The sequence below is a fragment of the Geodermatophilus sp. SYSU D01176 genome, assembly GCF_054050015.1.
The window spans coordinates 1-115,343 of record NZ_JBJGYN010000008.1; the positions used below are offsets into that span (position 1 = coordinate 1).

Annotated in this window: 98 protein-coding genes and 2 riboswitches (1 of these 100 running past the window's edge); of the genes, 58 read left to right on the forward strand and 40 right to left on the reverse strand. The window is 74.4% G+C overall.

The window, feature by feature from the left end:
* Positions 1 to 468 (forward strand): transposase (locus ACI78Z_RS06585; RefSeq protein ID WP_457035728.1); only part of this gene is annotated, 468 nt, incomplete at its 5' end.
* A 635-nt stretch (positions 469 to 1,103) separates the two neighbouring features.
* On the opposite strand, the gene ACI78Z_RS06590 is transcribed toward ACI78Z_RS06585, so the two are convergent.
* From ACI78Z_RS06590 to ACI78Z_RS06610, 5 genes are all read right to left on the reverse strand, one after another.
* Positions 1,104 to 2,405, reverse strand: coding sequence for a toll/interleukin-1 receptor domain-containing protein (locus tag ACI78Z_RS06590; protein ID WP_457035729.1), 1,302 nt, complete (start codon positions 2,403 to 2,405; stop codon positions 1,104 to 1,106).
* Positions 2,398 to 2,673: a toll/interleukin-1 receptor domain-containing protein gene (locus ACI78Z_RS06595; RefSeq protein WP_457035730.1), complete on the reverse strand. Its 276-nt coding sequence runs from the start codon at positions 2,671 to 2,673 to the stop codon at positions 2,398 to 2,400. Before ACI78Z_RS06595 ends, ACI78Z_RS06590 begins: the two co-directional genes overlap by 8 nt.
* 474 nt (positions 2,674 to 3,147) lie before the next feature.
* On the reverse strand, positions 3,148 to 4,215 hold the full coding sequence (locus ACI78Z_RS06600) for a DNA polymerase domain-containing protein (protein ID WP_457035731.1): 1,068 nt from the start codon (positions 4,213 to 4,215) through the stop codon (positions 3,148 to 3,150).
* Between the two features lie 48 nt (positions 4,216 to 4,263).
* Entirely contained in the window at positions 4,264 to 5,823 is a 1,560-nt protein-coding gene (locus ACI78Z_RS06605; RefSeq protein ID WP_457035732.1) for an alpha/beta hydrolase, read from the reverse strand.
* Between the two features lie 122 nt (positions 5,824 to 5,945).
* Positions 5,946 to 7,025 (reverse strand): ATP-dependent DNA ligase, encoded by a 1,080-nt coding sequence (locus ACI78Z_RS06610; protein ID WP_457035733.1) that lies wholly within the window; start codon positions 7,023 to 7,025, stop codon positions 5,946 to 5,948.
* Positions 7,026 to 7,201: 176 nt separating this feature from the next.
* Here ACI78Z_RS06610 and ACI78Z_RS06615 point away from each other — a divergent pair, with 176 nt between their 5' ends.
* The 3 genes from ACI78Z_RS06615 to ACI78Z_RS06625 are packed head-to-tail and all read left to right on the forward strand — an operon-like array spanning position 7,202 to position 8,222.
* Positions 7,202 to 7,435, forward strand: coding sequence for a type II toxin-antitoxin system Phd/YefM family antitoxin (locus ACI78Z_RS06615; protein ID WP_457035734.1), 234 nt, complete (start codon positions 7,202 to 7,204; stop codon positions 7,433 to 7,435).
* Complete coding sequence (locus ACI78Z_RS06620) at positions 7,432 to 7,818, forward strand: type II toxin-antitoxin system VapC family toxin (RefSeq protein WP_457035735.1); 387 nt, start codon at positions 7,432 to 7,434, stop codon at positions 7,816 to 7,818. Before ACI78Z_RS06615 ends, ACI78Z_RS06620 begins: the two co-directional genes overlap by 4 nt.
* A gap of 2 nt (positions 7,819 to 7,820) precedes the next feature.
* Positions 7,821 to 8,222 carry a DoxX family protein gene (locus ACI78Z_RS06625; RefSeq protein WP_457035736.1) on the forward strand — a complete coding sequence of 134 codons (402 nt, stop codon included), beginning with the start codon at positions 7,821 to 7,823 and terminating at the stop codon, positions 8,220 to 8,222.
* On the opposite strand, the gene ACI78Z_RS06630 is transcribed toward ACI78Z_RS06625, so the two are convergent.
* The 6 genes from ACI78Z_RS06630 to glgX form a co-directional block, all read right to left on the reverse strand.
* A complete protein-coding gene (locus ACI78Z_RS06630; protein ID WP_457035737.1) occupies positions 8,197 to 8,931 on the reverse strand; it encodes a dihydrofolate reductase family protein in 735 nt (244 codons plus the stop codon). The genes ACI78Z_RS06625 and ACI78Z_RS06630 overlap by 26 nt on opposite strands.
* Position 8,932: 1 nt before the next feature.
* Positions 8,933 to 10,771: a malto-oligosyltrehalose trehalohydrolase gene (gene treZ / locus ACI78Z_RS06635; protein WP_457035738.1), complete on the reverse strand. Its 1,839-nt coding sequence runs from the start codon at positions 10,769 to 10,771 to the stop codon at positions 8,933 to 8,935.
* 399 nt (positions 10,772 to 11,170) lie between these two features.
* On the reverse strand, positions 11,171 to 12,763 hold the full coding sequence (locus ACI78Z_RS06640; RefSeq protein WP_457035739.1) for a multicopper oxidase family protein: 1,593 nt from the start codon (positions 12,761 to 12,763) through the stop codon (positions 11,171 to 11,173).
* 517 nt (positions 12,764 to 13,280) lie between these two features.
* On the reverse strand, positions 13,281 to 13,844 hold the full coding sequence (locus tag ACI78Z_RS06645) for a transglycosylase family protein (protein WP_457035740.1): 564 nt from the start codon (positions 13,842 to 13,844) through the stop codon (positions 13,281 to 13,283).
* A 28-nt stretch (positions 13,845 to 13,872) separates the two neighbouring features.
* Positions 13,873 to 14,040, reverse strand: a riboswitch (cyclic di-AMP (ydaO/yuaA leader).
* Positions 14,041 to 14,343: 303 nt separating this feature from the next.
* Positions 14,344 to 16,713 (reverse strand): malto-oligosyltrehalose synthase, encoded by a 2,370-nt coding sequence (gene treY, locus ACI78Z_RS06650; RefSeq protein ID WP_457035741.1) that lies wholly within the window; start codon positions 16,711 to 16,713, stop codon positions 14,344 to 14,346.
* Entirely contained in the window at positions 16,710 to 18,824 is a 2,115-nt protein-coding gene (gene glgX / locus ACI78Z_RS06655; RefSeq protein ID WP_457035742.1) for a glycogen debranching protein GlgX, read from the reverse strand. Before glgX ends, treY begins: the two co-directional genes overlap by 4 nt.
* 449 nt (positions 18,825 to 19,273) lie before the next feature.
* Between glgX and uvrB the strand changes: the two genes are divergently transcribed.
* The 9 genes from uvrB (at position 19,274) to ACI78Z_RS06700 (ending at position 30,766) form a co-directional block, all read left to right on the forward strand.
* A complete protein-coding gene (uvrB, locus tag ACI78Z_RS06660) occupies positions 19,274 to 21,388 on the forward strand; it encodes an excinuclease ABC subunit UvrB (protein WP_457035743.1) in 2,115 nt (704 codons plus the stop codon).
* 732 nt (positions 21,389 to 22,120) lie between these two features.
* Positions 22,121 to 23,284, forward strand: a complete 1,164-nt coding sequence (locus ACI78Z_RS06665) for a TerC family protein (protein ID WP_457035744.1) — start codon at positions 22,121 to 22,123, stop codon at positions 23,282 to 23,284.
* A gap of 342 nt (positions 23,285 to 23,626) precedes the next feature.
* Positions 23,627 to 24,736 carry a TerC family protein gene (locus tag ACI78Z_RS06670; protein ID WP_457035745.1) on the forward strand — a complete coding sequence of 370 codons (1,110 nt, stop codon included), beginning with the start codon at positions 23,627 to 23,629 and terminating at the stop codon, positions 24,734 to 24,736.
* A gap of 27 nt (positions 24,737 to 24,763) precedes the next feature.
* Positions 24,764 to 26,755 (forward strand): S9 family peptidase, encoded by a 1,992-nt coding sequence (locus ACI78Z_RS06675; RefSeq protein ID WP_457035746.1) that lies wholly within the window; start codon positions 24,764 to 24,766, stop codon positions 26,753 to 26,755.
* Between the two features lie 239 nt (positions 26,756 to 26,994).
* Positions 26,995 to 27,381, forward strand: coding sequence for a hypothetical protein (locus tag ACI78Z_RS06680; protein WP_457035747.1), 387 nt, complete (start codon positions 26,995 to 26,997; stop codon positions 27,379 to 27,381).
* A 47-nt stretch (positions 27,382 to 27,428) separates the two neighbouring features.
* On the forward strand, positions 27,429 to 28,679 hold the full coding sequence (locus tag ACI78Z_RS06685) for an alpha-hydroxy acid oxidase (RefSeq protein WP_457035748.1): 1,251 nt from the start codon (positions 27,429 to 27,431) through the stop codon (positions 28,677 to 28,679).
* An 8-nt stretch (positions 28,680 to 28,687) separates the two neighbouring features.
* Positions 28,688 to 29,689, forward strand: coding sequence for an acetamidase/formamidase family protein (locus tag ACI78Z_RS06690; protein ID WP_457035749.1), 1,002 nt, complete (start codon positions 28,688 to 28,690; stop codon positions 29,687 to 29,689).
* A 25-nt stretch (positions 29,690 to 29,714) separates the two neighbouring features.
* Positions 29,715 to 30,476 (forward strand): SDR family NAD(P)-dependent oxidoreductase, encoded by a 762-nt coding sequence (locus tag ACI78Z_RS06695; protein WP_457035750.1) that lies wholly within the window; start codon positions 29,715 to 29,717, stop codon positions 30,474 to 30,476.
* 11 nt (positions 30,477 to 30,487) lie between these two features.
* Positions 30,488 to 30,766, forward strand: a complete 279-nt coding sequence (locus tag ACI78Z_RS06700) for a hypothetical protein (RefSeq protein WP_457035751.1) — start codon at positions 30,488 to 30,490, stop codon at positions 30,764 to 30,766.
* Position 30,767: 1 nt separating this feature from the next.
* On the opposite strand, the gene ACI78Z_RS06705 is transcribed toward ACI78Z_RS06700, so the two are convergent.
* Together ACI78Z_RS06705 and ACI78Z_RS06710 are read right to left on the reverse strand one after the other, a co-directional pair.
* Positions 30,768 to 31,817 carry a beta-propeller fold lactonase family protein gene (locus ACI78Z_RS06705; protein ID WP_457035752.1) on the reverse strand — a complete coding sequence of 350 codons (1,050 nt, stop codon included), beginning with the start codon at positions 31,815 to 31,817 and terminating at the stop codon, positions 30,768 to 30,770.
* A 282-nt stretch (positions 31,818 to 32,099) separates the two neighbouring features.
* The gene (locus ACI78Z_RS06710; RefSeq protein WP_457035753.1) at positions 32,100 to 32,756 is read right to left on the reverse strand and encodes an MBL fold metallo-hydrolase; all 657 of its coding nucleotides are present in this window, start codon (positions 32,754 to 32,756) and stop codon (positions 32,100 to 32,102) included.
* Between the two features lie 50 nt (positions 32,757 to 32,806).
* On the opposite strand from ACI78Z_RS06710, the gene ACI78Z_RS06715 reads away from it, so the two are divergent.
* The 4 genes from ACI78Z_RS06715 (at position 32,807) to ACI78Z_RS06730 (ending at position 38,995) form a co-directional block, all read left to right on the forward strand.
* Positions 32,807 to 34,285: an amidase gene (locus ACI78Z_RS06715; RefSeq protein ID WP_457035754.1), complete on the forward strand. Its 1,479-nt coding sequence runs from the start codon at positions 32,807 to 32,809 to the stop codon at positions 34,283 to 34,285.
* Between the two features lie 137 nt (positions 34,286 to 34,422).
* Positions 34,423 to 37,314, forward strand: coding sequence for an excinuclease ABC subunit UvrA (gene uvrA / locus ACI78Z_RS06720; RefSeq protein ID WP_457035755.1), 2,892 nt, complete (start codon positions 34,423 to 34,425; stop codon positions 37,312 to 37,314).
* A 33-nt stretch (positions 37,315 to 37,347) separates the two neighbouring features.
* Entirely contained in the window at positions 37,348 to 38,577 is a 1,230-nt protein-coding gene (locus ACI78Z_RS06725) for a saccharopine dehydrogenase family protein (RefSeq protein WP_457035756.1), read from the forward strand.
* Between the two features lie 118 nt (positions 38,578 to 38,695).
* Entirely contained in the window at positions 38,696 to 38,995 is a 300-nt protein-coding gene (locus tag ACI78Z_RS06730) for a hypothetical protein (protein WP_457035757.1), read from the forward strand.
* Between the two features lie 176 nt (positions 38,996 to 39,171).
* Here ACI78Z_RS06730 and ACI78Z_RS06735 read toward each other — a convergent pair whose 3' ends face one another.
* Both ACI78Z_RS06735 and ACI78Z_RS06740 read right to left on the reverse strand, forming a co-directional pair.
* A complete protein-coding gene (locus ACI78Z_RS06735) occupies positions 39,172 to 40,056 on the reverse strand; it encodes an alpha/beta fold hydrolase (RefSeq protein WP_457035758.1) in 885 nt (294 codons plus the stop codon).
* 2 nt (positions 40,057 to 40,058) lie between these two features.
* Complete coding sequence (locus tag ACI78Z_RS06740) at positions 40,059 to 41,417, reverse strand: hypothetical protein (protein ID WP_457035759.1); 1,359 nt, start codon at positions 41,415 to 41,417, stop codon at positions 40,059 to 40,061.
* Between the two features lie 163 nt (positions 41,418 to 41,580).
* On the opposite strand from ACI78Z_RS06740, the gene uvrC reads away from it, so the two are divergent.
* From uvrC to ACI78Z_RS06790, 10 genes are all read left to right on the forward strand, one after another.
* A complete protein-coding gene (gene uvrC, locus ACI78Z_RS06745) occupies positions 41,581 to 43,638 on the forward strand; it encodes an excinuclease ABC subunit UvrC (RefSeq protein WP_457035760.1) in 2,058 nt (685 codons plus the stop codon).
* On the forward strand, positions 43,635 to 44,612 hold the full coding sequence (gene rapZ / locus ACI78Z_RS06750; RefSeq protein WP_457035761.1) for an RNase adapter RapZ: 978 nt from the start codon (positions 43,635 to 43,637) through the stop codon (positions 44,610 to 44,612). Before uvrC ends, rapZ begins: the two co-directional genes overlap by 4 nt.
* Before the next feature lie 8 nt (positions 44,613 to 44,620).
* On the forward strand, positions 44,621 to 45,703 hold the full coding sequence (locus tag ACI78Z_RS06755; protein WP_457035762.1) for a gluconeogenesis factor YvcK family protein: 1,083 nt from the start codon (positions 44,621 to 44,623) through the stop codon (positions 45,701 to 45,703).
* Between the two features lie 27 nt (positions 45,704 to 45,730).
* Complete coding sequence (gene whiA / locus ACI78Z_RS06760; protein WP_457035763.1) at positions 45,731 to 46,711, forward strand: DNA-binding protein WhiA; 981 nt, start codon at positions 45,731 to 45,733, stop codon at positions 46,709 to 46,711.
* A gap of 206 nt (positions 46,712 to 46,917) precedes the next feature.
* Complete coding sequence (gap, locus tag ACI78Z_RS06765) at positions 46,918 to 47,922, forward strand: type I glyceraldehyde-3-phosphate dehydrogenase (RefSeq protein WP_457035764.1); 1,005 nt, start codon at positions 46,918 to 46,920, stop codon at positions 47,920 to 47,922.
* 26 nt (positions 47,923 to 47,948) lie between these two features.
* Positions 47,949 to 49,142 (forward strand): phosphoglycerate kinase, encoded by a 1,194-nt coding sequence (locus ACI78Z_RS06770; protein ID WP_457035765.1) that lies wholly within the window; start codon positions 47,949 to 47,951, stop codon positions 49,140 to 49,142.
* A gap of 15 nt (positions 49,143 to 49,157) precedes the next feature.
* Complete coding sequence (gene tpiA, locus ACI78Z_RS06775; protein WP_457035766.1) at positions 49,158 to 49,985, forward strand: triose-phosphate isomerase; 828 nt, start codon at positions 49,158 to 49,160, stop codon at positions 49,983 to 49,985.
* 34 nt (positions 49,986 to 50,019) lie between these two features.
* A complete protein-coding gene (locus ACI78Z_RS06780; RefSeq protein WP_457035767.1) occupies positions 50,020 to 51,807 on the forward strand; it encodes an ABC transporter substrate-binding protein in 1,788 nt (595 codons plus the stop codon).
* Between the two features lie 46 nt (positions 51,808 to 51,853).
* Positions 51,854 to 52,087, forward strand: a complete 234-nt coding sequence (gene secG, locus ACI78Z_RS06785; RefSeq protein WP_091376136.1) for a preprotein translocase subunit SecG — start codon at positions 51,854 to 51,856, stop codon at positions 52,085 to 52,087.
* Positions 52,088 to 52,304: 217 nt separating this feature from the next.
* Positions 52,305 to 52,646, forward strand: a complete 342-nt coding sequence (locus ACI78Z_RS06790) for an RNA polymerase-binding protein RbpA (protein WP_457035768.1) — start codon at positions 52,305 to 52,307, stop codon at positions 52,644 to 52,646.
* Positions 52,647 to 52,724: 78 nt separating this feature from the next.
* Here ACI78Z_RS06790 and ACI78Z_RS06795 read toward each other — a convergent pair whose 3' ends face one another.
* The 6 genes from ACI78Z_RS06795 to tkt form a co-directional block, all read right to left on the reverse strand.
* A complete protein-coding gene (locus ACI78Z_RS06795; RefSeq protein ID WP_457035769.1) occupies positions 52,725 to 52,883 on the reverse strand; it encodes a hypothetical protein in 159 nt (52 codons plus the stop codon).
* A 117-nt stretch (positions 52,884 to 53,000) separates the two neighbouring features.
* Positions 53,001 to 53,816, reverse strand: coding sequence for a 6-phosphogluconolactonase (gene pgl, locus ACI78Z_RS06800; RefSeq protein ID WP_457035770.1), 816 nt, complete (start codon positions 53,814 to 53,816; stop codon positions 53,001 to 53,003).
* Positions 53,813 to 54,934 carry a glucose-6-phosphate dehydrogenase assembly protein OpcA gene (locus ACI78Z_RS06805; RefSeq protein ID WP_457035771.1) on the reverse strand — a complete coding sequence of 374 codons (1,122 nt, stop codon included), beginning with the start codon at positions 54,932 to 54,934 and terminating at the stop codon, positions 53,813 to 53,815. Before ACI78Z_RS06805 ends, pgl begins: the two co-directional genes overlap by 4 nt.
* Before the next feature lie 179 nt (positions 54,935 to 55,113).
* The gene (zwf, locus tag ACI78Z_RS06810; RefSeq protein WP_457035772.1) at positions 55,114 to 56,631 is read right to left on the reverse strand and encodes a glucose-6-phosphate dehydrogenase; all 1,518 of its coding nucleotides are present in this window, start codon (positions 56,629 to 56,631) and stop codon (positions 55,114 to 55,116) included.
* Between the two features lie 222 nt (positions 56,632 to 56,853).
* Complete coding sequence (tal, locus tag ACI78Z_RS06815) at positions 56,854 to 57,954, reverse strand: transaldolase (RefSeq protein WP_457035773.1); 1,101 nt, start codon at positions 57,952 to 57,954, stop codon at positions 56,854 to 56,856.
* 34 nt (positions 57,955 to 57,988) lie between these two features.
* Positions 57,989 to 60,202 (reverse strand): transketolase, encoded by a 2,214-nt coding sequence (gene tkt, locus ACI78Z_RS06820; RefSeq protein ID WP_457035774.1) that lies wholly within the window; start codon positions 60,200 to 60,202, stop codon positions 57,989 to 57,991.
* Positions 60,203 to 60,549: 347 nt separating this feature from the next.
* On the opposite strand from tkt, the gene ACI78Z_RS06825 reads away from it, so the two are divergent.
* A complete protein-coding gene (locus tag ACI78Z_RS06825; RefSeq protein ID WP_457035775.1) occupies positions 60,550 to 61,503 on the forward strand; it encodes a heme o synthase in 954 nt (317 codons plus the stop codon).
* Between the two features lie 90 nt (positions 61,504 to 61,593).
* Positions 61,594 to 62,598: a ScyD/ScyE family protein gene (locus ACI78Z_RS06830; protein ID WP_457035776.1), complete on the forward strand. Its 1,005-nt coding sequence runs from the start codon at positions 61,594 to 61,596 to the stop codon at positions 62,596 to 62,598.
* Between the two features lie 438 nt (positions 62,599 to 63,036).
* Here the strand turns inward: ACI78Z_RS06830 and ACI78Z_RS06835 are convergent, their stop codons facing one another.
* The gene (locus ACI78Z_RS06835; RefSeq protein WP_457035777.1) at positions 63,037 to 63,966 is read right to left on the reverse strand and encodes a COX15/CtaA family protein; all 930 of its coding nucleotides are present in this window, start codon (positions 63,964 to 63,966) and stop codon (positions 63,037 to 63,039) included.
* 296 nt (positions 63,967 to 64,262) lie between these two features.
* On the opposite strand from ACI78Z_RS06835, the gene ACI78Z_RS06840 reads away from it, so the two are divergent.
* The 8 genes from ACI78Z_RS06840 (at position 64,263) to ACI78Z_RS06875 (ending at position 71,321) form a co-directional block, all read left to right on the forward strand.
* Positions 64,263 to 65,120, forward strand: a complete 858-nt coding sequence (locus tag ACI78Z_RS06840) for a helix-turn-helix transcriptional regulator (protein ID WP_457035778.1) — start codon at positions 64,263 to 64,265, stop codon at positions 65,118 to 65,120.
* Entirely contained in the window at positions 65,117 to 66,565 is a 1,449-nt protein-coding gene (sufB, locus tag ACI78Z_RS06845) for a Fe-S cluster assembly protein SufB (RefSeq protein WP_457035779.1), read from the forward strand. The genes ACI78Z_RS06840 and sufB overlap by 4 nt, the downstream gene beginning before the upstream one ends.
* Positions 66,565 to 67,908 carry a Fe-S cluster assembly protein SufD gene (sufD, locus tag ACI78Z_RS06850; RefSeq protein ID WP_457035780.1) on the forward strand — a complete coding sequence of 448 codons (1,344 nt, stop codon included), beginning with the start codon at positions 66,565 to 66,567 and terminating at the stop codon, positions 67,906 to 67,908. Before sufB ends, sufD begins: the two co-directional genes overlap by 1 nt.
* Positions 67,909 to 67,911: 3 nt before the next feature.
* The gene (locus tag ACI78Z_RS06855; protein WP_457035781.1) at positions 67,912 to 68,277 is read left to right on the forward strand and encodes a non-heme iron oxygenase ferredoxin subunit; all 366 of its coding nucleotides are present in this window, start codon (positions 67,912 to 67,914) and stop codon (positions 68,275 to 68,277) included.
* A 15-nt stretch (positions 68,278 to 68,292) separates the two neighbouring features.
* Positions 68,293 to 69,066 (forward strand): Fe-S cluster assembly ATPase SufC, encoded by a 774-nt coding sequence (sufC, locus tag ACI78Z_RS06860; RefSeq protein ID WP_457035782.1) that lies wholly within the window; start codon positions 68,293 to 68,295, stop codon positions 69,064 to 69,066.
* 73 nt (positions 69,067 to 69,139) lie between these two features.
* Entirely contained in the window at positions 69,140 to 70,468 is a 1,329-nt protein-coding gene (locus tag ACI78Z_RS06865) for a cysteine desulfurase (protein ID WP_457035783.1), read from the forward strand.
* Positions 70,468 to 70,935, forward strand: a complete 468-nt coding sequence (gene sufU / locus ACI78Z_RS06870; RefSeq protein WP_457035784.1) for a Fe-S cluster assembly sulfur transfer protein SufU — start codon at positions 70,468 to 70,470, stop codon at positions 70,933 to 70,935. Before ACI78Z_RS06865 ends, sufU begins: the two co-directional genes overlap by 1 nt.
* Entirely contained in the window at positions 70,932 to 71,321 is a 390-nt protein-coding gene (locus tag ACI78Z_RS06875) for a metal-sulfur cluster assembly factor (RefSeq protein ID WP_457035785.1), read from the forward strand. The genes sufU and ACI78Z_RS06875 overlap by 4 nt, the downstream gene beginning before the upstream one ends.
* A gap of 88 nt (positions 71,322 to 71,409) precedes the next feature.
* On the opposite strand, the gene ACI78Z_RS06880 is transcribed toward ACI78Z_RS06875, so the two are convergent.
* A complete protein-coding gene (locus ACI78Z_RS06880; protein WP_457035786.1) occupies positions 71,410 to 73,191 on the reverse strand; it encodes an SCO7613 C-terminal domain-containing membrane protein in 1,782 nt (593 codons plus the stop codon).
* Between the two features lie 86 nt (positions 73,192 to 73,277).
* Entirely contained in the window at positions 73,278 to 75,407 is a 2,130-nt protein-coding gene (locus ACI78Z_RS06885) for an SCO7613 C-terminal domain-containing membrane protein (protein ID WP_457035787.1), read from the reverse strand.
* 127 nt (positions 75,408 to 75,534) lie between these two features.
* Between ACI78Z_RS06885 and ACI78Z_RS06890 the strand changes: the two genes are divergently transcribed.
* From ACI78Z_RS06890 to ACI78Z_RS06910, 5 genes are all read left to right on the forward strand, one after another.
* Positions 75,535 to 77,136 (forward strand): ABC-F family ATP-binding cassette domain-containing protein, encoded by a 1,602-nt coding sequence (locus tag ACI78Z_RS06890; RefSeq protein ID WP_457035788.1) that lies wholly within the window; start codon positions 75,535 to 75,537, stop codon positions 77,134 to 77,136.
* Between the two features lie 451 nt (positions 77,137 to 77,587).
* Positions 77,588 to 77,815 carry a helix-turn-helix domain-containing protein gene (locus ACI78Z_RS06895; RefSeq protein WP_012948197.1) on the forward strand — a complete coding sequence of 76 codons (228 nt, stop codon included), beginning with the start codon at positions 77,588 to 77,590 and terminating at the stop codon, positions 77,813 to 77,815.
* 23 nt (positions 77,816 to 77,838) lie between these two features.
* On the forward strand, positions 77,839 to 78,588 hold the full coding sequence (locus ACI78Z_RS06900; protein ID WP_457035789.1) for an enoyl-CoA hydratase/isomerase family protein: 750 nt from the start codon (positions 77,839 to 77,841) through the stop codon (positions 78,586 to 78,588).
* Positions 78,589 to 78,667: 79 nt separating this feature from the next.
* Positions 78,668 to 80,566 carry an ABC transporter ATP-binding protein gene (locus ACI78Z_RS06905; RefSeq protein ID WP_457035790.1) on the forward strand — a complete coding sequence of 633 codons (1,899 nt, stop codon included), beginning with the start codon at positions 78,668 to 78,670 and terminating at the stop codon, positions 80,564 to 80,566.
* A gap of 43 nt (positions 80,567 to 80,609) precedes the next feature.
* Entirely contained in the window at positions 80,610 to 81,074 is a 465-nt protein-coding gene (locus tag ACI78Z_RS06910; RefSeq protein ID WP_457035791.1) for an SgcJ/EcaC family oxidoreductase, read from the forward strand.
* A gap of 161 nt (positions 81,075 to 81,235) precedes the next feature.
* Here ACI78Z_RS06910 and ACI78Z_RS06915 read toward each other — a convergent pair whose 3' ends face one another.
* From ACI78Z_RS06915 to ACI78Z_RS06930, 4 genes are all read right to left on the reverse strand, one after another.
* Positions 81,236 to 81,550 carry a DMT family transporter gene (locus tag ACI78Z_RS06915; protein ID WP_457035792.1) on the reverse strand — a complete coding sequence of 105 codons (315 nt, stop codon included), beginning with the start codon at positions 81,548 to 81,550 and terminating at the stop codon, positions 81,236 to 81,238.
* A gap of 11 nt (positions 81,551 to 81,561) precedes the next feature.
* Positions 81,562 to 81,627, reverse strand: a riboswitch (guanidine-III (ykkC-III) riboswitch).
* Between the two features lie 27 nt (positions 81,628 to 81,654).
* Positions 81,655 to 82,371, reverse strand: a complete 717-nt coding sequence (locus tag ACI78Z_RS06920; RefSeq protein ID WP_457035793.1) for a sirohydrochlorin chelatase — start codon at positions 82,369 to 82,371, stop codon at positions 81,655 to 81,657.
* A 153-nt stretch (positions 82,372 to 82,524) separates the two neighbouring features.
* On the reverse strand, positions 82,525 to 83,286 hold the full coding sequence (locus ACI78Z_RS06925; RefSeq protein WP_457035794.1) for an SDR family oxidoreductase: 762 nt from the start codon (positions 83,284 to 83,286) through the stop codon (positions 82,525 to 82,527).
* 10 nt (positions 83,287 to 83,296) lie between these two features.
* Positions 83,297 to 86,146 (reverse strand): aconitate hydratase, encoded by a 2,850-nt coding sequence (locus ACI78Z_RS06930; protein ID WP_457035795.1) that lies wholly within the window; start codon positions 86,144 to 86,146, stop codon positions 83,297 to 83,299.
* A gap of 245 nt (positions 86,147 to 86,391) precedes the next feature.
* Here ACI78Z_RS06930 and ACI78Z_RS06935 point away from each other — a divergent pair, with 245 nt between their 5' ends.
* The 7 genes from ACI78Z_RS06935 to ACI78Z_RS06965 all read left to right on the forward strand — a co-directional run bounded on the left by ACI78Z_RS06935 (position 86,392) and on the right by ACI78Z_RS06965 (position 94,673).
* Positions 86,392 to 87,126 (forward strand): SIR2 family NAD-dependent protein deacylase, encoded by a 735-nt coding sequence (locus ACI78Z_RS06935; RefSeq protein ID WP_457035796.1) that lies wholly within the window; start codon positions 86,392 to 86,394, stop codon positions 87,124 to 87,126.
* Positions 87,123 to 87,896: a hypothetical protein gene (locus ACI78Z_RS06940; protein ID WP_457035797.1), complete on the forward strand. Its 774-nt coding sequence runs from the start codon at positions 87,123 to 87,125 to the stop codon at positions 87,894 to 87,896. Before ACI78Z_RS06935 ends, ACI78Z_RS06940 begins: the two co-directional genes overlap by 4 nt.
* A 97-nt stretch (positions 87,897 to 87,993) precedes the next feature.
* Positions 87,994 to 89,529, forward strand: a complete 1,536-nt coding sequence (locus ACI78Z_RS06945; RefSeq protein ID WP_457035798.1) for an AMP-binding protein — start codon at positions 87,994 to 87,996, stop codon at positions 89,527 to 89,529.
* Between the two features lie 287 nt (positions 89,530 to 89,816).
* Positions 89,817 to 91,106: a C40 family peptidase gene (locus ACI78Z_RS06950; protein ID WP_457035799.1), complete on the forward strand. Its 1,290-nt coding sequence runs from the start codon at positions 89,817 to 89,819 to the stop codon at positions 91,104 to 91,106.
* A 332-nt stretch (positions 91,107 to 91,438) separates the two neighbouring features.
* Positions 91,439 to 92,695 carry an AAA family ATPase gene (locus tag ACI78Z_RS06955; RefSeq protein WP_457035800.1) on the forward strand — a complete coding sequence of 419 codons (1,257 nt, stop codon included), beginning with the start codon at positions 91,439 to 91,441 and terminating at the stop codon, positions 92,693 to 92,695.
* The gene (locus ACI78Z_RS06960; RefSeq protein WP_457035801.1) at positions 92,692 to 93,720 is read left to right on the forward strand and encodes a DUF58 domain-containing protein; all 1,029 of its coding nucleotides are present in this window, start codon (positions 92,692 to 92,694) and stop codon (positions 93,718 to 93,720) included. Before ACI78Z_RS06955 ends, ACI78Z_RS06960 begins: the two co-directional genes overlap by 4 nt.
* Positions 93,717 to 94,673, forward strand: coding sequence for a VWA domain-containing protein (locus tag ACI78Z_RS06965; RefSeq protein WP_457035802.1), 957 nt, complete (start codon positions 93,717 to 93,719; stop codon positions 94,671 to 94,673). The genes ACI78Z_RS06960 and ACI78Z_RS06965 overlap by 4 nt, the downstream gene beginning before the upstream one ends.
* Positions 94,674 to 94,719: 46 nt before the next feature.
* Here the strand turns inward: ACI78Z_RS06965 and ACI78Z_RS06970 are convergent, their stop codons facing one another.
* Entirely contained in the window at positions 94,720 to 95,691 is a 972-nt protein-coding gene (locus tag ACI78Z_RS06970) for a quinone oxidoreductase family protein (RefSeq protein WP_457035803.1), read from the reverse strand.
* A gap of 132 nt (positions 95,692 to 95,823) precedes the next feature.
* On the opposite strand from ACI78Z_RS06970, the gene ACI78Z_RS06975 reads away from it, so the two are divergent.
* Positions 95,824 to 96,648, forward strand: a complete 825-nt coding sequence (locus tag ACI78Z_RS06975) for a class I SAM-dependent methyltransferase (protein WP_457035804.1) — start codon at positions 95,824 to 95,826, stop codon at positions 96,646 to 96,648.
* 52 nt (positions 96,649 to 96,700) lie between these two features.
* Here ACI78Z_RS06975 and ACI78Z_RS06980 read toward each other — a convergent pair whose 3' ends face one another.
* The 5 genes from ACI78Z_RS06980 to ACI78Z_RS07000 form a co-directional block, all read right to left on the reverse strand.
* Positions 96,701 to 97,033, reverse strand: coding sequence for a hypothetical protein (locus ACI78Z_RS06980; protein ID WP_457035805.1), 333 nt, complete (start codon positions 97,031 to 97,033; stop codon positions 96,701 to 96,703).
* Positions 97,034 to 97,247: 214 nt separating this feature from the next.
* Positions 97,248 to 97,898, reverse strand: coding sequence for a maleylpyruvate isomerase family mycothiol-dependent enzyme (locus tag ACI78Z_RS06985; RefSeq protein WP_457035806.1), 651 nt, complete (start codon positions 97,896 to 97,898; stop codon positions 97,248 to 97,250).
* Positions 97,899 to 97,935: 37 nt separating this feature from the next.
* Entirely contained in the window at positions 97,936 to 98,925 is a 990-nt protein-coding gene (locus tag ACI78Z_RS06990) for an NAD-dependent epimerase/dehydratase family protein (RefSeq protein ID WP_457035807.1), read from the reverse strand.
* Complete coding sequence (locus ACI78Z_RS06995) at positions 98,922 to 101,486, reverse strand: alpha/beta fold hydrolase (RefSeq protein ID WP_457035808.1); 2,565 nt, start codon at positions 101,484 to 101,486, stop codon at positions 98,922 to 98,924. Before ACI78Z_RS06995 ends, ACI78Z_RS06990 begins: the two co-directional genes overlap by 4 nt.
* Positions 101,483 to 102,508, reverse strand: coding sequence for a 3-oxoacyl-ACP synthase III (locus ACI78Z_RS07000; RefSeq protein ID WP_457035809.1), 1,026 nt, complete (start codon positions 102,506 to 102,508; stop codon positions 101,483 to 101,485). The genes ACI78Z_RS06995 and ACI78Z_RS07000 overlap by 4 nt, the downstream gene beginning before the upstream one ends.
* Before the next feature lie 202 nt (positions 102,509 to 102,710).
* On the opposite strand from ACI78Z_RS07000, the gene fabG reads away from it, so the two are divergent.
* The 3 genes from fabG to ACI78Z_RS07015 are packed head-to-tail and all read left to right on the forward strand — an operon-like array spanning position 102,711 to position 105,388.
* Positions 102,711 to 103,415, forward strand: a complete 705-nt coding sequence (fabG, locus tag ACI78Z_RS07005; protein ID WP_457035810.1) for a 3-oxoacyl-[acyl-carrier-protein] reductase — start codon at positions 102,711 to 102,713, stop codon at positions 103,413 to 103,415.
* Positions 103,415 to 104,188: an enoyl-ACP reductase FabI gene (fabI, locus tag ACI78Z_RS07010; RefSeq protein WP_457035811.1), complete on the forward strand. Its 774-nt coding sequence runs from the start codon at positions 103,415 to 103,417 to the stop codon at positions 104,186 to 104,188. The genes fabG and fabI overlap by 1 nt, the downstream gene beginning before the upstream one ends.
* Before the next feature lie 57 nt (positions 104,189 to 104,245).
* A complete protein-coding gene (locus tag ACI78Z_RS07015) occupies positions 104,246 to 105,388 on the forward strand; it encodes a ferrochelatase (protein ID WP_457035812.1) in 1,143 nt (380 codons plus the stop codon).
* Between the two features lie 31 nt (positions 105,389 to 105,419).
* Here the strand turns inward: ACI78Z_RS07015 and ACI78Z_RS07020 are convergent, their stop codons facing one another.
* Positions 105,420 to 105,905, reverse strand: coding sequence for a hypothetical protein (locus ACI78Z_RS07020; protein ID WP_457035813.1), 486 nt, complete (start codon positions 105,903 to 105,905; stop codon positions 105,420 to 105,422).
* A gap of 81 nt (positions 105,906 to 105,986) precedes the next feature.
* On the reverse strand, positions 105,987 to 106,736 hold the full coding sequence (locus tag ACI78Z_RS07025; protein WP_457035814.1) for a hypothetical protein: 750 nt from the start codon (positions 106,734 to 106,736) through the stop codon (positions 105,987 to 105,989).
* 87 nt (positions 106,737 to 106,823) lie between these two features.
* Between ACI78Z_RS07025 and ACI78Z_RS07030 the strand changes: the two genes are divergently transcribed.
* Both ACI78Z_RS07030 and ACI78Z_RS07035 read left to right on the forward strand, forming a co-directional pair.
* Positions 106,824 to 107,267: an NfeD family protein gene (locus tag ACI78Z_RS07030; RefSeq protein WP_457035815.1), complete on the forward strand. Its 444-nt coding sequence runs from the start codon at positions 106,824 to 106,826 to the stop codon at positions 107,265 to 107,267.
* A gap of 95 nt (positions 107,268 to 107,362) precedes the next feature.
* Entirely contained in the window at positions 107,363 to 108,556 is a 1,194-nt protein-coding gene (locus ACI78Z_RS07035; protein ID WP_457035816.1) for an SPFH domain-containing protein, read from the forward strand.
* Positions 108,557 to 108,636: 80 nt separating this feature from the next.
* Here the strand turns inward: ACI78Z_RS07035 and ACI78Z_RS07040 are convergent, their stop codons facing one another.
* Positions 108,637 to 109,707: an RNA polymerase sigma factor SigF gene (locus ACI78Z_RS07040; protein WP_457035817.1), complete on the reverse strand. Its 1,071-nt coding sequence runs from the start codon at positions 109,705 to 109,707 to the stop codon at positions 108,637 to 108,639.
* On the reverse strand, positions 109,704 to 110,174 hold the full coding sequence (locus ACI78Z_RS07045) for an ATP-binding protein (protein WP_457035818.1): 471 nt from the start codon (positions 110,172 to 110,174) through the stop codon (positions 109,704 to 109,706). Before ACI78Z_RS07045 ends, ACI78Z_RS07040 begins: the two co-directional genes overlap by 4 nt.
* 233 nt (positions 110,175 to 110,407) lie before the next feature.
* On the opposite strand from ACI78Z_RS07045, the gene ACI78Z_RS07050 reads away from it, so the two are divergent.
* Both ACI78Z_RS07050 and ACI78Z_RS07055 read left to right on the forward strand, forming a co-directional pair.
* Complete coding sequence (locus tag ACI78Z_RS07050; protein ID WP_457035819.1) at positions 110,408 to 112,246, forward strand: SpoIIE family protein phosphatase; 1,839 nt, start codon at positions 110,408 to 110,410, stop codon at positions 112,244 to 112,246.
* Positions 112,247 to 112,304: 58 nt separating this feature from the next.
* Positions 112,305 to 113,324: a DNA topoisomerase IB gene (locus ACI78Z_RS07055; protein WP_457035820.1), complete on the forward strand. Its 1,020-nt coding sequence runs from the start codon at positions 112,305 to 112,307 to the stop codon at positions 113,322 to 113,324.
* Between the two features lie 98 nt (positions 113,325 to 113,422).
* On the opposite strand, the gene ACI78Z_RS07060 is transcribed toward ACI78Z_RS07055, so the two are convergent.
* Together ACI78Z_RS07060 and ACI78Z_RS07065 are read right to left on the reverse strand one after the other, a co-directional pair.
* A complete protein-coding gene (locus ACI78Z_RS07060) occupies positions 113,423 to 113,821 on the reverse strand; it encodes an STAS domain-containing protein (protein WP_457035821.1) in 399 nt (132 codons plus the stop codon).
* A 445-nt stretch (positions 113,822 to 114,266) separates the two neighbouring features.
* Positions 114,267 to 114,800: a hypothetical protein gene (locus ACI78Z_RS07065; protein ID WP_457035822.1), complete on the reverse strand. Its 534-nt coding sequence runs from the start codon at positions 114,798 to 114,800 to the stop codon at positions 114,267 to 114,269.
* Between the two features lie 190 nt (positions 114,801 to 114,990).
* On the opposite strand from ACI78Z_RS07065, the gene ACI78Z_RS07070 reads away from it, so the two are divergent.
* Positions 114,991 to 115,343, forward strand: partial view of a DUF1360 domain-containing protein gene (locus tag ACI78Z_RS07070; RefSeq protein ID WP_457035823.1) — the 5' portion only. 223 nt of this gene lie beyond the right edge of the window; only the first 353 of its 576 coding nucleotides appear in the window; its start codon is at positions 114,991 to 114,993; the stop codon falls past the right edge of the window.

Sequence of the window (115,343 nt, forward strand, 5' to 3'; positions counted from 1 at the left end):
AACCTGATGGCGGTGACCCCGAAGGCGTCCTGGCCGTGGGTGCGGGCGCTGCTGCACTCGGTCTACGACCAGCCCGACGCCGCCTCGGTGCACGCTCAGTTCGATCGCGTTCTGGACGCGCTGGCCGACAAGTTGCCCAAGGTGGCCGAGCACCTCGAGCAGGCGCGGCCTGACGTGCTGGCCTTCACCGCCTTTCCGAAGGAGGTCTGGCGGCAGATCTGGTCCAACAACCCATCCGAACGGCTCAACCGCGAGATCCGGCGCCGCACCGACGTGGTCGGCATCTTCCCCGACCGCGACGCGCTGGTCCGCCTGGTCGGCGCCGTGCTCGCCGAGCAGCACGACGAATGGACCGAAGGCCGCCGCTACCTCGGCCTCGACGTCCTCGCCCGCTGCCGCATCCGACCAGTTGCCGACACCGATTCCGCGACCACCGAGGAGGTGACCATCCCGGCGCTCAGCGCCTGACCAGAACAGAGATCACGCGGTAGTCGTCACACACCACGCCGGCGGACTTGACCCGCGCCTGAAGCTGCTGCCGGTGTCGCTCGGTTCCCGTTCACGGAAGCAGTCTGGCTCTGGCCCGACGGTCGACGGGGCCATCGGCGGTGAAGGGGGACATGGGCCCCCGAGCGTCGAGGGAGACTTGCGACCCGCCGCGCCGGCGCTCGGCACGGCTTGGAGGGGCCTGCTCGCTGGACTCGCTGGAGGCGAGCCCGTCTACTGCGGCCTCGTCCGGCGGGCTGGGGCGACCGTCGTTGTCTCCGACGGGGGGCGTCTCGCGTCACGCCTGCGCCGATCGCGGCGCGCGGCGGGCTTGTCCCGTTCGCCTCCTCGCAGCGCGACAGCGCAGATGACGCGGCGGTCGTGCCACTGTCGACCGACGGGGCGTCGGTCGGTCGCGACTGATCGCGGTGGCGCGGATTTCCTCGTCGCTGGAGGGGATGCGGTCGCTGCGCCGGGTCTCCGGTCGGTTTCCACAGGCCAGCGTGAGAGGCCACTGCCCATATTCCCGGCGCCGATCAGTCCAATGGTCTTGACTCCCTCAACGGTCAAGCCGGCGGAAGCTCATGCGAGCCTGCGGCTGTGCCGATCCCACCTCGCTAGCCCGGTGACATCTGTACCGCGCAGGCGTCGTTCACCAGAAAGACCAGCGGCCGACCCTGCGGCTGCAACGTCACGCTGCCCGTCTGCTCGTTCAGTTCGCCGATGTCCAAGACGGTTCCCGTAGCGACGTCCCGCAGCTCGAGATCACATCGTGCGTTGCCGTGAAGATCCTCCAATCTCACAGTGATCATCTCGGGGGGGTTGAAGGCGTCGGAGGTGCCCACCCCATCGACCACCGCCGGTAAGGTCAGATTTCCCGGACCGGGTCGGCTGAGGACGGTACAAGCAGACTCGGCTGACCATCGGAACGTTCCGGCCTGGGGGATGAGGAACGATGCGGTGTCGTGCACCGCATATTCGTTGGACCACGTCTCATTCGTGTCGCGGTTGACCAGCGTGACAGTACAGCCGGTGCTGGAGCCGTCGTTACGAACCACAAGCCGCCACGGCGCCTCCTCCTTGAATTCGTTACTCGTCGATGACTGTGCGCCGTCCTCTTGGGTCGGGGGCTTGTCCAGGACGAGCTGGATGACCACGTAGATAGCCAAGAGAGCCGCCAATGAGCCGCCGATCACCACCAGGCGACGGAGGCGTCGCCGTCTGCTTTCATCGGGGGCACGGGCTTCGCTGTGAGTCGATACGGATCCGTGGGAGGAGTGGGTGGCGGGCTGCGTAGTAGGCGTCGCCTGCTGCTCGGCATTCTGGCCCCGGGCGGCGCCAGTCAGGGGGACATCAACTCCTGCAGTGTTCTGCAGGGCTTCCGGCCCGGCGGACCTGGATATCGCTGGCGCATCCTCATGAGCCGAGTGCACCTCGGCGAGGGTCGTGTCAAGTATCCTCAGTAGTCGGTTGATGTCGTACTCGAATCGGCTCGGGCTGAGTTCGAGAGCCTGACGGCGCACCAGCCCGGCCAGACCGGCCGGCAACTCGTCGGCGTGCGGCATGCGTGCCCCATCAACCAAGATCGGGATGATGCGAACGTTGCGCGTCAGGGCGGCCTCGATCTCCAGGCGTACAAAATCAGCCGGATCATCAATGCGCCTGCGCGCGTTCACGTCGGTGGTTTCGAGCCACCGGTCACCGATCAGTGCCAGCAGCACATCGCAGGAGCCGACCGCTCTGGTGATCACCTCGACGAAGTCATCGCCGAGCTCGATCGAGTCGACGTCCTTGAAGATCTGAGCGGCGCCGAAGTGCTGTGCGAGACGGTCGAACAGCCAGCCAGCAGGATATGCGCTCTCCTCTCGCCGGTAGCTGATGAAGATCCGACCTGTTGATCCTGCAGCGGATTCAGCCATCGCACTCACCTTGGCCGACTGAGGCTGCGCGCAGCTCCACACCGCCGAACACGGAGCGGAAATGGGCCTCGGTGCACACCGCCAGCATCCGGTCGGCCCGCTCCGGGGCCGCGGAGATGCAGGCCACGAAGTCCTCACCCGGCGCCCCGTCCCACACGTCCAGCTCGACGCTGTAGCCGGCCTGCTGCAGCTGCCAGGCCAGCCATTCGGCCCAGGCGGTGTCCCGACCGGCGTGGCTGATCAAAAAGTCGGTCCCCCGACCACTCACGCGACAGTGCTACACCCATCACCGACCGTACGCGATACCCGTCGCTCCGACACAGCCGGCGGCTCCTCTGGGGAGCAGATAGTCGCTTCGAGCGCCGCGCAGCCACAGGTCCAGAGACGGCATCCGGGGGGCCGCCATGCGCGTCGGGCTGCCTTCTGACGTGACCCCCGTGAGCCGGACGCCTTGGTGTGCCCCGGGTCCCGACGGTGGAGGGCTCGCACGTCTCGGCCAGCTCGGCCAGCCACGCGGCGACGGCATGCCGGGTGAGTTCGTCGAGCACCGGCTCGCGGCCGAGGGTCGGTCAGCCAGCGGGGGGAGCAGCGGACGCTCCCGCTGTTGAGCTCGCTGGTCCACGGTGTGTCGGGAGTGGTCCCAGGTGCCCGGAGAGGCGACCGGAGGAGTGCGCCAGATCGACTGCAGGACGTGGGTTGCCCGTCGAGTGATCGCTGTGCTTCCCTGGCGTCGAGTGCCGGATCATCCATCCGCGCTGGTAGGACGCCTGGCGCGGCTCGGTTGGACCCGCATCGGTTCTCCCGGCATCTTCGGGTAGTCCGGGGGATAGGGCAGGTCGCCGAGGCCCTGGTCGGTCGCCTGGCGCTCGGCCAGCTCGAGCAGCGGCTCGATGCCGAACGCGTGGTCGGAGATCCCGGCGTGCTTGTCGCCGACCTCGCGGAACCGCGCCGGCATCGTCAGGACGTCGAAGTCCTCGGGCCGGACGTCGGGGAGCTCCTCCCAGTCGACCGGGGCCGAGACCGGCGCGTGCGGCCTCGGCCGGATGGAGTACGCCGAGGCGATCGTGCGGTCCCGGGCCATCTGGTTGTAGTCGATGAAGATCTTCTCGCCGCGCTCCTCCTTCCACCACGACATCGTCACGCGGTCGGGGAGGCGCCGCTCCAGCTCGCGGCCGAAGGCGATCACCGCGCGGCGCACCTCGGGGAAGGTCCAGCGCGGCTGGATCGGCACGTAGATGTGCACCCCGCGGCCGCCGGAGGTCTTCGGCCACCCCTGCATGCCGAACTCCGCGAGCAGCTCCCGCACGTGCGGCGCCACCCCGACGGCGTCGGAGAAGTCGGTGCCCGGCTGGGGGTCCAGGTCGATGCGGATCTGGTCCGGCGACTCGACGTCGGACTTGGACACCGGCCACGGGTGGAAGGTGAGCGTGCCCAGGTTCGCGCACCAGGCGACGACGGCCACCGAGTCCGGCGCGATCTCGTCCGCCGTCCGCCCGCTGGGGAAGGTGATGTGCGCCGTAGGCACCCAGTCGGGGGCGTTCTTGGGCACCCGCTTCTGGTAGAAGGCGTCGCCGGTGTTGTCCACCCGGGTGGACAACCGCGCGCCCTCGAACACCCCGCCCGGCCAGCGCTCCAGCGTCGTCGGCCGGTCCCGCAGCGCGTGCAGGATGCCGTCGCCGACGGCGATGAAGTACTCGACGACGTCGATCTTGCGGATGCCGCGCTCGGCGAAGTACGGCTTCTCCGGGCTGGAGACCCGCACCTCGCGCCCGTCGACCTGCAGCAGGACGGCGTCCTTGGACGACGCCATCACCGACCGGACCCCGTGGAAGTGATCACCCGGCGCACCCTAGGGCGCTCAGGCCGGGCACGTCAGCCCGTCCTGCGGCACCACCAGGTCGATCAGGTAGGCGTTCACCGCGCCGGTGACGCAGTCGGTCTTCGGGTAGGCGGTGTGCCCCTGCCCCTGCCAGGTCAGCAGGACGCCGGAGGCCAGGTCCTCGGCCATGTCCACCGCCCCGGGCAACGGGGTCACCGGGTCGCCCGCGGTGCCGACGACCAGGATCGGCGCCGCGCCCTCGGCGTCGCGCTCGGGGATCGGGGTGCGCTCGGCCTCCCACACGGCGCAGTTGTGCAGCCCCACGGCCGAGCTCGCGCCGAACAGCGGGAAGCGCTGGCCCCACTCGGCGGCCAGGGTGCGGACCTCCTCCTCGGGGACCGCCGTCTCCGGGTCGGTGTCGGCGCAGTTGATCGTCACGTTCGCGTCGAGGAGGTTGGTGTAGGTGCCGTCCTCCAGCCGGCCGGTGTAGGCGTCGGCGAGGGAGAACAACCCCTGCGCGTCACCGTTCCGCGCGGCGGCCAGGCCCTGCGCCAGCTGCGGCCACGAGGCCGTGTTGTACAGGGCGGCCAGGATCGCGGTGCTGATGACGCCCGGCGTCGCCTGACGGGTCTCGCCCGCCCGCGCGCTGGGGATCGGCGTCGTCGCCGCCTGGGCCATCAGCTCGTCGACGAAGCGGCGCGGCTCCGGGCCGAGCGGGCACCCCGAGACCAGGGCCACGCAGTTGGCCGCGAAGGCGTCGAAGCTGGCCTCGAGCGAGGTGGCCTGCTGCTCGGCCTCGGCGCGCGGGTCGTCGTCCGGGTCGACCGCGGCGTCGAGCACCAGCGCCCGCACGCGGTCGGGGAACAGCTCGGCGTAGGTGGACCCGAGCGTGGTGCCGTACGAGTAGCCGAGGTAGGTCAGCTGTTCGTCACCCAGCGACTGGCGCAGCAGGTCCATGTCACGGGCGGTGTCGACGGTGTTGAAGGTGCCCAGCGAGTCGGGGTACTCCTCGGCGCAGAGGTCGGCCGCCTCCTGTTGCAGCGCGAACACCGCGTCCACCTGCTCGGGCGTGGTGGGCCGCGGCTCGGCGGCGGTCGCCCGGTCCTTGAACTCGGTCGGGAGGCACTCGACCGGCGTCGACAGCCCGACCCCGCGCGGGTCGAAGCCGACGACGTCGAAGCGGCGCAGCACGTCCTCGGGCAGCCTGAGCGCCTGGCCGATCGCGGCGTCGGCGCCGGAGGCCCCGGGCCCGCCGGGGTTGATGACCAGCGACCCGATGCGGTCGGTCTGCTGGGCCCAGCGGGCGCGGACGAGGAAGAGCGGCAGCGTCTCGCCCTGCGGCTCGTCGTAGCTGATCGGCACCTCGGTGCGGCCGCACTCGAAGGCGAGGTCGCGCTCGCTGCCCGGGGTGCCGGCCACCAGCTCGGTGATCTGCGCGTCGCAGTCGGTCCAGGCGATCTCCGCGGCCACCGGCTCGGCCGGCGCCCCGGACGCCGGGGCCGACGCCTCCGCTGCGCCGCCGTCGGCGGAGGAGGTGCAGCCGGAGACCGCCAGGAGCAGGCCGGAGGCAGCGGCGACCAGGCCGCGGGACAGGCGCATGGGTCACGAGGGTATGAGCCCCGCCCGGTCGGTGCAGGCACCGGCCCCGACCGGGTCGCGGCGGCCCCCTCCAGGGTCCCGCAGCGAGCCTGCCAGTGGCGGGACCCTGCAGGGGGCCTCCTTCAGCCGGCGAAGACCTCCGCCAGGTCGTAGCGCACCGGCACCTCCAGCTGGTCGTAGGTGCAGCTGCGCGCCTCCCGGTCGGGGCGCCAGCGCAGGAACTGCCCGGTGTGCCGCAGCCGGCGTCCCTCCAGCTGGTCGTACTTGACCTCCACCACGAGCTCCGGGCGCAGCGGCACCCAGGAGAGGTCCTTGCCGGCGTTCCAGCGGCTCTGTGCGCCGGGCATCCGGTGCTCCTCGCCGTTCGCGCCGTTGACCACCTCCGCGTTGGCCCAGTCCTGCCACGGGTGCCCGTCGAGCGCCTCGGCCCGGTAGGGCGCCAGCTCCTCGACCAGCTCGGCCCGCCGGGCCATCGGGAAGGAGGCCGCGACGCCGATGTGCTGCAGGTCGCCGGAGTCGTCGTAGAGACCCAGCAGCAGCGACCCCACGATCGGTCCGCTCTTGTGCCAGCGGAAACCGGCGACCACGCAGTCCGCCGTCCGCACGTGCTTGACCTTGGTCATCAGCCGCTGGTCGGGGCCGTAGGGCAGGTCGGCGGGCTTGGCGACGACGCCGTCCAGCCCGGCGCCCTCGAACTCCTGGAACCAGCGCTGCGCGGTGTCCGGGTCCTGGGTGATCGCCGTGACGTGCACCGAGTCGGTGCCGGTCACGACCTCCTGCAGCCGGGCCCGCCGCTGCGCGAACGGGGTCTCCAGCAGCGACTCGTCGCCGATCGCCAGCAGGTCGAAGGCGACGAACGACGCGGGTGTCTGCTCGGCCAGCAGGTCGATCCGCGACTTGGCGGGGTGGATGCGCTGCAGCAGCGCCTCGAAGTGCAGCCGGTCGCCCTGGGGGACGACGATCTCGCCGTCGACCACGCAGCGCTCGGGCAGCGCCGCCTTGACCGCCTCGACCACCTCGGGGAAGTAGCGGGTCAGCGGGCGCTCGTTGCGGCTGCCCAGCTCCACCTCGTCGCCGTCCCGGAACACGATGCAGCGGAAGCCGTCCCACTTCGGCTCGTAGTACATGTCCTCGGCGGTGGGCACCTTGGTCACGGCCTTGGCCAGCATCGGCTTCACCGGCGGCAGCAGGGGCAGGTCCATGCCGGCCAGTCAAGCAGCCGGCGGCGGCGCCCGGACGCCCGCCGATCATGATCGCGATCCGCGCGCCGCGGTCGCCGTCCCCGCGCTGTGCATCGGGGACGGCGACCACCCCGCGAGGACGAGCGCGCTCCGGTACGCGTGGGCGCGGGGAGCGCGGCGCGACTAGACTAAGTCACATGACTACGTCGGTCGGGGTCCACGAGGCCAAGACCCACCTGTCGCGGCTGCTGGAGAAGGTCGCGGCCGGCGAGGAGGTCGAGATCACCAACCGCGGCAAGGTGGTGGCCAGGCTGGTGGGTCCCGTACGGCGGACGCCGAACTTCGGCTTCGACCGCGGCAACGTGTGGATCGCCGACGACTTCGACGACCTGCCGGAGGACGTGCAGCGGGCGTTCGAGGGCGAGGAGTGAGGGTCCTCCTCGACACGCACGTCCTCGTGTGGGCGGCGACCACACCCGAGCGGCTGGGCTCCGACCTGGCAGTGCTCGAGGCCGCCGATCGCCGGATCGTGTCCGCCGTCTGCGTGTGGGAGCTGGCGATCAAGCAGCGCCTCGGCAAGCTCTCCGTCGGGTCCGACGTCCGGACGTGGACGCGTCGCGTCACGACCGAGCTGGTCCTCGAGCACCTCCCGGTCACCGCCGAGCACGCCGCCGCGGTCGAGCACCTGCCCGACGTCCACCGCGACCCGTTCGACCGGCTCCTCGTCGCCCAGGCCGTCGCCGAAGGGGCCGTGCTGCTCACCGCGGACGACCGGCTCGCGGCGTACGGCGACGCCGTCCGGCTGGTCGGTTGACCGTGTCCCGATCGCGGAGGGACGACGCGGCGGCGTGGCCGCTGGCCGCGCTCATGGTGGGCAGCGGGGTCACCCACTTCACGCGGCCCGACCACTTCCGGGGGCTGGTCCCGCCGTGGCTGCCGGCCCGCTCGGCGGTGGTCGTGGCCAGCGGGCTGGCCGACATCGCGGTCGGCGTCCTCGTGGCGGTGCCGGCGACCCGTTGGGCCGGCGCGCGGGCGACCGCCGCGCTCATCACCGCCTATCTGCCGGCCCACCTCGAGCCGCTCCGCCACCGGCGCGCGGCGCAGCGGGCCTTCGACCGGCCGGCCGGCGTCGCGGCTCGGGTCCTCGTCAACCTGGGCTACGTCGCCTGGGCGGCAACGGTGGCCCGGGGCGCTACCGGTCGACGGCGTACCGGGTGAACAGCACGCCGTCCTCCTCCAGCACCTGGAGCAGCCTGGGGCGGATCACGCCCGCCAGCCGGCCGGACAGCAGCCGGTCCGGACCGCCGACCAGCGCCGGTGCGACCGACAGGTCCAGCTCGTCGACCGCCCCCGCCTCCAGCGCCGCGGACAGCAGGACCGGCCCGCCCTCGCAGACCAGCTGTTCCAGCCCCCGCTCGGCCAGCGCGTCCAGCGCCGCGGGCAGGTCCACGTCGTCGTCCCCGCACACCAGCACCGTGACGCCGGCGTCGGCCAGCGCCGCCCGCCGGTCCGGATCGGCCGCCGCGCACGTCACCAGCACCGTCGGCGGGACCGCCAGCCGGTCCCCGGGCGCGAGCGAGGCCCGCCGCGAGACGACGACGACCGGCGCGGACACCGGCCTGCCCAGCTCCGACCGCAGCCGCCCCACCGCGGAGTCGGCGGCCACCGGGCGGTAGCCCTCCGCGGCGGCCGTCCCGTGCCCGACCAGCACCGCGTCGGCCAGCGCCCGCAGGGTGCGGAACACCCGTTTGTCGCCGGGCGAGCCGAGGCCGCCGCTGCGACCCTCGACGGTCACCGAGCCGTCGAGGGAGACGACGAAGTCGACCCGCAGCGAGCGGCCGGCCGGCAGCCGGTAGGCCTCGACCAATGCGGCGTCGTCGAGGACCTCCGTCTCCGCTCCACCCGCCCCGGGCAGCAGTCGCCGCACGTCAGGCGGTGCCCTCTGGCCGGTCTCCGCGCCCCGGTCCGCTCCTCGCTCGCTGGCGCTCGCTGCGGTGCTCCCGGGGCTGTCGCCCGGCGGTGGTCAGCACGGCCGCGCTCTCGCCCGGCAGCGTCACCGTCGTCCCGTCCAGGCGCGGCTCCTCGCCGGTCGCGAAGAGCACGCCGGTGGCCGGCCGGTCGAGGTCGACCTCCCGCGGTTCGCCGGCCAGGTTGGCGACCACCCGCAGTGCGCCGCGGTGCACGACCAGCCAGCGGTCCTCGTCGTCCCAGCTCACCTCGACCCGCGACAGGTCGGGGTCGACGAGGTCCGGCTCGGTGTGCCGCAGGGCCAGCAGCGAGCGGTGGGCGGCGAGCAGCGTGCGGTGCGGCTCGCGCTCGGGCTCGCTCCAGTCCAGCTTCGAGCGGGTGAAGGTCTCCGGGTCCTGCGGGTCGGGCACCTCATCGGCGTCCCACCCGTGCTCGGCGAACTCGCCCTTGCGGCCCTCGGCCGTCGCCCGGCCGATCTCCGGGTCGGTGTGGCTGGTGAAGAACTGCCACGGCGTCGCGGCGCCCCACTCCTCGCCCATGAAGAGCATCGGGGTGAACGGGCTGGTGAGCACCAGGGTCGCCCCGACGGCGAGCAGGCCGGGGGACAGGGACGCCGAGATCCGGTCGCCGACCGCCCGGTTGCCGATCTGGTCGTGGTCCTGCAGGTAGCCGAGGAACGTCCACCCGGGCAGCAGGGCGGTGTCGACCGGCCGGCCGTGGTGCCGACGGCGGAAGCTGGAGTACGCGCCGTCGTGGAAGAACGCGCCGGTCAGCGTCTTCGCCAGCCCGGAGAGGCCCGCCGCCGCGAAGTCGCCGTAGTAGCCCTGGCCCTCACCGGTGAGCACCGCGTGCAGCGCGTGGTGGAAGTCGTCGCTCCACTGGGCGTGGATGCCCGTGCCGCCCGCCACCCGCGGGGTGACCATCCGCGGGTCGTTGAGGTCGCTCTCGGCGATCAGCGTCAGCGGCCGGCCGAGCGCCACCGAGAGCCGGTCGACCTCCTGCGCCATCTCCTCGAGGACGTGGGTGGCCCGCTCGTCGACCAGCGCGTGGACCGCGTCGAGCCGCAGCCCGTCGACGTGCATGTCGCGCAGCCACATCAGCGCGTTGTCGAGGATGTAGCGGCGCACGTCGTCGGAGTCCGGGCCGGAGAGGTTCACCGAGCTGCCCCAGGTGTTGGCGCCGCCCTCGCTGAAGACCGGCATGAACAGCGGCAGGTAGTTCCCCGACGGGCCCAGGTGGTTGTAGACGACGTCCTGGATCACGCCCAGGCCGCGCTGGTGACAGGCGTCGACGAAGCGCTGGTAGGCCGCGGGGCCGCCGTAGCTCTCCTGCACCGTGTACCAGAGGACGCCGTCGTAGCCCCAGTTGTGCGTGCCGTCGAAGCCGTTGACCGGCAGCAGCTCGACGAAGTCGACGCCGAGGCCGACCAGGTGGTCGAGCTTGCCGACGGCGGCGTCCAGCGTGCCCTCGGCGGTGAACGTGCCGACGTGCATCTCGTAGACCACGCCGCCGGCCAGGGGCCGTCCGGTCCAGGCGCGGTCGCCCCATGCGTGGGACGCCGGGTCGTATCGGCGGGAGAGGCCGTGCACCCCCTCGGGCTGGCGGCGCGAGCGCGGGTCCGGCCGGGGTGTGTCGTCGTCCCCGAGCAGGAAGCCGTAGTCGGCCTCGGGGCCGGCCTCGACCTCGGCGCGCCACCAGCCGCCGTCGTCCCGGCGCATCTCGTGCACCGACCCGTCGACCTGCAGCCGGACCCGCTCCGGGACCGGCGCCCAGACGGCGAACTCGACGGCAGCGGACATGCAGGGGCCTCCAGGGGAGATCGGGGTCGTTCGGCGACGTTCCGGGGGGTTGTGCCCGCCCGGAGCGCCGCCAACCACGTGAGCCCGGCCTCCGGTCGTGACGGTGGCCATCGACGACGTCCTGCGGCTGGCCGGTCCGGCTGCTCGACGGCGGCGGCCGTCGGGAGCGCCGCCCCGGGTGGTGTGCGGCCACGGCGCGTTCTCGGACGCGGGTTCAACCCGCCACGACCGCACATCGCCGCGCCCCCGAGACGGGGTCGAGAGGCCGGAGCCCGGCGGCCGGGGAGCTGGATCCCCGTTCGTGACCCGCGCTCGAGCACATCGCTCCGTGTGCAGTCCCCGATGGCGAGCGTCACAACGAAGCGGTGGTCGACCACACGCACGCGCCGGTTCGGCCCGTCAGGTCGGCCGAGGGGCGAAGCGGGGGTCGAGGGGGTCCAGGCCCTCGTCGGCGCCGTCCTTGACCCAGAACTGGTGCATCATCATGTGGTCCTCGTGGCTGCTGTTGTGGCAGTGGATCGTGTAGCGGCCGGTGTGCGGCCCGAACCGCACGGCGATGCGGATCAGCTCGCCCTCGCCGAGGTAGACCACGTCCTTGGGTCCGTCCTCGTACCCGCTCGGGGGCCGGCCGTTGCGGTCGAGCACCCGGAAGTCGACCAGGTGCAGGTGGATCGGGTGGAACCAGCGCCGGGACGAGTTCTCCAGTTCCCACACCTCGACGGTGTTGCGCTGGGGCTCGGCGATCGCCTGCCGGAAGCCCGAGTTCTCCACGTCCGCCCAGGTCGAACCGTTGATCGTCCACACCCCGCCCCGGCGGTCGAACCGCAGGCGGCGGGTGGTGACCGCGTCGGCCGGGTCGAGCGCGAGCACCCCGGCCGGGTCGACGTCGGGCCACTCGTCCTCGAGCAGGGCGGTGTCCGGGCCAGCCGGGTCGGTGCCGACCCGGAAGGCGATCACCTGGCCGGTGTGTTCGTGGTCGGTCGTGTTCGGCACACCGAGGTTGCGCAGCTCGACCTGCCGGCCGGCGGCGGGTGCGAAGTCGACCAGGACGTCGTAGCGCTCGGACATGCCCAGCTTGAGCCGATCGACGTCGACCGGGCGACGAGTCAGACCGCCGTCGGTGGCGACCACCTTCATCGGCAGGCCGCCGGTCAGCTGGAGGAGGTAGCCGCGGGCGACCGAGGCGTTGAGCAGACGGAACCGGTAGGTACGCGGCCGGACGGGCACCTCCGGCCAGGGCACCCCGTTGACCAGGATGACGTCGCCCATGGCCCCCGAGGTGCTGTGCTGGTCCATGAGCAGCTGGCCGTCGGCGCGAGAGGCCGCGTCGCTGATCACCAGGGGCACGTCGAACTCGTCGTCCACAGGGAGACCCAAGGTCGGTTCCCCTGCCAGGGGCAGCACGTGGTACTGGGCGGCCAGCCCGGTGTAGATGTTCGGGGCGGTGTGGTGTGCAGCGTGGTCGTGGTACCAGAGGGTCCGCGCGTCCTCCTGGTTGTCGTACTCGTAGTCCTTGAAGAAGCCCGGCCGGCTCGTGTCGTTGGCATAGCCGTCGAACGGGGGCAGCGATGGCGACCCGTGCAGGTGCGTGGAGGTGGCGAACTCGTACCCGAAGAGCGGGTGGTGGGCGGGCAGCCGGTTGACCTGACGGACGGTGACCGGCTGGTTGCGCTTGACCTTGATCGTCGGTCCGGGATACGAGCCGTTGTAGACCCACATCGTCGTCTCCGGTGCCGGCGGCGGCAGCAGCCTCACCGACGCAGGGCCCTGCACGACCTGCACCACCGGGCGGCTGCCGGGAGCGTCGGGCAGCCGCAGCACCGGCGGCTGCACGAACCTGTCGTAGGGCGTGTAGGGCCGCGGCAGGTGGTCCGCGGTCAGTTCCGATGCCCGAGCAGGGCTCGCCGAGCCGGCGGCGGGAAGGGCCAGGGTCGCCGCACCCCACACCGTCCCCTTGAGCACGTCACGGCGCGTGAGAGGGCGGTGCTCCATGAGCGGGTCCCTGGTCTGTGTCGTGCCGGCCCCCGGCCCCGGCCCGGCGCCGGCAACCCCCCCCCAACCCCAAAACAAGCCACCCCCCCCCCCGCCCCCCGCGGCGCCCGCCCCCCCCCCCCCCCCCCCCCCCCCCCCCCCCCCCCCCCCCCCCCCCCCCCCCCCCCCCCCCCACTACTCCCAGTGATCGCCAATCGATGACCCGGCCCGGGGCGGCTGGCGTCGGAGCCGCCTCGGTGGGGCCGACGCCAGCCTCCTCGACCTGGGGTCCCTGCTCGACACCGGGACCGGCGGGGAGTGTCTGCTCGACGGGGAGCCGACCGACGGGCTGCGTGCCGTCACGGGACCCGGCGGCGCGGCGAGGTGTCCGGCTCCGCCTTCGAGCAAGGAGTCCGTCCAGTGGCCAGCCGGTGGACGCCGGAGGCTCAGAACCCGTCGCCGGGTCCTGGGCCTCTGGCGTTCGACGTGCCTGGCTCCCGGCGGCCGGGGGAGCGCGTCCCCCGGCCGCCGGCAGAACTCACGGCAGCTGCAGCACCTCGCCGACCGCGATCCGGTTCGGGTCGCTCAGCTGGTCGTCGTTGGCGGCGTACAGCGCCTGCCAGCCACCCGCCACGCCCTGCTCCGAGGCGATGCGGCCCAGCGTGTCACCGGCCTGCACCGTGTAGGTCGCCCCGCCGGCAGCCGCCGGTGCGGGGGCGGCCGCCAGGGCCGGCGCGGCCGGAGCCGCGCCCGCCTCGGGGGCTGAGGGGTCGAGGGCCTTGCCGCAGGTCGGCCAGGCGCCCGGGCCCTGCCCGTCGAGCGTGCGCTCGGCGACGGCGATCTGCTGGTCCTTGGTGGCCAGGTCGGCACGCGGGGCGTACTCCGTGCCGCCGTACGCGGCCCAGGTGCTCTGGCTGAACTGCAGGCCGCCGTAGTAGCCGTTGCCGGTGTTGATGGCCCAGTTGCCACTGGACTCGCACTGCGCGACGGCGTCCCAGTCGTTCGGGGCGGCCGCCGAGGCCGGTGCGGCGAGGACGCCGAGGGACACGGCGGCGGCGCCGCCGAGCACCACGGCGCCACGGCGCAGGGCGCGTGCGGGCATGCGGGAAGACGAGGACGAACGCATGGGGGAGCTCCCGATCCGCCGCCTGCGAGGTGAGCTGTCGGGTTCGGAGCGATCGGTGCCCCGGCCGTGCGCACACGGCTTCACCCCGAGGTGCCCGGCCGGACCGGCCGCGCACCGAGATGGGTCCCCCACCCCCGTCCTGGCTGTGCAGGAGGTACGGCAGCCGACGGACGGGGTTCGGCGGATCGGCTCCGGCACCCGGTCCCTGATGGGGGATGCCGGGACAACGTAACGGTCAGGTCACGGACCTTCACCCGGTGCCCCAGGAGCATCGCGGGTGACCCGGCCGGTCGTCGGGACCGCTGTCGGACGGATCGCCTGGTCACGTCCCCGCCAGCACGCGCGCACCCGCGGGGACGTGAACTGCATCTCAGTCGGCCCCGTCCCAGTCCCACCGTGAGCCTGCGAAGGGTGGGGCGAGGCCCCGTCCAGGGCACCCCCTGAGCTTGCGAAGGGTGGCTAGGACGGGGTCCTTCTACCTCTTTCGGTCGCGGACCAGCAGGGCGACCGGCAGCCGCTCGAGCAGTGCGGCCACCGGGAGGCCGCCGGCGTCGGAGACGAAGCGTCCGCCGGTGAGCAGGTCCCGCCAGGCGCCGGTCGGCAGCTGCAGCGCGGTGTCGCCCCAGCCGGCGATCGACAGCCCCACCGGCAGCCGGGTCGCCACGGACACCACGCCACCCCGGTCGAAGGCGACCAGATGGTCCGCGGCGAGCCCGGTCGCCGTCACCGGTGCGTACCCGCCGAACCACTCCGGGTGCTCCCGCCGGGCGCGCAGCACGCGGGAGACGACGAGCAGCTTGGCCGCGCCCGCGTCGTCCACCGGCGGCACCCAGCCCTCGTCCAGCCGCGCCAGCAGTCGGCGGCGCTGCTCGTAGTCGACCGGACGGCGGTTGTCGGGGTCGACCAGGGAGAGGTCCCACAGCTCGGTGCCCTGGTACACGTCAGGGACCCCGGGCATCGTCAGCTGCAGCAGCTTCTGCGCCAGCGAGTTGGACCGGCCGAACGGCGCGATGCGGGCGACGAACCGCTCGATCTCGGCGTTCGTCCGCTCGTCGTCGTAGGCGGCGTCGACCATCTCGTGCAGCGCCGACTCGAACTCCTCGTCGACGTCGGTCCACGTCGTCGAGGTCCCCGCCTCGCGCGCCGCCTTCTCCGCGTAGGCGTGCGCCCGCTCCCGCGACAGCGGCCACGCGCCGACCAGGTTCTGCCACACCAGGTGCGCGAGCGGACGGTCGGGCATCGGGTGGCGCGTCACCAGCCCGCGGACCAGGTCGGCCCACTCCGCGCCGAGCTCGGCCAGCACGGCCAGCCGGGCGCGGGTGTCCTCGCTGCGCTTGGTGTCGTGGGTCGACAGCGTGGTCATCGACGCGGGCCTGCGTTCGGCGCGCCGCTGCTGCGCCTCGTGGAACTCCTGCACCGTGCTGCCGAACCGGGCCGGGTCGCCGCCCACCTCGTTGAGCACCACGAAGCGCGCCCACCGGTAGTAGGCGCTGTCCTCCACGCCCTTGGCCATGACCGGGCCGCTGGTCTGCTCGAACCGGGTCGCCGCCTCGGTCCCGGCCTGGGACAGCACCGGGTGCAGGGCGTCCAGTGCCGCGCTGAGGTCGGGACGGCGTTCCCGCACGTCGGCCACGGTGGCGTCCAGGTGCTCGCGGCCGTCGGGCAGGTAGGTGCGGTAGACCGGGAAGCTCGCCAGCAGCTCGGCCAGCGCCTCAGTCTGCTGCGCGCGGTCGATGCCGGACAGCTCGCCGATCACCCGCACCAGCCGGGCCACCTCCGAGCCGAGGATCCCGTCGGTCACCTCGCGCTTGCAGCCGTGCACCAGCTGCGCGTAGTCGACCGGGGCTCCGGAGAGCTCGGTGTCCAGCGCGCTCAGCACCGCCTCGCCCGCCGGGTCGACCAGCACGTCGTCGACCTCGGCGAGCGCGTCGTAGCCCGTCGTCCCGGCGGCCGCCCAGCTCTCCGGCAGGTCCTCGCCCGGCTCGAGGATCTTCTCCACCACGGTCCACCGGCCGCCGGTGGCCTCGGCCAGCCGGTCGAGGTAGCCCTTGGGGTCGGCCAGGCCGTCGGGGTGGTCGATGCGCAGCCCGTCGACCGCGCCGGCCCCGACCAGTCGCAGCACCAGCTCGTGGGTCGCGCGGAAGACCTCGGGGTCCTCCGCGCGCAGCCCGGCGAGGGTGTTGATCGCGAAGAACCGGCGGTAGTTGAGGTCGCGGTCGGCCCGCCGCCAGTCGACCAGCTCGTAGTGCTGCCGGTCGTGCACCTCCTGCGGGGTGCCCTCGCCGGTGCCCGGGGCGAGGGGGAAGCGGTTGTCGTAGTACCGCAGCTCGCCGTCAACCACCTCCAGCTTGTCGACGTCGTCCGCCGACCCCAGCACCGGGATGCGCACCCGGCCGCCGCCGAAGTCCCAGTCGATGTCGAACGCGGCCGCGTGGGCGCTCCCCCGGCCGTGCTGCAGCACGTCCCACCACCACGGGGCCTCCGCCGCGTCGGCGACGCCCATGTGGTTGGGCACCAGGTCGAGCACCAGGCCCAGCCCGTGCTCGTGCAGCGCCGCGACCAGCCGGTCGAAGCCGGCCTGCCCGCCGCGCGACTCGTCGATGTGCGCGTGGTCGACGGTGTCGTAGCCGTGCGTGCTGCCCGACGCCGACCGCAGCAGCGGCGAGGCGTAGGCGTGGCTCACCCCGAGGTCGGCCAGGTAGCCGGCCAGGGACGCGGCGTCGTCCAGGGTGAAGTCGGCGGTGACCTGCAGCCGGTAGGTCCCGGTGGGGACGTCCCGACGGCGGGCTCCGTCGTCGAGCGGCTCGCCCTGCGACCCGGCCGCCGGCCCCGTGGCGGCGCTCACGAGCGGCGGGGCGCGCTCAGCACGACCATGGACCGGTCGGCCAGCGTCAGCGTCTCGCCGGGCTTGAGCTCGCGCGGCTCCACCTCGTCCATCTGCGCGGTGTCGAGGACGACGGTCCACGCGCCGGCGTACTCCTCCGACGGCAGGCAGAAGTCCATCGGCTCGTGCGAGGCGTTGAACGCCAGGTAGAAGTGGTCGTCGACGACGTCCTCACCGCGCTCGTCGGTGGACCGGATGCCGTGCCCGTTGAGGTACATGGCCAGCGACTTGGCGAAGCCGGCGTCCCAGTCGTCCTCGGTCATGAGGTCACCGGAGGGGGTCAGCCAGGCGACGTCCTGCACCGGGTCGTCCTGGCCCCGGCGCACCGGGCGGCCGTGGAAGAAGCGGCGACGGCGGAACGTCGGGTGGTCGTGGCGCAGCCGGGTCACCAGCTTGGTGAACTCCAGCAGCCCCTCGTCCACCTCGTCCCAGTGGATCCAGGTCAGGGGCGAGTCCTGGCAGTAGCCGTTGTTGTTGCCCTGCTGGGTGCGGCCCAGCTCGTCGCCGTGCAGCAGCATCGGCACGCCCTGGCTGAGCATCAGCGTGGCCAGGAAGTTGCGCCGCTGCCGGGCGCGCAGGGTGAGGACCTTCTTGTCGACGGTCGGCCCCTCCACCCCGCAGTTCCAGCTGCGGTTGTGGCTCTCACCGTCGTTGTTGCCCTCGCCGTTGGCCTCGTTGTGCTTCTCGTTGTAGGAGACCAGGTCGCTCAGGGTGAAGCCGTCGTGCGCGGTGACGAAGTTGATGCTGGCCACCGGGCGCCGGCCGGAGTGCTGGTAGAGGTCGGCCGAGCCGGTGAGCCGGCTGGCGAACTCGCCGATGGTGGAGGGCTCGCCGCGCCAGAAGTCGCGCACGGTGTCGCGGTACTTGCCGTTCCACTCGGTCCACAGGGCGGGAAAGTTGCCGACCTGGTAGCCGCCCTCGCCGACGTCCCACGGCTCGGCGATCAGCTTGACCTGGCTGACGACCGGGTCCTGGTGCACCAGGTCGAAGAAGGCCGACAGCCGGTCCACGGCGTGCAGCTCGCGGGCCAGCGTCGAGGCCAGGTCGAAGCGGAAGCCGTCGACGTGCATCTCGGTGACCCAGTACCGCAGCGAGTCCATGATCAGCTGCAGCGCCTGCGGGGTGCGGGCGTTGAGCGAGTTCCCGGTGCCCGTGTAGTCCATGTAGTACTGCGGGTCGTCCTCGACCAGCCGGTAGTACGCCCGGTTGTCGATGCCCTTGAACGACAGCGTGGGGCCGAGGTGGTTGCCCTCGGCGGTGTGGTTGTAGACCACGTCGAGGATGACCTCGATGCCCGCCTCGTGCAGGGTGCGGACCATCCCCTTGAACTCCTGCACGTGCATGCCGTTGTCGGTGTTGCTCGCGTACTCGCTGTGCGGCGCGAAGAACCCGATGGTGTTGTAGCCCCAGTAGTTGCGCAGGCCCTTCTGCTGCAGGGTGTCGTCCTGCACGAACTGGTGCACCGGCATGAGCTCGATGGCGGTGACGCCGAGGTCCTGCAGGTAGCTGATCACCGCCGGGTGGGCGATGCCGGCGTAGGTGCCGCGCAGCTCCTCCGGGACGTCGGGGTGGGTCATCGTCAGGCCCTTGACGTGGGCCTCGTAGATGACGGTCTTGTGGTAGGGCGTCTTCGGCGGGCGGTCGACGCCCCAGTCGAAGTACGGGTTGACGACGACGGACTTCGGCATGTGCGCGGCCGAGTCCTCGTCGTTGCGCTCGCCGCTGGTGAAGTCGTAGCCGAAGACCGACGGGTGCCAGTCGATCTGGCCGTCGATCGCCTTCGCGTACGGGTCGAGCAGCAGCTTGTTCGGGTTGCAGCGCTGGCCCTGCGACGGGTCGTAGGGGCCGTGCACCCGGTAGCCGTAGCGCTGGCCGGGCTGGATCCCGGGGATGAAGGCGTGCCAGACGTAGCCGTCCATCTCGGGGAGCCGGATGCGGGTCTCGGTGCCGTCGTCGTCGAACAGGCACAGCTCGACCCTCTCGGCGACCTCACTGAAGATCGCGAAGTTCGTGCCGGTGCCGTCGAAGGTCGCGCCGAGGGGGTAGGCGGTACCAGGCCACACCTGGTTCATGAACGGGGTCCTCCTGTGCTGGCGCCCCCGGGACGCCGGGGGCCGGTGGCCTCTCCGCCGCGGGGCGTCGGGGGAGGGGTCGGTGCGCGTGGTCTTCCGGACCCTCGTGCCCGACGGGGCCGCCGTCCAACCCTCTTCCAGGTCACGGCTGGGAGACGTCGCTCACGGCACGGGGCCGCGGACGACGACGCCCCCCGCGGAGGTCTCCGTGGGGGGCGTCGTGCGCAGGTCCGGCCGGGGCAGCGACGCCGGGTCCGACCTCGTCCGGGGTGCACGACCCCGGGTGGCACTGGTCCTCGGCGGTGACCGCTCCTGCGACCGGGGACGCTAGGCGGCGACCCCACCACGTGCAAGCACCGGCCGCCAGCCCCGCTGTCCCGCCCGTCCCTCCCGTGCGCGGGCGGCTCAGGGACGCCGTCCTGTCACTGGCGGGTCGTACCGTCGGACCCGTGCGCACGCCCACCGACCTCCGGCCCACCCGCGGTCGTTTCCGCGTCGTCAGCGAGTTCGAGCCCTCGGGCGACCAGCCGGCCGCGATCGCAGCGCTGGCCGAGCGGGTCACCTCGGGCGCGACCGACACCGTGCTGCTCGGCGCGACCGGCACCGGCAAGTCGGCGACGACGGCCTGGCTGATCGAGCAGGTCCAGCGGCCGACGTTGGTGATGGCCCCCAACAAGACGCTGGCCGCGCAGCTGGCCAACGAGTTCCGGGAGCTGCTGCCCGACGCCGCGGTCGAGTACTTCGTGTCGTACTACGACTACTACCAGCCCGAGGCCTACGTCCCGCAGACCGACACCTACATCGAGAAGGACTCCTCGATCAACGAGGAGGTCGAGCGGCTGCGGCACTCCGCCACCAACAGCCTGCTCACCCGGCGCGACGTCGTCGTCGTCTCCACCGTCTCCTGCATCTACGGCCTGGGGACGCCGGAGGAGTACGTCGACCGGGCCCTGAAGATCAAGGTGGGGGAGGAGCGCGACCGCGACGAGCTGCTGCGCACCCTGGTCACCGAGCAGTACACCCGCAACGACCTGTCGTTCACCCGCGGCACCTTCCGGGTCCGCGGCGACACGATCGAGGTCTTCCCGGTGTACGAGGAGCTCGCCTGCCGGATCGAGATGTTCGGCGACGAGGTCGAGCGGCTGTACTACCTGCACCCGCTCACCGGCGAGGTCGTCCGCGAGGTCGATGAGCTGTTCGTCTTCCCGGCCACCCACTACGTCGCCGGCCCGGACCGGATGGAGCGGGCGATCGCCTCCATCGAGGCCGAGCTCGAGCAGCGGCTGGCCGAGCTGGAGCGGCAGGGCAAGCTGCTGGAGGCCCAGCGGCTGCGCATGCGCACCACGTACGACATCGAGATGATGCGGCAGGTCGGCTTCTGCTCCGGCATCGAGAACTACTCGCGGCACATCGACGGCCGCGCCCCCGGGAGCGCCGGCGCCTGCCTCATCGACTACTTCCCCGACGACTTCCTGCTGGTCATCGACGAGTCGCACGTGACCGTGCCGCAGATCGGCGGCATGTACGAGGGCGACATGAGCCGCAAGCGCACGCTCGTCGAGCACGGCTTCCGGTTGCCGTCGGCCATGGACAACCGCCCGCTGAAGTGGGAGGAGTTCACCGACCGGATCGGGCAGACCGTGTACCTGTCGGCGACCCCGGGCCCCTACGAGCTGGGCCGCGTCCAGGGGGACGTCGTCGAGCAGGTCATCCGCCCGACCGGCCTGGTCGACCCCGAGGTCGTGGTCAAGCCGACCAAGGGGCAGATCGACGACCTGGTGCACGAGATCCGGCTGCGCACCGAGCAGGACGAGCGGGTCCTGGTCACCACGCTGACCAAGAAGATGGCGGAGGACCTCACCGACTACCTGCTCGAGCTGGGCATCAAGGTCCGGTACCTGCACTCCGAGGTCGACACGCTGCGCCGGGTCGAGCTGCTGCGGGAGCTGCGGCAGGGCGAGTACGACGTCCTGGTCGGCATCAACCTGCTGCGCGAGGGCCTCGACCTGCCCGAGGTGTCCCTGGTGGCCATCCTCGACGCCGACAAGGAGGGGTTCCTGCGCTCGGGCACCTCGCTGATCCAGACGATCGGCCGCGCGGCGCGCAACGTCTCCGGCCAGGTCCACATGTACGCCGACACCATCACGCCGTCGATGGCGCTGGCGATCGAGGAGACCAACCGGCGTCGCGAGAAGCAGATCGCCTACAACCGCGAGCACGGCATCGACCCGCAGCCGCTGCGCAAGAAGATCGTCGACATCCTCGACGGCATCTACCGCGCGGCGGAGGACGCCGAGAGCGTCGAGCTGGTCGGCGGCTCGGGCCGGCAGCAGTCCCGCGGCAAGGCGCCGGTGCCGGGGCTGTCGTCGAAGAAGGCGGGCAAGGCCGGCGGGATCGACGTCCAGGGGCTGCCGCGCGCCGAGCTGGCCGACCTCATCACCCAGATGAACGAGCAGATGCTGGCCGCCGCCCGCGAGCTGCAGTTCGAGGTGGCCGCCCGGCTGCGCGACGAGCTCACCGAGCTGAAGAAGGAACTGCGGCAGCTCGACGCCGCGCACGCCTGAAAGAGGGCCCGCCCCCGTGCAGGGTCCCAGCGCGAGCCTGCGAGCGGTGGGGGGCAAGGGGGTCCTTGCGCCACCCCTGGCAGGCTCGGGATGAGCCTCCGGACGGGGCCGGCGGGAGCCTGCAGGATGACCAGCCGGTGTCACCTGTGGCCGCGACGCCGAGGACACCGCGGGGCGTGAGCTCCACCCAGGCGCGATGGCGCAGTGTTCCATCGGCGGTCACGGATGGGATGCCGTCGACCGGGCCGGGCCGGTGCCCGACGACGAGGCCCGCGAGCTCATCGAGGCCCCGCGCTCGGCAGCGGTGTGCGGCTGTGGCGGGTCCTGAGCGGCCCGGCAGCCGCCACAGCCGCACAGTGCGCGCCCACCGCCGGACGCCCTGCCGCGGATCCCGCCCGGCATCACACCACCAGGTCGGGCCGAGCGACGCGCGAGCCGCCGCCGGGACCGTGTGGCACGTGTCACGCCCAGGTGAATTTGTCCGCATCCGGGGAACAGGACGCATCCCGGTGGGGTCTACTAGAGGAGTAACCGCTCGACGGCGACCCCGGCTGGGGGTCGGCGTCCGCGGTCACGCGTGGAGGGGAGTATCCCCGCGCGGCGGTGTCGTCAGTACGGGGTCCCCGATGTGCCCCCGGCGCCGCCGGTTCCCTCGGTGCGAGGGGGCGGGAGAGACCTCAGGTCCGACGCCGCGGCGCCGTGCGCGCCGCCGAGTCACCGGAGGTCTCTGCTGTGGACGTGCCCCTCTGGGTGTGGGCGCTGACGATCGGGGCGATCGTCGGCATGTTGGTGTTCGACTTCGTCGGCCACGTGCGCACGCCGCACGCGCCCACGCTGCGCGAGTCGGCCATCTGGTCGGCGGTCTACGTCGGCATCGCCGTGCTGTTCGGCCTGCTGGTGCTGTGGTTCTCCGGCGGCCAGTACGCCGGTGAGTACTTCGCCGGGTACATCACCGAGAAGAGCCTCTCGGTGGACAACCTCTTCGTCTTCGTGCTCATCATGGCCAGTTTCGCGGTGCCGCGTGAGCTGCAGCAGAAGGTGCTGCTGTTCGGCATCGCGTTCGCGCTGGTGCTGAGGACGGCGTTCATCTTCGTCGGCGCCGCGGCCATCGAGCAGTTCAGCTGGATCTTCTACGTCTTCGGCGGCTTCCTCATCTGGACCGCATGGGCGCAGGCGAAGAGCGGCGGCCACTCGCACGACGAGGAGTTCAGGGAGAACGTCGCGCTGCGGCTGGCCCGCAAGGTCTTCCCGACCACCGACGAGTACCACTCCGACAAGATGGTCACCACGATCCGGGGCAAGCGGCACATCACCCCGCTGGCCATCGCCCTGGTCGCCATCGCCAGTGCCGACATCCTCTTCGCGGTCGACTCGATCCCCGCGATCTTCGGGCTGACCCAGGAGACCTACCTGGTCTTCACCGCGAACGCCTTCGCGCTGCTGGGGCTGCGGCAGCTGTTCTTCCTCATCGACGGCCTGCTCGACCGGCTGGTCTACCTGGCCTACGGCCTGGCCGTGATCCTCGGCTTCATCGGCGTGAAGCTGCTCATCCACGCGCTGCACGAGAACGAGCTGCCGTTCATCAACGGCGGTGAGCACGTCACCGTGATCCCCGAGGTGCCCACGTGGCTGTCCCTGACGGTCATCCTGGTGACCCTGCTGGTCACGACGGTGGCGAGCCTGGCGAAGAACCGTCGCGACCGGGCCCGCGGCACCCAGTCGCCGACCGGCGCGGGCGACCAGGGCGCCGGCCGCGAGGGGCTCGTCGCCCTCGGCCCCGGCGACCACGACCCGCACGCCACGGCTCCGGACGAGGCGCCGCCCTCGCCGCACGACGCCCCGGTGACCGGCGCCGCCGAGCACGCGGCCAGCGGTTCGACCCGTTTCCGCGACTGATCCCTCCGCACCACCACCCCGGGCCCGTCCTCCTCGAGGGCGGGCCCGGTGCCGTCCGCGGCCGGACGGCGGCGGTGTCGCCGCGAACACTAAGAACACTTGGGACGTCACGTCGAAGGCCGACCGGAGGGCAGGTACGGTGGGCGCCGCGGTTCCAGAAGGCCGCAGCCACTGAGGGCTGCGCCACTCCGGGGCCGTTCGATGGAGGGGAGTATCCCCCCGCGGCAGTGTCGTCATCACGAGGTCCCATGGCCTCCGGTGCTGCCGATCGCCGGTCCTGGGATCGGTGGTGGGAGAGACCTCCGGTGCTGACACCTGACTGTCCCCGGAGGAAATGGCCGTATGGAACTCCCCTTCTGGTTCGAGATCGCGACGTTCGTGGGGCTGACGGTCCTGCTGCTCGCGGACCTCGCCATCGTCGCCCGCCGCCCGCACGAGCCCTCCGTGAAGGAGGCGAGCATCTGGGTGAGCTTCTACGTGGCGCTGGCCCTGCTGTTCGGGCTGCTCCTGCTGAGCTTCACCAACGGCACGTACGCGACGGAGTTCTACGCCGGCTGGCTCACCGAGTACTCGCTCTCGGTGGACAACCTGTTCGTCTTCGTGATCATCATGGCCCGCTTCCGGGTGCCCCGGCACCTGCAGCAGGAGGCCCTGATGGTCGGCATCATCATCGCGCTGGTCCTGCGTGGCGTCTTCATCCTGCTGGGCGCCGCGGTGATCGAGCGGTTCATCTGGGTCTTCTACATCTTCGGCGCCTTCCTCGTGTACACGGCGATCAACCTGGTCCGGCACCGCGGCGAGGACGAGGACTACGAGGAGAACGCCTTCATCCGGCGGATGCGTCGGGTCCTGCCCATGACGCAGGACTTCCAGGGCGCCAAGGTCCGCGTCACGGAGAACGGCAAGAAGCTCTGGACCCCGATGGTCATCGTCTTCCTCGCCCTGGGGACGACGGACCTGCTCTTCGCGCTGGACAGCATCCCGGCGATCTTCGGTCTCACCCGGGAGCCGTTCATCGTCTTCACCGCGAACGTCTTCGCCCTCATGGGGCTCCGCCAGCTGTACTTCCTGCTCGGCGGCCTGCTCAAGCGGCTGGTCTACCTGTCGCTGGGACTGGCGGTCATCCTCGCCTTCATCGGCGTCAAGCTCATCCTCGAGGCGCTGCACGAGAACAACCTGCCGTTCATCAACGGCGGCGAGCACGTGGAGGCCGTCCCGACCATCCCGATCTGGCTGTCGCTGTCGATCATCCTCGGCGTCCTGCTGGTCGCCACGGTCGCCAGCCTGGTGAAGACCCGGGGTCAGCTGCCGGAGGAGGAGTCGGGCCTGGGCGCCCCCTCCGTCGCGCCGGAGACCGCCGAGTCCGTCGCCACCGGCGGCCCGGCGGCCGCCGCCAAGGCCGAGGCCCGGCTCGCGGCGGAGGCCGAGGAGGAGGACACCCGCCGCCACTGAGCGGCGGGTCCGCCGACCGCGACGACCGTGCGTCCTGACGACCTCGCGCTGCTGCGCACCCCCGGCGTCCCCACGGTCTCCCCGGACGGTCGCATGGCCGTCGTCGCGGTCGGCCGGGCCGACCTCGCCGAGGGAACCGCACGCAGCACGCTGTGGGCGGTGCCCACCGACGGCTCGGCGCCGGCCCGCCCGCTGACCGCCGGGTGGTGCGACACCGACCCGGTGTTCTCCCCGGACGGCCGCTGGCTGGCCTACCGGGGTGCCGAGCCGGGCGGGGTGCCGCAGCTGCACCTGCTGCCCACGGCGGGCGGCGCGCCGCGGCGGCTGACCGACGCCCCGCTGGGCGCGGGCCGGCCGGTCTGGTCACCGGACTCGCGGCGGCTCGCGTACACCGCCCGCGTGCCCGAGGTCGACCGCTCCGGCGCCGACCGCGGGGCGCAGCCGCCCTGGCTGGTCACCACCCTGCGCTGGCAGGCCGACGGGGTGGGGGTCCTGGCCGACCGGCACAGCCACGTGTTCGTCCTCGACCTCCCGCCCGACGGGGAGGACGACGCAGCGGCCCGGCCGGAGCCCCGGCAGGTCACCGACGGCGCCGCCGAGGACACCGACGTCACCTGGAGCCCGGACGGGACCGAGCTGGCGTTCGTGTCCGCCCGGCACGCGCGCGCCCACCGCGACCTGGTCCGCGACGTGTACGCCGTCCCGGTGGCGGGCGGGACGCTGCGCCGGGTCACCGACGGCCGCGCCGACTGCTCGCTGCCCGCCTACGACCCCGCCGGCGGGTGGATCTGGTTGACCGCCCGCCCGGACCTGGGCCGCCACGGGCTCGACGTCGTCGGCCGCGGCGCCACGCTGTGCCGGGTGCCGGTCGCCGGGGGCGCGCCGCAGCCGGTGCTGGACCCCGCCACCACCGACCGGGGCGACGCGACGCCGGCGACCGTGCTGGCCGGGGGCGCCGCCCACCTCGGCGTGCAGCGGCGCGGCGCCGTGGAGCTGCTCCGCGTGCCGCTGGACGGCGGGCCGCCGGAGGCGCTGGTCGAGGGCCCGTTCACGGTGCACGGGCTGGCCGCGGCCGGCGGGGTCGTCGTCGCCACGGTCGGGCACGACCGCTCGGCCGGCGAGCTGATCGCCGTCACGCCGGGCCGCCGGCGGCTGCTCACCGGCTTCGGCCGCGGGCTGGCCGCCACCGGCCGGCTGCACCGGTCCGCCGAGCGCACCGCCCCGGCGCCGGACGGCGCCGAGGTGCACGGGTGGGTCACCCTGCCGGACGGGCCCGGGCCGCACCCCGTGCTGCTGTCGCTGCACGACGGGCCGCAGCGCCAGGACGGCTGCGCCCTGTCGGTGGACGTCCAGGCGCTGGTGTCCGCGGGCTACGCCGTCGTCCGGTGCGCGCCCCGGGGGTCCTCGGGGTACGGGCAGGCGCACGCCCGGGGGGTGCGCGGTGCGGGCGGCACGGTCGACGCCGACGATGTCACCGCCTTCCTCGACGCCGTCCTGGAGGACCCGGCCCTCGACCCCGAGCGGGTCGGGGTGATGGGCACCGGGTACGGCGGCTGGCTCGCGACCGTGCTGACCGGGCGGACGACGCGGTTCGCCGCCGCCGTGGTCGACGGGGCGCTCACCGACCCGGCCGGCCTGGTCGGCTCCTCGGACGTCGGGTGGTGGTTCGTCGACCAGTACCTCGGCGTCGACCCGCCGGTCCGGTCGGCGGAGCCGACCACGCCCACCCTCGTGGTGCACGGCGAGGACGACCGCCGCTTCCCGCCCGAGCAGGGCATGCGGCTCTACGTGGAGCTCAAGCGCCGCGGCGTGCCGGCGGAGCTGCTGCTGTTCCCCGGCGAGGGCTCCGGCCTGGGCCGCACCGGCCGCCCCCGGCACCGGCAGGCCCGGTTGGAGCACCTGCTGCGCTGGTGGGCGCGCTGGCTGCCGGTCGTGCCCGACGACGATCCGGACGAGCTGACCGGCCCGGCCGACGACGGCGGCGATCCGCTCGTCGTGCGGGCCACCCGGCTGGACTGAGTCGCGCCCGCGGGTCGGCCGGCCGATGATCACCGGCGGGGGGAAGGAGACCCCGTGCCCACACCACCGGATCGGCCCGGCACGGTGCGCCGCCGGCTGGACGGGGGTGCCCCTCCGATGGCGGCGGGCCGTCCTCCTCGGGGTGCTCATCGCACTCCTCGCCGCCGCCTACCTGGTGCTCGTGGGATTGCACCGCACGGTCTTCGGCGGCCCAGTGGACCGGACGGCGCCGCTGCCCGGTGGTCGGCAGCGTCATCGGCACCGCCGCGGTCGTGTGCCTGCAGCGGCGCCCGCTCGGGGCCACGCTGACGCGCGGGGAGCTGGACCGTGCCCTCGGTGACGGGCGGCTGCCCGAGGACGCGGACCCGGAGCTGCGGGCCCTCGTGCTGGGCGACGAGCTCGCGGACCTCCGCGCGAGGCTGCCCGCCGGGCTGGTGACGGTGGTCGTGCTCGCCGGGGCCGCGGTCGGACTGGCGCTCGTCGTCGACCCGCCCCGGGTCGGGGTGGCGCCGACCGCCGGACTCCTGGTGCTGGGCGGCCTGCTGCGCGCGGCAACGCGCCGACGTGAGCGGCGGATCCGGCGGCTCCTCGACCGGATGACCGGCGAGGTGCCGCCTGCGGGATGAGGCCCCGCCTGCGAGGGTGGGCCGACACCGACAGGAGGAGGTCCGCCGTGGTCGAGCGCCGGGTGCCCCGCTGGTCCGAGCTGCGCGAGCTGGTCCGCCCCCGGCGCCTGCCGGGGAACGCGACCGACCGCCGGCTGGCCGCGGCGGCCACGGTGGCGGATCTCCGTGAGCTCGCCCGCCGCCGGGTGCCACGGGCGGTGTTCGACTACACCGACGGCGCCGCCGGCGCGGAGGTCAGCCTGCGGCGCGCCCGCGAGGCGTTCGGCCGCGTCGAGTTCCGCCCCAGCGTGCTGCGCGACGTCTCCGCGGTCGACCCGTCCACGACGGTCCTGGGCCGGCCGTCGTCCCTGCCGCTGGTCTTCGCGCCGACCGGCTTCACCCGGCTCATGCACACCGAGGGGGAGACCGCGGTCGGCCGGGTCGCCGAGCGGGTCGGCATCCCCTACGCCCTGTCCACCATGGGGACGACGACCGTCGAGGCGCTCGCCGCGGCCGCCCCGGGCGCGCGCCGGTGGTTCCAGCTCTACCTGTGGCGGGACCGGGCGGCCAGCGCGGCGCTGGTCGCGCGGGCCGCGGCGGCCGGCTACGAGGCGCTGGTCCTCACCGTCGACACCCCGGTCGCCGGCCCGCGGCTGCGCGACCTCCGCAACGGCCTCACCATCCCGCCGGCGCTGACCCTGCGCACGATGGCCAACGCCGCCGTCCACCCGCGCTGGTGGATCGACCTGCTGACCACCGAGCCGCTGGAGTTCGCCTCGCTGCGCTCCTGGGGCGGGACGGTCGCCGAGCTCGCCGACCGGGTCTTCGAGCCGGCCGCCACGCTCGCCGACCTCCGGGACCTGCGGGCGACGTGGCGCGGCGCGCTCGTCGTCAAGGGCGTGCAGACGGCGGACGACGCCCGCGCGGTCGTGGACGCCGGCGCCGACGCCGTCGTCCTCTCCAACCACGGCGGCCGCCAGCTCGACCGCGCGCCCACGCCGCTGGAGGAGCTGCCCGCCGTGGTCGCGGCGGTGGGGGAGCGGGCCGAGGTGTACCTGGACGGGGGCATCCTCGACGGGGCCGACGTCGTCGCCGCGGTGGCCTGCGGCGCCCGGGCCGTCCTGGTGGGGCGGGCCTACCTCTACGGGCTGATGGCCGGCGGCGAGCGCGGGGTGCAGCGGGTCGCCGACATCCTCACCGGGGAGGTCGCCCGCACGCTGCAGCTGCTCGGCGTCCCGTCGGTCGCGGAGCTGACACCGGACCGCGTCCGGCTGCGGGAGACCGTCCCGCCGTTGCTGGCGGTCCCCGCGCGTCCCTAGGGTGCGGCATGGACGTCGTCGAGGTCACGCCCACGTTCGAGCAGTACGCCTTCACCTTCGGCGGCGTCGCACCGCTCCGGCGGATCCCCCCGGGGACGGCGCTGCGGGTGTGGTCGGACGACGCGTTCTGCGGCGCGCTGCAGAAGACCACCGACCTCTCCAGCGAGAAGGTCGACCTGCGCTTCGTGAACCCGCAGACCGGTCCGTTCTACGTCGAGGGCGCCGAGCCCGGTGACACGCTGGCCCTCCACTTCGTCGCGATGGAGCCGGCGCGGGACTGGGGCGCCTCGGCCGCCATCCCGTTCTTCGGCGGGCTGACCAGCACCGACCGCGTCGCCACCCTGCAGGACCCACTGCCGGACACCACCTGGATCTACGAGCTCGACCGGGCCGCCAACACGGTGACCTTCGCCGCGCAGCACACCGAGCTGGAGATCGCCCTCCCCGTCGAGCCGATGCTCGGCACCGTCGGCGTCGCCCCGCCCGGCGGCGAGGTGCGCAGCTCGCTGGTCCCCGAGCGGTTCGGCGGCAACATGGACACCCCGCAGATGCGGCCGGGCACGACCTGCTTCCTCGGGGTCAACGTCGCGGGCGCGCTGTTCTCGGTCGGCGACGGCCACTACCGCCAGGGCGAGGGGGAGGCCTGCGGCACCGCCGTCGAGGGCGCGATGACCACCACGCTGATCGTCGAGCTCCTCAAGGGGGGTGCGCCGGCCTGGCCCCGCCTCGAGGACGACACGCACTGGATGACCGTCGGCTCCAGCCGCCCGCTCGAGGACGCCTGGCGGATCGGGCAGGTCGAGCTGGTGCGCTGGTTCGGCGAGCTGTACGGCCTGCACCCGATGGACGCCTACCAGCTGCTCTCGCAGATCAGCGAGGTCCCGATCGCCAACGTCGTGGACGCGAACTACAGCACCGTGGTGAAGGCCCGCAAGTCGCTGCTGCCGCGGGCCGCCGCCTACGGCGGGCTGCACGACGACCTCCGCCGCCGCGCGACCACGCTCCGCTGACCCGCCACCCGTCGAGAGGAACCCCATGGACCTGCAGCTCACCGGCTCCCGCGTGCTCGTCACCGGCGGCACCCGCGGCATCGGCCGGGCCATCGTCGAGACCTTCGTCGACGAGGGCGCCGTCGTGGAGTTCTGCGCCCGGGACGCGGCCGAGATCGAGGCCACGGAGAAGGCGATCGCCGAGCGCGGCGGCCGGGCGACCGGCGCGCAGCTCGACGTCCGCGACGGACCCGCGCTGACCGGCTGGGTCGAGGCCGCCGCCGGCCGGCTCGGCGGCCTGGACGCCGTCGTCGCCAACGTCAGCGCGATCGCCGTCCCGGACACCGAGGAGAACTGGTACACGGGCTTCGAGGTCGACCTGATGCACACGGTGCGGCTGTCCAAGGCCGCGCTGCCGCACCTGGAGGCCAGCGGGCGCGGCTCCATCGTGGCGATCTCCAGCGTCTCCGGGCGGGAGGCCGACTTCGCGTCGGGCCCCTACGGGACGATGAAGACCGCGATCGTCGGCTACATCTCCGGGCTGGCGCTGCAGCTGGCCGGCCGGGGCGTGCGGGCCAACGTGGTCTCGCCGGGCAACACCTACTTCGACGACGGTTTCTGGCAGGGCGCCGAGACGGCCATGCCGGACCTGTACGGGACGGCTCTGGCCCTGAACCCAACCGGGCGGATGGGGACGCCCCGGGAGATGGCCCGCGCCGTGGTCTTCCTGTCGAGCCCGGTCGCCAGCTTCACGACCGGCACCAACCTCGTGGTGGACGGCGCCCTCACCCGGGGCATCCAGCTCTGAGAGGGTGCGGCATGGCACTCATCTACCCCGTGCAGGCCGACTCCCCGGAGCCCGAGGACGGCACCGACCCGGAGTTCGCCGAGCTGGCCGCAGACCTCTCCGACACCTGGCTGGTCGAGATCGCCCTCAGCGACGACGGGGACGACGCGTGCTTCGGCCCGCTGTCGGCCCGCGCGGCCTGGGACCTCGCGATCGGCATCGACCAGCGCCGTCCGGGGTGGACGGTCTCCGTCGTCCCGCTGCACGTCGCCGGCACCCCCGACGAGTTGGTCGCGTTGTTCGAGGAGTGACCTACCCGGTCTCCAGCACCCGCATCGTGCCGTCGCCGTGATGGGTGACGAGGACGCGGCTCCCGTCCGGCAGCACCGCGACGCTGGTGGGCGTGCTGCCGGACGGGACCCGGGCGGTCACCGTCCCGGTCGCGGTGTCGACGACCGACACCGTGCCCTCGCCGGAGTCGGCCGTGTACAGGTGCCGCCCGTCCGGTGCGTAGGCCACGTGCTGCGGGCTCGCGCCGACCTCCAGCACCGTGGCGACGACGGTCTGCGTGGCCGTGTCGATCAGCGAGACGTCCTGGCTGGTCTGGCTGACCACCGCGACCCGGGTGCCGTCGGGGGACGCCGCGAGGGCCTGGGGGCCGCTGCCGACCGGGATCGTTGCCGCGACCTCGCCGGTCGCCACGTCGAGGACGGAGACGATGGAGGCGACGTGGTCGGCGACGTAGGCGAGGCGGCCGTCGGGGCTGAGCACCACGGCGCGCGGGTTGGGCGTCGTCGCGACCTCGTCCACCACGGCGCCGGTGCGCCCGTCCAGGACATCGAGGTGGCCGCCGGAGGAGATCGGGACGTAGACGCGCTCACCGTCAGGGCTCACCGCGACGCCATGGGGGCCGGGGCCGGTCCGGACCGTGCCGACGACGGTGCCGGAGGGGACGTCGAGGACCACGACGGCGTTCACGTGGGAGCCGGCGTCGTGGGCCGACACGAAAGCGCGTTGCCCGTCCGGCGTGAACGCGACCTGCTGCGGCGGCCCCTCGGCGACCGGGACGGTGCCGACCACCTCGCCGGAGACCGTGTCGACGACGACCACCACGCCGCCGGCGGGGTCGGCGATGTAGGCGGTGCGCCCGTCCGGGGTGACGGCGACGTGGTTCGGTCCCGTTCCGACGGGGACGGACGGACCCAGGCCGGGGGTGGCCGGGCTCGGCCCCGGCGGACGGGGCTCTGGCGGAGGCGCCGCGCCGCTAGGAGGCGCACCGGTCGCGTCCGGTGTCGCGGCGACCGGTGGTGCCTCCGCCTCCCCGGTGACGTCGTTCCCGGCGCTCCAGGCGACGACGGCCACGAGGGCGAACGCGACGGCGACCGCGGCCGCGAGAGCCGGCCGACGGTGCCGCCTCCTCAGGTGCCTCGGCCGGTGGGGGCGCAGCAGCGTCGGGTGGTGTCCCGTGTCGAGATCCCGGGGGCCCGGGAGATCCGTGCCCCAGAGCGCGCCACCGGCACCGGGCCGGTGCGGCGGCCGGCTCGCTGCCCGGTGGCCAGGGCGCTCTCCCATCCACGGATGATGCTCCGCCGCTACTCCCCGGTGGTCCGATCCGCTCGCGGCAGTTCGGCTCGGGGCGGCGACTCACCAGCCGCGGGCGCGCCACTCCGCGAGGTGCGGTCGCTCGGCGCCCAGCGTCGTGTCCTTCCCGTGGCCGGGGTAGACCCAGGTGTCGTCGGGCAGCGCGCCGAACAACCGCTCCTCGACGTCGTCGACGAGGCTGCTGAAGTCCTCCGGCGACCAGGTCTTGCCCACGCCGCCGGGGAAGAGGCTGTCGCCGGTGAAGAGGTGCGTGCCGGCGCCCTCCGGCCCGCGCCAGAGCAGCGCGATGCTGCCCGGCGTGTGCCCGCGCAGGTGGATGACCTCGAGGGTCTGCCCGCCGACCCGCACGGTCTCGCCGTGCACGACGGGCCGCTGGACCGGGACGGGCAGGTCGCCGGCGTCGGCCGGGTGCGCGACGGTGACCGCCCCGGTCGCCTCGACGACCTCGGGCAGCGCGCGGTGGTGGTCCCAGTGCCCGTGCGTGGTGACGACGGTGTGCACGTCGGCGTCCCCGATGAGGGCGCGCAGCGCCTCGGGCTCGGCCGCGGCGTCGATGAGCAGCGCCTCCCCGGAGTCGGGGTCGCGCAGCAGGTAGGCGTTGTTGGCCATCTCGCTGACCGCCAGCTTGCTGATCGTGAGCCCCGGGAGCTCCCGGACGTCGGCCGGCCCGCCCACCTCGACGTCGCCGGTGTAGCTCATCCCCAGCCTCCCGTTCGGAGAGTGTCGGTGACCGCGGTTACGGTCCAGGCATGGACGCTAGCGGAGGTCGCTCGGCCGGTCAGATCGTCGGGCTCCCCGCCACCGAGCTGGCCGCCCGCGTCCGGTCGGGGGAGCTGACCGCGGTCGAGGTCGTCCGCGCGCACCTGGCCCACCTCGACGAGGTCGAGCCCCGCATCGGGGCCTTCCGCGTCGTCCGCCGCGAGGCCGCGCTGGCCGAGGCGCACGCGGTCGACACCGCGCTCACCCGCTTCGCGATGCCGCTCGCCGGCGTGCCGGTCGCGGTCAAGGACAACGTCGACGTGGCGGGGGAGGCCTGCACCGACGGCTCCCCGGCCTGCCCGACCCGCACCGCGGAACGCGACCACCCGGTGGTCACCCGGCTCCGTCGTGCCGGGGCGGTCGTCATCGGCATCACCCGCATGCCCGAGCTGGGCCTCTACGGCGCCACCGACGGGCCCGGCACGGTCACCCGCAACCCCTGGGACACCGCCCGCTCCCCGGCCGGCAGCTCGGGCGGAAGCGCGGCGGCGGTCGCCTCGGGGGTGGTCCCGCTGGCGCACGGCAACGACGGGATGGGCTCGCTGCGGCTGCCGGCCGCCGCCTGCGGGCTGGTCACCCTCAAGCCGGGCGTGGGGGTGGTGCCCGCCGGCGTCGGTGCCGACGACTGGTCCGGGATGACCGTCAACGGCGCGCTGGCGACCACCGTGGCCGACCTGGCGGTGGCCCACGCGGTGCTGGCGGGGGAGGAGCCCGGCCCGCTGGAGGGACCCGGCCGGCCGCTGCGCATCGCCGTCTCCACCCGCTCCCCGCTGCCGGGCGCCCGCGCCGACGGGCCGGCCCGGGCGGCCGTCGACACGGTGGCCGCCGCCCTGGTCGCGGCCGGGCACACCGTCGTCCGGCGGGACCCGCCGATCACCCCGGGGGCCGCGGCCGGCGTGCTGGCCCGCTGGATGGCCGGCGCCGCCGACGACGCCGCGCACCTCGGCGTCCCGCTCGCCGACCTCCAGCCGCGCAGCCGTACGCACGCCCGCGTCGGCCGCGCCGTCCGGGTCGCCGGCCTCGTCCGGCCGGGGACGGCCGAGCGGTTCCGCGCGCGGATGACCGGCTTCTTCGCCGGAGCGGACAGCTCGGGCTCCCCGCAGGGCCCCGGCCCGAGCTCGCGAGGGGCGGGGGGCGAGGAGGACCTTGACGTGCTGCTCACCCCGGTCGTGACCGGCCCGCCGCTGCCCGCCCGGCCCTGGCACGAGCGCTCGTTCCTGGCCAACGTGGCGGCGAACGCCCGCTGGTCGCCGTGGACGCCGGCCTGGAACCTGGCCGGCCTCCCGGCCCTCGTGCTGCCTGCCGGGACCCGCCCGACCGGGCAGCCGCTGGCGGTCCAGTTGGCCGGCCCCCCGGGTGCCGAGAGGCGACTACTCTGGCTGGCCGGAGAGCTGGAGCGTCGGCTGCCCTGGCGTCGTCACGCGCCCGTCTTCGACCCCTCCGGAGCGTCGTCCCCGGCTCCCGTCTGAGCACCCCGACGAGCGGCAACGTCGCCGTCGTCACGGATTGCGCCCGGGCGGTGACGGCGTTACCCGTATCGACATCTCGACATCTCCACCGCGGGCCCGGCGCGACCGGCCGGCCCGGCTGACCGACAGGGATCACATTGGACCGTCTCGTCGTCCGCGGCGCCCGCGAGCACAACCTCAAGGACGTCCACCTCGACCTGCCCCGTGACGCGCTGATCGTGTTCACCGGGCTGTCCGGCTCGGGGAAGTCCAGCCTGGCCTTCGACACGATCTTCGCCGAGGGCCAGCGCCGCTACGTCGAGTCGCTGTCGGCCTACGCCCGCCAGTTCCTCGGCCAGATGGACAAGCCCGACGTCGACTTCATCGAGGGGCTCTCGCCGGCGGTCTCGATCGACCAGAAGTCGACCAACCGCAACCCGCGGTCGACCGTCGGCACGATCACCGAGGTCTACGACTACCTCCGGCTGCTCTACGCCCGCGCCGGGCAGCCGCACTGCCCCAACTGCGGCAAGCCGATCTCCCGGCAGACCCCGCAGCAGATCGTCGACCAGGTGCTGGCGATGGCGGAGGGCACCCGCTTCCAGGTGCTGGCCCCCGTCGTCCGGGCCCGCAAGGGCGAGTACGTCGACCTGTTCAGCTCGCTGCAGACCCAGGGCTTCTCCCGGGTCCGCGTCGACGGCGTCGTCCACCAGCTGACGGACCCGCCGAAGCTGAAGAAGCAGGAGAAGCACACGATCGAGGTGATCGTCGACCGGCTCACCGTCAAGGAGAGCGCGAAGCGGCGGCTCACCGACTCGGTCGAGACCGCGCTGGGCCTGGCCGGTGGTCTCGTCGTCCTCGACTTCGTCGACCTGCCCGAGGACGACCCGGAGCGCGAGCGCACCTTCTCCGAGCACCTGGCCTGCGTGGACGACGGGCTGTCCTTCGAGGCGCTCGAGCCGCGGTCGTTCTCGTTCAACTCGCCGTTCGGTGCCTGCCCCGAGTGCACCGGCATCGGCACCCGCAAGGAGGTCGACCCCGACCTCGTCGTGCCCGACCAGGAGAAGAGCCTGGCCCAGGGCGCGATCGCCCCGTGGGCCACCTCCATGAGCAACGAGTACTTCACCCGGCTGCTCACCGGCCTCTCCCAGCAGCTCGGCTTCTCCATGGACGACCCGTGGGAGCGGCTGCCGGCCAAGGTGCAGAAGGCCGTCCTGCACGGCTCGCCGGACCAGGTGCACGTCCGCTACAAGAACCGCTACGGCCGCGAGCGCAGCTACTACGCCGCGTTCGAGGGCGTGCTGCCGTTCCTGGAGCGGCGGCACGAGGACACCGACAGCGAGTACATGCGGGACAAGTACGAGGGCTACATGCGCGACGTGCCCTGCCCCGTGTGCCACGGCACCCGGCTCAAGCCCGAGATCCTCGCCGTGAAGCTCAACGGCCGCTCGATCGCCGAGGTCACCGGCCTGTCCATCGGAGACGCCTCCCAGTGGCTCAACAGCCTGGAGCTCGGTGAGCGCGAGCGGGCCATCGCCGACCGCGTGCTCCGGGAGATCCAGGCCCGGCTGTCCTTCCTGGTCGACGTCGGCCTGGACTACCTGTCGCTGGACCGGCCGGCGGCGACCCTGGCCGGTGGCGAGGCGCAGCGGATCCGGCTGGCCACCCAGATCGGGTCCGGGCTGGTCGGCGTCCTCTACGTGCTGGACGAGCCCTCGATCGGGCTGCACCAGCGGGACAACACCCGGCTGATCGAGACCCTCGTGCGGCTGCGCGACATGGGCAACACGCTCATCGTCGTCGAGCACGACGAGGACACGATCAAGACCGCCGACTGGGTGGTCGACATCGGTCCGGGCGCCGGCGAGCACGGCGGCGAGGTCGTCGTCAGCGGCACCGTCGAGGACCTGCTGGCCAGCGAGCGGTCGCTGACCGGCCAGTACCTCTCCGGGCGCAAGGAGATCGCCGTCCCGCAGGTGCGCCGCCAGCCGACGCCGGGCCGGGAGCTGGTCGTCAAGGGCGCCCGCGAGCACAACCTCAAGGGCGTCGACGTGACCTTCCCGCTGGGCATGCTGGTCGGGGTCACCGGCGTCTCGGGGTCGGGCAAGTCCAGCCTGGTCAACGACATCCTCTACACGACCCTGGCCAACGAGCTGAACCGGGCGCGGCTGGTGCCCGGCCGGCACCGCACGGTCACCGGCCTGGAGCACCTCGACAAGGTCGTGCACGTCGACCAGTCGCCGATCGGCCGCACCCCGCGGTCCAACCCCGCGACCTACACCGGCGTCTGGGACCACGTGCGCAAGCTGTTCGCCAGCACGTCGGAGGCGAAAATCCGCGGTTACCAGCCCGGCCGCTTCTCCTTCAACGTCAAGGGCGGCCGCTGCGAGGCATGCTCCGGCGACGGCACGCTGAAGATCGAGATGAACTTCCTGCCGGACGTCTACGTGCCGTGCGAGGTGTGCAAGGGCGCCCGCTTCAACCGCGAGACCCTCGAGGTGCACTACAAGGGCAAGACCGTCGCCGAGGTCCTCGACATGCCCATCGAGGAGGCGGCCGACTTCTTCGCCGCCATCCCGGCGATTTCGCGGTACCTGCGCACGCTCACCGAGGTCGGGCTGGGCTACGTCCGGCTCGGCCAGCCGGCGACCACCCTGTCCGGCGGCGAGGCGCAGCGGGTGAAGCTGGCCAGCGAGCTGCAGAAGCGGTCCAACGGCCGCAGCGTCTACGTGCTCGACGAGCCCACCACCGGGCTGCACTTCGAGGACATCCGCAAGCTGCTGATCGTGCTGCAGGGCCTGGTCGACAAGGGCAACTCGGTGATCGTGATCGAGCACAACCTCGACGTGATCAAGAGCGCCGACTGGCTGATCGACATGGGCCCCGAGGGCGGCTTCCGCGGTGGCACGGTCGTCGCCGAGGGGCCGCCGGAGTTCCTCGCCACCGTCCCGGAGAGCCACACCGGCCGGTACCTGGTGCCGATGCTCGACCCCGACGCGGTGGCCGCCGCGGCCGCACCGAAGAAGCGGGCGCGCAAGAAGGCCAGCTGAGCAGCGGTCGGGCACCCGGGCGAGGATGGCCGGGTGTCCGACCCCGCGCGCACGCACGACCTGGTCGTCTACGGCGCCACCGGCTTCGTCGGCCGGCTGTTCGCCGGCTACCTCGCCGGGGCCGCGCCGTCCGGCCTCCGCATCGCGCTGGCCGGCCGGTCGCGGAGCCGGCTCGAGCAGGTGCGCGGCGGGCTGCCGGCGGCCGCCCGCGACTGGCCGCTGGTGGAGGCCGACTCCGGCGACGCCGGCTCGCTCGCCGCGCTGGCCGCCTCGACCCGGGTGCTGGCCACCACCGTCGGCCCGTACGTCCGCCACGGCCTGCCGGTGGTCGAGGCCTGCGCCCGGGCCGGCACGCACTACGCCGACCTCACCGGCGAGGTGCTGTTCGTGCGCCGGGCGATCGACCGCACCGACGCGGCCGCCCGCGAGACCGGCGCCCGGATCGTGCACGCCTGCGGCTACGACTCCATCCCCTCCGACCTCGCCGTCCTCCTGCTCGCCGACCGGGTACGCGTCGACGGCGCCGGCGGCCTGCGCGACGTCCAGCTGGTGGCCACCGCCCGCGGCGGGATCAGCGGCGGCACCCTCGCCTCCGCCCGCGCCCAGGTCGGGGAGATGGGCCGCGACGGCACGGCGCGCCGGCTGGCCGGCGACCCGTTCGCGCTCAGTCCCGACCGCGGTGCCGAGCCCGACACCCCTCAGCCGCGCGACGCCGGTCCGCCGTCGCGCACCCCGGACGGCCGGTGGACGGCGCCGTTCGTCATGGCGCCGTTCAACACCCGCGTCGTCCGGCGCAGCAGTGCCCTGCAGGACTGGGCGTACGGCCGGGGGATGCGATACGGCGAGGTGATGGGCTGCGGGCGGGGGATCACCGGTGCCACGACGGCGACCGCGGTCACGGCCGGGCTGGCCGGCGTCGCCGCGGCGCTGGTCCTGCCCCCGACCCGCGCCGTGCTCGACCGGGTGCTGCCCGAGCCGGGCACCGGGCCCGGGGAGCGGACCCGGGCCCGGGGCTGGTTCCGCATGGACGTCGACGCGACCACCGAGAGCGGGCGCCGCTACCGCGCCACCGCCGCCGGCCAGGGCGACCCGGGCTACGCCGCCACCGCCGTCATGCTGGGCGAGACCGCCCTCGGGCTGGCGCAGGACGGTGACCGGCTGCCCGCCCGGGCGGGCTCGCTCACCCCGGCCACCGCGCTCGGGTCCGTGCTCGTGGAGCGCCTGCGCGCCGCCGGGCACACCTACGAGGTCGCCGAGGCCTGAGCCCCCCGACCGGGGGACCCCGGCGGACTTGAGCACAGGGCGAGCCCGGCCCTACCCTCCGTGTGATCGACGTCACGTCTGCACCCCGGCGGGACGCGTCCGCCACGAGGAGACGCCCATGAGTGCGCTCACGCCCGACTGTGACCCCGACCTGTCCACCTGCGGCTCGCCGACGGGACCCCCGCGCGGCGGCGGGCGGTCCTCGGTGGTCCTGCTCGTGCTGGTGACCGCCGCGGTGCTCGCCGTCACCGGCGAGGCGGTCCCGGGTGCGGTGGCCTTCCTGGCCGGCGGGGTGGGCCTGGTGTCGGCGCTCGTGCTGGGCGGCCGGGCGGTCCGGCTCGCGCGGCGGGCCGGCGCCGCGGTCGCGGCACGCGGGCCGTGGGCCGGTGCGGTGCACCGCTCGCGCCCGGTCGGGTGAGCCGGGGGACCCGCCCGCTCCCCGGGCCCGCGGGGCGGAACCGGCAGGCTGACCGGCGACCACGCCGTCCGAGGAGGCCCGCCCCATGACCAGCTCCGCTGCCACCCCCGTCACCTGGACCGAGGCCGCCGACGGCGCCCGGCTGGCCTGGACCGAGGCCCGGCTGGGCTGAGTCCTCACCCGCGGCGGGCCGACTCCGGCGGGCGGTCGGGCGACGTGCGGTCGTCGGCCGCCGCCCGGGGGACCGGCGTCCCGGACCGGGCCTCGACCTCGTGCCAGAAGGCGTCGACCCGGGCGTTCCAGCGGTCGGGCACCTCCTGGAACGGCTGGTGGGCCTCGGTCTCCCACACCTCGAACCGCGCACCCGCGATCGTCTCGGCGACCACCCGGCCCAGCTCCGGACGCCCGACGAGATCGACGCCGCCGACGAGGACGAGGGTCGGCGCGGTCACCTGTGGCAGCCGGTCGGTGGTGTCGTGGTCGACCAACGCGTCGAGGTAGCGCTGCAGGTCCTCCGCCGACTGCTTGTACGGGAAGGCGATCACCTGCTCGATGAAGGCCCCCACCGTGCCGTCGGCATGGGCGCGGGGCGTGTAGACGTCGAGGAAGAAGCCCTCGAGGAACTCGCGCTCGCCGGGAGCCGCGGCCGCCAGCCGGCCGGCGAAGCGCAGCCAGGTGCGCAGGTAGCCGTCCGGCCGGGCCCAGGTGCCCTGCAGCACCAGGCTCCGCACCAGGTCCGGACGGCGCAGCGCCAGCTCCTGGGCGACGATGCTGCCGCCGGAGAAGCCGGCCACGTGGGCCGACGCGATCCCCAGCGCCTCCAGGACGGCGGCCGCGTCGTCGGCCATCGCGGCCACGGTCAGCGGCTCGTCGGGCATCGCCGTCCGCCCGGCCCCCCGGTTGTCGAACGCGACCAGCCGGTACCGGTCGGCCAGCCCCTCCAGCTGGAACGACCAGGACTCGACGGTGTCCCCGGCTCCGCCGAGCAGCAGGACGTCGGGTCCGGAGCCCACCTGCTCGACCCAGATGTCGAGTGGACCCGCCCGCACGTACGCACCCATCGTCAGCCCTCCTCCGCGGGGTGCCACCGCTGCATGTGCTCGGCGTGCGTGCGGAGGTAGGCGCCGGGCCGGAAGAAGCGGTCGTAGAACTCCAGGTCGAGGTGGTGGGCCTGGACGTAGTTGAGGATGAACAGCGTCGGCACGGTGCCGGGGAACTTGCCGAACGTGTCGAGGACGTACTGCGCCTGCAGGGTCACGCACGCCTTGAACTGCTCGTCGTGCACCTGGGCGCTGCCACGGAAGCCCGGGCTGTCGGTCCACGGGCCGGGCGTGCGCGGGTGGAACGGCCCGCCCTCGCCGAACTTGCGCTCCGCGAAGGCCTCCACCGCCGCCGCCATGTCACGGTGGTGCGGCGGGCAGAACGCCTCGAAGACGCCCGGGAGCCCGGTGGGGTTGGGCACTGCCCAGCGCTCGTCCTCGTCGTACCGGAACCCCAGCCCGGGGACGTCCGGGTTCCCGGAGGCCCCCAGCACGGAGAACCGATCGATCCCGTCGAACATCCAGCCGCCCAGCCCCATCGCCTGGAGCAGGAGCACCCCGGCGTAGCAGGACGTGGCCAGCTCGGCGGTGGCCTCGGTCAGCGCGTACTGCTCGCTGAACGTCAGCGGGAACGGTGCGTCGACGTCCACCAGGTGACGGAACCGCTCGAGCCCCGGGATCTCGCGCCCGTTGACGTCGTCGAACACCGCGTACCCGTTCTGCGTGAAGAAGCAGAGGATCGCGAGCATGTGCTGGGCGATGTCGGCGACCGGGATGACCAGCAGCGAACCGGGCACGTTGACGCACCAGGTGTTGTGGCCCTCCAGGTACGGCTCCTCCCGGGGGAGGTGCAGGCGTCGGTCGGAGAGCTGGCGCAGTCGGCCCCGGTGGCGCTCCACCATGAGCTCGGGCGTGACCTCCTCGACGGCGGGGTCGACGAGCGCGCCGGCGTCCCGGGTCGGGAAGAACCAGACCCCCGAGTCGTCGGTGAAGAACAGCTCGGCGGTGTGGAAACCGGCCGCGGAGGGGAAGGTCCGCCCGGCCGCCCCGCCCGCGTAGTTCGCCGGGTGCGGCGCGTAGCGGGCGTTCCGCGTGATCGAGTGGTGCCACCCCGTCGTCCCGCCCATCGCGCTGAGCACCAGCATCCGCTCGAGGTCGGTGAGCGGCACCGGCTCGGCGCGGGAGCGGTAGGCCAGCGGGCCGTCGGGGATCTCGTCGCCGAGGGCGAACCTCCGCGAGCGTCGCCCGAACAGCGCGTCCACCAGCGGGAAGGTGGCGAGGTCATCCAGCGGTCCGGACAGGGTGGGCGGGGCCGGCGCCGCACGCGCCGCCGGGATGTCGCCGGTGCGGGTCGGGCTCGTCGGGTCCTGGGTCTGGCTCATGGCGTACCCCTGCGGAGACGACCTGACCGACCGAGGGTCGTGCCGCGGCCGACGGGCGGGCAAGGGGCGGAGGTCCCGGCGGAGTTCCAGCGATGTGGTTCTGTGGCCACATCCGTGCCCGGCGGACGGCGAACCGTCGTCCACCGCACCTAACCTGGGGTACATGGCCGACCCGTCCACGTACCGACCCGCGGTCGGCAGCATCCCGGAGTCGCCCGGCGTCTACAAGTTCCGCGACCCCAACGGCCGGGTCGTCTACGTGGGCAAGGCCAAGAACCTCCGGCAGCGGCTGAACAGCTACTTCGCCGACGTGGCGGGGCTGCACCCGCGCACCCGGCAGATGGTGACGACGGCGGCCGCCGTCGAGTGGACCGTCGTCGGCACCGAGGTCGAGGCCCTCCAGCTCGAGTACAACTGGATCAAGGAGTTCGACCCGCGGTTCAACGTCCGCTACCGCGACGACAAGAGCTACCCGAGCCTCGCCGTGACGCTGAACGAGGAGTACCCGCGGCTGCAGGTGATGCGCGGCCCGAAGAAGAAGGGCGTGCGCTACTTCGGCCCGTACGCGCACGCCTGGGCCATCCGCGAGACCCTCGACACCCTCACCCGCGTCTTCCCCGCGCGCACCTGCTCCACCGGCGTCTTCAAGCGCGCCGGGCAGATCGGCCGGCCCTGCCTGCTGGGCTACATCGGCAAGTGCGCCGCCCCCTGCGTCGGCCGGGTCTCCGCCGAGGAGCACCGGGAGATCGTCGACGGTTTCGTCGAGTTCATGGCCGGCCGCACCGACCAGATGGTCCGCCGCCTCGAGCGGGAGATGGCCGAGGCCGCCGAGGCGATGGAGTACGAGAAGGCCGCCCGGCTGCGCGACGACCTCGGCGCGCTCAAGCGGGCCATGGAGAAGCAGGCCGTCGTCCTCGGCGACGGCACCGACGCCGACGTCGTCGCCTTCGCCCAGGACGAGCTCGAGGCCTCGGTGCAGGTCTTCCACGTCCGCGGCGGGCGGGTCCGCGGCCAGCGCGGCTGGATCGTCGACAAGGTCGAGGAGGTCTCCACCGGCGAGCTGGTCGAGCAGTTCCTGCTCCAGGTCTACGGCGGCGTCGACGAGGCGACCGGGGTCGGGGAGGCGGGGGAGGTGGTGCCCAAGGAGGTGCTGGTCCCCGAGCTCCCCGACGACGCCGACGTGTACGAGGAGCTGCTCGGCGAGCTGCGCGGCAGCCGGGTCAGCCTCCGGGTGCCGCAGCGCGGCGACAAGCGGGCGCTGCTGGAGACGGTGGAGCGCAACGCCAAGGAGGCCTTCGCCCGGCACCGGGTCAAGCGCTCCAGCGACCTCACCGCCCGCTCGCTCGCGCTGTCGGAGCTGCAGGAGGCGCTGGAGCTGCCCGACGCCCCGCTGCGGATCGAGTGCATCGACGTCAGCCACGTGCAGCAGACCAACGTGGTGGCCTCGATGGTGGTCTTCGAGGACGGGCTGGCGAAGAAGTCCGACTACCGCCGGTTCTCCGTGCACCAGGGCACCGACGACACCGCGGCGATGGCCGAGGTGGTCCGCCGCCGGTTCGCCCGCCACCTCAAGGAGGAGGCCGACCGCCGGGACGAGCAGGGCCTCGCCGCGGAGGAGGGCCGGCCGCGCCGGTTCGCCTACCCGCCCAACCTGCTCGTGGTCGACGGCGGCGCCCCCCAGGTGGCCGCCGCCGCCCGCTCGCTCGAGGAGCTCGGCATCGTCGACGTCGCCGTCTGCGGCCTGGCCAAGCGGATGGAGGAGGTGTGGCTGCCCGGCGAGAGCGACCCGGTGGTCCTGCCGCGCACCTCCGAGGCGCTGTACCTGCTGCAGCGGGTGCGCGACGAGGCCCACCGGTTCGCGATCACCTACCACCGGCAGAAGCGGTCCACCAGCATGCTGGTCTCCCTCTTGGACGACGTCCCCGGTCTCGGGGACACGCGGCGGAAGGCGCTGATGAAGCAGTTCGGGTCCCTCAAGCGGCTCCGGGCCGCCACCGTCGAGGAACTGATGGCCGTGCCCGGCATCGGCCGGCGGACGGCGGAGGCGGTGCTGACGGCGGTGGCCCGGCCGGAGGAGACGGTGGCGCAGCCTGAGGGCGGGGAGGCTCGGCCGGCGGACGACACCGTCGAGACGACGACCGCCCCGGCCGGCCCGGCCGAACGCGGCACCCCCCGCAGCGGCGCCGGCGCCACCGCCGAGGTCGGGCTGGTGGCCTCGTGAGGGAGCAGACCGAGGCCGCACCCCGCGACACCGCGCACCTGGAGCTGCCGCCCGGCGCCCCCGGGCACCCGCACAGCGAGATCCCGGCCCCGCTCGATCCGTCGTCCACCGAGACCCAGCCGCTGGACGTCGTCGTCGTCACCGGGCTCTCCGGTGCCGGCAAGAACAGCGCCGGGCGGGTGCTCGAGGACCTCGGCTGGTTCGTCGTCGACAATCTGCCGCCGGCGCTGCTGCTGCCGATGGTCGAGCTCGGCGCGCGCGGCGACGTCCGCCGGTTCGCCGCCGTCGTCGACGTACGCAGCCGGGCCTTCTCCAGCGACCTGCAGGAGGCCATCCGGGTGCTCGCCGGGGCCGGCCACCGGCCGCGGATCGTGTACGTGCACGCGCGCGACGAGGTGCTGGTCCGCCGCTACGAGTCCAACCGGCGCGAGCACCCCCTGCAGGGCGGCGGCACGCTCATCGACGGCATCACCGAGGAGCGGGCGCTGCTCACCGGCATCGCCGGCGAGGCCGACCTGTGGGTCGACACCAGCGACCTCAACGTCCACCAGCTGCGCGCCACGCTGGAGAACGCGTTCGCCCGGGAGGGGGAGGCGCCGCCGCTGACCGCGACGGTGCTCAGCTTCGGCTTCAAGTACGGCCTGCCGCTGGACGCCGACCTGGTCGTCGACGCCCGGTTCCTGCCCAACCCGCACTGGCTGCCGGAGCTGCGCCCGCACACCGGCCAGGACCCCGACGTGCGCGACTACGTCCTCGGCCAGGACGACGCCCGGCCCTTCCTCGACCGCTACACCGACGTGCTGCGGCTGCTCATCCCCGGCTACCGGCGCGAGGGCAAGCGCTACCTGACCCTCGCCGTGGGCTGCACCGGCGGCAAGCACCGCAGCGTGGCCATGGCCGAGGAGTTCGCCCGCCGGCTGCGCGCCGACGGCGTCGACGCCACCGTCCAGCACCGCGACCTGGGCCGCGAGTAGTGGGCGCCGTGGGAACCGGGCTGCGTGGTCCGGAGCCGGACCGACCGCCTCGGGTCGTCGCCTTCGGCGGCGGGCACGGGCTGGCCGCCGCGCTCGCCGCCTGGCGCCGCATCACCCCCGACCTGACCGCCGTGGTGACCGTCGCCGACGACGGCGGCTCCTCCGGGCGCATCCGCCGGGAGATGCCCGTGCTGCCGCCGGGCGACCTGCGGATGGCGCTGACCGCGCTCGCCGGCGAGGACGCGGAGCCCCGGCACCTGGCGGCGCTGTTCCAGCACCGGCTCGGGGGCACGGGGGTCCTCGCCGGGCACCCGGTGGGCAACCTGGTCCTCACCGGGCTGGCCGAGATGCACGGCGGCGACACGGTCCGCGCGCTGGACGACGTGTGCCGGCTGCTCGGCGCCCGCGGGCGGGTGCTGCCGATGGCCGACGTCCCCCTCGACCTGGTCGCCCGGGTCGAGAGCGCCGACCCCGACGACCCGGCCCGCACGCGCACCATCCGCGGGCAGTCGGCGATCGCCGCGACCCCCGGCCGGGTGCGCTCCATCCTGGTGTCGCCGCCGGATCCGCCGGTGAGCCAGGCGGTCCTCGACGCCATCGCCGCCGCCGACGTCGTCTCGCTGGGGCCGGGGTCCTGGTACACGTCGGTGCTGCCCCACCTGCTGGTGCCCCGCCTGCGCGCCGCGCTCGCCGCGAGCAGCGCCCGCGTGGTCGTCGTCCTCAACCTCGAACCGCAGCCCGGCGAGACCGACGGGTTCTCCCCGGAGGAGCACCTGACCGTGCTGCAGGGCCATCTGGGCGGAGTGGCGTTGCACACGGTCATCGCGGACGCGGAATCGGTTGTTGACCGCTGTGGTCTCCTGTCAGCGGTACGTGAGTGCGGTGCCGAGCTCGTGCTGGCCCCGGTCGCCGAGGACGGCGGCGTGCCGCGACACGACCCGGCGCGCCTGGCGGGAGCGCTCCGCGAGGCGCTCGGGTCGGCGGCCGGGACGCGGCAGGGCATGGAAATCCGCGGGCGTGTACCGCAACCTCTCGTACCGGGACCGGTCCGAGGGGGCAACGAAGGGAACGCCGCACATGGGGCCTGCTGAGCCCGGGGGAACGTGGGGGTGGAACGCATGGCGATGACCGCCATGGTCAAGGACGAGCTGTCGCGCGTGGAGTGCACGAAGACCTCCGAGCGCAAGGCCGAGGTCACCGCACTGCTGCGCTTCAGCGGCGGCCTGCACATCGTCGGTGGTCGGGTGGTCATCGAGGCCGAGCTGGACACCGGCTCGGTGGCCCGTCGACTGCGCCGCGACATCAGCGAGGTCTACGGCTACACCAGCGGTGTGAGCGTGCTGGCCGGCGGCAACATCCGCCGCGGCGTGCGCTACCTGGTCCGCATCGCCAAGCACGGCGAGGGCCTGGCCCGGCAGACCGGGCTGGTCGACCAGCGCGGCCGTCCGGTCCGCGGGCTGCCGCCGTCGGTGGTCAGCGGCGGCATCAACGACGCCGAGGCCGCCTGGCGCGGGGCCTTCCTCGCGCACGGGTCGCTGACCGAGCCCGGCCGCTCGTCGTCCCTCGAGGTCACCTGTCCCGGCCCGGAGGCCGCGATGGCGCTGGTCGGTGCGGCCCGCCGGCTGGGCATCGCCGCCAAGGCCCGCGAGGTGCGCGGTGCCGACCGCGTGGTCGTCCGCGACGGCGACGCGATCAGCGCGCTGCTCACCCGCATGGGCGCCCACGACGCGGTGCTGGCCTGGGAGGAGCGGCGGATGCGCCGCGAGGTCCGGGCGACGGCCAACCGGCTGGCCAACTTCGACGACGCCAACCTGCGTCGGTCCGCCCGCGCGGCGGTCGCCGCCAGCGCCCGGGTGGAGCGGGCGCTGGAGATCCTCGACGGCGACGCCCCCGAGCACCTGCTGATCGCCGGCCGGCTGCGCCTCGAGCACGGCCAGGCGTCGCTGGAGGAGCTCGGCCAGCGCGCCGACCCGCCGATGACCAAGGACGCCGTCGCCGGCCGGATCCGCCGGCTGCTGGCCATGGCCGACAAGCGGGCCAAGGACCTCGGCATCCCGGACACCGAGTCCGTCGTGACCGAGGACATGCTCACCCAGTGAAAGGACCACCCTTCCCCCCACGCCTCGCAGGCTCGGCGCGGGACCCTGAAGGGTGGCCGTTCCAGGCTGTCACTCGGCCCGGGTCGCGCTCGCGGGCGACCCGGGCCTCGTCGTGCCAGGACCGATAGGGTCAGTGTCCGGTGAGGCCGCGCGCGCTGTGCGGCTCCGACGGCTCCACCAAGACGAACAGACATGGGAGGTCTGCTGTGACCGTACGGGTGGGCATCAACGGATTCGGCCGGATCGGACGCAACTTCTGGCGGGCTGCCGCGGCCAGCGGCAAGGACATCGAGATCGTGGCGGTCAACGACCTGACCAGCCCCGAGGTCCTCGCGCACCTGCTCAAGTACGACAGCATCCTGGGCGTGCTGTCCGAGGACGTCGCCGCCGACGGCGAGGGCATCAAGATCAGCGGGACCACCATGAAGGTGCTCTCCGAGCGGGACCCGGCCAACCTGCCGTGGGGCGACCTGGGCGTCGACGTCGTCGTCGAGTCCACCGGCTTCTTCACCAAGGCCGACGACGCCCGCAAGCACGTCGACGCCGGCGGCGCCAAGAAGGTGGTCATCTCCGCGCCGGCGACCGGGGACGACCTGACCATCGTCATGGGCGTCAACCACGAGAAGTACGACGGCTCCCAGACGATCATCAGCAACGCGTCCTGCACGACGAACTGCCTGGCCCCGCTGGCCAAGGTCCTGAACGACAGCTTCGGCATCGAGCGCGGTCTGATGACCACGATCCACGCCTACACCGCCGACCAGAACCTGCAGGACGGCCCGCACAAGGACCTGCGCCGCGCCCGCGCCGCCGCGCTCAACATGGTCCCGACCTCGACCGGTGCGGCCAAGGCGATCGGCCTGGTCCTGCCCGAGCTCAACGGCAAGCTCGACGGCTACGCCGTCCGCGTCCCGGTGCCCACGGGCTCGGCCACCGACCTCACCGTCCAGCTCTCCCGCGAGGTGCCGGCCGACGAGATCGACGCCGCCTACCGGGAGGCCGCCTCGGGCCCCCTGGCCGGGATCCTCAGGTACACCGACGCCCCGATCGTCTCCTCCGACATCGTCACCGATCCGGCCAGCTGCATCTACGACAGCAAGCTGACCAAGGTCTTCGGCCCGATGGCCAAGGTGCTCGGCTGGTACGACAACGAGTGGGGCTACTCGAACCGGCTCGTCGACTCCGTCGAGCTCGTCGGGCGTTCCCTCTGACCCGGCCGCCCGCCCCGACGACCGACATGCGATCCCTCGACGACCTGCTCGCCGAGGGCGTCTCGGGTCGGCGCGTGCTCGTGCGCGCCGACCTGAACGTCCCGCTGGACAAGACGACCAGGGCGATCACCGACGACGGCCGGATCCGCGCCAGCCTGCCCACGCTGCAGGCGCTGCGCGACGGCGGCGCCCGCGTCGTCGTCGCCGCCCACCTCGGCCGGCCCAAGGGGGCGCCGGACCCGCAGTACTCGCTGGCGCCGGTCGCCGCGCGGCTCGGTGAGCTGCTCGGCACCGAGGTGCCGCTGGCCGCCGACGTCGCCGGGGACGACGCCCGTGCCAAGGCGGGCGCGCTGGGCGACGGCGACGTCCTGCTGCTGGAGAACGTCCGCTTCGAGGCCGCGGAGACGTCGAAGGACGACGCCGAGCGGGGCGAGCTGGCCGACCGGCTGGCCGCCCTCGCCGACGTCTACGTCGACGACGCGTTCGGCGCCGTGCACCGCAAGCACGCCTCGGTGTACGACGTGGCGCAGCGGCGGCCGCACGTCGCCGGGCGGCTGGTGGCCACCGAGCTCGACGTGCTCACCCGGCTGACGCAGGACCCCGAGCGGCCCTACGTCGTGGTGCTCGGCGGCTCGAAGGTCAGCGACAAGCTCGCCGTCATCGAGGCGTTGCTGCCGAAGGTCGACCGGCTGCTGGTCGGCGGCGGGATGTGCTTCACCTTCCTGGCCGCCCAGGGCCACGGCGTGGGCCGCTCGCTGCTGGAGGCCGACCAGGTCGAGACCTGCCGGCGGCTGCTGTCCGAGGCGGGCGACCGCATCGTGCTGCCGCTCGACGTGGTCTGCGCGCCGGAGTTCAGCGCCGAGGTGGAGACGACCACCGTCTCCGTCGAGTCGATCCCGGACGGGCAGATGGGCCTGGACGTCGGCCCCCGCACGGTGGAGGCCTTCGGCCGCGAGCTCGGCGGTGCCCGCACCGTCTTCTGGAACGGCCCGATGGGCGTGTTCGAGCTGGCGCCGTTCCAGGCCGGCACCCGCGGGGTGGCCGAGGCGGTGGCCGCGGTCGACGGCCTGTCGGTCGTCGGCGGCGGAGACTCGGCCGCCGCGGTCCGCCAGCTGGGCCTGGACGAGGCCGCCTACGGCCACATCAGCACCGGCGGCGGCGCGTCGCTGGAGTACCTCGAGGGCCGGGAGCTGCCCGGCCTCGCGGTGCTCGCCGACTGAGCGAGGAGGACGGACATGGCACGCAGGGGCACCCCGGTCCGCCGCGAGGGACGCCGGCCGCTCATCGCGGGCAACTGGAAGATGAACCTCACCCACCTCGAGGCGATCGGGCTGGTGCAGAAGCTCGCCTTCAGCCTCAAGGAGCCCGAACTGGAGGCCGCCGAGGTCGTCGTCCTCCCGCCGTTCACCGCGCTGCGCAGCGTGCAGACGCTCGTGGCCGGCGACAAGCTCGAGATCGGCTACGGCGCGCAGGACCTCTCGGTGCAGGACTCCGGCGCCTACACCGGCGAGGTCAGCGGCGCGATGCTCGCCGCGCTGGCCTGCCGCTACGTCGTCGTCGGCCACTCCGAGCGGCGCGCGCTGCACGGTGAGGACGACACCGTGGTGGCCGGCAAGGTCCAGGCGGCGCTGCGGCACGGCCTGGTGCCGATCCTCTGCGTGGGGGAGGGGCTGGAGGTCCGCCGCGCCGGCGAGCACGTCGCGCACTGCACGACCCAGCTCGACGCCGCGCTCGAGGGGCTGACCGCCGAGCAGCTCACCGGGCCCGGCGAGGGGACGGGCATCGTGATCGCCTACGAGCCGGTGTGGGCGATCGGCACGGGCGAGGTCGCCACCCCCGAAGACGCTCAGGAGGTGTGCGGTGCCGTCCGGTCACGGCTCGCCGAGCGTTTCGGCGCCGAGACGGCCGGGATCGTCCGTATCCTCTACGGCGGGTCGGTGAAGGCCGCGAACACGGCCGGGATCCTGGCCGGGCCGGACGTCGACGGGGCACTCGTCGGCGGCGCCAGCCTGGACGGCGACGAGTTCGCGCAGATCTGTCGGACAGCCGCCGACGTCGGCTGACCGCCGCCGCCGGACGGGCGGGGAGCGGGTGGGGTTGGACAGCACGTTGGAGCGGGGCCCCGCCTGGGCGCGGGGCACCCGCGGCCGGGTGGCCGGCATCGCCGCCGTCGTCCTGCTGGTGGTCGGGGTCGCGGTCAGCTGCGCCGGCGCCGGCGAGGACAACGCCGCCCTCCCCGTCTTCGGCGGCGGCCCCGACACCGGGGTCACCGGGGTCCGGGCGCCGTCCGAGGCCACCGGGGGCACGCTGCGGGTGGTGACCGGCGAGGTCGACAACCTCGATCCGCAGCGCTCCTACCTGCCGGGTGTGTGGAACCTGATGCGGCTCTACACCCGCACCCTGGTCAGCTACTCGTCCGAGCCCGGCCGCACCGGCGAGCTGGTCCCCGATCTCGCCACCGACCTGGGCACCACGCCCGACGGCGGCGCCACCTGGACCTTCACCCTCCGCGAGGGCACCCGGTTCGAGACCGGCCAGCCGATCACCTCGCGCGACGTGAAGTACGGCATCGAGCGCTCGTTCGCCTCCGACGTCGTCGTCGGCGGGCCCACCCGGGTCGTCGAGCTGCTCGACGACCCCGCCAACCCCTACGCCGGCCCCTACCAGGACGAGACCCCCGGCCGGCTGGGCCTGGCCTCGGTCGAGACGCCGGACGACCGCACGATCACCTTCCGGCTGCGCGCGCCGCAGCCGGACTTCCCCTACGTCATGGCGCTGCCCTCGAGCAGCCCGGTCCCGGCGGACCACGACACCGGCGGGGCCTACGGCCTCGACCCGGTGTCCTCGGGCCCGTACGCGATCGCCACGCGGGACGACGTCACCGGCATCGTGCTCGAGCGCAACCCGCAGTGGGACCCGGCCACCGACGACCTGCGCACCGCCCTGCCCGACCGCGTCGTGGTCCGCACCGGGCTGACCGGTGTGCAGCGCGACCAGGCCCTGCTGGCCGGATCCGCCGACGTCGACATCTCCGGCTCCGGCATCCAGGCGCCGACGACCGCCCGCCTCGGTGCGGGGACCGGGGGCGAGGTGCCGCTGACCGACCGCATCGACGAGGTGGCCAACAACGTCGTCCGGTTGCTCGCGCTGCCCACCGACGTCGCACCGTTCGACGACCCGGCCTGCCGGGCCGCGGTCGCCGCCGTCGTGGACCGCGCCGCCGTGCAGGAGGTGCTCGGCGGGCCGGCGGAGGCCGTGCGCACCTCGCAGCTGTGGCCGCCCGGTGTGGACGGGGGCCCGGAGGACGCCGACCCGACCGCCGACCCGGCCGCCGCCGAGGAGTCCCTGGCCGCGTGCGGGCAGCCGGAGGGCTTCCGCACCGTGCTCGCCGTCCCGGACGCCCCCACCGGTGTGGCCGTCGCCGAGGAGGTGGCCGGGCAGCTGTCCGGCATCGGCATCGAGGCCGAGGTGCGCCCGCTCGACGCGCCGAGCTTCTACGCGACCGAGGTCGGCAACCCCGACCGGGTCCGCGACAACGGCATCGGCATCGTGCTGGCCACCTGGACCGCCGACGTCCCGACCCCCGGGTCCTTCCTCGTCCCGCTGGTCGACGGCCGGTCGGTGAGCACGGTCGGCAACACCAACTTCGCGCGGCTTCGCGACCCGGCACTCGACGGGCTCATCGACGCCGCCCGGGCGGCCGCCGGCGACCCCGAGGCGGCCCGCGCCGCCTGGCGGGAGGTGGCGACGGCGGCCGTCGCGACGGGCGCGTACGTGCCGCTGGCGGAGTCGCGGGTGCAGCTGCTGGCCGGGCAGCGGCTGCGCAACGGCGTGGTGATGGGCCCCTACACGAGCTACGACCTGGCGACCGCAGGCGTCGCCTGACCGCCGCCTGGCCGGGGGGACGCCGCCGGTCGGTTACCCTCGGGGCATGGTCGAGTTGGTCCTCAACGTGCTGCTGGTGCTCACCAGCGTGCTCCTCGTGGTGCTGATCCTGTTGCACCGCGGCAAGGGCGGGGGCCTGTCCTCGATGTTCGGCGGCGCGGTCTCCTCGCAGCTGTCCGGCTCCTCGGTGGTGGAGAAGAACCTCAACCGGCTGACCGTCTTCATCGGCCTGATCTGGACGGTCTGCATCATCGGCCTCGGCATCCTGCTCAAGGTCTGAAGAAGGACCCCGCGTCCCCCCATCCCTCGCAGGCTCGGGACGGGTCCCTGACGCGGGGCCGTTCCAGCACGGCACCACGCTCGGGACGGGGCCGACGACGGGCGGGCGAAGGCCGAGGTCAGCGGGACCAAAGTCCTCTCCACCCCTTCTCCCAGGCCATAGACTGCCCCAGCGGCCGCTGGTCGCCGCACACCGCTGAGACGCGCAGGGGGCACTGGTGGCTGGTGGTAACGCGATCCGGGGGACGCGGGTCGGCGCGGGGCCGATGGGGGAGGCCGAGCGCGGCGAGGCCGCACCTCGTCGCCGGGTGCCCTTCTGGTGCGCCTCCGGGCACGAGACCCAGGTCTCCTTCGCCTCCGAGGCCGAGGTGCCCGAGCTCTGGGACTGCCCGCGCTGCGGCCTGCCCGCCGGCCAGGACCAGGCGGCCCCGCCGCCGGCGCCGCGTACTGAGCCCTACAAGACCCACCTGGCCTACGTCCGCGAGCGGCGCAGCGACGCCGACGGCGACGCCCTCCTCGAGGAGGCGCTGGCCAAGCTGCGGGCCCGCCGCGGCGCCTGAGAGGACCCCTGCGCCTGAGAGGACCCCGTCCTCGCCGCCCTTCGTAGGCTCCGGGCGGGGCCCGGGACGGGACCGCGTCTAGTCCTGGGGCGGGCGCGGCTGCGGCACCGGGGTGTACGCCACCCAGGCCGCCCGCTCCCAGTTCCAGTAGCAGCCCGGGTGCCCGGTCCGTTCCCGGCGGACGAGGAGCCGTGCCTCGCGCTCGGTGCGGAGGACGGCGAGGGCGGGGAGCGTCATCCCGGGTCTCCTCGGGGGTTGCGGAACGATGGCTGCGGAACGGGCCGGGGACCTGCCGGCCGCGGACCGCAGTGTGCTCGCAGCCGCGGCCGCACGCCAGGGCCGGGAGGCCCCCGGTCAGGACCGCCCGTCGAGCTCCCCGGCGGCCTCGGCGTCCAGCAGCCAGCGGGTCGCCCGGCGACCGTGGACCCCGGCCGCGGGCAGCTCCCGCGGCGTCGCCCCCCCGCTCAGCGCCCGGGCCACCGCCGGCGCCTTCGCCGTCCCGGAGACCAGCAGCCACACCTCCTCGGCCGCGTTGATCGCGGCGAAGCCCAGGCTGACGCGGGTCGGCGGCGGCTTCGGGCAGTCGCGCACCGCGACCACCGGCCGCTCGTCGGAGACGGCGGGGGTGTCCGGGAAGATCGAGGCCACGTGCCCCTCGGGGCCCATGCCGAGCAGCAGCACGTCGATGCGGGGGAGCGACCCGCCCTCCGGCGCCGCCGCGGCCAGCTGCTCGGCGTACCAGGCGGCGGCCTCCTCCGGCTCGGCGAAGCCGGCGTCCGAGGCCGGTATCGCGTGCACCCGCTCCGCCGGGACGCCGGCTGGGTCCAGCAGCGCCCGCCGGGCACCCAGCTCGTTGCGGTCGTCGTCGCCGGCGGGCACCCAGCGCTCGTCGCCCCACCAGACGTCGACCGCGGTCCAGTCCACCCGCTCCCGGGCCGGCTCGCGGACCAGGTCGGCGACCCGCTCGAGGACGGCGGTGCCGATACCCCCGCCGGTGAGGACCACCGACGCCGTCCCGTGCACCACCTGGGCGGCGGCCAGCCGGGCGACCAGCGCCGCGGCCACGGCCCGGGCCAGCCGGTCGGCGTCGGGCTCGACGACGACGTCCGGGGGAGGGGAGCCCCCCGCGGCCAGGTCGGCGGCGATCCGGTCGCCGGGTGGGAGCGTCACGGGACGGCCTGCCCGGGGTCCCGCGCGCCCCGGTCGGCGTCGTCGATGCCCTGCTGGGCCACCTCGTCGGTGCCCTCGGAGTCCGGCGGGACGGCCGGCAGCGTCGGTCCGCCGCTGCCGGCGTTCTCCTCGGCGGGGTCGAACCACACGTACTCGCGCACCGCGGAGCGGTGTGCCAGGTCCGGGACGCCGGTGGTGGCCTCCAGTGCCTCCGCGAACGGCTCGTCGGGGTCCAGCCGGCGCAGCTCCTCGCCGACCAGGTCCCCGAGCTGGCGGTCGGGCAGGGCCACGGTCGCCTCGGGCCGGTACGGCTGGGTGATGACCGCTCCGCCGCGCCGGTCGGCCTCCACCCGGACCTGCTCGTCCTGGTCGAGGTCCAGCACCACGGCCGAGACGCCGCTGGGGCCGGGGCGCCGCTCGCTGGACACCACCGGGACCTCGCAGCCGGAGCGCGCGCTGAGCCAGCCGGCCAGCAGCAGCGCGGTGGCGTGGCCGGGGTCGCCCTCCACCCGGCCGCCCAGCACCCGGACGGCGTCGCCGCGCCGTCCGGACACCGAGTCCACCGTCGAGGTGAGCGTCGAGCGCCACGGCGTGCTGCGGGTCCAGGCCAGGTCCGTGTCGCCGGGGGCGTAGTCCTCGGCGCGGGCGCGCAGCGCGGTCAGCTGGTCCTCGGCCATCGAGCTGTCGGTGATCCGCCGGTCGGCGATCACCGCGAGCGCGTCGGTCGCCAGCTGCTCCGGGGGCGTGCCGTGCCACCAGGTCACGACCGGCGCGTCGGCCGCCAGCAGTGGCAGCACCACCGACTCGGCGTGCAGCGCCAGGCGGCCGTACATGCGCATGACCACGGCCTCGCCGGGGCCCAGCCGGCCGCCGATGAGCACCTCGGCGTCCAGCCGCGGGGTCGGCGCCTCGACCTGCCGGCGCACGACGATGAGCAGCCGGCAGGGGTGCTGCTCGGCAGCGGCCGTCGCGGCCTCTTCGGCCTCGGCGACCCGGTTCTCGTCGGCCACGACCACCAGGGTCAGCGCGACGCCGGAGAGCACCGCGCCCCCGGTGCGCCGCTGCGCGGCCAGCTCCTTGACCACCGCGGAACCCGTGGTGTCCCAGAGCGTCGTCATCGGGTCGTCTCCTCGCGGTCGGCGGTCACGGGCCCTCCTCGCTGGCGCTCGTCGGCCCGTGCCCGGGCGGTGCTGTGCCTCCGCGTGCCCTCGCGAGCTCGGTCACGGGCCCTCCTCGCTGGCGCTCGTCGGCCCGTGCCCGGGCGGTGCTGTGCCTCCGCGTGCCCTCGCGAGCTCGGTCACGGGCGCCGCCACCGGCGGCCCTCGGCGGCGAGCATCTCGTCGGCCGCTCGCGGCCCCCACTCACCGGCCCGGTACGGCTGGGGCGTCGTCCCGGCCCAGAACTCCTCGAGCGGGTCGATCACCGCCCACGACGCCTCCACCTCGTGGTTCCGGGGGAACAGCGTGGCGTCGCCGAGCAGGACGTCGAGCAGCAGCCGCTCGTAGGCCTCGGGGCTGGCCTCGGTGAACTGCTCGCCGTAGAGGAAGTCCATCGCGACGTCGCGGACCTCCATCACGCTGCCGGGCACCTTCGACCCGAACTTGAGGGTCATGCCCTCGTCGGGCTGCACGCGGATGACCAGCTGGTTGTTGCCCAGCTCCTCGGTGTCGGTGTCGGCGAAGGGCAGGTGCGGGGCCCGCTTGAAGACCAGCGCGATCTCGGTGACCCGGCGTGGCAGCCGCTTGCCGGTCCGCAGGTAGAACGGCACCCCGGCCCAGCGGCGGGTCTCCACGCCCAGCCGGACGGCGGCGTAGGTCTCGGTGGTCGACTGCGGGTCGACGCCCTCCTCCTGCCGGTAGCCGGTGGCCCGCTGCCCGGCCAGCCAGCCCTGCTCGTACTGGCCGCGGACGGCGAAGGTCGCGAGGTCCTCGGGCAGGGACACCGCGCGCAGCACCTTGAGCTTCTCGGTGCGGATCTCCTCGGCGGAGAACTCGACCGGCTCCTCCATCGCGGTCAGCGCCAGCAGCTGCAGCAGGTGGTTCTGCAGCACGTCACGGGCGGCGCCGGTCTGCTCGTAGAACTGCGCCCGCCCGCCGATCCCGACGTCCTCGGCCATGGTGATCTGCACCGAGTCCACGTGGTTGCCGTTCCACACCGGCTCGAACAGGGTGTTGGCGAACCGCAGCGCCATCAGGTTCTGGACGGTCTCCTTGCCCAGGTAGTGGTCGATGCGGAAGACGTCCTCGGCGGTGAAGACGGAGTCGACCAGCTCGTTGAGCGCGCGGCTCGAGGCCAGGTCGGTGCCGAAGGGCTTCTCGACGACCACCCGGCGCCACCGGTCGGGGGTGCTGTCGGCCATGCCGGTGCGCTGCATCTGCTTGAGCACGACGGGGAACATCGCCGGCGGGATGGACAGGTAGAAGGCGGCGTTGCCGCCGATGCCGTGGGAACCCTCGAGCTCGCCGAGGGTGGCGGCCAGCTCGTCGAAGGCGTTGTCGTCGTCGAACGAGCCCTGGACGAAGCGCACGCTGGCGGCCAGCCGCTCCCAGACCTCCTCCCGCCACGGGGTGCGGGCGGCCTTCTGCGCGGCGGAGCGGGCCAGCTCGGCGAAGTCCTCGTCGCCCCAGTCGCGGCGGGCGAAGCCGAGGAGGGCGAAGTTGGTGGGCAGCAGACCGCGGTTGGCCAGGTCGTAGACGGCCGGCAGGAGCTTCTTGCGGGCGAGGTCCCCGGTGATGCCGAAGACGACGAGGGCGCAGGGCTCGGGTACGCGGGGCAGCCGCCGGTCCCGCGGATCGCGCAGCGGATTGGAGATCATGGTCCGTCCTCGAGGTCGGAGAGGGACCCGTCGTCCGGCGCGGCGGTGCACCGGACGGCGGGGGAGTGCCGAGCTGCTCCGATTCTCCGTCTCGGCGGGGGAACCGCTCGGTGAGCACAGTCGCGGCGCAGCGGACCGCCGGCCGGGGGCGCCCCTCGCCCTCGGGCTCCGACGGCGCCGGTCCCCACGCACCGGCCCGGCCGGTGCGCGGGGACCCGGGGATCAGGCCTTGTCCTCCAGCTGGGTGCGCACCGTCCCGGTGAGCTCGTCCCAGGAGTCCACGAACTTCTGCACGCCCTCGTCCTCCAGCACGCGGAAGACGTCGTCGAGGTCGACCCCGGCGTCGGCGATCGACTGCATCACCGCGGCGGCCTCGTCGTAGGTCTTCTGCACCGGGGTGCCCGGCTCGCCGTGGTCGGCGTAGGCCCGCAGCGTCTTCTCCGGCATGGTGTTGACCGTCCCCGGCGCGATCAGCTCGCTGACGTAGAGCGTGTCGGGGTAGTCGGGGTTCTTCACGCCGGTCGAGGCCCACAGCGGCCGCTGCGGCCGCGCGCCCTCGGCCTCCAGGGCCTTCCAGCGGTCGGAGGAGAAGACCTCCTCGTAGGCCTGGTAGGCCAGCTGCGCGTTGGCCAGCGCCGCCTTGCCCTTCAGCGCGGCGTCGGCACCCGCCTTGTCCAGCCGCTTGTCGATCTCGCTGTCCACGCGGGACACGAAGAACGAGGCCACGGAGGCGATGCCCTCGAGCGAGCCGCCGTCGGCGACCCGCTGCTCCAGGCCCGAGAGGTAGGCGTCCATGACGGCCCGGTAGCGCTCGAGGCTGAAGATGAGGGTGACGTTGACGCTGATGCCCTTGGCGATGGACGTCGTGATCGCCGGCAGGCCCGCCTCCGTCGCCGGGATCTTGATGAACAGGTTGGGCCGGTCGACCAGCCACCACAGGTGCGCGGCCTCGGCGGCGGTCGCGTCGGTGTCGTGCGCGAGGCCGGGCGCGACCTCCAGCGACACCCGGCCGTCGCCGGGCTGCCGCTGCGCCAGCGGCGCCAGCAGGTCGCAGGCGTCCCGGACGTCGGAGGCGGTGATGGTGCGCAGCGCCTCCTCCACGCTCACCTGCCGGACGGCGAGGGCGTGCAGCTGGTCGTCGTAGGAGTCCGACCCGCCGATCGCCGCGGCGAAGATGGTCGGGTTGGTGGTGACGCCGACGACGCTGTACTCGTCGACCAGCGACTGCAGGTTCCCGCTGCGGATGCGGTCGCGGGAGAGGTCGTCGAGCCAGACGGCGACCCCGGCCGACGACAGCTCGGCCAGCTTCTCGTTCTGTGCCATGTCTCTGCCTTCCGTTCTGACTGGGCCGGGGGCCTCAGCGGTCGCCGGTCGGGTGGGGGAGCCCGCCGGTCGCTGCAACCGGTCCGGCGGGGACGGCGTTCCCGGAACGGGCCGCCTCGAGGCTCTCGCGGGCGGCGGCCACGACCGCCTCGTCGGTCAGGCCGAACTCCTCGTAGAGGACGGAATAGGCGGCGCTGGCCCCGTAGTGGGTGAGGCCGACGATCCGGCCGGCGTCGCCGACGAACTCCCGCCACCCCATGGGCACGCCGGCCTCGACGCTGACCCGGGCGCGCACGGTGGGCGGCAGCACCTCGTCCTTGTAGGCCTGGTCCTGGTCGGCGAACCACTCGACGCAGGGCACCGAGACCACCCGGGTCGGCACGCCCTCGGCCTCCAGCCGCTCGCGGGCGGCGACGGCGATCTGCACCTCGGACCCGGTGCCGAGCAGGATCACCTCGGGGCTGCCGCTCGACGCCTCGGCCAGGACGTAGGCCCCGCGCGCCACGCCCTCGGCGGAGGCGAACTGCGACCGGTCGAACACCGGGAGGTTCTGCCGGGACAGCAGCAGGCCGGCCGGGCGGTCGTTGTTCTCGAGGATCGTCCGCCAGGCGACGGCGACCTCGTTGGCGTCGGCCGGGCGGACGACGTCCAGCCCGGGCATGGCCCGCAGCGCCGCGACGTGCTCGATCGGCTGGTGCGTCGGGCCGTCCTCGCCCAGGCCGATGGAGTCGTGCGTCCAGACGTAGACCACCGGCAGCTGCATGAGCGCGGCCAGCCGCACCGCGCCGCGCATGTAGTCCGAGAAGGTGAGGAAGGTGCCGCCGTAGACCCGCGTGCCGCCGTGCAGCGCGATCCCGTTCATGATCGCGCCCATGCCGTGCTCGCGGACGCCGAAGTGCAGCGTGCGCCCGTACGGCCCGCCCGACCACATCTTCGTCTGCCGGTCGGCCGGCAGGAACGACGGTTCGCCCTTGACCGCGGTGTTGTTGCTCTCCGCCAGGTCGGCCGAGCCGCCCCACAGCTCGGGCAGCCGCGGGTAGAGCGCGGCCAGCACCTCGCCGGAGGCCTTGCGGGTGGCCACGCCCTTCGGGTCGGCGTCCCAGCTCGGGAGGTCCTTGCCGAAGCCCTCCGGCAGGGTGCGGGTGCGCATGCGCTCGAGCAGCGTGGCGGCGTCGGGGTCCGCGCGCTGCCAGGCGGCGAACCGCTCGTCCCATGCGGCGCGCTCCTCGCGCCCCCTGTCGACGACGGAGCGGGCGTGGGCGAGCACCTCGTCGTCCACCTGGAAGGTCTGCTCCGGGTCGAAGCCGAGGATCTCCTTGGTGGCGCGCACCTCGTCCTCGCCGAGTGCCGAGCCGTGGGAGGCACCGGTGTTCTGCTTGTTCGGTGCCGGCCAGGCGATGATCGTCCGCAGCACGACCAGCGAGGGGCGGCCGGTCTCGGCCTTGGCGGCCGCGAAGGCGGCGTCGACCGCCGCGAGGTCCTCGCCGTCGTCGACGTGCTGGACGTGCCAGCCGTAGGCCTCGTAGCGCTTGCCGACGTCCTCGGTGAAGGCGACGTTCGTGTCGTCCTCGATGGAGATCCGGTTGTCGTCGTAGACGAGGACGAGGTTGCCCAGCTGCTGGGTGCCGGCCAGGGACGAGGCCTCGCCGCTGACGCCCTCCTCCATGTCGCCGTCGGAGGCGAAGCACCACACGGTGTGGTCGAACAGGCTCTCGCCCTCGGGGGCGTCGGGGTCGAGCAGGCCGCGCTCGCGGCGGGCGGCCATCGCCATCCCGACCGCGTTGCCGACGCCCTGGCCGAGCGGGCCGGTCGTCGTCTCCACGCCCGGGGTGTGGTTGACCTCGGGGTGGCCCGGGGTCTTCGAGCCCCAGGTGCGCAGCGCCTGCAGGTCCTCGAGCTCCAGGCCGTACCCGGAGAGGTAGAGCTGGATGTAGAGGGTCAGGCTCGAGTGGCCCATCGAGAGGACGAACCGGTCACGGGCCACCCAGTTCGGGTCGCTGGGGTCGTGCCGGAGCCACCTGTGGAACAGCAGGTACGCGGTCGGGGCCATGCTCATCGCCGTCCCCGGGTGGCCGTTGCCCACCTTCTGGACGGCGTCCATCGCCAGCACGCGCGCGGTGTCGATGGCGCGGCGGTCGAGCTCCCCGAAGCCCTCGGGCAGGGTGGGGTGCGGCTGGCGCGGGTCGCCGGTCGGGGCCTCGGTGGCGGCCTCGGCCGGGGCCTCGGACTCGGTGCTCTGTGTTCCCATGTGTCGTGCTCCCTCGGGTCGGCCGTGCGGGACCGCCCGGGTGGTCTGCGGCGACCTGCCAGGCCCGGGCGGACGGCGGTGCCTGGCTCCAGCGACCGGCCACGCGGTCCTCGCGGCCCGACCCCGGACCAGGACGCACCGTCGTCGTCGACGTCGGCCCTACCCGCTGCGTGCGCAGCACCAACGTGCACGACCCTAGTGGTCCGCCCGGGGAGGAGACCCTGGTCATGCCGACCGGAGCCAGGGGTGGCCGCGGGCTACAGTTGGTCCGTTCTCCCGTCCCCGGTCGAAAGGGACCCCGTGCTGTCTCCGTACCTGGTGGAGCCGTGCCCGGTGGTGCCCTGCCCGTGCGCCGACCAGCCGTCGGTGGCCGCCCGGTGACGACGCTCTCCGAACGTCCCACCGTCCAGCGCCGTCGTCGGCTCCCGGCCACGGTCCGGGCGTACGTGGCGCTGACCAAGCCGCGGATCATCGAGCTGCTGCTGGTCACCACGCTGCCGGCGATGATGCTGGCCTCGGGCGGGCTGCCCTCGTGGGAGCTGCTGCTGGCCACCATGGCCGGCGGCACCCTCGCCGCGGCCGCGGCCAACGTCTTCAACTGCTGGTACGACCGCGACATCGACCGGCTCATGCACCGGACCGAGCGGCGCCCGCTGGCGACCGGCGAGGTCACGCCGCGCGCGGCGCTGGTGTTCGGGGCGGTGCTCACCGTGCTGTCGGTCGCGCTGCTGTGGGTGACGACGACGCCGCTGGCCGCGGTGCTCGCCACGGGCGCGATCGCCTACTACGCGGTCGTCTACACGATGGTGCTCAAGCGGCACACCCGGCACTCGACGCTGTTCGGCGGCGTCCCCGGGGCGGCGCCGGTGCTCATCGGGTGGGCGGCGGTCACCGGGACGGTGGCCTGGCCCGCGGTGGTGTTCTTCGGCGTCGTCTTCTGCTGGCAGCTGCCGCACTTCTGGGCGCTGGCCATGCGCTTCCGCGCCGACTACGCGCGGGCCGACGTCCCGATGCTGCCGGTGGTGGCCACCGAGCTCTCGGTCGGCCGGCAGACCGTCGTCTGGACCTGGCTCACCGTCGCGGTCTCGCTGCTGCTGTGGCCGGTGGCCGACGGCTTCGGCATCGGGTGGATCTACACCGGCGCCGCCGCCGCGCTGGGCGCCTGGTTCGTCGTCGAGGCGCACCGGCTGCTGCGGCGCATCCGCTCGGGTGCGGAGACCCGGCCGATGCAGCTGTTCCACATCTCGATCTCCTACATGGCCCTGTTGTCGGTCGCGATCATCGTCGACGTCCTGGTCTGAGCCGGACCGTCCCGGCCCCGCCGTGACGCCGCGGTGACGGACATCCCCTAGCCTGTGCGGCGCCTGCCGGATGCTGTTGGGGAGGCCGCGATGCGGGATGGTCGACGGGCGTCACTTCTCCTGCTGGCCACGCTGCTCGGCGCGCTCGCCGGGCCGACGTCGGCGCAGGCGGTCCCGCCCCTGGAGGCAGCCGACCCCGAGCTCCTCGTGACCGGCCTCGCGGGCGGTTCGGGCAGCACGGTGGGACCCGACGGTGCGCTGTACGTGCCCGAACCCGTCTCGGGGGAGGTCTCCCGGATCGACCCGAGGACCGGAGCGACGACGGTCGTCGCCTCGTGCCTGCCTCCGCAGGTGCTGGTGGGAGACGCCGGCGGCACCATGGACGTCGCGTTCCTCGGCTCGACGATGTACGCCCTCACCTCGTTGGTCAGCGAGGACGTCGGTGGCAGCGCCGTCACCGGTGTCTTCCGCGTCGAGGACGAAGACACCTGCGAGGTCGTCGCCGACATCGGCGCGTGGACGATGGAGAACCCGCCGCCCCCGGACTTCGACTTCTTCGTGCCCAGCGGTGTGCCGTACGCGATGGAGGCATACCAGGCCGGCTTCCTCGTCACCGACGGGCATGCCAACCGCGTGCTGCAGGTCACCTTGGACGGCCGGGTCCGCACGGTGCTGCAACTCGGCAACGTCGTCCCGCTCGGTCTGGACGTGGTGGACCGCGCGGTGTACCTCACGCTGGCCGGCCCGGTCCCGCACCTGCCCGAGGATGGCCAGGTGCTGTCGCTGGACGTGGAGTCGGCCGATTCCGAGCTCGTCGCCTCGGGTGGACGGTTGCTGGTCGACGTGGAGGCCGGCCGGGAGGCGCTGTACGCGCTCGCACAGGGCGACTTCCCCGAGGGCGCGACAGAGGGGTCACCGGCCCTGCCGGACACCGGTCAGCTGCTGGTCGCGGACCGGGACGGCGGCCTCGACGTGGTCGCCGCCGGACTGGACCGCCCGACGTCGATGGAGGTCGTCGACGGGAACGCCTACGTGGTGACCTACGACGGCGAGGTGTGGCGGGTCGAGGGCTTGCCCGGCGGCCGGCACCGCTGACCCGGCGGGGTCCCGCGGTCCGGCCCCGCCGGCCGGCAACGGACAGGTGGCGGCTCCCGCCGAGGGGGCCGGTTCCCGCTCGGTACGCCCGAGCGCCCGCAGGGCACGCCGGAGCCTCCGGATCCTGAAGCAGGGCCTCGACGTCCGGCGCTCCCGGCGTCGGGTGTCGGTGGCGCCCGCGCTCCGGGGCAGCCACCCCATCCCTGTGCCGACGCGGGGGACGGTGCGGGTGTGCCCGACGCGCGCGGCTGGGGCGTCGTCGACTCCGCTGAGACGCCCGGGGGCTGTAGGCGGGGGAGGAGGTCGAGCACGAGGCCCCGGAGCCGAACGGCTACGCGTATCGGGGCGGGTCGCTGCGTGGCTGGCCGGGCTCCCACGCCGCTCCGGCGCTCGTGCCCGCGGGAACGTGAACAACGGCGAGAGTGAGCCCGGTCCTCGTCAGCGGGTGGCGGATGCCGGGACCTGCGAGGGACTCAGCGGGAGCTCGGACGCCGGCCCACGGACAGACCAGACCAGCCGCGCGGTGAACGCCGTCACCAGCACCGCGCCGAGCATGTGCAGCAGCACCAGCGCGATCGGCAGGTCTGTGAAGTACTGCACGTAGCCGACGACGCCCTGGGCCAGCTGCACGACGAGCAGGTCGCGCGCGGCCCGCGTGACCCGGCCGGGGGCGTCGGTGGCGTACAGGGCCACGAGCAGCGCGACGGTCAGCCCGACCAGGAGGAACACCGCGTCGGCGTGCAGCTGGCTGATCAGCTCGACGTCGAAGCCCATCCGGTCGCCGGTCGGGACGTCGTTCGCGTCGACGTCCCCGCTGTGCGGCCCGCTGCCGGTCACCAGCGTGCCGAGCACCAGGACGACGGCCGTGACGGCGGCGGTGCCAGTCACCAGCAGGGCCAGCGGACGGCGCAGCAGCGGCCGGCCCACCCCCGGCTCGCGGGACCGCAGCCACAGCACGGTGGCCAGCGCGACGAGGACGGTGGACACCAGGAAGTGCGCCGCGACCGTCCACGGGTTCAGGCCGGTGAGCACGGTGACCCCGCCGAGCAGCGCCTGCGCGGGGATGCCGAGGAAGGTCAGGACGGCGAGCGGGCGCAGGTCCCGGCGCGCGGACCGCCACACCGCGACGACGGTGGCGACGGCGACCGCGGCGAGGACGAAGGTGAGCAGCCGGTTGCCGAACTCGATGACACCGTGGCCGGCCAGCTCCGGGGTGGCCACGAAGCTCTCGCTCGTGCACCGCGGCCAGGTCGGGCAGCCCAGGCCCGAGCCGGTGAGCCGGACGGCGCCGCCGGTGACGACGATGGCGCCGTTGGCGACGGCGTTGGCCAGGGCGAGCCGCGAGACGACGGCAGGGGAGACCGGCACGCCCCGATGCTAGGTGCTGGTCCGGCCCGTCCGAGGTGGAGCGGGTGGTGATCCCGGACCCCACGGGACGACCCGCCGGCGCGGCCGCCGCTCGACGGCCGGCCGGGGTGGGGCCGGAGGGTCACGGTGGGGGTGCGGGACGGCGCCCCCGACCGGCCCCGACGGCCGCCGTCCGGACGGGTCCGGCGTGGCGTCGGTCACAGGGTCGGCGGGACGGGTGTGCGGCACCGCTCCCACCGGCCCGGTCTTAGGTGACCCTTGCTTGCGCGCCCCGCGAAATAGGCAACACTCGTGTTGTGGAAAGCGGCACGGTGCAGGTGGGTGGCGGGGCGGGCGCCCCGGCCCGGCCCTCGCCGACCGCCGACGACGGGCGCACGCGGCACCGCGTGACCGCCCTGCTGCTCGAGCACGGCCCGCAGACCGCGACCGAGCTCGCCGGGCGGCTGGGCGTCTCACCGACCGCCGTCCGCCGGCACCTCGACGCGCTGGTGGCCACCGGCCGCGTCGAGGAGCGGCACGCTCCCGGCACCCCGCGCGGCCGGGGCCGGCCCGCCCGGCTGTTCCACCTCACCGACGCCGGCCGCTCGGCCTTCCCGCACGCCTACGACGACCTGGCGCTGACCGCACTGCGGTTCGTCGCGGCGCACGGCGGGCCGGACGCCGTCCGCGCGGTGGCCGAGGCCCAGCTCGCCGGGCTCGAGCAGCGCTGCTCGGCCGCGGTGGAGGCCGCACCGGGGGCCCCGGTCGACCGGGCGCAGGCCCTCGCCGGGGCGCTGACGGCCGAGGGCTACGCTGCCTCGGCCTCGGCGATCTCCAGCGGCGGGCAGCTCTGCCAGCACCACTGCCCGGTCGCGCACGTGGCGGCGGAGTTCCCGCAGCTGTGCGAGGCCGAGACAGCGGTCATCGGCCGGCTCGTCGGCACGCACGTGCAGCGGCTGGCCACGATCGCCCACGGCGACGGGGTGTGCACCACGCACATCCCGGGGCCGGTGCGCCGCGCGAGCGGCGCTGATTACACGCGTGCGGGGAACAGATCGGGCCCCGCGCGCCCTGTACCGGACGAGCGCACGGCGCACCGGCTCCCAGCCGGCGGGCGCCCCGCACCGTCCACCAGCAGCACCCCCACGAACGACCGGGAGAGGACGCCCGCATGACCAGCACGCAGCAGCCGGCAGCCACAGCGGCACAGCCGCTGACGCAGGACGAGCAGATCGCCCAGCTCGGCCGCTACGAGTACGGCTGGGCGGACGCCGACGTCGCCGGGGCCTCCGCCCGCCGCGGCCTGGACGAGGACGTCGTCCGGGACATCTCGGCCCGCAAGAACGAGCCCGAGTGGATGCTCGAGCGGCGGCTCAAGGCCCTCAAGCTGTTCGACCGCAAGCCGATGCCCGACTGGGGCTCGGACCTGTCCGGGATCGACTTCCAGAACATCAAGTACTTCGTGCGCTCCACCGAGGCCCAGGCGACCTCGTGGGAGGAGCTCCCCGAGGACATCAAGAACACCTACGACAAACTGGGCATCCCGGAGGCGGAGAAGCAGCGGCTGGTCGCCGGTGTCGCGGCGCAGTACGAGTCCGAGGTCGTCTACCACAAGATCCGTGAGGACCTCGAGGAGCAGGGCGTCGTCTTCCTCGACACCGACACCGCCCTCAAGGAGCACGAGGACATCTTCCGGGAGTACTTCGGCTCGGTGATCCCCTCGGGCGACAACAAGTTCGCCGCGCTGAACACGGCGGTGTGGTCGGGTGGCTCGTTCATCTACGTGCCGAAGGGCGTGCACGTGGAGATCCCGCTGCAGGCCTACTTCCGGATCAACACCGAGAACATGGGTCAGTTCGAGCGGACGCTGATCATCGTCGACGAGGGCGCCTACGTGCACTACGTCGAGGGCTGCACCGCGCCGATCTACAAGTCGGACTCGCTGCACTCCGCGGTCGTCGAGATCATCGTCAAGAAGAACGCGCGCTGCCGGTACACGACCATCCAGAACTGGTCGAACAACGTCTACAACCTGGTCACCAAGCGGGCGATCGCCCACGAGGGCGCGACCATGGAGTGGGTCGACGGCAACCTCGGCTCCAAGGTCACCATGAAGTACCCGGCGGTCTGGATGACCGGCGAGCACGCCAAGGGCGAGGTGCTCTCCATCGCCTTCGCCGGCGAGGGCCAGCACCAGGACGCCGGCGCCAAGATGGTGCACGCCGCGCCCCACACCTCCTCGACCATCGTGTCGAAGTCCGTCGCCCGCGGCGGCGGCCGTACCTCCTACCGCGGCCTGGTCCAGGTCGACGAGGGCGCGCACGGCTCGAGGTCGACGGTGAAGTGCGACGCGCTGCTGGTCGACACGATCAGCCGGTCGGACACCTACCCGTACGTCGACGTCCGCGAGGACGACGTCGCGATGGGCCACGAGGCGACCGTCTCCCGGGTCAGCGACGACCAGCTCTTCTACCTGATGAGCCGCGGCCTGTCCGAGGACGAGGCGATGGCGATGGTGGTCCGCGGGTTCGTGGAGCCGATCGCCCGCGAGCTCCCGATGGAGTACGCCCTCGAGCTGAACCGCCTGATCGAGCTGCAGATGGAAGGTGCCGTCGGCTGATGTCGGCCAGCAACAACACCCCCGGGACCACCGAGGACGACGCGAACACCACGGGTCTGACCACGGAGTCGGCCACCCTCGCCGGCGAGCTGTTCGGCGAGGGGGTCGGCACCCAGGCCGGCCCGCCCGCCACCCCGGCCGCCGGCACCGGCAGCGCCGGGCAGGCCGCGCCGGGTGCGCACTCGCACGGCGGGCCCGCCCCCACCGGCTCGCCGGCCGAGCGCTTCACCTCGACCGACCCGGACGCCTTCGGCGTGCCCACCGGCCGCGAGGAGACCTGGCGCTTCACCCCCATGAAGCGCATCCGCCCGCTGCTGGACGGCGCCCCGTCGGACGCCCACCTGCAGTGGGACACCGACCTGCCCGAAGGCGTCGAGCTGACCAGCGTCGAGGCCGACGACCCGCTGCTCAAGGGCCTGCCCGAGCCGGTCGACCGGCTGGCGGCGCTCGCCCGGCAGCGCAGCGGCGGCGCGGCCGTCGTCCGCGTGCCCGCCGAGGCCCAGCTCGACCGCCCGGTCACGCTGCGGCTGTCGGGCACCGGCTCGGACGAGGTCGTGTGGGGCCAGCTGGTCGTCGAGGTCGGCGCCTTCGCCCGGGCGACGGTGGTCCTCGACCACAGCGGCCTGGCCCGGTACGCCGGCGGCGTCGCCGTCCTCGTCGGGGACGGCGCGCAGGTCGACCTCGTCTCCGTGCAGGACTGGGCGCCGGGTGCGGTGCACGGCGGGCAGTTCGACGCCGTCGTCGGCCGGGACGCGACCTTCACCCAGGTCGTGGCCACCCTCGGCGGCGACCTGGTCCGGCTGGTGAGCAACGTCCAGTACGCCGGCCCCGGCGGGACGGCGGAGCTGTTCGGCGTCTACTTCTCCGACGAGACCCAGCACCAGGAGCACCGGCTCTGGGTGGACCACGCGGTGCCCAACTGCACCAGCAACGTGCTCTACAAGGGCGCGCTGCAGGGCGAGGGTGCGCGCACGGTCTGGATCGGCGACGTCCGCATCCGGCCCGAGGCCACCGGCACCGACACCTACGAGCTCAACCGGAACCTGGTGCTCACCGACGGCGCCCGCGCCGACTCGGTGCCGAACCTGGAGATCGAGACCGGTGAGATCGTCGGCGCCGGCCACGCCAGCGCCACCGGCCGGTTCGACGACGAGCAGCTGTTCTACCTGTGCTCGCGGGGGATCGACGCCGAGACCGCGCGCCGCCTGGTCGTCCGCGGCTTCTTCGCCGACGTCGTGCAGCGCATCGGCGTCGACGAGCTGCAGGACCGGCTCATGCGCAGCATCGAGGCGCGTCTCGGCGCGCTGCCCGGCCTCGACGAGCAGCCGGTCGAGGTGGCCTGACCCATGGCCTTCGAGCGGGTCTGCGCCCTCTCCGAGGTGCCCCGGAACGGCGCCCTGAGGGTGGAGCTGTCCGACATCGACATCGCCGTCGTCCGGTACGAGGACGACGTCTACGCGGTCCAGGACGTCTGCTCGCACGCCGAGGTCCCGCTGTCCGAGGGCGACGTCGAGGAGTTCCACGGCGCCCCCACCATCGAGTGCTGGCTGCACGGGTCGTGCTTCGACCTGCGCACCGGCGAGCCCACCAACCTGCCGGCCACCGAGCCGGTCGACGTCTACCCGGTCCGCGTGGAGGGGGAGGACGTGTACGTCGACACGGAGGCAAGCGCCGTGTCCGACGACGTCCTCCCCCGCGCGGCCGGCAACTGAGGAGCGAGAAGAGAAGTGTCCGTTCTGGAGATCCGCGACCTGCACGTCAGCGTGGGCGAGGGTGACGACGCCAAGGAGATCCTCAAGGGCGTCGACCTGACCGTCCGCTCGGGCGAGACGCACGCGATCATGGGCCCGAACGGGTCGGGCAAGTCGACCCTGGCCTACTCGATCGCCGGCCACCCGAAGTACACGATCACCGGCGGCACGGTGACCCTCGACGGCGAGGACGTCCTCGCCATGAGCGTCGACGAGCGCGCCCGCGCCGGCCTGTTCCTGGCGATGCAGTACCCGGTCGAGGTCCCCGGCGTCTCGGTGTCGAACTTCCTGCGCACCGCCGCCACCGCGGTCAAGGGCGAGGCCCCCAAGCTGCGCACCTGGGTCAAGGACGTCAAGAGCGAGATGGACCTGCTCGAGATGGACTCCGCCTTCGCCGAGCGCAACGTCAACGAGGGCTTCTCCGGCGGTGAGAAGAAGCGCCACGAGATCCTGCAGATGCGGCTGCTCAAGCCGGCCATCGCGATCCTCGACGAGACCGACTCGGGCCTCGACGTCGACGCGCTGCGGGTCGTCTCCGAGGGCGTCAACCGCACCCGCGAGGAGGGCGACGTCGGCGTCCTGCTGATCACGCACTACACGCGGATCCTCCGCTACATCAAGCCCGACTTCGTGCACGTCTTCGTCAACGGCCGGATCGCCGAGGAGGGCGGTGCCGAGCTGGCGGAGAAGCTGGAGAACGAGGGCTACGCCGCGTACGTCCAGGGCTCGAAGGAGACCGCGAAAGCGTGACCGAGCTCGCGAGGTCACCCATGAGCACGGCGACCCGGGTCACCGGCCCGACGAGCGCCAGCGAGGAGGGGTTGTGACTCAGACTGTCTCGCGTCCCGGTGCCGGGGCGCAGCACGCGCCCCTGCCTCTGGACGTCGAGGCGATCCGGGCGGACTTCCCGATCCTGTCCCGCACCGTGCGGGACGGGAAGCGGCTGGTCTACCTCGACTCCGGGGCCACCTCGCAGAAGCCGCTCAGCGTCCTCGACGCCGAGCGGGACTTCTACCTGACCTGCAACGCCGCGCCGCACCGCGGCGCGCACCAGCTCGCCGAGGAGGCGACCGCCCGGTACGAGGCGGCCCGCGCCACCATCGGCGCGTTCATCGGTGCGCCGGCCGAGGAGGTCGTGTTCACCCGCAACAGCACCGAGGCGATCAACCTGGTCGCCTACGCGCTGTCGAACGCGGCCACGGCCAAGGAGCCGGAGTTCCGGCGGTACGCCGTCGGTCAGGGCGACGAGATCGTCGTCACCGAGATGGAGCACCACGCCAACCTGGTGCCCTGGCAGCAGCTGTGCGAGCGCACCGGCGCGACCCTGCGCTGGCTCGGCCTCACCGACGACGGCCGCCTCGACCTCTCCGACCTCGGCAGCGTGGTCAACGAGCGGACGAAGCTGGTCGCTGTCACCCAGCAGTCGAACATCCTCGGCACGATCAACCCGCTCGCGGAGATCTCCGCGCGGGCCCGCGAGGTCGGCGCCCTGCTGCTGGTCGACGGCGCGCAGTCGGTGCCGCACCAGCCCGTCGACGTCACCACGCTCGGCGCTGACTTCCTGGTGTTCTCCGGGCACAAGATGCTCGGGCCCACGGGCGTCGGCGTCCTGTGGGGCCGCTACGAGGTGCTCGACGCGCTGCCGCCGTTCCTGACCGGCGGCTCGATGATCGAGGTCGTGCGCATGGAGGGCAGTACTTTCATGCCGCCGCCGCAGCGGTTCGAGGCCGGCGTCCCGATGACCGCCCAGGTGATCGGGCTGGCCGCCGCCGTCGAGTACCTGCAGCAGCTGGGCATGGACCGGGTGCAGGCGCACGAGGAGGCGCTGACCGCGTACGCCCTGGAGCAGCTGGCCGCCATCCCCGGCGTCACCGTGATCGGCCCGCCGGACACCGTCGCCCGTGGCGGCGCGGTCTCCTTCACCGTCGAGGGCATCCACCCGCACGACGTCGGGCAGGTGCTCGACGACCTCGGCGTGGAGGTGCGGGTCGGCCACCACTGCGCCTGGCCGGTGGTGCGCCGCTACGGCGTCCCGGCGACGACGCGGGCCACCTTCTACGTGCACACCGGCTACGACGACATCGACGCCCTGGCCGACGGCATCCGGGAAGCCCAGCGCTTCTTCGGTGTTGCACAGGGTGAGGTGAGCTGATGCAGCTGCAGTCGATGTACCAGGAGATCATCCTGGACCACTACCGCAACCCGCACGGACGCGGGCTGCGCGAGCCGTTCGAGGCCGAGGTGCACCACGTCAACCCCACCTGCGGGGACGAGGTGACCCTGCGGGTGCACCTGGACGGCGACACGCTCGCCGACGTCTCCTACGAGGGGATGGGCTGCTCCATCAGCCAGGCGTCGGTGTCGGCGATGTACGACCTCGTCATCGGCCGGCCGGTGGCCGAGGCGCTGGAGACCGGCGAGCACTTCATGACCCTGATGCAGAGCAAGGGCGACGCGTCGGTGGCCGACAAGCTCGAGGACGAGCTGGAGGACGCCATCGCGTTCGCCGGTGTCTCGAAGTACCCGGCGCGCATCAAGTGCGCGTTGATGAGCTGGATGGCCCTCAAGGACGCGTCCGCCCGCGCGCTGGCGGCCGCCCAGACTGGAGGCAAGGCATGAGCGAGACCACCGAGAACGCCACCCCGGCGACCGACGGCGCGCCGGGCGACCTGCCGACCTACAAGTCGGCGTTGCTGGAGGACGTCGAGGAGGCCATGCGCGACGTCGTCGACCCCGAGCTCGGCGTCAACGTCGTCGACCTCGGCCTGGTCTACGGCATCGACGTGGTCGACGACGTCGCGGTCATCGACATGACGCTCACCTCGGCGGCCTGCCCGCTCACCGACGTCATCGAGGACCAGGCGCGTGAGGCCCTCACCGGCGGCCCCGGCCCCGGCCTGGTGGACGACGTGAAGATCAACTGGGTCTGGATGCCGCCGTGGGGCCCGGACAAGATCACCGACGACGGCCGCGAGCAGCTGCGCGCCCTCGGCTTCCGCGTCTGAGGACGTCTGCGCCGCGCGATCATGGCGCCGTGACCGGTTCGTCCGCCCCGACGGTGGTCGCGGCGCCATGGTCGTCCCCGGGCTTCCCTCAGCGCATCGCGGCGAGGCGGACGCCGAACCCGGCCACCGGGTGCCGCTCCCGCCGGGCGCCGACCGCCAGCAGCACGACGCCGACGACGAGAGCGCCGGTGACCGGCAGCGGCAGCGCCGCCACGGCCAGCCCGAGGGCGACGGCGACGGCGGTCCAGGCGCCGATCACCAGCGGCGCACGCACCGCCCGCCACGCGGCCGCGGCCATCACCGCGGCAGCCACGAGCAGCACCAGCACCGGCCGGGTGCTGCCCGGCGCCACGACGGCCCACACCACCGACGGCACGGCAGCGACCATCAGCCCCGGACCCCAGGCCGGCCAGGACGGCCCGTCGGCCAGCCGCGGTCCGGCGCCCAGCAGGAGGCCGAGCGCCGCCGGCAGCGTGTAGGCCTCCAGCACCGACCAGCCGGCCAGGGCGGCGGCCGTCCACGCCGCCACCACCAGCTGCGCCGCACCGGCCCGCCACGCGGGTGAGCCCTCCGGCTCACCGTTCCGCGGGTCCGGCGTGTGCCAGACGAACCAGCCCCAAGCGCAGGTGACCAGCCCCTGCGCGGTCAGCTGCACCGCCAGCGCGGCGCGGTCGCCGGCGACGACCAGCAGCACCGCCGCCAGGCCCGCGCACACCGCGCCGGTGACGACGGTGGCCCGCCGCGTCTGCGGATCGAGGACGAGACCCGCGCCGAGCGACGCGGCGTAGAGCAGGCCGAGGGCGCCGGCCGCGACACCGACGCCCAGCAGCCCGCTCGCGGCGGCGATCAGGACCGCTCCCGCCAGGCAACCGACGGCCGCGGGCGCCGCGACGGGCCGGTCCTCGCTCCGCAGCACCGCCACCAGCACGCACGGCAGGGCGGTGAGCACCAGCAGGAGCACCAGCTCCAGCCACCGCGCCCCCGCGACGAGCTGCCCGACGCTCAGTGCCACCAGCGTGCCGCCCGCCCCGAGGGCCGCCGGGAGGAACAGCCCCCGCACCCAGCCGTCGAGCAGCGCCGCGGCGGCCGCGGCGAGCAGCACCCCGGTGTAGCCCGCGAGCATCACCGCGCCGGGTCCCGGGGCGCCCAGCGCGCCGCCGAGCGCCGCACCCGAGACCGCCCCGGTCAGGACCGGGACGGCGGCCGGCGGCCCGAGCAGCGGCGCCAGGTCGCGGTCCAGCCGGGCGACGACCAGCACGAGGGCGGCCGTCGCGGTGAGCGCGACCGACGTCCAGCGGGCAGGCGCGTCGTCGGTCCAGGCGGTCCCCGTGGCGGCGACCACCCCGGCCACCCACCATGGCGCGGTCGTTCCCAGGGCGACCCGCGCGACCAGCCGCCGGGCGCCCACGGCCACACCCAGCCCGACCAGCGCCACCGACAGCACCCCGACGGTGCGGGCGGCCCCGGCCTCCGCGCCGTCCAGGGCCCGCAGCGCGGCGAGCTGCCCGGCGAGCCAGGCGGCGAGCGGCCAGGTCGCCGGGCGGCGCAGCAGCCGGGCGAGGACGAGGAAGACGCCGCCGAGCACCAGCGGGGGGACGGCGGAGCCGCGCAGCAACGGGGTCCCGGCGTCGGCGCCCAGCACGGCGAGTGCCACCGCGGCGGCGGCCAGGGTCTCCTCGGTGGCCCGCAGCCGGGCGCGCGACCCCCACGCCGAGCCCCCGGCGGCCGCGGCGGCCAGCGCCAGCAGCAGCACCTGGGCCGACCCGCCGCCGTAGACCGCGGCCGCCGCCCCACCGGCGCTGACGACGAGCACGGCGCCGACCACGAGCAGCAGCTGCGGCGGTCGGGCGCGGTGGGGGAGCGGTGGCACCGGCGCTGAGCCCACGACCTCCCCCTCCCGCGTCCGTGCGACCGGTCCACGGTAGGGCGGCCCGCCGCCGGACGCGCTCCGGTCGTTCAGCGCATCTGCGCCACCCAGGCGACCGCCTCACGGACCTGCTGCCGCCGGCGCTCGTACGTCGCGCCCAGCGCCAGCAGGAGCAGCCCGACGACCGCCAGGGTCAGCCACCGGGGGGCCAGCGGGGCGTAGGGCGTGAGCCGTCCGAGCACGACGAAGGCCAGAGCCCCGGCGCCCACCACGAACGGCGCCTGCCGGTGGGTGAGCGTGCCGGCGACGGTCAGCCCGGCGGCGACCACGACCACGAGCACCAGGCGCAGCGCCGACGGCTCGGCGACGACGACCAGCGCCGAGGGGACCAGGGCGGTGGCCACCGCGGCACCCTCCGCCGCCCACGACCGGGCGCCGGCGCGCAGGTGCGGCACCGCGACCACCAGCAGCCCGACCGCCGCCGGCAACGTGTAGACCTCGACCGTCTGCACGGCCGCGCCGCCGGCGGCCACCCAGCAGGCCAGCACCAGGTCGGCGACGGCGAGCACCGCCACGTCCCGCCGGGCGGCGACCAGCGCGTACGCCCCGGCCGCGGCACCCGCGATCCCCAACTGGACGGCGACCTGTCCCCAGGCGCCCGTCTCCGCCGTCGACCCCGCCGCCAGCAGCGCGGCGAGCGCCGCCGTACCGGCCGCCGACGGCTCCTCGGGCCTGCCGGCCCGTGCGGCGGCCAGGGCGAACCCGGCAGCGGCGACCAGCACGATGAGCAGCCCGGCGACGGCGGTGCTGAGCCACCCGTCCTCGCGGGCGAGCAGCGCCGCGCCGACCGGGCACAGCAGCGCCGCCCCCACGGTCTGTGGCCGCCGCGTGGCCAGCCGCGCCGCGGCCAGCGCCGCGGGCACCGTGCCGGCGAGGACCACCAGGCCGAGGACCCCGTCGCGGCCGTCGACGGCGAGCAGCCCGGCGCCGCCGGCGGTGAGCACGCCGCCGGCGGCCAGCAGGGCGGCCAGCGCGGTCCGGCGCGGCGCGGCGAGGACAGCCGCGGTCAGCAGGGCGATCCCCAGCCCGGCCGCGGTGACCCAGCCGGGCAGCTCGGCGCGGGCCAGCGCGCCGGTGAGCGCCAGAGCGGAGACCGCGGCACCCGCGCGGGCCAGGACCGGGGCGGCGGGCAGCCGAGCGGCCAGCCGCGCGTCCTGCCGGAGCAGCAGGGCGACCGCGCCGGCGGCGGCCAGCAGGGCGGTCGTGGTCCACGCGTCCGCCGCCGTCCCGGCCCAGGCGACCAGCACGCCGCCGCCTGCCGCGACGGCCGCCCAGAGAGCGGCCAGTCCCAGCGCGACCGGTGCCAGCGCCCGGCGCAGCCGCAGCAGGACGACGAGGTCGAGCAGCGCCGTGCCCAGCACCGCAGCCACCCCGGCGGCCGTGGTGACGGCGTCCATCGGCAGGAGCAGCAGCGGGACGGGTTGGGCGGCGAGCAGGGCGGCCAGGGGCCAGGTGACCGTGCCGGGGGTCACCCGGCCGAGACCCAGCGCGGCCGCCGCGACCACGGCGCAGCTGACCGCCGCCCACAGCCGGTCCGGCACCACGTCGAGGCCCCACAGCCCGAGAGCGTGCGCCGCGCCGAGGTCGACGGCGAGCAGCGCCGCACCGGCGGCGGCCAGCGCCTCCTCGGTGGCCCGCAACCCGCGCCGGGCCGTCCACGCCGAGACGCCGCACGCGGTGGCGGTGACAGTCGCCATCACCGCGGACTGGAAGACCAGGCCGAGTCGGGTCCAGGCGACCGCGACGAAGGCGAGGCCCGCCGCGACCACCAGCAGCGCGCCCAGCCCCAGGAGCACCTGCTGCGGGCTGACCCTGCGGGGCGGCCGGCCGGGCGGCGTGGGGAACAGCGGCGGCGGGGTCGGAGCGGCGGCCGGTGGCGGGGGAGTGGGGGCGGGGACCCGGAGGACAGGGGCGGGGGGCGCCGCGGATGGGGCCGGGGCGGGCGGCGGGGCCACCGTCGCCGTGCGCAGTGTGGCCAGCAGCCGGTCGCGGTCGCGGACGAGCTCGTCGATCGTCGCGCCGATGCGGGCGACGACGCGGGCCGCCTCGCCGACGGCCGGCAGGCCGCAGGAGGGGCAGGGTGCCGGTCCGGGTCCCGCGCTCGGCAGGCCGCACACCGGGCACGGCGGGCTCCAGGACGGACCGGACGTCGAGGTCATGGCCGGGATCGTGGACCGTCGAGGGCCCGCGTGGGAGAGGCGTCCCCCGTCTGTGGACGACGGTCTGCTGTCCACATCACCCGGAACGCGGTCGGTACCGCGCGTCCGAGCGCCTATCCTGGGATCAGTGATCACGACGACCGGCCTCGAGCTGCGCGCCGGGGCTCGCGTCCTCATCAGCGAGGCGAACCTCCGCGTGCAGCCCGGCGACCGCATCGGCCTCGTCGGCCGCAACGGCGCCGGCAAGACCACCACGCTCACCACCCTCGCCGGTGAGCGCCTGCCGCACGCCGGCAAGGTCGAGGTCAGCGGGGAGATCGGCTACCTGCCGCAGGACCCGCGCAGCGGCGACCTCGACATCTCCGCCAGCGACCGCGTCCTCTCCGGCCGCGGCCTCGACGTCCTGCGCGCGCAGATGACCAAGGCGCAGGTCGCCATGGGCCAGCCGGCCGACGACACCGAGCGCGACCGGGCGGTGCGCCGCTACGGCCGGTTGGAGGACCAGTTCGCGGCCCTGGGCGGGTATGCCGCGGAGAGCGAGGCCGCGCGCATCTGCACCGCGCTGGGTCTGCCCGACCGGGTGCTGGGACAGCCGCTGCGCACCCTCTCCGGTGGCCAGCGGCGCCGCGTCGAGCTCGCCCGCATCCTCTTCTCCGACGCCGAGACGCTGCTGCTCGACGAGCCCACCAACCACCTCGACGCCGACTCGATCAGCTGGCTGAAGACGTTCCTCGGCGCGCACAAGGGCGGGCTCATCGTCATCAGCCACGACGTCGAGCTGCTGGACGCCGTCGTCAACAAGGTGTGGCACCTCGACGCCAACCGCGCGACCGTCGACGTCTACAACCTCGGCTGGAAGCCCTACCTCGCCCAACGGGAGACCGACGAGCGGCGGCGCAAGCAGGAGCGCGCCAACACGGAGCGCAAGATCGACGCGCTGACCGCGCAGGCGGACAAGATGCGCGCCAAGGCCACCAAGGCGAAGGCGGCGCAGAGCATGGACAAGCGGGCCCAGCGGCTCGCCAGTGGCCTGGAGGCCGTGCGTGTCCAGGACCGGGTGGCCAAGCTGCGCTTCCCGACCCCGGCGGCGTGCGGGAAGACCCCGCTGACCGCCGAGGGGCTGTCGAAGAGCTACGGCTCCCTCGAGGTGTTCACCGACGTCGACCTCGCCGTCGACCGCGGCACGCGGGTCGTCGTCCTCGGGCTCAACGGCGCCGGGAAGACGACGCTGCTGCGCATGCTGGCCGGCACAGAGGCCCCCGACACCGGTGAGGTGAAGCCCGGGCACGGGCTGCGGATCGGCTACTACGCCCAGGAGCACGAGACCCTCGACCTGGACCGCTCGCTGCTCGAGGTGATGCGGTCGGCGGCGCCGCAGAGCACCGACACCGAGCTGCGGCGGATCCTCGGCGCTTTCCTCTTCTCCGGCGACACCGTCGACCAGCGGGCCGGCACGCTCTCCGGCGGCGAGAAGACCCGGCTGGCCATGGCCACGCTGGTCATCTCCGGCGCGAACGTCCTGCTGCTGGACGAGCCGACCAACAACCTCGACCCGGCCAGCCGGGAGCAGGTGCTCGAGGCGCTGCGCACCTACACCGGGGCCATCGTGCTCGTGACCCACGACGAGGGCGCGGTGCGGGCGCTGGACCCGGACAAGGTGATCCTGCTGCCCGACGGCACCGAGGACACCTGGAGCGAGGACCTCGCCGACCTGGTCGAACTGGCGTAGTCATCGCGGTCCTGCCGGACCGCACCGCGGCCACGTGCCGTCCCTGACCTGCGTCGAGCCCTGCCGGGCACTCGATCGCGGGAGCCTCCGGCCCCCACTCCTCGCGCCGTGACACCGCGGTCCTGCCGGACCGCACCGCGGCCACGTGCCGTCCCCGACCTGCGTGGAGCCCTGCCCGGCGCTCGATCGTGGGAGCCCCCGGCCCCCACTCCTCGCGCCGCCTCGCAGGGCGGCTCACGGTCAGCACCGCGGTCAGCTGCCGTCCCCTATCTGCGTCGAGCCCCGTCCTCGCTCGAGGTGGGTGGGGAAAGTCAAGCCTCGCGTGGCCGGTATCGCCCGTCCGGGTGATCATGAGCAGGTGGGACGCCGAGGTCAGCGGGGCCCGGCGCCGACGGGACGAGCAGCCTCGGCGGGCCACGGGTCCGCAGCCGGTTGCTGACGGAGGGGAGTCATGGCCGACTCGAGCACCGCGGATCTCGGCAAGGGCAAGCGCATCACCGGAGGCGACCGCACGTCGCTGGCCGACGAGTTGCGCAAGCGCTACGACGGCGGCGAGAGCATCCGGTCGCTGGCGTCGTCGACCAACCGGTCGTACGGCTTCGTGCACCGGCTCCTGTCGGAGTCCGGCGCGAGCCTGCGCAGCCGCGGGGGAGCCAATCGGAACAGCAAGAAGAGTTGAGCGGTCCCGACCGTGACGGGTGGGTGAGGACGGCCCGCGACGGCGCCGTCCTCACCGTCACCCTCGACCGGCCCGACCGGCTCAACGCACAGACCCCGGCCACGTGGGCGGCCCTCGCCGCCGTCGGCCGCTCGCTGGACGCCGACGTCCGGGTGGTCGTCGTGCGCGGAGCGGGGCGGTCCTTCTCCGCGGGCCTGGACCGCAGCCTGTTCAGCGCCGACCCCGGCACCGCCGGCGGCCTGGGGGAACTCGGCCGGCTGCCCGCCGAGGAGACCCAGGAGCGCATCCGCGGCTACCAGGCCGGCTTCCGCTGGCTGCGCTCGCCGGGGATCGTCTCCATCGCCGCGGTCCAGGGGCACGCCATCGGCGCCGGCGCGCAGCTGGCGCTCGCCTGCGACCTGCGGGTGCTCACCGAGGACGCCGACCTGCGGCTGCCCGAGGCGACGCTGGGGCTGGTGCCCGACCTCACCGGCACGAGCACGCTGGTCGAGCTGGTGGGGTACTCGCGGGCGATGGAGCTGTGCCTGACCGGGCGCGCGGTGAGCGCGGCCGAGGCCCAGGCGATCGGCCTGGCCAACTCCGTCGTCCCCGCGGCCGGGCTCGACGACGCGGTGGCCGCCCTGGTCGCCGCGATCACGGCGGCCCCGGTGGGGGCGACGCGGGAGACCGCGGCACTGGTCCGCTCCGCCGTCCGCAACGACCCGGCGGCCCAGGACGCCGCGGAGCGGGCGGCGCAGACCCGCCGGCTGGCGGAGCTGGTCGGCGGGCGCTGAACCGTCGGAGGGTCCTGGCAGGCTGCACCCGGAACAGCCCGCCCGGCAGGGGTGTTGGCCGGTCGGGAGAGGGGGTGGCATGGACGTGAGTGGTCCCATGACCTCCATGGCGGCGATGCGGTCCTTCCGCCGCGACCCGTCGGTCGTTGCGCGCGAGCTGCCCAAAGGCACCGTCCGGCGCATCCTCGGCATCGCCCGGCCCTACCGGCGCGAGCTGACCTGGTTCGTGCTGCTGGTGATCGGCTCGTCGGTCATCGGCGTGCTGACCCCGCTGCTCGCCGGGCAGATCGTCAACCGGATCGCGAGCCTGGAGGGGACGGCGGGCGACGTCGTCCGCATCGCGCTGGTCATCGCCGGCCTGGCGGTCGTCGACGCCGGCATCTCCCTGGCCACCCGGTGGTACTCGGCGCGCATCGGCGAGGGCGTCATCTACGACCTGCGCAGCCGGGTGTTCGAGCACGTGCAGCGGATGCCGGTCGCCTTCTTCACCCGCACCCAGACCGGCGCGCTGGTCAGCCGGCTCAACAACGACGTCATCGGCGCCCAGCAGGCCTTCACCTCGACGCTGTCCGGGGTGCTGTCGAACGTGATCGGCCTGGTGCTCACCGCCGGCGTCATGTTCTCGCTGTCCTGGCAGATCACCGCGCTGTCGCTGGTCCTCGTGCCGGTGTTCGTGCTGCCCGCCCGCCGGATCGGCCGGAGGCTGCAGGAGATCACCCGGGAGTCCTACGGGCTCAACGCCTCGATGAACGCGACGATGACCGAGCGGTTCAACGTCGCCGGGGCCCTGCTGGTCAAGCTCTTCGGCCGCCCCGAGACCGAGGCCGAGGGCTTCCGCGGCCGGGCGGCGCGGGTCCGCGACATCGGCGTCCTGTCGGCCATGTACGGGCGCACCTTCTTCACCGCGCTCACCCTCGTGGCGGCGCTGGCCACCGCGCTGGTCTACGGCCTCGGCGGCTGGCTGGCCTTCACCGGGTCGCTCAGCCCCGGCGACGTCGTGGCGCTGGCGCTGCTGCTGTCCCGGCTGTACGGCCCGCTGACCGCGCTGTCCAACGTCCGGGTCGACGTGATGAGCGCGATGGTCAGCTTCGACCGGGTCTTCGAGGTGCTCGACCTGCGGCCGATGATCCGCGAGGAGCCCGACGCCGTCCCGGTGCCGGACGACGACCGGTCGATCGCCTTCGAGCACGTGTCCTTCAGCTACCCGTCGGCCGCGGACGTCTCGCTACCGTCACTGGAAGACGTGTCCCTGCCCGAGCACGGCGGGCCGACGGCGGTGCTGCACGACGTCTCCTTCCGCGTCGAGCCGGGCCACCTGGTCGCGCTGGTCGGCCACTCCGGTGCGGGGAAGACGACGATCGCCAACCTGGTACCGCGGCTGTACGACGCGACCAGCGGCACCGTCCGCGTCGGCGGGGTCGACGTCCGGCACGCCACGCTCGCCTCCCTGCGCGACGCGATCGGCGTCGTCAGCCAGGACGCGCACCTGTTCCACGACACGATCCGCGCCAACCTGCTCTACGCGCGGCCGGAGGCCACCGACGACGAGTTGTGGGCCGCGCTGGGGGGCGCCCGCATCGCCGGGCTGATCCGGTCGCTGCCCGACGGCCTGGACACCGTCGTCGGCGACCGCGGCTACCGGCTCTCCGGCGGCGAGAAGCAGCGGCTGGCGATCGCCCGGGTGCTGCTCAAGGCGCCGGGCATCGTGATCCTCGACGAGGCGACCGCGCACCTGGACAGCGAGTCGGAGGTGGCGGTCCAGCACGCGCTGGACACCGCCCTGACCGGCCGGACGTCGCTGGTGATCGCGCACCGGCTGTCCACCATCCGCAGCGCCGACCAGATCCTCGTGATCGACGACGGTCGCATCGTGGAGTCGGGCACACACGAGGAGTTGCTGGCGCTCGGCGGCCGGTACGCCGACCTGTACCGCACGCAGTTCGCGGTCGGCGAGGGGCGAACGGTCGGCGCGGCGTGACCACTACCGTCACTCCTGTCCCAGCAACGCAGGAGGAGCCAGCGTGACGTCCGCGCACCCGAACGACAGCCAGATCCGTGCGCTCTACGCCCAGTTCCTCGACGGGTGGAACCGGCGCAGCGGCGCCGCGGTCGCAGCCGCCTTCGCCGACGACGGGGACATCGTCGGGTACGACGGCACCCACCACCACGGGCGTCTGGCCATCGCCGCCGACTTCCGGCAGATCTTCGCGGGCCACCAGACGGCCACCTACGTCGCGGTCATCCGCTCCGTGCGGCCCGTGGCACCGGGCGTGGCCGTGCTCCTGGCCCACGCCGGGATGATCCCGCCCGGGGAGAACGACGTCCATCCGCGCTACCACACGGTCCACACGGTGGTCGCGGTCGACGAGGGCGCCGGCCGCTGGCGCATCTCGCTGCTCCAGGCCACCCCGGCGGCGTGGCACCAGCACCCGGAGGCCCGTGAGGCGCTCACCCAGGAACTGCGCGGACTGCTCGCTCCGCAGTGAGCCGGGTACAGCGGCTGTAACGAGTGCGCCGCCCCGCTCTGAGCTGGGCGGGAGCCGACCTCCGGCACGGTCCCGCCACGAGCCTGGTGAGGTTCTGGAACGGCCACCCTTCGGGGGCCCGCGCCGAGCGTGCGAGGCGTGGGGAGAAGGGTGGTCCGTCTTCAGTGCAGGACCTTGAGCCCCACGACGCAGCCGACGATCCCGGCGAGCAGCAGCAGCCGCACCGCGGACACCGGCTCCTCGCCGCTCACCATGGCGATCACGACGGTGAGCACCGCGCCGATGCCCACCCAGACCGCGTACGCCGTCCCGACGGGCAGCTCGCGCATGGCGTAGGCCAGCCCCACCATGCTGAGGACGAGGGTGACGCCGAACACCACCGACGGGGCGAGGCGGCTGAACCCCTCGGAGCGGCCGAGCGCGGTGGCCCAGACGGCCTCCAGCACACCGGACAGGACGAGGACGAGCCAGGACACGACAGCCTCCGCAGGCGCCGTCTTGTCGCTGTCCGGGTACGGCACCGCTCGTCCGGGGGCCGGGAGGCGGCCCGACCCCATGGTCCCACAGGTGGTGCGGGGTCTCAGGCGGACCAGGTGGAGACCGCGGCGTCGTAGCGGTCCAGCAGGACCGCGGCGATGCGGTCGTCGGGCAGCAGGGGAGCGGTGACCGCGTCCGCGCCGGCTCCGCCGAGCTTGTCGTGGAAGTGACCTGGCGCCAGCAGGTAGGCGGCGAGCACCACCCGCCGCGCGCCGGCGGCCCGGGCGGCGGCGACCGCCTCGGCCACCGGCGGCCGGGCGGCCGAGCCGTAGCCGGTGGTCACCGGGCCGCTCCAGCCCTCCCGCAGGACGGCTGCGGTCGCGTCGACGTCGGCGACCGAGCGCGGGTCGCTCGAGCCCGCCGCGGCGAGCACCACGGCGGTGGCCGGATCGCCGGGGTCGGCGCCGGCGGCGAGCAGCCGGTCGTGCAGGACGGCGACCAGCCGGGGGTCGGGGCCCAGGGGGCGGGCGGCGCGGGCCGCGGCGTGCTCGCGCACGGCCCGGGCGATGTCGACGTGCACGTGGTAGCCGCCCGACAGCAGCAGCGGGACGACGACCGAGGGGCGCCCGTCGTCGGCCAGGCCCGCCACGACGTCGGCCACCGTGGGCGGCTGCACGTCGACGAACGCGGCGGTGGTGACCAGCCCCGGCCGGAGGGTGCGGGCAGCGAGGGCGAGCTCGGCGATCAGCCGGCGTCCGGTGGGGTTGCGGGTGCCGTGCGCGCAGGCCACCAGCACGGGGTCGGGGGTCACGTCGTCCATGGGTTCCCCTCCGCGGCCGCTCCGCTCCTCGCTCGCTGGCGCTCGCTGCGGTCCTCACGCCCACGTCGGCTCACGTCGTCCATGGGTTCCCCTCCGCGGCCGCTCCGCTCCTCGCTCGCTGGCGCTCGCTGCGGTCCTCACGCCCACGTCGGCTCACGGCGTCCTCAGCCGGCCGCCGTCGACCGCGACGGTGGTGCCGGTGACGTAGGAGGCGGCAGGGGAGAGCAGGAAGGCGGTCACCCGGCCGAACTCCGCCGGGTCGCCGACGCGTCCCAGCGGGATGTCGGCCTCCGCGCGGGCGCGGGCCCGCGCCGGGTCGCCGGAGCCGGCCTCGCGCTCGACGACCAGCTCGGTGGCGAAGGTGCCCGGCAGCAGCCCGACCACCCGGATCCCGCGGGGGGCCAGCTCGTCGGCCAGTTGCTTGGCGGTCATCGCCAGGCCCGGGCGCAGGCCGTTGGAGACCGCCAGCCCGGCCAGCGGCTGCCGTGCGGAGGTGGAGAGCACGAACCCGATCACGGCCCCCTCGCCCAGGTGCGGCACGAGCGCCCGCACCAGCCGCAGCGGGCCGAGCAGCACGCTCTCCACGCCGTCCCGCCAGGCCTGCTCGGGGGTGTCGAGCACGCCGCCGGGCTCCGGGCCACCGACGCTCACGAGCAGGCCGTCGACCCGGCCCAGGCGCTCCTGCGCGGCCGCGACCAGCCGCTCCGCGGTGCCGGCGTCGGTCAGGTCGGCGGCCAGGCCGTGCGCCGCGGGCGCCCCGCCCAGCGAGGCGACGGCGGCGTCGACGGCGCGGGAGCACCGGGAGCTGACCAGCACCCGGGCCCCGTCAGCGACGAGGGCCCGGGCGGTCGCGAGACCCAGCCCCCGGCTCGCGCCGGTGAGCAGGTATCCGCGGCCGCCCAGGCCCAGGTCCATGCGGTGTGCGTCAGCCGCGCAGCGAGCGCAGCACGTACTGCATGATCCCGCCGTTGCGGTAGTAGTGCGCCTCACCCGGGGTGTCGATCCGGACGGTGGCGTCGAACTCGACGTCGCCCGCCTGCACCTTCACCGTGCGCGGCGTCTCGCCGTCGTTGAGCGCGGTGATCCCGGTGATCGTGAACTCCTCGTCGCCGGTCAGGCCGAGCGACTCGCGGTTCTGGCCGGCAGGGAACTGCAGCGGCAGCACGCCCATGCCGATGAGGTTCGAGCGGTGGATGCGCTCGTAGCTCTCGGCGATGACCGCCTTGACGCCGAGCAGCGCCGTCCCCTTGGCCGCCCAGTCGCGCGAGGACCCGGAGCCGTACTCCTTGCCGGCCAGCACGACGAGCGGGATGCCCTGCTCCTGGTAGGCGACCGACGCGTCGTAGATCGTCGTCGTCTCGCCGGTGAGGTGGTTCTTGGTGACCCCGCCCTCCGTGCCGGGCACCAGCAGGTTGCGCAGCCGGATGTTGGCGAAGGTGCCGCGGATCATCACCTCGTGGTTCCCGCGCCGGGAGCCGTAGGAGTTGAAGTCGCGCCGCTCCACGCCGTGCTCGCGCAGGTACGCGCCCGCGGGGCTGTCGGCCTTGATCGAGCCGGCCGGCGAGATGTGGTCGGTGGTCACCGAGTCGCCGAGGACGGCGAGGGTGCGGGCACCGGCGATGTCCTGCACGGGGGCCGGCTCGGCCGGCATGCCCTCGAAGTACGGGGGCTTGCGGACGTAGGTGCTCTCCGGGTCCCAGGCAAAGGTGTCCCCGGTCGGCGTGGGCAGGTTCTGCCACTGCTCGGTGCCGGCGAAGACGTCCTCGTAGCTGCGGCCGAACTGCTCCGCGGAGACGGCCTCGTCGATGACCCGCTGGACCTCCTGCGGCGAGGGCCAGATGTCGCGCAGGTAGACGTCCTGCCCGTCCTTGCCCTTGCCCAGCGGCTCGGTGGTGATGTCGACGTCCATCGAGCCGGCCAGCGCGTAGGCGATCACCAGCGGCGGGCTGGCCAGGTAGTTCATCTTGACGTCGGGGTTGATCCGGCCCTCGAAGTTGCGGTTGCCCGACAGCACCGAGACGACGGCGAGGTCGGCCTCGTTCACCGCGGCCGACACCGGCTCCGGCAGCGGGCCGGAGTTGCCGATGCAGGTGGTGCAGCCGTAGCCGACCAGGAAGAAGCCCAGCTTCTCCAGGTACGGGGTGAGGTTGGCCTTCTCGTAGTAGTCCGTGACGACCTTCGAACCCGGCGCGAGCGTCGTCTTGACCCAGGGCTTGCTCTCCAGCCCCGCCTCGACGGCCTTCTTGGCCAGCAGCGCGGCGCCGATCATCACCTGCGGGTTGGACGTGTTGGTGCACGAGGTGATCGCGGCGATCACCACGTGCCCGTGGTCGACGAAGGTCTCCGTGCCGTCCTCGAGCACCACCTTGGCCGGCTTGGTCTGCCGGTCGGGCAGCTGCTCGCCGGGCAGGTACGGGTGGGGCCGGCCGTCCTCCCCGGTGTCGTGCGCGAAGGGGCTCACCGGGTCCGAGGCCGGGAAGGACTCGGCGGAGGCCTCGTCGGCCGCGGACACGACGCCGTAGGGCCGCTCGTTGGACGGCACCCCGGGCTTGCGGTCCTCGCCGCCGGTCTCGTCGTCCCTCACGTAGTCGCCCAGCGCGGCGCGGAAGGAGGCCTTGGCGTCGGACAGCGAGACGCGGTCCTGCGGCCGCTTCGGGCCGGCGATCGACGGGACGACGGTGGCGAGGTCCAGCTCCAGGTACTCGGAGAAGGCCGGCTCGCGGGACGGGTCGTGCCAGAGGCCCTGCTCCTTGGCGTAGGCCTCGACCAGCGCGACCTGCTCGGCGCTGCGGCCGGTGAGGCGCAGGTAGCCGATCGTCTCCTCGTCGATGGGGAACATCGCCGCGGTCGAGCCGAACTCCGGGCTCATGTTGCCGATCGTGGCGCGGTTGGCCAGCGGTACCGCCGAGACGCCCTCGCCGTAGAACTCGACGAACTTCCCGACGACACCGTGCTGGCGCAGCATCTCGGTGATGGTGAGGACGAGGTCGGTCGCGGTGGAGCCGTCGGGCAGCTGGCCGGTCAGCTTGAAGCCGACCACGCGCGGGATGAGCATCGAGACCGGCTGGCCGAGCATCGCGGCCTCGGCCTCGATGCCGCCGACGCCCCAGCCCAGCACGCCCAGGCCGTTGACCATGGTGGTGTGCGAGTCGGTGCCCACGCAGGTGTCGGGGTAGGCGACGACGCGGTCGCCCTCCTGGCGCGGGAAGACCACGCGGGCCAGGTGCTCGATGTTGACCTGGTGCACGATGCCCATGCCCGGCGGGACGACCTTGAAGTCGTTGAACGCGCCCTGGCCCCAGCGCAGGAACTGGTAGCGCTCGCCGTTGCGCTCGTACTCGATCTCGACGTTGCGCTGGAACGAGTCCCGGGTGCCGAAGACGTCGGCGATGACCGAGTGGTCGATGACCAGCTCGGCGGGCGCCAGCGGGTTGATCTTGTTCGGGTCGCCGCCGATCTCGGCCATGGCCTCGCGCATGGTGGCCAGGTCGACGATGCAGGGCACGCCGGTGAAGTCCTGCATGACCACGCGGGCCGGGGTGAACTGGATCTCCTGGTCGGGCTCCGCATTCGGGTCCCAGTTCGCCAGCGCGCGGATGTGGTCGGCGGTGATGTCCGCGCCGTCCTCGGTGCGCAGCAGGTTCTCGAGGAGGACCTTGAGGCTGAAGGGCAACTTCGCGGAGCCCTCCACCGCGTCGAGTCGGTAGATGTCGTAGTCGGTGCCGTCGACGCTCAGCGTCGCCCGCGCTCCGAAGCTGTCCTTGCTGGCTGCCACTTCTCTGCGCCTACCCCTCAGCTGGTCCGTCGCGCTGCTTGCCACCCTGCATCATCCCAGGAGCCCGCACCTCTGCAGAGGTGAGGCGACCCTTGCCTCGCCTCCGGGGTCTCGGCGGGCACCCGATGATCAGGTCAGCTGGTCGTGCTGCGCCCTGGCTCACCGTCGACGCTGAGCCAGGACGCGCGACAGTGAGCTGAGCTGATCACCGGGGAACGGCCTCGCCTGCTCCTACCGTGGACGGCGTGACCCTCCCCGGCTGGCTGACCGGTGCGCGGCGGATCACCGTCCTCACCGGCGCGGGCATCTCCACCGACAGCGGCATCCCCGACTACCGCGGCCCGAACGGCGTGTGGACCCGCGACCCGGACGCCGAGAAGCTCGTGACGCTGTCCTACTACGTGGCCGACCCGGACATCCGCCGCCGGGCCTGGCTGATGCGCCGCGACACCGCGCCCGACGCCCGCCCCAACGCCGGTCACCGAGCGCTGGTCGACCTCGAGCGCCGGGGCCGGCTGCGCGCGCTGCTCACCCAGAACGTCGACGGGCTGCACCAGGCGGCCGGGTCGTCGCCGGAGCTGGTGGTCGAGCTGCACGGCACGGTGCGCGAGGTCGAGTGCCTGGCCTGCTCCGACCGGACGACGATGGCCGAGGCGCTGGCCCGGGTCGCCGCCGGGGAGCCGGACCCGGCCTGCCGCGTCTGCGGCGGCATCCTCAAGTCCGCGACGGTGAGCTTCGGCCAGGCGCTGGACCCGGCCGTGGTCGAGGCCGCGGCGGAGGCGGCGACCGACTGCGACGTCTTCCTCGCCGTCGGCACCTCGCTGACCGTGCACCCGGCGGCGGGCCTGACCGACCTGGCCGCGCAGTCCGGCGCCCGGGTCGTCGTCGTCAACGCCGAGCCGACCCCCTACGACGCCCTGGCCGACCTCGTGGTCCGCGAGCCGATCGGGACGTCGCTGCCCCGGCTGCTGGCGCCGTGACGCGCGACGAGCTGTCCGCCCGGTACCGGCACCTGGTGGACGACGAGCTGCCGCGGCGGGCGCGGGAGGGCCGTTGGGTGGGGACTCCCGACCACTGCTCCGGGCGGATCCTGCTCGACCACGCCGTCGGTGGCCGCTGGTACGACGTCCTGGACCGGCGCCGCTCGCCGGCGTCCGCGCAGCTGGACGAGGACCGGTCGGCCGCCGCCGTCGCGCTGGCCGAGCCGTCGGAGGACCTCCCTGCCCCCCCACCGCGGCCCCCTCCTGGGCACCGCCGCGAGCGTGCGAGCGGTGGGGAGGAGGGGGTCCTCCCGCCTGCAGGGAGGCCGGCCGGGCCGGCGGGCGCGGTGACCCTGCTGGCCGTCCACCTGGCGCTGACCGCGGCCTACGCCGGATTCCAGTGGACGGTGCGCGCGCTGGTCTACCCGCAGTTCGCCCTGGTCCCGCCGGCGGCCTTCCCGGCCTACGAGCGGCGCCACCAGCAGCGGATCACCCGGGTGGTCGGCCCGCTGTTCGCCGGCCAGGGCGGCACCACCCTGTGGCTGCTCGCCGACCGGCCCGACGGGACGCCGCTGACCGCCGTCCTCCTCGGCGCCGCGTGCCTGGCCGTCGTCCTGGCGGCCACCGTGCTGGGCGCCGTCCCGCTGCACCGCCAGCTGGGCGAGGCGTGGGAGGGAGCGGCCCACGGGCGGCTGCTGCGGGTCGACACCGTCCGTGCGGTCGTGGCCACGGCAGGGACGGCCGCGGCGCTCTGGGCGCTGCTCGGCTGATCCGGGGGACACCGGACCGGATCGGCGGCTAGCGTGACGGCCACCACGTCGAGCGGCGGTCGACCGGCTGGTCGGCCCGAGGACCCGGGAGCTCCCCATGCGCGTGCCCTTGACCACCCGAGACTTCCTCGACCGCGCCGAGCTGGTCTACGGCGACCGCATCGGCATCGTGGACGAGCCCAACCAGCCCGCACCGTCGACGGGCGCGGTCTCCTACCGGGAGCTGGCCCGGCGCGGCCGCGCGTTGCAGGCCGGGCTCGACGCCCTCGGCGTGGGGGAGGGCGAGCGGATCGCCGTCGTCAGCCACAACGCCGGCCGGCTGCTCGAGTGCCTGCTCGCCCTGCCGTCGTCCGGGCGGGTCGTCGTCCCGGTGAACTTCCGGCTGCAGCCGGACGAGGTGAGCTACATCGTCGGCCACAGCGGCGCGCGGGTGCTGTTCGTCGACCCGGAGCTGGAGGCCTCGCTCAAGCGCGTCGAGGCCGAGTACCGGTTCTCCACCGGCGAGGAGTACGAGCAGCTGCTGCGCTACGACACCGAGCCGGTGCCGTGGTCCGCGCCCGACGAGGACGCCACCGCCACGATCAACTACACCAGCGGGACGACGGCGCGGCCCAAGGGCGTGCAGATGACCCACCGCAACGAGTGGGTCAACGCGGTCACCTTCGCCATGCACATGCAGCTGTCCGACCGCGACGTCTACATGCACACGCTGCCGATGTTCCACTGCAACGGCTGGGGCCTGCCCTACAGCGCGGCCGGCGTCGGCGCCCGCCAGGTGGTGCTGCGCAAGGTCGACGGCGCGGAGATCCTGCGGCGGGTGGAGCAGCACGGGGTCACCGTCATGGCCGGGGCGCCGGCGGTGTGGAACGCCGTCCTGGACGCCGCGGCCGAGTGGGACGGCGAGGTCCCCGGCCGTGACCGGGTGCGGATCATCGTCGCCGGTGCCCCGCCCCCGTCGAAGACGATCGCGCGGGTCGAGGAGGAGCTGGGCTGGGAGTTCAACCAGATCTACGGCCTCACCGAGACCGCGCCGCTGCTGACGATCAACCGGCCGCGCGCCGAGTACGACGACCTCGACCCGCAGGAGCGGGCCCGGCTGCTGTCCCGCGCCGGCGTGCCATCGCTGGGCACCCGGCTGCGGATCAGCGACTCCGGCGAGGTGCTGGCGCAGAGCAACACCGTGCTGGCCGGCTACTGGCAGAACCCCGACGCCTCGGCCGAGGCGCTGGAGGGCGGCTGGTTCCACACCGGGGACGGCGGCAGCATCGACGACGGCGGCTACCTCACCATCTCCGACCGCAAGAAGGACGTGATCATCACCGGCGGCGAGAACGTCTCGTCGATCGAGGTGGAGGACGTCGTCTTCAGCCACCCGGCGGTCGCCGAGGTCGCGGTCATCGGCGTCCCCGACGAGAAGTGGGGCGAGATGGTCACCGCCCTGGTGGTGGTCGCCGAGGGCCAGCAGGTCACCGCCGACGAGATCGTCGCCCACTGCCGGGGCCGGATCGCCGGGTACAAGATCCCCAAGCGGGTGGAGTTCCGCGACGAGCTGGCCCGCACCGCCACCGGCAAGATCCAGAAGTTCAAGCTGCGCGAGGCCTTCTGGTCCGACTCCGACCGCCAGGTGCACTAGCACCCCGTCCTGCAGCGTCGGCCACCACCGGCGGCGCACACCGCCGAGGCCGCCCGGGTCCCTGACCTGCTCGGGGCCGCCTCCGGACCCCCACATCCGGCGTCTGCCTCCCCCCATGTGGGGAGTGCCCGCTCAACCGTCCCTCTGATCTTGTCGTTCCGGCACCGGAGTGCGCCTCCGGGCGCCGGTCGGCGAGGTCGTGAGAGAGGTCGGGGGACGTGGGCAGGACGGACGTGCGGGGGAGCCATCCGAGGCGCTCCGGGTGGCTGGTGCGCGGAGCCGGGACGGTGCTCACCGCCCTGGTCCTGGCCGGACTGGTCCCCGGGACGGCGCTGGCCGCCCCCGGCGAGGCCGAGGTGGCCGCGGCGCAGGCCGAGCGCGACGCCGCGGCCGCCCGCGTCGGCGAGATCGGCGCGCAGCTGACGCGGGCCCAGGAGCGGGTGGACGCCGCGCGTCGGGGCGCGCAGATCGCGCTGCAGGAGTACGAGGTCCGCCGGGCCGCCCAGGAGGAGGCGCAGGCCGTCGCCGACGCCGCCGCCGCGGCCGCGGAGCGGGCCCTCGCGGAGCTGGCCCGCGGCCGCGACCAGGTGGTCGCCTTCGCGCGGTCCAGCTACATGCAGGGCACCACGTCCCCGGGCACGGCCGCCCTGATCAGCGCCGACGGCCCCGCCCAGCTGGTGGAACGGGCGGCGCTGCTCGACGCCGCGGGCAGCCACCGGGTCGACGTCGTCACCGAGCTGACCGCCCTCGAGCAGCAGGCCGCCGCCGCCGACGACGCCGCGCAGGTCGCGGTGCAGGCGGCCGGCGAGGCCGAGGACGCGGCCGCCGACGCGCTGGCCAGCGCCCAGGAGCAGGAGGTCTCCGCGCGCGCCCAGGCCGCCGAGCTCGCCGACCGGCGGGAGGTGCTGGAGGCCGAGCTGGCCGAGGCCCAGGAGGTCCTCTACGGCGCCCAGGGTGCCGCGGCCGCGGCGGCCGCAGCGGAGGCAGCCACCGCGGCGGCGCAGGCCCGCCCGCCCGCGCCCAGCGCGCCGTCCGCGTCCTCGTCGAGCAGCTCGTCGGCGTCCACCGGCTCGTCGTCCCCGCGGTCCTCGTCCTCGTCGCCGTCCTCCTCCCGCGGCGGGTCGCCGACCGGGACCGACACCACGGCCGGCGCGCCCACGGGATCGGCGGTGGAGGTCGCGATCGCGGCGGCGAAGAGCCAGCGCGGGCTGCCCTACAGCTGGGGCGGCGGCAACGGCAACGGCCCGACCTACGGCATCCCGCCGGACACCGGGATCTACGGGTTCGACTGCTCGGGGCTCACCGAGTACGCCTACGCGCAGGCCGGGATCCGGATCGGCGGCACCAGCCGCGAGCAGTACTGGCGCTTCCGCGACCGGACGGTGGCCGCCGAGGACCTGCAGGCCGGCGACCTGGTGTTCTGGGGCGAGACGTCGGACTACACGTCGATCTACCACGTGGCGCTCTACATCGGCGGCGGTCAGGTGGTCCAGGCGCCGCAGAGCGGGGACGTCGTGCGGATCTCGTCGATGTGGTTCGGCAGCGACTACTACGGCGCGGTGCGCCCGACGGCCTAGGGGAGGTCCCCCTGCCCCCACCACCCGCAGGCACGCGGGACCCTGCAGGGGGCCGGCCGGGTCGAGAGATGGGGCGTCGGGCAGCCACGGGGGGAGCTGCCCGACGCAGCAACGAGGCTAGCAGTCGGCGGGAGCTGCAGGCGGACGTCTGCGCGCGGTGCGCGGTCGGCCCGTGTCGGCCACTCTCGGTGTCCGGTCGGCTCGCCCGCGTGCACGCCCAGCTGACGGCCAGGAACGTGTAGGACACTGGCGGGGACGGGCACGCCGCCCGTCGCCGACCTCGCGGTGTCCCCGGGACCCGAGGCCGTGGACCGGCACGATCAGGGAGTTCCGTGAGCAGCGCCGCCAGCACCCCGCTCGACCAGTCCGCCGGGCAGCCGGTCCCGCCGTCGGTCGACGCGGCTCACCTGGAGCGGGTGCTGTTCGAGATCAAGCGGGTGATCGTCGGGCAGGACCGGCTGGTCGAGCGGATGCTCGTCGCGCTGCTCGCCCGCGGGCACGTGCTGCTGGAGGGCGTCCCCGGCGTCGCCAAGACCCTCGCGGTCGAGACGCTGGCCACCGTTGTCGGCGGTCGCTTCGCCCGCCTGCAGTTCACCCCCGACCTGGTGCCCGCCGACATCATCGGCACCCGCATCTACAAGGCCGGGCAGGACGCCTTCGACACCGAGCTGGGCCCGGTGTTCGCCAACTTCGTCCTCACCGACGAGATCAACCGCGCGCCGGCCAAGGTGCAGTCGGCGCTGCTGGAGGTCATGGCCGAGCGCCAGGTGTCGATCGGCGGGGTCACCCACCCGCTGCCCGACCCGTTCCTCGTGTTGGCCACCCAGAACCCCATCGAGTCCGAGGGCGTCTACCCGCTCCCCGAGGCCCAGCGGGACCGCTTCCTCATGAAGGTGCTCGTGGACTACCCGAGCCCCGAGGAGGAGCGGGAGATCATCTACCGGATGGGGTCGACGCCGCCGGTGGCCGACACCGTGCTCGGTCCCGACGACCTGATCCGCATGCAGCGCACCGCCTCGCAGGTCTTCGTGCACCACGCGCTGGTCGACTACGTCGTCCGGCTGGTGGTCGCCACCCGCGCGCCGCGCGAGCACGGCATGGAGGACGTCGCCTCGTGGGTGTCCTACGGCGCCAGCCCGCGTGCCTCGCTGGGGCTCATCGCTGCCAGCCGGGCGCTGGCGCTGGTCCGGGGCCGCGACTACGTGCTGCCGCAGGACGTCCTCGACGTCACCACCGACGTGCTGCGCCACCGGCTGGTGCTCTCCTACGACGCGCTGGCCGACGGCGTGCCCGCCGACCACGTGGTCAAGCGGGTCCTGCAGACCGTGCCGCTGCCGCAGGTGGCCCCGCGCCAGCGCGCCGGGGGCTTCGGCCCGGCCGGCCCCGGCGGGCCGTCGGTGCCGGCCGCGCCGCCGTTCGGTGCGCCCCCGTTCGGCCCGCCCGGCCCGCAGTACGGCCCGCCCGGTCAGCCCTTCCCCGGCCCCGGTCCGTTCGGCGGCCCGGGCCGGCCGGGTCAGCCCGGGCCCGCCCCGCAGGGCCGGCCGGACGTCCCCTCCAACGGCGCCGACCGCGGGTCCTCGCCGGCGTGATCCTGCGTCGCCGGTCCGGCGGCGCCGCGACCCCGGAGCAGACCGGCCTCCCGTCCACCCCGGGGTCCGGCATCGACCCGGGGTCGGGCGATGGTGCGCCGCCGCACTTCGCCGAGGGCCCGGCCGACGTGCTGCTGCAGCGGCTGGAGCTCACCGTCCGCCGCCGGCTCGACGGCCTGCTCCAGGGCGACCACCTGGGCCTGGTCCCGGGCTCCGGCACCGAGGCGGGTGACTCGCGCACCTACCACCCGGGGGACGACGTCCGGCGGATGGACTGGCCGGTGACCGCGCGCACCCAGGTGCCGCACGTGCGGGAGACGATCGCCGACCGCGAGCTGGAGACCTGGGCCGTGGTCGACCTCTCGGCGAGCCTGGACTTCGGCACCGCGGCCTGCACCAAGCGGGACCTCGCGATCGCCGGGCTGGCTGCGGTCAGCCACCTCACCGTCCACGGCGGCAACCGGCTCGGCGCCGTCGTCACCACCGGCGAGCGGGTCGACCGGTACCCGGCCACCGCCGGCCGGCTGGCCGCCGACCGGCTGCTCCGCGCCGTCGTGGCCACGCCGCGGGCGGCCGGCGGGCGCCGGGGCGACCTGGCCGCCGCGCTGGAGTCGCTGCGCCGCCCGCCGCGCCGCCGCGGCCTGGTGGTCGTCGTCTCGGACTTCCTGGGCTCCGACGCGCAGGGCGTCCCCGACTGGGAGCGCCCCCTGCGGGGCCTGCGGGCCCGGCACGAGCTGTTGGCCATCGAGGTGGTCGACCCGCGCGAGCTGGAGCTGCCCGACGTCGGGCTGCTGACCGTCGTCGACCCCGAGAGCGGCCAGACCCTGGAGGTGCCCACCGGCGACGCCGCCTTCCGCGCCCGGTTCGCCGAGGGGGCGGCGGCCCAGCGGCGGGCGATCGCCGCCGCGCTGCGCCGCGCCGGCGCCGGCCACCTGCAGCTGCGCACGGACCGGGACTGGCTCATGGACGTCGTCCGGTTCGTCGCGGACCGCCGGCGGGCCGGCAGCGGAGGAGCCTCCCGATGACCTTCCAGGCCCCCTGGTGGCTGCTCGGGCTGCTGGCCGTCGTCGCGCTGGTGGCGCTGTACGTGGTGCTGCAGCTGCGCCGCAAGGCCTACGCCGCCCGCTTCACCAACGTCGCGCTGCTCGGCACCCTGGTGCCCCGGCGCCCCGGCTGGCGGCGGCACCTGGCCTTCGGGCTGGTCGCTCTCGCGCTGGCCGCGCTCATCGTCTCGCTCGCGGTGCCGAGCACCGAGGTGCGGGTGCCGCGGGAACGGGCGACGGTGGTGATGGCCGTCGACGTCTCGCTGTCGATGCAGGCCACCGACATCGAGCCGAGCCGCTTCGAGGCCATGCAGGTGGCGGCCAAGCAGTTCGTCGACGTGCTGCCCGAGCGCATCAACCTCGGGCTGGTGTCCTTCGCCGGCACCGCCACGACGGTGGTCACCCCGACCACCGACCGCGGCCAGGTGCGCACCGCGATCGACAACCTGGAGCTGGCCGAGTCCACGGCGATCGGCGAGGCGGTGTTCACCTCGCTGACCGCGATCGAAAACTTCCAGTCGTCGCTGGACGCCGACGGCGAGGCGGTGCCGCCGGCGCGGATCGTGCTGCTGTCCGACGGCTACAACACCGTCGGCCGCCCCGACACCCAGGCCGTCGACGCCGCGCTCGATGCCGGCGTCCCGGTCTCCACCATCGCCTTCGGTACCGACTACGGCACGCTGGACCTCGACGGCGAGCGGGTGCCGGTGCCGGTGGACCGCGCGACGCTCGAGGGGATCGCCGACGCCACGGGCGGCAGCTACAGCGAGGCGGCCAGCGCCGCGGAGCTCGAGCAGGTCTACCAGGACCTGGGCAGCCAGATCGGCTACACGACCGAGCCCCGCGACGTCAGCTACTGGTTCGTCCGCGGCGGGGTGCTGTTCGCGCTGCTCGGCGTCGTCCTCAGCCTGGTCTGGACCAACCGCCTGCTGTAGCGGCCGACCCCGGCGGCGATCCCCGCGGGGACCGCCGCCGGGGTGTTCAGCGGCCGGGGTCGAGGACCAGCTTGCCGGTGGTGCGGCGGGCCAGCAGGTCCCGGTGCGCCTCCCGGACGGCGGACAGCGGGTACCGCCCGCCGACGACCGGCCGCAGCGCACCGTCGGCCACCAGCGGCAGCAGCTCGGTCATCGCGTCGTCGAGCATGGAGGGCCGGGTCATGCAGTGCGCCAGCCAGAAGCCGACCACCGCGCGGCTCCGCTGCAGCAGCATCCCGGGCGGGACGGCGGCGGTCTCCTGGCGGGCGGCCATCCCGTAGGTGACCAGCCGGCCGAACGGGGCCAGCGCGGACAGGGAGCCGGCGAAGACGTTGCCGCCGGTCATCTCCAGGACGACGTCCACCGGCCGGCCGCCGTTGGCCTCGCGCAGCGCCGCGGTGAAGGCCTTCGGGTCGTCGTCGGCGAGGGCGGGGTCGATCGCGGCGTCCGCGCCCAGCTCCTCGGTGAGCGCCCGCTTCTCCGGGCTGGACGCGGTGGCGATCACCCGGCCGGCGCCCCAGCGCCGGGCCAGCTGGACGGCCAGCGACCCGACACCCCCGGCGCCGGCGATGACGACCACGGTCTCCCCGGCCGCCAGGTGGGCGCTGGTGCGCAGCAGGTGCCACGCGGTGCTGCCCTGCAGGACGACGGCCAGCGCCTGCTCGTCGCTGACCCCGTCGGGCACCTGCCACGTCAGCCGCGGGTGCGCGACGACCTTCTCCGCGTAGCCGCCGCCGTCGAGCAGGCCGACCACCCGCGGACCGCCGCCGGCCGACGTCCCCACGAACTCCGCACCGGGCACCAGCGGCAGCTGCTGGGCGGCGAGGTAGCTGTCCTCGATCTGGTGGGTGTCGGCGTAGTTGACGCCGGCGGTGGAGACGTCGAACAGCTGCTGACCGTCCGACGGGACCGGATCGGGCAGGTCGACGACGTCGAGGACCTCGGGACCGCCGAAGCGGGTGATCTGCACGGCTCGCATGCGGGAAGGCTAGGTCCTGACCCCTGGGCCACCGGTCGGGGCCGTCGACGGAGCAGTTCGTCCCTGGTCGGGAGCGGTCGGGAGGTCGACCCTGCTCAGGGGTCCGGCTGAGTCCGACGAGAGGGGACTGGCATGTCCGTCACGGTCACCGACACCGAACTGAAGGCACGGCACCGCACGATGTGGGCCTCCGGGGACTACCCCCGGATGGTGGAGACCTTCCTGCTGCCGCTCGGTCCACGGCTGGTGGAGGCCTGCGACATCCGCCCCGGACAGCGGGTCCTCGACATCGCGGCGGGCACCGGCAACGCCTCGCTGCCGGCCGCGGAGCGGGGTGCGCGCGTGACCGCGAGCGACCTGACACCCGAGCTGCTGGACGAGGGCAGGCGGCGCGCCGAGGCCCGGGGCCTGGAGCTGGAGTGGACGGAGGCCGACGCGGAGCACCTGCCCTTCGAGGACGGGTCCTTCGACGTCGTCATGTCCGCGATCGGGGTCATGTTCGCCCCGCACCACCAGGACGCAGCCGACCAGGTCGTGCGCGTGTGCCGGCCCGGCGGCACCATCGGGCTGCTGTGCTGGACGCCGGACGGCATGCTCGGTCAGCTGTTCGCCACGATGAAGCCGTTCGCGCCGCCGCCTCCGCCGGGTGCGCAGCCGCCGCCGCTGTGGGGCGGCGAGGACCACCTGCGGGGGCTGTTCGGGGACCGCGTGGAGTGGCGGACGCTCACCCGCGACGTCCTGGAGGTCACGGCCTTCACCCACCCGCGCGACTACGGAGAACACTTCAAGGCCTACTACGGGCCGACGATCGCCGCCCGGGCCAACGCCGTCCGGGAGGGCCGCGAGGCGGAGTTCGACCAGGCGCTGGACCGCTTCTGCGACGAGTGGAACCGCGGCACACCGGACCGGGCGCGGTTCGAGATGCAGTTCCTGCTCGCCGTCGGCACCCGACGCTGACCGAGGGGTCGGCCCCCGGGCGACCGCTCCGCACCGGCCCGACGCGCGGCGGTCAGCCGCGCAGGCGCCCCTCCGCCTCGGGGACGGCGAGGAACGCGGGCCAGACGGCGGGGTCGTCGACTAGCGGCTCGTGGCCGATCACCGTGCCTTCCGGGAGCGCGGTGACGCCGGACCTGAGGTGCAGGACCCGGGTGACCGGGACGCCCACCACCTGCGCGCCCAAGGGTGTGAGCAGGGCGGCGAGCTGCGCCATGCCGTCCTCGTTCGTGCGCCCGCCGAGCCCGACCCAGACGGTGCCTCCGTGCCGGAGGACGTCGCCGCCGTCGAGCGTCCCGGGCGCCTCGATCCGGGCGATCCGGTAGCCGAGGGCCGCCAGCGTCTCCACGGTCCCGGCGGTCTCGGGCCGGCGTCGGCCCGCAGCGCGTCGACGTAGCCCTGCCACTGGCGCAGCACCAGCCCGCCGTCGACGGGCGTCCGGTCGATGTGGGTGACCAACCCGTCGGCCAGCCGGGGGCCGGGGCGGCGGACCAGCGCGCGCTGCCGCATGCGGGGATCGTGGCAGGGCGCCGGAGGCCGACCCCCCGCCGGGGCAGCGGCGTTCAGCCCAGGCGCGCACGCACGACCGCGACGCCGGGCCCCTCCACCGCGTCCAGGCCGGCGCGTCGTCCCGCCGCCACCAGCAGCAGGTCGACATCGGGACCGCGCAGCTCGGCGCCGTCGCCGAGGGCCCACCCGGTGCCGGTCGAGACCAGCCGCACCCCGGCCAGCCGCCGCGGCCCGCCCATGAACCGGTTCGTCGCGACGTAGGCCAGGCAGTCCGCCACCACGTCGGGAGGCGACACGTGGCGCCGGCGCAGGGGCCGCGCGATGTCCTGACCGTGGACGACCAGGTCCATGAGCGGGTCCATCGGTGTGCTGCCGGGGAACCGCGGCGTGGAACCCGCGCTCTCGCGCAGCTGCGCGACCAGCTCCTCGGGGTCGTACGCCGCGGCCCGCCGCGCCGCCAGGTCGACCGCCATCCGGTCGAAGCTGCCCCGGGCCCGCACCGCTGCGCGCAGCACACGGGGCACCGTCAGCCTCGTCGTGACCGTGAGGTGGGCGACGAGGTCGCGCACCGTCCAGACCGTGCACAGCGACGGCGTCGTCCACTCCTCGGCGGTGAGGTCGGCGAGCAGGTCGGCGACGCGGTGCCGTTCGGCGGAGACCGCCGCGTCGATCTCGGCACGGGACAGGGCCGGCTGGGTGCTCATGGGGGTCTGGACTCCGACCACACCGCGAACTCGTCGGTCAGGAGGTGGCCGCGCGGGTGCCGCCCCCGAGGTACCAGGCGCGCAGGCGGGCGAACCCCTCGTCCAGGCCCACGAGCGGCCGCCAGCCCAGCGCGGCCCGCGTCCGGCGCTGGTCGAACCAGTGGGCGGTCGCCAGCTGTTCGGCCAGGAAGCGGGTGAGCGGGGGCACCGACCGCCGGCGCGTCCCCGCCCAGATCCCCTCGGCGACGGCACCGGCCGCGTAGGCCGCACCGAACGGCACCCGGCCGCGCGGCCCGGCGACCCCGGCCGCCCGGCACAGCCGGCCGAGGACCTCGGCGACCGGCCGCGGTTCCCCGTTCGAGACGACGAGCGCCTCGCCGTGCACCGGCCCGCACGCGTCCACGGCGGCGATCAGGGCCGCTGCGGCGTTGTCGACGTAGGTGGTGTCGATGAGGGCCGCGCCCGACCCGATCACCGGCAGCCGCCCGGCCCGCGCCCGCGCCACGATGCGGCCCACGAGCTGGGTGTCGCCCGGCCCCCACACGAGGTGCGGCCGGACCGCCAGCACGGCCGGCGCCGGGGAGTCCGCGGCCAGCGCCTCGAGCTCGGCCACGGCCTTGGAGCGGGCGTAGTGCCCGCGGGCGCGCAGCGGATCGGCGGGTCCGGCGCCCGCCCCGACGAGCGCCGTCCCGGCGTGCGCCACCGACGGGGACGAGACGTGCACCAGCCGACCGACGCCCGCGGCCCGGCAGGCGTCGCGGACGGTGCGGGTGCCCCGGACGTTGGCGTGCGCGTACTCGGCCCACCGGCCGGTGACGTCGACCTTCGCGGCCAGGTGCAGCACGGCGTCCTGGCCCCGGACGGCCCGCTCGACGACGGCCGGGTCGGCGACGTCCCCCAGCACCTCCCGGCACGGCAGCCCGGACGGACGGCGCTGCAGCACGGTCACCTCGTCGCCGCGCTCGACCAGCCCGGTGGCCGTGGCCCGGCCGAGCATCCCGCTCGCCCCGGTGACCAGCACCCTCACCGTCGGCGGGGAACCCGGGCGCCGGCCAGCACCCGCGCGGCGCGGCGGGCGACCTCGCTCCGGTCGACCTTCGACTGGTGGCGGACGTCCACCGGCAGCCTCGGGGTGGTCAGCACCGCGGCGACGTCGACCCCGGCGACCGCACGCACGGCGTCGGCCGTGCCCGGGTCGGCCAGGCCCAGCCGCGCCCTCCGGCGACCGGGCCGGCCCCCGGCCGGCACGACCACCACGACGACGACCTGCGTCCCGGCCGGCCCGACGCCGACGGCCGCGGCGGCCGACACCCCGGGGAGGGCCTCCACCCGCTGCTCGACCCCGACCGGCGTCACCGGTGCGGACGCGGTCGTGACCACGTGCTGCAGCCGCCCCTCGATCCACAGCCGCCCCTCGGCGTCCAGGTGGCCGACGTCGCCGGTGCGGTGCCAGCCCGGGTCCCGGGACGTCGCCCGCTCCAGCGCCCACAGCGCGTCGTAGCGGTCCTTGACGTGCGCGGCCCGGACGCATACCTCACCGGGGACGCCGGGGCGGTCGGTGAGCCCGCCGTCGGCCCGCCCGTCGGGGGACAGCGGGCTGACCCGCACGTCGACGCCGGGCAGCGGGCGGCCCACGCACACGCCCTCACCGGCGCCGGCGGCCTCGATGCCGGCCAGGGAGACGTCGGTGACCGGCAGGACCTCGGTCATGCCGTACGGGGTGTGCGCGTCGGCGGCGGGGAGGACCGCCCGCAGCGACCGCAGCAGGGACACGGGGACGGGCGCGCCGGCGGACATGAGCAGCCGGATGCGGGCCAGGGCCGTGCGCTGCCGGGCGGAGAGGTCCGCCGCCGTGGCGAGCACCCGCCGCAGCGCCGCCGGGGAGGCGAAGACCACGGTCGCGTCGACGGCCGCCGCGGCGTCGGCCAGCGCCGCCGCGGTCAGCGACCCGGGCGCGGTCACGTCGACGTCCGGCACCGCCGACCCGATGCCCAGCGCCGGCCCCAGGATCGCGAAGGGCGCGAACGCCGCCACGAACCGGTCCTCGGCGGTGAGGCCGTAGGCGGACCGCACCAGCTCCAGCTGGGCGGCGGCCTGGCGGTGCGTGTAGACGACGCCCTTGGCCGGTCCGGTGGCCCCTGAGGTGAACAGCACGGCGCAGTCGGCGTCCAGCGGCGGCTCGGCGGGCGCCGGTGCCGACCGGCCGAGCGCCTCCAGGTCGGCGAGCGCGTGCGTGGCGCCCGGGCCGCGCCGCGCGCGTCCTGCCGGCCCCGCGGCGATCCGGGAGCCGGGCAGTCCCATCAGCCGCGCGGCGGCCAGGCCCGCCCGGCTGCCGACGACGTGGTGGACCGCGGCGCTGCGCAGCGCCCGGCGCATCCCGGCCAGCCCGAGGCCCTTGTCCGCGACCACGACGACGCCGCCGGCGCGCCACACGGCGTAGACGGTGGCGGTGAGGTCGGCCGACGGCTCCACCAGCAGGGCGACGCGGTGCCCCGGGCGGACGCCGGCCGCCGCGAGCCCCGCCGCCAGGTGCGCCACCCGCCGGGACAGCTGCGACCAGCCGACCGTCGCGCCGCCGACCTCGACGACCGCGGGGGAGTCGTCGTCCGCCCGCTCGTCCAGGGCCGACCACAGCCGGCGTCCGGCCGTTCCCGGCCGCGCGGGGGGGCGGTCCCCGGCGTCGAGGTCGGCCACCCACTGCGCCACCGCCTGGGCGTACTGCGGCGCGTCCTCGGGGAGCAGGTGGGAGGCGCCCTCGTAGCGGTGCAGTCCGGCCTGGGGCAGCCGGCTGCGCAGGTCGGTCAGGTAGCGCTCGCCGAACACCGGGTCGCGCGGGCCCCACAGCAGCAGCGCCGGGACGTCGAGGGTGCGGATCCCCTCGGCGATCGCCTCCTGCACCGGCCGGGACGGGTGCCCGGGGGAGAACGGGATGTCGGCGACGAAGTCCCCGACCGCCCGCCGCCGCGCCGGCGAACCGTAGGGCGCCGCGAAGGCGTTCCGGACGTCGGCGGGCAGCGCCGGCCGGGACAGCGCCGTCGCCGCCCGGACGAACACCGGGGTGCCGACGGTGACCGCCGCGCGCACGCCCGGCGCGTGCGCCAGCCGGATGAGGGCCGGCCCGAGGTCGCCCTCGGGCATGGCGACGGCGGTGTTGGCCAGGACGACGCCGCGCAGCTGGTCGCGGTGCTCGAGTGCCCAGCCCAGGGAGATGACCCCGCCCCAGTCGTGCCCGACCGTGACGACCGGGCCGGTGACGCCGAGCGCCGCGGTGAGGTCGCCGAGGTCGGCCACCCGCTGCCGCAGCGACCGCGGGTCGGGCAGCCGGTCGGACCAGCCCATGCCCAGCTGGTCGGGGGCGACCACCCGCCAGCCGGGCGGGGCGCCGGCGAGCAGCCGGCGCCACAGGTAGGACCAGGTGGGGTTGCCGTGGACGCACAGCAGGGTGCCGACCGGGTCCGGGACGCCGTTGTCGAGGACGTGCCAGCCGTGCTTGGCGCCGGTGGGGTCGGCGACGGTGAGCGTGCGGGACCACGCGGGGTCCAGGCCGGGCAGCGCCGGCGGGACCCGCGCCGCGTCGTCCGCCGTCACCAGGCGATCTCGAGGCAGGAGGCGTTGAGGCCCGAACCGATCCCCATGAGCAGCACCCGGTCGCCGCCGACCAGCGCGTCCTGCTCGCCCGCCAGCGTGAAGGGGACCGAGGCCGGGCCGAGGTTGCCCCGGGTGGGGAACGTCGTCGGCACCAGCGCCGGGTCGATGGAGAACCGGTCGCACATGGCCTTGGTGTGCACCTTGGAGACCTGGTGCACCACGTAGCGGCTCATGCCCCCCGCCCAGTCGAACTCGCCCGCGGCGTCGGCCCAGAGGTCCTCGGACAGGGCGAGCCCGGCGTCGAGCAGGCCCTTGAGGTCGGTGCGCATCTCGTCGTTGTCGCCGGTGCAGAGCTCGTGGTGCTCGCTGCCGGCCCGGCTCGCGGACCCGACCAGGCGGTGCCCCTCCGGGTGCCGGTCGGCGCGCCCGAGGACCATCGCGACGGCACCCGAGCCCAGGGTCAGGGTCGCGAACTGCGCCAGCACGTCCTTGGACCCGGTGTCCGGGCGGTTGAGCCGCTCGACGGTGCGCTCCTGCACCGGCCGGGAGTCCTCGCCGTTGACGACCAGGGCGTGGTCGACCATGCCCGAGTCGATCATCGCGGCCGCCAGCTCCATGCCGTTGACGAAGCCGAGGCAGGCGTTCGTCACGTCGAAGTTCTGGCACGACCGGGGCAGGCCGAGCGCGTGGTGCACCGCGACCGCCGTCGACGGCTCGAGGTACCGGCGGCTCACCGAGGTGTTGACCATCAGCCCGATGGACGCCGGGTCGACGCCGCTCTCGCTGATCGCCTTGGCGCCGGCCATGGCGGCGCCGTCGACGAAGGTGACACCGTCGGCCCACCAGCGGCGCTCCCGGATGCCGGCGAGGCGCTCGAGCAGGCCGCGCCGCAGCCCCACCCGCTGGTAGGTCCCCTCCAGCGCGTCGTCGAAGTCGTCCGAGGCGACCACCCGGGTGGCGTCCTCCGTCTGGACGGCCAGGACCGCCGTGTTGGTGAACCTGCGTGTGCTGTTGCTGCTCATCTGTGGGATCCAGTCCTCCGCCGGGCCGGCTCCCCATCACGTGCCGCCCTCGTCCGTCGCGCTCTACCCGAGCCGTGTCCCGCTACTCCACCAGCCCCGGCCCCCGCACGTCACGCGCCGGACCCCGTCACCGGGTGTGACCTGCACCCACCGACTAGGTTCGGCACCCGGACGTCAGCGACCGGCGCAGGGGGTGTGGCACGTGGCGAGATCGGTGCTCGTGACCGGTGGGAACCGGGGGATCGGGCTGGCGATCGCCCGCGCGTTCGCCGAGCAGGGCGACGCGGTGGCGGTGACCCACCGTGGCAGCGGCGTCCCCGAGGGGCTGTTCGGCGTGCAGTGCGACGTCACCGACGCCGACGCCGTCGACCGGGCGTTCACCGAGGTCGAGGAGCGGCAGGGCCCGGTCGAGGTGCTGGTGAGCAACGCCGGCATCACCCGCGACGGCCTGCTCATGCGGATGAAGGAGGAGGACTTCACCGACGTCCTCGACGCCAACCTCACCGCCGCCTACCGGGTGTCCAAGCGCGCCGCGGCCAAGATGGTCCGCGCGCGGTCCGGCCGGATGGTCTTCGTCTCCTCGGTCGTCGGCCTGCTGGGCTCGGCCGGGCAGACGAACTACGCGGCGTCCAAGGCGGGGCTCGTGGGGCTCGCACGCTCGATCGCCCGCGAGCTCGGCAGCCGGGGCATCACCGCCAACGTGGTGGCCCCCGGCTTCGTCGAGACCGACATGACGGCGCAGCTGCCCGAGAAGCGGCAGCAGGAGATCCTCGGGCAGGTGCCCCTGGGGCGGTACGCCTCGGCGGAGGAGATCGCCGGCGTGGTGCGCTTCCTGGCGAGCGACGCGGCCGGCTACATCACCGGGGCGGTCGTCCCGGTCGACGGCGGACTGGGAATGGGGCACTGATGAGCGGCATCCTCGAGGGCAAGAAGATCCTGGTCACCGGCGTCCTCACCGAGGCCTCGATCGCCTACGCCACCGCGCGGATCGCGCAGGAGCAGGGCGCCACCGTCGTCCTGTCCAACTTCGGCCGGGCGCTGTCGCTGTGCCAGCGGATCGCCAAGCGGCTGCCGCAGGAGGCCCCGGTCGTCGAGCTCGACGTGACCGACACCGAGCACCTGGCGACGCTGGCCGACCGGCTGCGCGAGCACGTCGGCGACACCCTCGACGGCGTCGTCCACTCCATCGGCTTCGCGCCGCAGGAGGCGATGGGGGAGGGCTTCCCCGAGGTCGCCTGGGAGCACGCGGCGACGGCGTTCCAGGTGTCGACCTGGTCGATGGCCTCGCTCACCCAGGCCTGCCGGCCGCTGTTCGGCGCGCAGGCCTCCGTCGTCGGGCTGACCTTCGACGCGACCGTCGCCTGGCCGGTCTACGGCTGGATGGGCGCGGCCAAGGCGGCGCTGGAGTCCACCTCCCGCTACCTCGCCCGCGAGCTCGGGCCCGAGGGCGTCCGGGTCAACCTGGTCGCCGCCGGCCCGTTGCGGAGCATGGCGATGAAGTCCATCCCGGGCAGCAAGCAGTTCGAGGAGGCGTGGGAGACCCGCGCCCCGCTGGGCTGGTCGGTCACCGACACCGAGCCGGCCGGCAAGGCCGTCGTCGCCCTGCTGTCGGACTGGTTCCCGGCCACCACCGGCGAGATCGTCCACGTCGACGGGGGCTTCCACGCCGTGGGGGTGTGACCTGCATCCCCCGGCGGCCGGCCGCATCCGCCGGGGTCGTGGGGTAGAAGAGGGGACGTGCCCCTCGCCACCGACGTCGACATCACCCCCGCCGGCCAGCGTCCCGACGAGGACCCCTCGCTGGCCGTCCGCAACAACGGCGGGACGCCGCCGTCCGCGGCCGCCGCGCCCCCCGGCCGCCGGGAGGCGCTGCTGGTGCTGGGCTTCGGTGGCCCGGAGGGTCCCGACGACGTCATGCCGTTCCTCGAGAACGTCACCCGCGGCCGCGGCATCCCGCGGGAGCGGCTGCTCGACGTGGCCGAGCACTACATGCACTTCGGCGGCGTCAGCCCGATCAACGAGCAGAACCGGGCGCTGACCGCGGCGGTCCGCGACGAGCTCGCCGCCGCCGGCCTGGACCTGCCGGTCTACTGGGGCAACCGCAACTGGGCGCCCTACGTCGAGCACGTCTGGCGGCAGATGGCCGAGGACGGCATCGAGCACGTCTACGTCTTCCCGACGTCGGGCTTCGCCTCGTGGTCGGGTTGCCGGCAGTACCACGAGGACGTCGCGCGAGCCCGGTCGGTGTTCACCGGCGCCGCCCCCGGGGGCGGGCCGACCGCGGAGAAGCTGCCGCACTACGGCGACCACCCCGGGTTCGTCCAGGCCAACGCCGAGGCCCTCGCCGCCGCGCTCGAGGCGCTGCCGGAGGACGTCCGGGACACCGCGCGGCTGGTGGCGACGGCGCACAGCATCCCCGACACCATGGCCGCGGTGGCCGGGCCGGACGGCGGGGCCTACCAGGCCGAGCTGCTGCGCTCGGCGCGGCTCGTGGTCGACGCGGTCGCGCCCGGCCGCGGGTTCGACCTGGTGTGGCAGTCGCGCAGCGGCCCGCCGTCCGTGCCGTGGCTCGAGCCCGACGTCAACGACCACCTGCGGGCGCTGGCCGGCGCGGGGGAGAAGGCCGTCGTCGTCTTCCCGATCGGCTTCGTCAGCGACCACGTCGAGGTCGTCTGGGACCTGGACAACGAGGCGAGGGGGACCGCCGGGGAGCTCGGCCTGGCCTTCGCCCGCGCGGCGACCGCGGGCACCCACCCGGCGTTCGTGTCGATGGTGCGCGAGCTGGTCGAGGAGCGCCGGGCCGGCACGCCGCCGCGGCTGGGCACCAACTGTCCCGCGGCCTGTTGCTTCACGGCGCCGCGCCGTCCCGTCGCCCGCTGACGGGAGACCGCCGAGGGACCGGCGCGTCCGATCAGGGTGCGGAGGGCAGCGGCTCGGTGGATCCCGCCTCGAGCGCTGCCCGGACGTGCTCCAGGCCGCTGCGGATGAGGCGCCCGTAGCCGTCGTCCGCGAGCTCGTCGATCGACGCCTCCGCCTGTGCCAGGTGCTGCCGCGCGCCGGGCGCGTCGCCGAGCCGGCGGAGGCAGTCGGCGAGGCTGAGGTGCAGCGACGGCAGCATGCCGCGCACCCGGAGTGCCGCGTCGTACCGCCGTGCGCGCTCGTCGGTGAGGTCGCCTGCCGCCGCCAGGGCTCGCTCGTCCCAGCGCAGCTCCGAGCGGACGTCGTCCTGCAGGTCGGCGAGGAAGTGGGCGAGGGTCACCCGGTGCAGCGGGTCGCCGTCCGGCCCCACCCGCTCCCACAGGTCGGTCAGCCGCCGGCGCGCCTCGGCACGCGCACCGCCGCGGCCGAGGTCCACGGCAGCGACGATCTCCGCCGTGGTCCCGTCGGCGGCGCTCACCGGTCGGGGGTGGGTGGGGGCGTGGGCCGCGGGTCCCGAGCTGTCACGCCGGCCATCGTCCGGCCTCGAGCGGCTCGAGGGTCAAGCGGTGCGCTCCCGCGGGACGGCGTTGTAGGCGGCGGCGATCGCCTCGCGGACGGCGTCGCCGAGCGGGCGCAGGGCGTCGTCGCGGGCGGCGGCCTGGCGGTGGGTGACCGCGCCGCCGGGGGCGTCGGTGAGCGCGAGGTCGAGCACCCGGGCCAGCCGCTGGGCGCGCGCCATCAGCGACATCGCCACCGGGTCGGTGCCTGGCGGCATCCCGGGTACGTGCGCGGCCTTCGCCAGCCCGGCCAGCAGCGCCGGCACCTCCGGGTGCCACCGCGCGAGGTCCAGCTCGGCGAGCGTGCGCGCCGCGTCCCCGACGGCGAGGTCGAGTGCGCCGGAGACCGCCCGCAGCGACCCCTCGACCGGTGGCGGCAGCGGCGGGGCGCCGGTCAGGTCGAACGCCGTCCACTGCACCGCCTCGGGACCCAGCGGCTCGGGCACCAGCGCGAGCCGCTCGCCGACGGCGGCCTGCCCGGTCTCCACCGCCAGGTCGGGGAGGCCCGGGACGCGGGGCAGCCCGCGGACGTCGCCGGGCACCGGCAACACCAGCCGGACGCGGGTCTCGCCGGCGCCGCGCAGCGCGCTCAGCGCCCAGCCGAGGGGGACCGCCCCGTCGGTGCCGGGCAGGCCGGCCACCCGGTGCGCGGTCGTGCCCACCAGGGCGTCGAGGGCGTCGTCGTAGGAGGCGCGGCCGGTGAGCCAGGCGGTCGCCCAGGCCGCGAACCGGCCCGCGGGGAAGTCGTGCACCCGGCGAGGTTATGCCGCCTGCCCGGCTGGGTGACGGGGGCCGCCGAGTGGGCCCGCACACCCGCCGCCGTCTGCGAGGATGCCGCCGTGGACGCCTGGGTGCTCTGGCTCATCGCCTCGGGCCTGTTCGCCGCCGGTGAGCTGGCCAGTGGCGACCTCTTCCTGCTGATGCTGGCCGGTGGCGCGCTCGGCGGTGTCGGGGTCGCGCTGCTCGGCGGCCCGGTCGTGCTGCAGCTGGTCGCGTTCGTCGTCGTCGCGGCGCTGCTCCTGGCGCTGGTACGCCCGCTGGCCAAGCGCCACCTGACCGAGCGCACCCCCGAGCAGCTGGACGGCGTGGCCGCGCTGGTCGGTCGCACCGCCAAGGTCACCCGCGCCGTCGACGGGCACGGCGGCCGCATCCGCCTCGGCGCCGACGAGTGGACCGCCCGCACCCAGTACGGCGGCGACCGGTTCCCCGTGGGCGCGACCGTGCGGATCCTGCAGGTGGACGGCGCCACCGCCGTCGTCGGTGACGCCCTCGAGCTGGAGTGACTGCCCTCCCGGGGTGATGCCGCGTCGCGCCGTGGCCGGAAAGTGATCTAACCGGGGCAGGATCGGGGGCGCACCGTCGAGGAAGGAGCGTTCCCGTGACGCCCGCACTGATCGCCCTCATCGTCATCGCGCTGCTGGTGGTGGTCGTCGTCGCCAAGAGCGTGACGATCGTGCCGCAGGCGCAGGCCAAGGTCGTCGAGCGGCTGGGCCGCTACAGCCGCACGCTCTCACCCGGCCTGTCGCTGCTGGTCCCCTTCATCGACCGCGTGCGGGCCACGATCGACCTGCGCGAGCAGGTGGTCTCCTTCCCGCCGCAGCCGGTGATCACCTCGGACAACCTGCAGGTCGGCATCGACACCGTCGTGTACTTCCAGGTGACCGACCCGCGGCTGGCCGTCTACGGGATCGCGAACTACATCACCGGCATGGAGCAGCTGACCACCACGACGCTGCGCAACGTGGTCGGCGGGCTGAACCTCGAGGGCGCGCTGACCGGCCGCGACGGCATCAACAGCCAGCTGCGCGAGGTGCTCGACGGCACCACCGGCCCGTGGGGGCTCCGCGTGGCCCGCGTGGAGATCAAGGCGATCGACCCGCCGCCGTCCATCCGCGACTCGATGGAGAAGCAGATGCGCGCCGACCGCGACAAGCGGGCGATCATCCTGCAGGCGGAGGGTGCCCGGCAGTCGGCGATCACCACGGCCGAGGGGCAGAAGGCCTCGGCGATCCTCTCCGCGGAGGGCAAGAAGCAGGCGGCGATCCTGGAGGCGGAGGCCGAGCGGCAGAGCCGGATCCTGCGGGCCGAGGGTGAACGCGCGGCGCTGTTCCTGCAGGCGCAGGGCCAGGCCAAGTCGATCGAGACGGTCTTCCAGGCCATCCACGACGGCAAGCCCGACCAGGGGCTGCTGGCCTACCAGTACCTGCAGACGCTGCCGCAGATCGCGCAGGGCGACGCGAACAAGATGTGGATCGTCCCGAGCGAGTTCAGCAAGGCCCTCGAGGGCCTGGCCAAGCTGGGCGGTGCGGACGGCGACGGGCGGTCCTGGATGGACGTCGACCCGTCCCGGGACGGCGGGAGCCGGCCGGCCGCGCAGCTGGACACCTCCGGCTGGTTCGAGTCGGCGCTGCCCCGGGCCGCCGACCAGCCCGAGGCGAAGATCGAGCTGTCCAGCATCGCCGACGCCGCGCCGGCCGTGCCGGCACCGGCGATCCCGGACACGACGTCCCTGGCCCGCGCCGCCGAGCACGAGGCCGCCGGCGAGACCCCGCAACCGCCGCCGCGGGGGTGACGCGCCGCACGATCACGGCGCGGTGACCACGACGGGCCGACCCCGGGTGGCCACCGCGCCGTGATCGTCGCCGCCGTGACTCAGTCCTTGAGCAGGCCCTCGCGGAGCTTGGCCAGGGTCTGGCTGAGCAGCCGGGAGACGTGCATCTGCGAGATGCCGATGTCGGCGGCGATCTGCGACTGGGTCATGTTGCCGAAGAACCGCAGGATGAGGATCCGCCGCTCCCGGGCCGGGATGGTGGCCAGCAGCGGCTGCAGCGACTCGCGGTACTCCACGCCCTCGAGCGCGGCGTCCTCCTCGCCGAGGGTGGCGGCGAGGGTGGGGGAGTCGTCCTCGCCGGAGAGCCGCTCGTCCAGCGAGCTGCTGCGGTAGGCGTTGGCCACGGCGAGCCCCTCGAGCACCTCCGCCCGCAGGATGCCCAGGTGCTCGGCCAGCTCCGACGGCGTCGGCGCGCGGCCGTTCTTCTGCGCGAGCTCACCGACCGCCGCGTTCAGCGACAGGTGCAGCTCCTGCAGTCGCCGCGGGACGCGCACCGACCAGCCCTGGTCGCGGAAGTGCCGCTTGATCTCACCGGTGATCGTCGGGACGGCGAAGGAGAGGAACTCCACGCCGCGGCTGGGGTCGAACCGGTCGATCGCGGCGATGAGCCCGAGGGTGCCGACCTGCAGCAGGTCGTCGAAGGGCTCACCGCGGTTGCTGAACCGGCGGGCGAAGTGCCGGACCAGCGGCAGGTGCTCCTCGACCAGGATCTCCCGCAGCCGCTCCCGGCGCGGGTCGTCCTTCTCCAGCGTGGCCAGCTCGGCGAACAGCGGCGCGGTGCGCTCCGCCCGCTTCCGGTTCTCCGACATCGGCGGGGTGCTGGGCGAGCCGGTGTCGGACGACGCGGTCTCGTCCTCGCCGTCCGGATCGTCCTCCGAGTCCTCCGCGGACTCCGCGTCCACCTCGTCGGCGTCGTCGTCCGCGGTGTCGCGCTCGACCGGGTCGACGGCATCCGGCCCGGGGACGACCTCGCTGCGCGGGTCGGGCACCACGACGGGCTGTTCCTCGGACGCGACCTCTCCCGCCGTGCCCTTCCGGCCGGTCGGGACCTCGTCGTCGCGCAGGGTGTCCTCCTCGACGGTCTGGGGTTCCGGGGCTGCCGCCCCGGTCACCGCGCGACCGAGACGTTCCGGCCCGAGTTCCCGAGCAGCTTGTCCATGGAGATGACGGCGACCGGCGAGGTGCTGCCGTCGCCGGCCGGGACGGTGGCCTGGGTCGCCGGACCGGCCTCGACCTTGTCGACCAGCGTGTGCAGCACCGCCCAGCCGAAGCCGTCGCGGGGGACGTCGGTGCCCTCGGCCGTGGGCACCCAGGCGTCGATGTGCAGCCCCTGCCGGGTGGTCTCGAAGACCACGGTCAGCCGGCGGTCGCCGGAGACGATCGACGAGAGCGTGGCGCAGGCCTCGTCGACGGCGAGCCGGAGGTCCTCCACCGCGTCGAGGTCGTAGTCCATCCGCATGGCCAGGTCACCGGCCATGGCCCGCACGGCGGGCAGCTGGGTGGGGGTGGTGGGCACCCGCAGTTCCAGTCGCTCGGCGCGCCGCCCGTCCTGCGTGAGGGCACCCCTCGAGTCCACCATCCGTCGTCCGCTCCTCATCCTCGCGTCGCGACCGCGCACCGGTGGCCGTGGAGGCCCCGGTCGACGCGGTTCGCTTCCATCCTGCCCGACCGGCCGGAGCGTCTCGCCCCGCACCGTCGGGCGGTGCACCTGAAGAGGTGGGATACCCCACCACCCCCTCCGGTCAAACCCCAGGTCACCCCGCGGGTCGGCGCGGTTGCACGCCACCGGGGGCTGCGGTTCGCTGGCCCCAGATGAACGCCAGCCAGCAGAGCCCGCCGTCCGGGCCCGCACGGGTCGACGACGCCGGCGGTGCCGCGCTCGTCGCAGCGCTGGAGACCGCCTCCGCGGCCATCTGGTGCCTGGCGGGTCCCGCGCTGGAGCCGGTGTGGGCCAACGCCCGTGCCCGCGCCCTCGGAACGGCTCCGCACGACCTCGCCTCGGCCGCCGGCCGCCGCGTCGCCGAGCTGGCCGACACGGTCGCCCGGACCGGCCGCGTCGAGACGGTGCACGGCGACCCGGACCCCGACGGCCGGACCGGAACCGTCGTGCTGCAGCCGCTGGACGTGCACGGGCGGCCCGGCGTCCTCGTCGTCGTCGAGGCCGACCGGTCCGAAGGCGGGTCCGTGGCAGAGGGCGACGTCGTCGACCAGGTGCAGCACTCGCTGCTGCCGCCGGCGCTGCCCCTGCTCCCGGACGTGCGGCTGTCCGGCAGCTACCACCGCGCCAGCTCGGTGTCCGCCGCCGGCGGCGACTGGTACGACGCGGTCCCGCTCGGCCGGGGCCGGCTGGCGCTGGTCGTCGGTGACGCCGTGGGCCACGGGGTGCCCGCCGCCGGGGCGATGAGCAGGCTCCGCGGGGCCATGCGCTCGGTGGCGCAGCGGGACCCCTCGCCGGCCGCCGTCGTCGCCGCTCTGGACGCCTTCGCGGGGCAGATGGACGACGTCGAGGGGGCCTCGGTGTTCTACGGGGTGCTCGAGGCGGCCACCGGGCGGCTGACCTACGCCGCGGCCGGGCACCCCGCTCCGCTGCTCGTCGGGGCCGACGGCCGCGCGGAGTTCCTCCCGCTGGACCCCCGCCCGCCCCTGGGCAGCCTGCCCGGCGCGCCGACCGTCGCGGCCACCGCGCTGGTCCCGCAGGGCGGCACCGTCGTGCTGTTCTCGGACGGCGCCGTCACCGGGGCGACGTCGGCGGCGGGCCTCGACCGGCTGGCCGAGGTGTCCCGCACCGCGCTGGCCGCCCCGGACGCGCTCGCCGACGCCGGACCGGGTGAGCTCGCCGCCGTGATCGTCGAGGCGCTCCTGGACACCGAGGAGCGGCCCGACGACATCGCCGTCCTCGTCGCGCACCGCCGGGCCGAGACGACCGAGCCGCTGGAGCTGGACCTGCCGGCCGTCCCGGCGGCGCTGCCGGCGGTCCGCCGGCAGCTGGGGGCGTGGCTGACCGGGCTGGGCATGGGCGAGCAGGACCGGATCGGGGTGATGGTCGCGGTGGGGGAGGCCGCCGCCAACGCGGCCGAGCACGCCTACCGCGACATCGAGCCGGGCCGGATGCGGGTGACCGCGGCGGTCGACGTCGACGGGCTGCTGACCGTCACCGTGCGCGACCAGGGCCGGTGGCGGCCGCCGGGCCGCGACCCCGGCGACCGCGGCCGGGGCCTGCTGATCATGCGGCAGCTGGTCGACGGGGTGGTGCTGCAGGGGGAGGACGGCACCACCGTCACGCTGAGCATGCGGCTGCGTCGCGGCCCGGAGGAGGACGAGGACCGTCCCGGCGGCACGAGCGCGGCCGAGGTCGTCGTCGACCGGAGCGCCGAACGCCCGGTCGTGCGGGCCGCCGGCGCGGTCGACATGGTCGGCGCGGAGCAGCTGCGCATCCGGTTGCTGGAGGCCAGCCACGGCGGCACCGGCCGGGTCGAGCTGGACCTCACCGCGGTCACCCTGTTCAGCAGCGCGGCGGTGCGCGTGGTCCTGGCCATGGCCCGGATCGCCGGCGAGGAGGGCTGGCGGCTGGTCGTGCACGCCCCCGAGGGTGGGGTCACCCGGCACGTCCTCGAGATCAGCGGCCTCGGCGGGCTGGTCGAGCTGCGCTGACGGGCGAAGCGCCGTCCCGCCGCGTTTGCGGAACGCCGGCGGTGCCCATCCTGTGGGCGTGAGACTCCGCCGCAGCGACGTGAACGGCCCGGGATGGCGGCGCCGGCGCGCCGGCCGCGGCTTCGCCTACCACGACGAGAACGGGGCCCTGATCAAGGACGAGCGCCTCGACCGGCTGCGGTCGCTGGCCATCCCGCCGGCCTGGCGGGACGTCTGGATCTGCCCCTGGCCCAACGGCCACATCCAGGCCACCGGTGTGGACGCCGCCGGTCGCCGGCAGTACCGCTACCACGACCAGTGGCGCGCGCGGCGGGACGCCGAGAAGCACGAGCGGGTGCTGGAGATCGCCCACCAGCTGCCCGACGTGCGGGACGCCGTCGTCGACGCCATCCACGGGGAGGGGCTGAACCGCGAGCGGGTGCTGGCCGCCGCCGTCCGGCTGCTGGACCTGGGTGCCTTCCGGGTCGGCAGCGAGCAGTACGCCGAGGACAACGGCACCTACGGGCTGGCCACGCTGCGCCGGGACCACGTCCGGGTGCGCGGCGAGCGGGTGTTCTTCTCCTACACCGCCAAGGGGGGCATCGAGCGGGAGCTGGAGCTCACCGACAAGCCGACCGCGGACGTCGTCCGGGAACTGCTCAAGCGACCCGAGGACGGCGAGGAGCTGCTCGGCTACTGGGTGGCGGACCCGGCGGGCGGAGGCCGGGTCTGGCACGACGTGACCAGCACCGAGGTGAACGCCTACCTCAAGGAGATCAGCGGCGCGGAGATCACCGCCAAGGACTTCCGCACGTGGAACGCCACGGTGCAGATGGCCGCGACGCTGGCTGCGGCTCCGCCACCGAAGACCAAGACCGCGCGCAAGCGGACGGTCAACGCCGCCTACAAGGAGGTCTCCGAGCAGCTCGGCAACACCCCGGCGGTCTGCAAGGCCAGCTACGTCGACCCGCGCGTGGTGGACCGCTACGAGAACGGGGAGACCATCGCCGACGCGCTGACGGAGGCGGCGGACGCCGAGGGCGACCGCGAGGTGCAGCGCACCCTGGAGCAGGCGGTCTGCCGGCTGCTCAGCGCCTGAGGGAGGACCCCGCCGCAGACGACGAGAGGCCCCGCCGCAGCGGGGCCTCTCGTCGTGGGACGCGGGTGCGGGCACGCGGCCCGCTCCGGCTCAGGAGGTCAGCGGGTGCTGCCGTCGACGATGGTGAACAGGTCGATCAGGCCGGTGACCTCGAGCGGGCGGGTGACCGCCCGGGTGGTGGCGACCAGGCGGAGGTCGACGTCGCGCGAGCGGGCCGACTTCTGGGTCTCCACGAGGACGGCCAGGCCGGCGGACCCGAGGAACTGGACGCCCGACAGGTCGATGACCAGGGCCTTGGGCTGCTGCTCGAGCTGGGTGTCGAGCGACGACCGGAGCACCGGGGCGGTGAACGTGTCCACTTCGCCGACGACCGTCACCGTGACCGCGCCGTCCTCACCGGTGGAGGTCGAGAGCGTGATCACGTCGTCGAAGGGTGCCTCCGTGCCCTCGGTCGACACGTCGGGCTGCCCCTCGGCAGGCAGGTCGGATGTGGTCACGGGCTGAGCTCCTCTCAACGGCAGTACCCGACGGCACGACCGCCCGGTCAATCTACCGCTGCGCGGCCCCCCGGATGTCGTGGCCCCCGGACACTCACGTCGTCGTTCGTGTCCACGCCGGGCGGATCGCCGGCACGGCCGCGGCTGCCTGCTCAACCGCAACAACAACGTAGACATCCGAGTCCGAACGCGCCAACCCGCCCCGGACCACCGCCACGAACTCGTGACACGGTGCCCCTCCAGGGTGAAGGGCCACCGTGTCCCGTGTCGGTGGCCCGTGGGAGTCGGTGAGCTCGCCCTGCACGAGCCGGGCACGGCACCTCGCCGGAGTGGCCCGGCCACGGGGGCCCGGAGGGGCCCCTGGCCGGACACGGGGAAGGGCCCGGCCGGCCCCTGCAGGGTCCCGCCGCGAGCGTGCGAGCCGCGGGGGGCAGAGGGTCCTCGTTCAGTCCACGACGTGGATGGCCGACTCCTCCGGACCCTCGCCGCCGACCACCGGGTCGAGGCTGGCCTCGACGTCGTCGGCGGTGCGGTTGGTACCGGAGTCGGTGTCCGGGGTGGTGTCGTAGTCCTGCTCGAGCTGGCCGATGCCACGGCCCGGGTCCTCGGCGGGGCGCACGTCCGGGACGTCGTCGGCGATCTCCTCCTCCAGCCGCCCGGACAGCGGCTTGCCCTCGGACTGCTCCAGGGCCGTGGTGCCGAAGTCGACGGTCTGGTGGCCCTCCCGGTCGCCCGGCTCCGGGGCGAACTGCGGGTCCTCGGACCGCTGCATCGTCGGGAAGTCGTCCTGGGAGACGTCCGGGACACCGTCGTCCTCGGGGAAGACGTCCCGGGCGGTCTGGCCCTCGGGGCCGGTGGCGCCCGTCGCACCGCGGACGTCGTCGCTCGTCCCGGTGAGGCCCCGCTCGTCGTCGGGGAACTCGGTGTCGTTGAGGGCGGAGTGGATCGCTCCGCGGTCGTTCGGGTCCGGCTCGGTCATGGGTGTGCCTCCGTTCTGGGTGCGTCCGCCGCGCGCACGCTCGCCCGTCCCGTGGACGGGGGACCGGTCGGGGGACCGGCGTCGTGATCGCGCCCTACCCGTCGGACCCCGCCCCATGCGTGACCCGGCTCGCGGACACCCGCCGGGCCGGTTCCGCATGGCGCCCCCGGGAGTGGGTAGCGCGCCTGCCATGGCCATCACAGACGAGGTGCAGCGGATCGGGGCTCCCGTCCGCCGCTGGGCCCGCCACCAGAAGCGCGAGTACACGCAGGGGGAGCCGCGCCCGCTGGCCGGTGACCTGGGCGCCATGGGCGTGTACCTCGGCCTGGTGTCGGCCGGCGCGGCCGCCGTCCGCGCCTCGGGCCGGGAGCTGCCCGAGCGGATCCCGCCGGGCGACGCGGCGCTGCTGGCGGTGGCCACCTTCCGGCTGGCCCGGCGGATCGCCAAGGACCCGGTGACCAGCCCGCTCCGGGCGCCGTTCACGACCTTCCAGGGCCCCTCGGGCCACGCGGAGGTCGCCGAGGAGGTCCGGGAGCACGGCGG

Coding starts and splice junctions, on each gene's coding strand:
- ACI78Z_RS06590 (WP_457035729.1), bottom strand. CDS start 2,405: ATGGCTGAATCCGCTGCAGGATCAACAGGTCGGATCTTCATCAGCTAC.
- ACI78Z_RS06600 (WP_457035731.1), bottom strand. CDS start 4,215: ATGGCGTCGTCCAAGGACGCCGTCCTGCTGCAGGTCGACGGGCGCGAG.
- ACI78Z_RS06605 (WP_457035732.1), bottom strand. CDS start 5,823: ATGCGCCTGTCCCGCGGCCTGGTCGCCGCTGCCTCCGGCCTGCTCCTG.
- ACI78Z_RS06610 (WP_457035733.1), bottom strand. CDS start 7,025: ATGGACCTGCCCCTGCTGCCGCCGGTGAAGCCGATGCTGGCCAAGGCC.
- ACI78Z_RS06615 (WP_457035734.1), top strand. CDS start 7,202: ATGACTACGTCGGTCGGGGTCCACGAGGCCAAGACCCACCTGTCGCGG.
- treZ (WP_457035738.1), bottom strand. CDS start 10,771: ATGTCCGCTGCCGTCGAGTTCGCCGTCTGGGCGCCGGTCCCGGAGCGG.
- ACI78Z_RS06640 (WP_457035739.1), bottom strand. CDS start 12,763: ATGGAGCACCGCCCTCTCACGCGCCGTGACGTGCTCAAGGGGACGGTG.
- ACI78Z_RS06645 (WP_457035740.1), bottom strand. CDS start 13,844: ATGCCCGCACGCGCCCTGCGCCGTGGCGCCGTGGTGCTCGGCGGCGCC.
- glgX (WP_457035742.1), bottom strand. CDS start 18,824: ATGAACCAGGTGTGGCCTGGTACCGCCTACCCCCTCGGCGCGACCTTC.
- ACI78Z_RS06670 (WP_457035745.1), top strand. CDS start 23,627: ATGGAACTCCCCTTCTGGTTCGAGATCGCGACGTTCGTGGGGCTGACG.
- ACI78Z_RS06690 (WP_457035749.1), top strand. CDS start 28,688: ATGGACGTCGTCGAGGTCACGCCCACGTTCGAGCAGTACGCCTTCACC.
- ACI78Z_RS06695 (WP_457035750.1), top strand. CDS start 29,715: ATGGACCTGCAGCTCACCGGCTCCCGCGTGCTCGTCACCGGCGGCACC.
- ACI78Z_RS06700 (WP_457035751.1), top strand. CDS start 30,488: ATGGCACTCATCTACCCCGTGCAGGCCGACTCCCCGGAGCCCGAGGAC.
- ACI78Z_RS06710 (WP_457035753.1), bottom strand. CDS start 32,756: ATGAGCTACACCGGCGACGTCGAGGTGGGCGGGCCGGCCGACGTCCGG.
- ACI78Z_RS06715 (WP_457035754.1), top strand. CDS start 32,807: ATGGACGCTAGCGGAGGTCGCTCGGCCGGTCAGATCGTCGGGCTCCCC.
- ACI78Z_RS06730 (WP_457035757.1), top strand. CDS start 38,696: ATGAGTGCGCTCACGCCCGACTGTGACCCCGACCTGTCCACCTGCGGC.
- ACI78Z_RS06735 (WP_457035758.1), bottom strand. CDS start 40,056: ATGGGTGCGTACGTGCGGGCGGGTCCACTCGACATCTGGGTCGAGCAG.
- ACI78Z_RS06740 (WP_457035759.1), bottom strand. CDS start 41,417: ATGAGCCAGACCCAGGACCCGACGAGCCCGACCCGCACCGGCGACATC.
- uvrC (WP_457035760.1), top strand. CDS start 41,581: ATGGCCGACCCGTCCACGTACCGACCCGCGGTCGGCAGCATCCCGGAG.
- whiA (WP_457035763.1), top strand. CDS start 45,731: ATGGCGATGACCGCCATGGTCAAGGACGAGCTGTCGCGCGTGGAGTGC.
- ACI78Z_RS06770 (WP_457035765.1), top strand. CDS start 47,949: ATGCGATCCCTCGACGACCTGCTCGCCGAGGGCGTCTCGGGTCGGCGC.
- tpiA (WP_457035766.1), top strand. CDS start 49,158: ATGGCACGCAGGGGCACCCCGGTCCGCCGCGAGGGACGCCGGCCGCTC.
- secG (WP_091376136.1), top strand. CDS start 51,854: ATGGTCGAGTTGGTCCTCAACGTGCTGCTGGTGCTCACCAGCGTGCTC.
- ACI78Z_RS06795 (WP_457035769.1), bottom strand. CDS start 52,883: ATGACGCTCCCCGCCCTCGCCGTCCTCCGCACCGAGCGCGAGGCACGG.
- ACI78Z_RS06805 (WP_457035771.1), bottom strand. CDS start 54,934: ATGACGACGCTCTGGGACACCACGGGTTCCGCGGTGGTCAAGGAGCTG.
- zwf (WP_457035772.1), bottom strand. CDS start 56,631: ATGATCTCCAATCCGCTGCGCGATCCGCGGGACCGGCGGCTGCCCCGC.
- tal (WP_457035773.1), bottom strand. CDS start 57,954: ATGGCACAGAACGAGAAGCTGGCCGAGCTGTCGTCGGCCGGGGTCGCC.
- tkt (WP_457035774.1), bottom strand. CDS start 60,202: ATGGGAACACAGAGCACCGAGTCCGAGGCCCCGGCCGAGGCCGCCACC.
- ACI78Z_RS06830 (WP_457035776.1), top strand. CDS start 61,594: ATGCGGGATGGTCGACGGGCGTCACTTCTCCTGCTGGCCACGCTGCTC.
- sufB (WP_457035779.1), top strand. CDS start 65,117: ATGACCAGCACGCAGCAGCCGGCAGCCACAGCGGCACAGCCGCTGACG.
- sufD (WP_457035780.1), top strand. CDS start 66,565: ATGTCGGCCAGCAACAACACCCCCGGGACCACCGAGGACGACGCGAAC.
- ACI78Z_RS06855 (WP_457035781.1), top strand. CDS start 67,912: ATGGCCTTCGAGCGGGTCTGCGCCCTCTCCGAGGTGCCCCGGAACGGC.
- sufU (WP_457035784.1), top strand. CDS start 70,468: ATGCAGCTGCAGTCGATGTACCAGGAGATCATCCTGGACCACTACCGC.
- ACI78Z_RS06875 (WP_457035785.1), top strand. CDS start 70,932: ATGAGCGAGACCACCGAGAACGCCACCCCGGCGACCGACGGCGCGCCG.
- ACI78Z_RS06885 (WP_457035787.1), bottom strand. CDS start 75,407: ATGACCTCGACGTCCGGTCCGTCCTGGAGCCCGCCGTGCCCGGTGTGC.
- ACI78Z_RS06895 (WP_012948197.1), top strand. CDS start 77,588: ATGGCCGACTCGAGCACCGCGGATCTCGGCAAGGGCAAGCGCATCACC.
- ACI78Z_RS06905 (WP_457035790.1), top strand. CDS start 78,668: ATGGACGTGAGTGGTCCCATGACCTCCATGGCGGCGATGCGGTCCTTC.
- ACI78Z_RS06920 (WP_457035793.1), bottom strand. CDS start 82,371: ATGGACGACGTGACCCCCGACCCCGTGCTGGTGGCCTGCGCGCACGGC.
- ACI78Z_RS06925 (WP_457035794.1), bottom strand. CDS start 83,286: ATGGACCTGGGCCTGGGCGGCCGCGGATACCTGCTCACCGGCGCGAGC.
- ACI78Z_RS06945 (WP_457035798.1), top strand. CDS start 87,994: ATGCGCGTGCCCTTGACCACCCGAGACTTCCTCGACCGCGCCGAGCTG.
- ACI78Z_RS06965 (WP_457035802.1), top strand. CDS start 93,717: ATGACCTTCCAGGCCCCCTGGTGGCTGCTCGGGCTGCTGGCCGTCGTC.
- ACI78Z_RS06970 (WP_457035803.1), bottom strand. CDS start 95,691: ATGCGAGCCGTGCAGATCACCCGCTTCGGCGGTCCCGAGGTCCTCGAC.
- ACI78Z_RS06975 (WP_457035804.1), top strand. CDS start 95,824: ATGTCCGTCACGGTCACCGACACCGAACTGAAGGCACGGCACCGCACG.
- ACI78Z_RS06985 (WP_457035806.1), bottom strand. CDS start 97,898: ATGAGCACCCAGCCGGCCCTGTCCCGTGCCGAGATCGACGCGGCGGTC.
- ACI78Z_RS07000 (WP_457035809.1), bottom strand. CDS start 102,508: ATGAGCAGCAACAGCACACGCAGGTTCACCAACACGGCGGTCCTGGCC.
- fabI (WP_457035811.1), top strand. CDS start 103,415: ATGAGCGGCATCCTCGAGGGCAAGAAGATCCTGGTCACCGGCGTCCTC.
- ACI78Z_RS07045 (WP_457035818.1), bottom strand. CDS start 110,174: ATGGTGGACTCGAGGGGTGCCCTCACGCAGGACGGGCGGCGCGCCGAG.
- ACI78Z_RS07050 (WP_457035819.1), top strand. CDS start 110,408: ATGAACGCCAGCCAGCAGAGCCCGCCGTCCGGGCCCGCACGGGTCGAC.
- ACI78Z_RS07065 (WP_457035822.1), bottom strand. CDS start 114,800: ATGACCGAGCCGGACCCGAACGACCGCGGAGCGATCCACTCCGCCCTC.